This window comes from Streptomyces sp. NEAU-W12 (assembly GCF_026242095.1).
In the GTDB taxonomy this organism is placed as follows: Bacteria; Actinomycetota; Actinomycetes; order Streptomycetales; family Streptomycetaceae; genus Streptomyces.
On record NZ_JAPJDM010000027.1, the window covers coordinates 1 to 114,579 of the forward strand.

Consider the following 114,579-nt stretch of genomic DNA (forward strand, 5'->3'; position numbering starts at 1 on the left):
CGCGGCGGCGGGTGGGATGGGGATCAGTGCCTGAGCGCGCGGTCCACCAGGGCCGCGGCGGCGCCGGTGTAGCCGGCCGGGTCGCACAGTTCGTCGAGTTCGCCCCTGGCCTCGGACGGCAGGCCCGGCAGACCGGCGAGCACGTCGGCCAGCGGGCGGCCGGTGCTGCCCGTCACCCGTGCGGCCTCGGCCGTCAGCCGTCCGGCCGCGGCCTTGCCCAGCAGCGGGGTCAGGCGGGCGGCCAGCCGCTCCGAGACGATCTGGCTGCCGGTCATGGCGAGGTTGGCCCGCATCCGTTCGGGCCTGACCTCGAGCCCTTCGGCGAGCTCGACCGCCGTGTGGGCCGCGCCGCCGGCCAGCCGCAGGCATTCGCGCAGCAGCTGCCACTCCGCGTGCCAGGCGCCGGCGGACCGTTCGTCCTCCGAGACCAGGCACTGGGTGAGCGCGGCGGCCAGGGCCGGCACCTGCAGGGCCGCGCTGCGCAGCAGGGTGGCGAGCACCGGGTTGCGCTTGTGCGGCATGGCGGAGGAGCCGCCGCGGCCGTCCGGGCCGGGCTCGGCGACCTCGCCGACCTCGGTGCGGACCAGCGACTGCACATCGACGGCGATCTTGCCGAGCGCGCCGGCCGTGAAGGCCAGCGCGGACGCCAGATCGGCGACGGGGGTGCGCAGCGCGTGCCAGGGCAGCACGGGCCGGGCGAGGCCGGTCTCGGCCGCGTACGCGTCGGCCAGCCGGTCGGTGTAGTCGCCCGGTTCGGGCGGCCGGCCGTCGTCACCGACGGCCGCGTACTCCAGATAGCCGGCCAGCGTGCCGGCCGCCCCGCCGAGCGAGACGGGCAGCCCGCCCTCGTGGACGCGGGCCAGGCGCGCCTCCGCGTCCAGGACCAGCTGCCGCCAGCCCGCCGCCCTCAGCCCGAACGTCGTCGGGACGGCGTGCAGGGCGAGGGTGCGGCCGACCGCCGGCGTGTCCCGGTGCCGGGCGGCGAGCTCCGCCAGGGCCCGCGCGCTGCGCGCGAGGTCGGCCCGGACGATGCCGAGGACCCGGTGGGCGACCAGCATGGTGCCGGTGTCGAGGACGTCCTGGCTGGTGGAGCCCCGGTGCACGTACTCGGCGGCGTCGGCGTCCTGTTCGGCCACCGCCGCGGTGAACGCCTTCACCAGGCCGACCACCGGGTTGGCGGTCTCCCGGGCGGCGAGCGCCAGCTCCCGCAGGTCGAACCGGGCGGCGTCGGCGGCCCGCGTGATGGCCCCGGCGGCCTCCTTCGGCACGGTGCCGAGCGATGCCTGCGCCCGGGCCAGGGCGGCCTCGGCGTCCAGCATGGCCTGCAGCCAGGCCCGGTCGCCGGTGGCCGCCTCGACGGGGGTGCCGGCCCTGACGGGCGAGAGCAGCCCGGCGTCCGTGAGTCCGTCGGAGGCCGGGGTCACACGACCACCCCGACGAGATCGCTGCCGGCGCCCACCGGACGCACCCCGGCGGGCACGTGGGCCACCGGCGGCAGGGCCAGCACCGAGCGGGCGATCGCGTCGGAGTCGCCGAGCGTCACCGAGTCGACGCCGGGCCGGATACCGGCCGCGGTCACCCAGTGCACGGACTCCGTGGGCACGCCGTAGGCGAAGCACCGCGGGTGGACGCGGCCCCGGCCGTCGAGCAGCCGGTAGGGGCGCTCGGTGACCGCGAGTCCGCCGGTCTCGTAGCTGGTGCCGCCCGCGCCCGCGATCCGGAACGGTGTCGCCTGGTCGGTGTCGAGCAGGTGCTGCAGCAGGGGGTCCTCGGTGCGGCGCAGGTCCGGCTCGGGCAGCCGGGCCTCGATGAGCGCGGTGGCACACACCGGCTCGCCCGGCACCGCCGTCGACGTCGCGATGTACACCTGGGCGGTGGTGTCGATGCGGACCTGCGTGCCCGGGCCGGTCAGGGTCAGCACGCCCGCCTCGATCAGCGCCGTCATCTCCTCGATGCGGGAGGACGGCGGGCCGATCGACAGGAACGCGTTGAGCGGCGTGTACCAGCCCTCCAGGTCGTCGCGGTGCGAGTTGCCCTCCAGGCCGCCGTGGTCGACCGCGAGCCGGATCTCGTTGCGCAGGTCGCGCAGCACGTCCAGGGCGGCCTTGAGCGGACCGCTGACATTGCCCTTGCGGGACTCCTCGACGTCGCGCCGCAGGTATCCGAGCAGCCAGCCGGTGAAGTCCTCGCGGTCGGTGAACTCCCGCTCGCCGTAGGGCCGCGACAGGCGCTCCCAGTCCCAGCGCTCCCCGGCCGGGATGCCGTGGGCGTCGAGGAGCGCGGACGGGTCGGCGTCCGGCTCCAGGGCGAACAGCCGGTCGGTGAACTCCTCCCGGCGCTCCCCGTCACCGCGCTCGCTCAGCAGCGCGCCGTAGTAGACGCCCTCCACCTCGCGGGAGATCAGCGGCCACAGGTCCTCGCCGAAGTTGACCGGCCGGCCGGCGGCGGAGCGCTCCTGGAGCGTCGCGATGTACTCGGCGGTCAGCAGGCGGGGGAAGTAGCGGCCGGTGGCGCCCTTCTCGTTCTCGCCACGCGCGTGGTACGGGATGCCGCGCCGGGAGAAGGCGTACAGCTTCGGCTCGTTGCCCGAGGGGCGGTAGACGAGCCCGCCGCCCGGCGCGCGCTCGAAGCGGCCGCCGCGGCCCAGCGTGAACAGGGCCATGTGGTCGAAGAAGTTCAGGCCCAGCCCGCGCAGCAGGACGTTCTGCCCCGGCCGTATGCCCGTCAGGTCCAGGTCGGCCGGGTTGGCCGGGGTGATGTAGGTGAGGTGGTGGATGCGCGCGAGGCTCGCGGTGCGCGCCTCGCGCGCCGACAGCCGGGCCGGGACGTGTCCCTGGGCCATCACGATGGCGTCCAGCTCGTTGAGCCGGGTGCCGTCCTCCAGGCGGATGCCCTGCGGGCCGCCGGACACGCCGTACGTGTCGGCGGCGGCGACGGCGCGTGAACGGTGGACCCGGACCTCGACGTGGGCGGGCGCGGACCGCACGATGCGCTCGAAGCAGTCCTGGAGGTAGCGGCCGTAGAAGGCGCGCGTGGGGTAGGAGTCGGGGCCCAGGCGCCGGGCCTCGTCGAGGACGGTGGCGTCGGGCCCGGCCGGGTCGCCGCACAGGACCAGGGCCTGCGCCCACTCGTGGAGGCTGGGGCCGGACTCGATCGGACCGTCGATCCGGGCGCTGTCGTCGGTGAAGACGGTGATCTGGGACGCCACCGTGTTCATCAGCAGGTGCTGCGACTGCTCGGTGCGCCACACCGTGCCGGCGCCGGGCGCCGAGGGGTCGACGACGTGGACCGTGACCGCGCTGTGCGCCGGGGTGCGGCGCTCGTTGGCCAGCAGCCGTTCCAGCACCGACAGCCCGCGAGGGCCGGCACCAATGACGCAGACCTCGAGGGTGCTGCTCATGCGGATACTCCGTTTCTGGGCAGGGGACGACGGGCGGCCGGAGAGGGGGAGGGGACCGGCCGCCCGTCGCAGGACGGCGGGAGGGCACCACGGCCCGGTACCGGGGGCGGGGCACGGAGCCCGAAGCCCGGTGGGCCGGGGCAGCCGAGCCCGGGGAGCCGACGGTGTGCGGGGCCGCCGGAGTGGACGTCGCGGGCGTGCGGGGCGGGGATCCGGGGGCGGACCGGGCCGCCGGGCGGAAGCCGGTGGCGGTGGGCCGGGCGGGCGCGGAGCCCGCGCGCGGTGCGCCGGTCGGGCTCCGGCCCGGCCCGCCGGGGGTGTCACTCGCCGGCACCGGCTCCCAGCAGGCGGGCCAGCTCCAGGCGCTTGATCTTGGTGGTGGCGGTCTGCGGGAGGTCCTCCAGCCGCCACTGGACGGGATCGCCCAGCGCCGGCAGATCGACCACCGCGCTCTTCCACGCCATCTCGTCCAGCGGTGCGTCGCCGCGCGTGCACACCACCGGCACCGCGCGCCCGTCCGGGCCGGAGATGATGATCACCTCGACCAGTTCCGGCAGGCGGGTGAACAGCTTGTCCTCGATCTCGAGCGTGGACTGCACCCCGGGGATCTCGTCGACCTCGCGGTCCAGCAGGTGCAGGCAGCCGAACCGGGTGCGGTAGCCGAGGTCGCCCATGCGCCACCAGCCGTCGTTGACCTGCTTCTGCCAGCGCTGGTGCTCACCGAGGTAGGTGACGATCCGGCCGTCGGTCCTGACCTCGATGAAGCCGGGGTTCTCCTTGGAGACCGGCGCGCCGTTGCGGCTGATCACGCGGACCCCGGTCATGCCCACGAACGGCACTCCGACACAGCGGCCGTTGAAGTCGGCGCCGTCCTTGAGCGAGTAGGTGCGCGCGGCGATCGGACCGACCTCGCTCTGCCCGTAGGCCTGGGCGAAGCGCCGGCCCCTGCGGCGGGAGGCCTTCAGCATGGTGTTGACGGTGCGCGGGTGGATGGCGTCGAAGGTGGAGGAGAAGTACTTCACGTTCGCCAGCGGCCCGCGCGGGTCGTCCGCCAGTTCCTCCCAGCGCAGGAAGGTGTTGGGGTGGGCCTCGATGAAACCGGGGGGGATCTGCGCGAACAGTTCGCCCACGGTCCGCGGCTCGTCGTCCCTGAGGACGATCAGCGGGTGGCCCTGGAGGATCGAGATGGGCATCGCCGTGAACATCCGCGAGTGCACGAACGACACGTGGACCGCGACGGGCTCGCGGCGGCGCACGGTGGCGCCCACGACGGCGGCCTGCGGCCGGTAGCGGGACTGGAAGCTCATGCCGGTGTGCACGGCCAGCTTCGGGGTGCCGGTGGTGCCGGAGGTGTGGGTGATGAGCGTGGGGTGGTCGATGGGCATGCTCACCGCGGGCACCCGCTCGACGCCGGCCAGCGAGGCGAACGAGGTCGCTCCCTCGTGCTCGCCGGAGGTCAGCAGCACCGTGCGGGACAGGCCGAAGACCTCACCGGGCAGGTGGTGCTCGAGCTTGTCCTGGTCGGTGACGAGGAACGGCTGCCCGACCCGGCGCAGCAGTTCGGCGACCGTCGCGCCGTCCAGTTTCGACGACAGCAGCACCGGGACGGCTCCGGTGCGGGCGATGGCGCAGGCGAGGAGGGAGATGTCGAAGCCGTCGCTCTTGTGCACCACGACGTGGTCCCCCGGGCGCACCTTGACGGACCAGAGCCGCGAGGCGAAGTCGTCGACCAGGTCGGCCAGTTCGGTCAGCGTCACGCGTCGGCCGAGGCCGGGGGCGATGTCCAGGTCGTGGTCGAGGATCACGAAATTCGCCGGATGCCTGGCCGCCGCTCTGTCGAACAGCGTGCCAAGCCTGATTCCCTTGCTTCCTATTCGCTGGAGAAACATGTAACCGATCTCTCGTCCATGGCTGCGGATTCCTGAAGGGGGGTGCCGAATTGCGGATCTGACGGCCTGCCGGTGCGGGTGATGCGGCGCGTGTGGCCTCAGTTCTTCTCGACGACGTCCTTGATACGGGCCAGGGTGGCGTCGAGGTCCTGCCCGAGCTTGGCGGTCCATTCGGCGACGAACCGCTTGCGGGCGTCCTCGTCGAGGTCTTCGACGATCTTGTGGATTCCGGCGGTGGCCCTGCCCATCCGGAAGTGGTGGACGAGCCAGGAGGCGTCGTCGCCGGCGTCCTCGACGTCGAAGCCCCAGATCGACTCCTGGTCGTCGCGGGCGTGGGTGAGCATCATCCAGCGGAAGGTCCGGCCGGGCTCGGCGGCCACCACGCGGGCCTCGGTGTACCAGGTGCCGCGCACCAGCGGCGCCCAGCCGACCACGTCCTCGCTGCGCAGGTTCTCACCGCGGAAGACCGACCCGACCGCCGAGGGCTCTCCCTCGATCCACTCGCCGCCCATGCACTCCGGGCTCCACTCCTTGCTGCGGGCCAGGTCGCTGACCACGGAATAGATCTCCGCCGGCGTCGCGGAAACGCGAATGCGGGCGTTGAGTTCGAAGAGCGGGGAATTGTTGATGACGGATTCCGTGTTCGCTGTCATGGCGGCAATCCTGCGACCCGCGCGGAACCGGAGCAATCAAGCCGTTCGGGGTCCGTCAAGTTCCATTCCGGCCCGCAGTCGGGAATGCGGCCGGGCGATTGTCTCCCTTCGGGAGAAGCGTGAAGGGCGCCTCGGCGGCGGCCCCGGCGCCCTCACCGGCAGCGGATCGCGTACGGCCCTGGACCCCGACCGCGTGCACCGGCCCGACCGTACGCACCGGCCCGGGCGCCGTCCGCCTGCCTCAGCCGCGCACGCGCAGGACGAGCTTGCCCCGCACCTTCCCGCCGTCCAGGAGGCGATGGGCCTCGGCCGCCTCGCTCAGCGGCAGTACCTCGGTGGTGCGCGGGCGCAACAGCCCCGACGCGAGAAGCCCGTTGATGCCGCGGGCCGCGTCGGCGAGCTGGGCGGTGTCGGCGTGCGAGATGGCGAAGCCGTGCACGGAACGGTCCCGCAGGTACAGCGGCCCCACGGGCAGCACCGGGCGGGTGCGCAGCCCGGCCAGCAGCACGATCCGGCCCCGGCCGGCCAGCAGGTCCACCGCGGTGTCGAGGTCGTTGCCGCCGGAGGTGTCGACATGGACGTCCACGCCGTCCGGCGCGGCGGCCCGGATCAGCCCGGCGACGTCGGCCGAGCGGTAGTCCACGACGTGGTGCGCCCCCAGGGACCGTACGTACGGCTCGTCGCGGCCGGAGGCGACGGCGATCACCCGGGCGCCCGCCCGGACCGCCATCACGACGGCCGCGCTGCCCACGTTGCCGCCGGCGCCGAGCACGGCGACGGTCTCGCCGGCACGCAGCCGTCCGTGCGTGAACAGCGCCAGGTGCGCGGTCGCGGCGGGGTGGGCCAGTGCCACGGCGTTCACCGGGCCCACGCCGTCGGGCAGGTGGTAGAGCCGGTCCACGGGAACGACCGCCTGCTCGGCCGCGGCGCCCTGACGGCCGTCGTGGCCCAGGCTGTTGCACCACACCCGGTCGCCGGGCCGGAAGCCGGCCGCGGCCGGACCGGCCGCGGCCACCGTGCCGACCAGGTCACGGCCGATGACGAAGGGGAACTCGACCGGGGTGCGCCAGGCCCCCGAGCGGACGAAGGTGTCCACGTGGTTGACGGCGCTCACCTCGATGTCGACCAGCACGTCGTGCGGGCCGGGCACGGGCGGGGGCAGCTCACCGTGACGGATGACGTCGGGGGAGCCGAGCTGGGTTATGTAAGCGGCACGCATGGTCGCCGAGTCTGGCACCGTCCCCGGCCCGCGCGGCAGAGCCGGCGGTGATCGCGGGACACGGTCCGTCAGGTCGGCCCACGGGTGTGTCAACTCGGGCTCCGTGAAAGTCCGTTGCGCCTCTACGATTCCCGCCGTGTCCTACGTACTGACCGATGTGGTACCCGGCGACTGGCGGATGACCGCGCACGTACGGCCGCTGATACGTGTGCTGAGGCCCGCGCTGACCGAGGAGGAGTTCGACCGGTTCGTCCCCGAGGCGCACGCGCAGGGCCTGGTGTTCACCGTCGCGCACGACGTCCACGGCCACTGCGCCGCGGTCGCCACGCACCGCGTCCTGGCGACCAGCCGCGGCCGGATCCTCTTCGTCGACGACCTCGTCACCCGTCCCGACCGCCGTTCGGCGGGCATCGCGACGGCCCTGATCACCCACCTGACCGAACGGGCCCGCTCCTCCGGCTGCCACCGCGTCGAACTCGACTCCGGCACCACCAACGTCACCGCCCACCGCTTCTACCACGCCCGCCGGATGACCATCGCGGCCCTCCACTTCACCCTGCCGGTCGCGGGCGAGGCGTGAGGCGGCCCCTCCCCCGCCCTGCCAAGGCCTTGACCGGTCCTGGGCAGGTCCTTGGCCGGGCCTTGGCCGGTCCCGTCGAGCGTGTGGGGACCCGTCGTCGAAGGAGGACACGACCGTGCCCGCAGCAGAGCCCGTCCCCACTCCCGTCGACCTCTGGTTCGACCCGGTGTGCCCCTGGGCGTGGATGACCTCCCGGTGGCTGCTGGAGGTTGCCGGACACCGCCCCCTCGACATCCGGTGGCGCGTCATGAGTCTGGCCGTCCTGAACGAGGGCCGCGAGGACCTGCCCGAGCGCTACCGCCGGCTGCTGACCGAGGGGTGGGGGCCGGTACGGGTGGTGATCGCCGCGGCGCAGAAGCACGGCGACGACGTCACCGGTCGCCTCTACACCGCGCTGGGCACCCGCATCCACCAGCAGGGGCTCGGCCCGAGCCGGGAGGCGATCGCGGGGGCGCTCGAGGAGGCGGGCCTCGCACCGGGCCTGATCGACCACGCCGACCAGGACACCTACGACCGTGAGCTGCGGGCCTCCCACCAGGAGGGCATCGACCGGGTCGGACAGGAGGTCGGCACACCGGTGATCGCCCTGCCGGGCCCCGACGGCACTCGGACGGCCTTCTTCGGCCCGGTCGTCACCCCCGCCCCGCGCGGCCGGGCGGCGCTGGACCTGTGGGACGCCCTGCTGCTCCTGGCCTCCGGCCCCGGATTCTGCGAACTCAAGCGCTCCCGCCCCCACGGCCCGGTCTTCGACTGACGCCCGGCCGGCCCGCGTCGCCCGACCCCGTAGCGACGACGCGGGCCCTCACGCGCCCCGGCCTCCCACCGCCGGAACGCGAGTCCTCACCACCGCGGGTGGGCGGTCCACCCGCGGCCGGCGCCACCGTCCGGCGCGCAAAGGCGCGGGCAGGTGGCGGCAGCGATGCCGCAAGCCCTCCCACCGCCGCGGACGCGACGTCCTCCGCTCGCGCCCGACGGCCGTCGTGGCAGCGATGCCGCAAGCCGCTCGTCCGCGGCCCCGCACCCCCGGGCCGCCCCGGCCGTCGCCCGCTTCGCACGACCGGGCCGGCGGCCCGGGCACCCGCGGGGCGACCGTGCCGAGGGCAGCGAAGAACACGGACCGGTCCACACCGGCCCCGGCCGGCGCCGGTGTGGACCGGCGGCGAGCCGATCACCGCCGTCACGGCGAGGCCCGGGCCGAGGGCGCCGAGACGGCTCGGCTTCCGGCCTTCGGGGGAGGCACGGCGGCGCCCCGGCCGTCAGGCCCGCGTCGCGCGGGGTACGCGGTGGGGCCGGCGTGTCCACGGCCCGGGCACCGCCGCCCCGGCTGATCAGCCCGGCCACCGACGCCGCGCCCGTTCCGGGGAGGAGACCGTCACCAGTGCGAGAAAGGCCGCGCGGCGGACCGCGCACAGCGCGCCCGCTACGGTGCGGGTGCCGCGGCGTCCCGCCGCACGGACACCGGGCGTGCCACCCGACCAGGACATGGCTGCCGACGTGCCGGGCACGACACCGATCCGTGCGGCGGCCGGATCCGTCACGGTCGGCCCCCGGCCGTCGCGTCGAACCCCGGTACCAGCCGGATGCCCAGTGCCCGCTCCACCTGCCGGGTGACGGAGCGGGCCGCGGTCCGGTCGCCGGCGGCCACCATGAAGCTGGCCAGGTGCAGGGAGCGCTGCCGGCTGACCCGCTGGCCGGGTGTGAAGCGGGGGGAGACGTAGACGAGTTCGGGAAAGGCGCGCAGTACCGCCTCGACGGGGGTCTGTGTGGCCACCCGCCAGTTGCCCGCCGGGATCGGCAGGTACCGCAGCAGGGCGACCCGGGTGAACTCCGGCAGCCCGGTGGGCTGCAGGCCGAGCGCGGCACGGCCGATCTCGGCGGCGTAGTCGTAGCCGGCCGCCACCTTGAACATGGTGGGCAGCGGGCCGCCGGCGCGCGCGTTGACCTCGATGACGAGCGGCCCGTCGGCGGTCAGCGCGATCTCGGTGTGCACCGCGCCCGAGACCAGCCCGACCGCCCTGATCGCCCGGTCGGCGACGTCGACGACGGCTGCCCGGGTGGCCTGGTCCAGCCGGCTGGGCAGCAGGACGCCCTCCTCGGCGTAGCCGTGCTCCAGGGGCAGCCGGTCGGAGACCGCCAGGTGGTGGGCGGTGCCGTCGGCCAGCAGCGACTCCACGCTGCAGTAGGCCGCGTAACCGCTGTCACCGTCCTTCTCCAGCGCCATGCGCTGCTCCAGCAGATACGCCTCGTCGGACTGGAGGAAGGCGGTCCTCTCGGCGCGCGCGGCGGTGAAGGCGTGGATCAGTTCGGCGTACGTGGACACCAGCCGGACGTTCTGGCTGCCCGCGCCCAGCGAGGGCTTGAACACACCGGGCAGCCCCACACGGGCGGCGGCCGCCGCGAAGTCCCGCTCACTGGTGATGATCTCGAACTCGGGCGAGGGCACATCGCGTTCGGCGAAGGCCAGGCGCTGGAGCGCCTTGGACTGGGCGACGGCCACCGCGTCGGGCGGGTTGCCGGGCAGGCCCAGACGGGAGGCGATCTCCGCCTGCGGGCGCAGCAGCAGTTCGGAGTAGGTCACCACCCCGTCCAGCGGCAGCCGGCCGTGCAGGGCGGCGGCGGCCAGGACTGCCGCGTCCAGGTCGGCTGCTTCCACGAACTCGCCGCGCAGAGCGCGCCGTTCCCAGTCCGCGCGGACCGGCTCGGAGGAGCGCCAGGCGGTGACGTACACGACGCTGACGGCTTCGGTCAGCGTCGACAGGGAGTCGAGGGCCTCGCCGGTGGCGTGGCCGCCGATCCCGGCGAGGAGCAGAACGTGGGGGGAGCCCATGGTGGTGAGGCCTTTCGTCCGATGGCGGGGAGGGTCAGAAGGACGCGCTGCGCGCAAGGACAGGAGTGCGCCGGCCGGGAGGGTCCGGCATCCGGCCGCCGGTCGGGAGGCCGGAGGGCTCTCCGGGGACCGGACCGGACCGGCCGCGGTGGCGGCCCCACGGGCGGGTACGGCCCGGCCGTCCGGCGAGGCCGTCGCGCTTCCCACGACCGTGCCGAACCCGAACCCGAACCCGTGGACGGGCGTCGTCTCCACCGGGACCGTGTGCCCGCCGCTCGGCTCCCTGGCCCGGTCCTGCTGTCGGGTCAGCGTCCGCCGGGCCGGCCGGGTTCCTCAAGGAAGCCGGGACGAATGGGTCAAGTGGCCCACGCGCGGCCCGCGTCGACGCGGGCAGGGGTCCGCCGTCAACACGGTGGAGGCGAATGCCGGAAGTTGCCGGATTTCGTGTCGTCCGCTGGCCCTCCGGAAATCCGCCCGTCTACGTTCGAGGTTCGGCGGACCCCGTGCCTCAGACATTCGAGAAGCCGGGACGCCCCGTGACCGAGCCGGACGAGGAGAGGACGAGACGGCGTGCGACCCAGTGACCTTCCGGCCCGCGGGCCGGGCCACCTCGCCCTCCCCACCCGGGTGGGGTCCGCCCCGCGCCGTCGACGAGGACCCGCGCAGCCGCCGCGCCGTGGCCGCCGCCGCGGGCCGCGGACCAGTGGGCCCGTGCCCTTGACCACCGGCACACCGGCCGGTCACCCCGCCCACCGGCGGACCTCACCGGCTCCCGCGCCCACCGGTACGGCCGGGAACGCGACGCGTGGGGCACCGGCAGCAGCGCCCGGGCGCCCCGCTTCCCCTGTGCCCGGACGCCTGGCCGGCACCGGCCCGGGCCCCGCACGGCGCACGCACGCCCGCACGGCGCCCGGTGACCGACCGGCACCTCCCGCACCAGGGCCACCGGCTCACGTACCTGCTGCTCTCCTTCCGCAGGACCGACGGACGACCCGCCGCCCGTGAAGGGACGGAACATGCTCAAGGAAATCGACCTGGAACGGCCCGGCGGCCGGGAACACCTGCGCGGCGCACTGCGCGACGGGTTCTTCCTCGTCCGCAACACCGTCCCCGAGAGCCTGCTGGACGAGGCGTGCGCCTTTCTGCACGCCTTCTTCGCCCTGGCCCCCGACGCCAAGACCACCTGCCGGGTGGCGGGAAGCAACGGCCAGGCCGGCTACACCCCGCCCCTGCCGGAGCGCACCGGGGCGGGCACCGTGCCGGACTGGAAGGAGCTCTTCCACTGGGGAGCGCCGCTGCCCGCACGGCACCCGCTGCGCATGCGCTACCCGGCCCGCTATCCCGACCCGTACTTCCCCGACCACCTGGTGCCCGGCATCGGCTCCGCGCTGCGTGAACTGCACGCCCGCCTGGCGCGCTTCCAGCACGACGTCGTACGCACCCTCGCCGACGCCCTCGGCGCCCACCCCGACTACTTCACCGACATGCTGGAGGACGGCCCCGTCGTCAACCGGGCCACCTGGCACCCGCCGATGGACCAGGCACCCTCCGCACGCCAGGTGTGGGCGGCGGAGCACCAGGACTTCGACCTGATCACCGCCCTGCCCAGGGCGACCGCGTCCGGCCTGGAAGTCCTGGTCGACGGTGAGTGGCTGGCCGTCGACGCGCCGCCCGGCTACGCCGTGGTCAACGTCGGCACGGCCCTCGCCCGCCTCACCAACGGCTTCGCCCGCGCCGCTGTCCACCGGGTCATGGCCCAGCCGGGCCAGAGCGGAGGCCGCCTGTCCATCCTCCAGTTCTGCCACCCGGCCCCCTGGACCACCCTCACCCCCCTGCGCGTCGCGGACGCCGAACCGGCCCCCCAGCGCTTCGCCACCCTCACCGCGGACGAACTCTTCCAGCGCAGCGTGTACGGCATCAACCACCTGACCGCACCACCGCTCCGCACCCCGGCCCGCTGACCCCCGCGGCACCGGTGGAGCCGCGCCCGCGCCCGCGCCGGCGACGACGTGACGCCGGACCACGGCGTCACCCCCGGCCTGCGCGGCCGACAGCGGCACCGGCACCGGCACCGGGCGCAGATGACGCATTCCGCCCCGGTCCCGCCGTTTCTCCCCCGTCCTCCCGGATGCTGCACCTCACCCCCACCCCGCACTGCCCGCCCGCCCCGCGCGCATCCGCCTCCGGCCCCGTCCCGGACACAACGGAGAGTGATCCACATGCTCAGCAGACGCTCCCTCATACGGGTCTCGGCCGGCTCCACCGCGGCTGCCGCCCTCACCGCCACCACCGGCGGTCTCGTCCTCGCCGCCGGTACCGCGGTGTCCTGGAGCACCCTGCGGCAGCGTCTCACCGGCCGCCTCGTCCTGCCCGACGACGTCGGCTACGACACCGCCCGGCAGCTCCAGCTCGCCCAGTTCGACGCCGTCCACCCGCAGGCCGTCGCCTACTGCGCCACCGACGCCGACGTCGCCACCTGCATCCGCTTCGCCCAGGACAACGGCCTGGCCACCGCCGTCCGCAGCGGCGGCCACAGCGCCGCCGGCTACTCCACGAGCCCCGGCCTCGTCATCGACGTCTCCCGCCTCAACAGGGTCCGCGTCGGCGGCTCCACCGTCCACCTCGGCGCCGGCAGCCAGGGCGTCGACGTCCTCGACGCCCTCGCCCCGTACGGCATCCAGGTCGCCGGCGGCACGTGCCCCACCGTCGCCATGGGCGGCTGGATCCAGGGCGGCGGCCTGGGCTACGCCTCCCGCGCCTACGGCATGGGCTCCGACCTCCTCGTCTCCGCCCGCGTCGTCCTCGCCGACGGCCGCACCGTACGGGCCTCCGCCACCCGCGACGCCGACCTGTTCTGGGCGCTGCGCGGAGGCGGCGGCGGAAACTTCGGCATCGTCACCGCCTACGAGGTGCGGCCCGTACGGATCCCCGTCCTGACCCTCTTCAACCTCAACTTCCGCTTCACCGACGCCGTCCAGGTGATCCTCGCCTGGCAGGACTGGATGGCGTCCGCGCCCCGCGAACTCGCCTGCGAGCTGATGTTCCTGCACTCCACCGACGCCCCCGCCGGCACCGAACCCCACGTCGTCCTCACCGGCGGCTACCACGGTGCCCGGAGCGACTGCGACCGCCTCCTGGACCGGCTCACCACCGCGGTCGGCCACCCCGGCACCAGCCGCACCAGCAGCGAACTCCCCTACACGCAGGCGATGATGCGGGTGTACGGCTGCGGCGCCCAAACCGTCGGCGAGTGCCACCGCGTCGGCTTCACCCCCGAGGCCCAGCTCCCCCGCGACTCCCACACCACCCAGCGCAACCTGTTCTTCGCCAGGCCCTGGACCCCCGCCGCCGCCCGGGCCGCCCTGGACGCGTTCACCGCCGACCCCGCCCCCGGCCAGTTCCGCTTCCTCGGCCTGTTCCCCTACGGCGGCCGCATCAACGAGGTGTCCCCCACCGCCACCGCGTTCGTCCACCGCGACGCGGTGCTCAACGCCGGCTACGCCGTCACCCTGCCCACCCCCGACCCCGCCCCGGGCGACCGCGACCGGGCCCAGGCCTGGGCGAACAAGGCGTACACCACCATGGACACCCACTCGAGCCACCGCTCGTACCAGAACTACATGGACCCGGCCCTCACCACCTGGCGCGAGGCCTACTACGGCGACAACTACGCCCGCCTGCGGGCCGTCAAGCACACCTACGACCCCCACCGCTTCTTCCGCTTCGCCCAGGCCGTCGACTGACCCGCCACGCCCCCGCCGCGGCCCCTCCGCCCCGCTTCCGACCGAAGGACCCACCGTGACCCGCACCGGCGACCGCATACGCGACGTCATCATCATCGGTTCCGGCCCCGCCGGGTACACCGCAGCCCTCTACACCGCCCGCGCCCAGTTGTCCCCGCTCGTCTTCGCCGGCTCCCTCCTCGTCGGCGGCGCCCTCTCCACCACCACGGAGGTGGAGAACTTCCCCGGCTTCCCCGAGGGCGTCATGGGCCCCGACCTGATGGACCGCATGCGCGCACAGTCCGAACGGTTCGCCGCCGAGATCGTCGACGACGACATCACCGCGGTGGACCTCACCGGTGACATCAAGACCGTCACCGACTCCACCGGCACCGAGCACCACGCCCGCACCGTGATCGTCGCCACCGGCTCACAGCACCGCACACTGGGCCTCCCCCTCGAGGACGCCCTCTCCGGCCGCGGTGTCTCCTCCTGCGCCACCTGCGACGGCTTCTTCTTCAAGGGCCGGGACATCGCGGTCGTGGGCGGCGGCGACACGGCGATGGAGGAGGCCACCTTCCTCACCCGCTTCGCCCGGTCGGTGACGATCGTCCACCGACGCGACACCCTGCGCGCCTCCAAGGTCATGCAGGAACGTGCCTTCGCCCACCCGGACATCTCCTTCGCCTGGAACAGCGAGGTCACCGAGATCCACGGCGAGGACCGCCTCACCTCCCTGACCCTGCGCGACACCGTCACCGGCGAACACCGCCCCCTGGCGGTCACGGGCCTCTTCGTCGCCATCGGCCACGACCCCCGCACCGACCTGTTCAAGGGCCAACTGCACCTCGACGACGCCGGCTACATCACGGTCGAGTCCCCCTCCACCCGCACCGGTGTCCCCGGCGTCTTCGCCGCGGGCGACGCGGTCGACCACACCTACCGCCAGGCCGTCACGGCCGCCGCCACAGGCTGCGCGGCGGCCCTGGACGCGGAGCGCCACCTGGCGGACCACTCCAGGATCAGCCTCTGCTGAACCCCACCCGGACCGACGGCGATGCACCTGCCCGAAAGCTCCCACCGAACGGTTCCACCGAACGGTTCCGCCGGACGGTCAGAAGCCCAGAAGCTCCAGTCGCAGGGACCACCACCGGTATGACCCGGGTCTGTACGGCTGTGTCCAAGGCTTCTGCGCAGTGAGGCGTGCCTGCCACCCGAGCGGCAGCTGTCCGTGGCCTGGCCCGTGCAGATGGGCCAGGACGGTGTCGTGGTGCGGCGGACCACGGGTCACGCGCTCCGGTGCGAGCCCGCTGGCGGTCTTCGCGGGCGCCGCCCTCCACAAGGCGCCCTGCTGAGGCGGGGCGGACCTCCGGTCCGGCGGAACCAGCGTCCCCCGCCTGCGGGTTCCGGTGCCTCGATCAGCTGCACCACCCGAAGGGACGCCATGTGCAGATGCCGCGCGGCACTGACGGCACCACGCGTCAGGTGCGCCCTGCTCGCCGCGTCGGACGCGGCAGACGCCGCGGTCCGGAGAACGCCGACGACACCCGGCGGGGTGAACCGGACGGGGGAGCGGCACTTATCACGGCGTGATAATCCGGCCCGCGGCACGGCAGCCCGCCGGACCGGGCCCGATGACAGATCAACGGCCCATCGGCACCTCTCCCGCTCCTTCCCGGGTGATGACGTCAGGTGACACCCCGGTGACCCGTTGTCAGTGGCCGCTGCCATCATGAGCCGTCGTACGGGGAGTGGTGACGAGGGGGAGGCCTGCATGCCTTGGGTGCGGTCGTACGTACGCTCCGACGGGACACGGGTTCGCGGGCATTCGCGGTGGGCTCCGGGGGCACGACGGGAGGTGACCGTCTTCGGGGCGGTGGCGTTGGCCGTCGTCGCGTTCGGCAACGGAAGTTCCTCCGGACCGGGTGAGGGGGGCCCGCGCCCGCAGTCGACGGTGCAGTATCCGGTCCGGTTCGACGACGTTGCCCCGGCGCGGGTGCGGGAGCCGCAGCCCACGGTGTCGTACCCGATCCGGTGGGAGCGGTGACCCGGCGGCGGCCGCCGGTACGGCGGCGCACGCGACGGCCCGGCAGGAAACAGCAGCAGAGGGACGCCCAGCTGATCGCCTTCGCCGTGGCGGCGGCCGCCGCCGTCGGCCTGGCGGTGACGGTGGTCAACTGGCTGCTGGCGCACTGGTGGGTGCTCGTCGTGCTCCTGGTGCTCGCCGTGCCGGTGGGCGCCGGCTGGCTCCACCACCGGCGGCAGAGGGCCCGCCGGGAGGCCGTACGGGCGCAGGGTCTGCGCTACGGGCTGGCCCGGCTGGACGCGCTGCACCACACCCGGTTCGAGGACGCGGTGCGGGACCTGATGCGCCGGGACGGCTGTCAGGACGCCCTGCGGGTCGGCGGGCGAGGCGACCTGGGCGCGGACGTGAAGGCCACGGATCCGTTCGGACGGCGCTGGGTGATCCAGTGCAAGCACCGCCGTGACGGGGCGGGCGGGGCGGCGGTGGGCACGCCGGACCTCCAGGTGCTCAACGGAACGGCTCGGCAGGTCCACGGGGCGGACATCGCGGTGATCGTGACCAACGGCCGGGTCACCGCCCCGGCCGTGGCCTTCGCCAAGGAGCAGCGCCTCCACGTCGTGGACCGACAGACCCTGGCCGTCTGGGCGTCGGGCTCACGCCCCCTGTGGGAACTGCTGCGCGCGGTGCCGCCCCCGCGCCGCCCGACGTCGTTGAGCTGAGAGGCCCGGCCGCCCCCTGCCCGCCGCACCGGGCCGCGGCCCGGTGCGCCCGGACTGCCCCGGCACTACTCCGTGTCAGCGGCGGGCAGCACGGCCAGGGCCCCGGCGAGCTGGCGTACGGTCACCGAGCCGCTCTCGGGCAGGCCGGCCTCCAGCCAGGCCCGGCGGGCGGACTCTTTGTCACCCTCGGCTGCCGCCAGCACGTTCTCCTTCGCACCGTGCTCGTGGACGGGATCGGTGTCCGGGCCGAAGTCGGTGAGGTGGACGACGGTACGCACCTGCAGCTTGGCATTGGAGGCCATCTGCTCGTTGAGGCGGTACACCCGCAGCCGGTGACCCACCAGCGTCCGGGCCCGCTCGATCATCGCTCGCCCGGCGTCCGTGTCCCCACGGTCGGTGCGCAGGTGCTCCAGCTCGCCGGAGGTGTTCCTGACGACCAACAGGCCGCGCGTACTCGTGGCCTCGATCCGCACGGTGAGCAGGGTCGCCGTGAACTGCTTCGCCGCGTCCAGCCGTTGCAGCTCAAGACCGACGCTGTCCGCGAGGGTGTAGAGGTGGATGGCCCGGCCCCGGACCCGCTCGCTCCAGGCAGCTTCTTCTCCGGGCGGACAGGGACCGACCGCGCGAGCGGCCGCAAGGGTCAGTTCGAGGTCGCGGGGGTTCACACGCCCATTGTCCCCTCCTGACCGACAGCACAGCCCTGAACCTCCGCGACCACCCAGTACCGGCACCCTGCGTCCCCGCGCACGATGACGTGTGGCCGGAGCACCGCACCCGCCCCACTGATACCCGCACCCGTCCCACCGGCCGCGACCGACACAGCGGCGGGGCACGTTTCCCGTCCTGCACAAGCCACAACCCCGGTGCTCCTCGACGCGAACGGTGCACGCCACGACGATACGGATGCGCGTCGAGGAGTGCCGGGGGCAGCGGGGTCCAGGGGCCGGCGAAGGCCCCTGGTACCACCGGCCCTCAGCAGCGAAGTGGTGCGCCCCGGAGGTGGAGCAGATGACATCGAGGACAAGCTCGAGGATGGTGCGCAAAGACGGACCCGCGCCTTATAGAGAAGAGAGCGGCTCACGTTTCCGCAGGTCAGAGGGTGTGACAGGCCCTCAGAACATGACTCCCAGGTCATGTTCGGCGTCCGGAAATTGTGCCGGGAGTCAAGTTGCCCCGTATGCATTGCGACCTGGATGCGCAATCTCGCGACAGGTGTCGGAGCCCCCGTCAACTTGACTCCGGAGTCAAGTTCGAGGCCCCCAACGCGCAGATAGGTCGCGTCGTTGCTATCTATATGCGCGATCACTACTGTGCCGTGCGTCTAGGTTTCGATCTTGAGGAGCACGTAGCGCCATGTCCGCACAGCCTCAGGGGGACCCTCGCCGGGTCCCCGGCTCGTCCCCACCTCGTGCCCCGAGTCCCAGCAGTCCGTACGCGAGCACGCTCGGTCCGCGGCAGAACCTCGTCGAGCTGCCGGCCGGTCACACGGCAGAGGTCAAGCCCCCTGTCACCGCCGGTGACTTCGTCGGTAAGTACTTCTCTCAGGACAGCCTGGAGTTCCTGCGCTGGGCGGCCAGGTACTTCAGGGACGACAACGTGACCCTCTGCGTGCTGCTCTACATGATGGGAAGCCAGGAAGTGGGAGGGGCCGTCGAGCTCAGGCAGACCGAGATCGCTGCCGAGCTGGCCATGGACCCTGCCCAGGTGTCACGGGCCCAGTCCAAGCTGAAGAGGCTGGGGCTGGCCTACTCTCCCAAGAAGGGGTCGATCCAGCTCCAGCCGGCAGTGACCCTTCGCGGAGGCTACCGACTGGTCGACCGGCCCGTCCGCGGGTCGGTGGCCAAGAGTGTGAAGGTCCAGGTGGAACAGCTGAGCCTTCTCAACGAGCTCGTGCTCGATCCAGACGTCCCGGCAGAGTTCAGGGGTATGGCTCTCCCGGGTGCGAAACTGCCCGACCCGTCATCGAGGACGCGCAAGCGTAAGCGTACGGAGAAGAAGCCGGAGGCGTGAGGATGAGGACTGCAGCGTCTGCGAACCCGGAGCCGCCGGAGCTGACCTACGGCACCTTCAACGGTTTCGCCTACATGCCCGCCATGCCGGGGATCGCCTACCGCGTGCTCTTCCGGCTGCTGGGGACCCAGGAGCCAGGAGGGCGCTGCCTGGTCACTGAAGAGGAGCTGGCCGAGGCTCTGGACGTGCACCGCTCCATGGTCGGACGGGGTCTGCAGGCCCTGATCCTGGCCAAGCTGGTGTTCCGCCAGGCCAAGGGCATCTACTTCCTCAACCCGATGATCAGTGGCGCGCGCAGTGTCACCGAGCACTTGGAGGCCATCGGGTCCCTCGATCCCGCGGACCGTCTCGACGTCGACGACTACCAGGAGCGTTACGAGGACTCCGTCGCCCAGGCGGAGAGGGAGAAGAAGGAGAAGCGCCTGGGACGCGGCAGTGCGTCCGGCCGGCCGAAGCCCGCCAAGGCCGCCGTCCCCGAGGGGGCCGCAGACGTACTGAGCCTCTCGACAGCCCGTGACCGTTCGCGGCGGAGGCCGTCCCGTCCGTGACACGACCGGCACACCATTGAGGCCCCCGCCGAAGCGGGGGCCTCAATGTGTCCAGGTTTCGGAAGTCAGCCTACCGTCCGGCTCGTGTCCGCACCACGGGAGGTCGGGACGCCGGCGTCATACCGGCGCCTCCGACTGGAACAGGTGACAGGGGCGAGGCACGGGCAGGGCGTCGCGGAGGACGCCGTCGGGCATGCCGCCTGACGCGGGGGCGGAGAGGTCCGGCTCCAGACGGGCCGCCACTTCGCAGGGCGCTGGGGGCCGGTCCCCGGAACGCGGTCGTCCCGGACGGCAATTATCACGGCGTGATAATCCCGGCAGGGGAGCTCTCCGGGTGAAACGGCGTCAGAACCCACAAAGTGGTTGTCGTGACACCTTTGAAGGTCAGTATGCTGACGTCATGGCTTCTCCTTACCCCGATGGAGACCGGGAAAAGGTAGCGTCCAAGCTGCCCTCGGCGCTCCAGCAAGCACTCAAGGTCCGCGCCGCCGAGCTCAGCCTGGACATCCAGGACGCCGTCGAGGCGGCCATCAACGACTGGCGCGGCAGCACGAGCGCCGGCGCCGAAGTGGACACCGCCGGTGCGAAGTCGTTCTCCACATGGCTTCCGCCCGGACTGTACGAGCAGTTCAAGGAGACCTGTACCGACCGCGGCTTCTCCTACACCCAGGGCCTCGCCCAGTCGGTCCGTGGCTGGCTCGACGCGAACCCCTCCCCCGGGCACGGCGCCCGCGGCACCGATCCCGAGCGGAAGATCGTCGGCAACCAGAAGGGCGGTGTCGGCAAGACCGCCATCTCCGCCGGCATCGGCGAGGCCTACGCCGAGGCGGGCAAACGCGTCCTCGTCGTCGACTTCGACCCGCAGGGACACCTCAGCGAACAGCTCGGAGTCCCCCAGATCGAGCCCAACCACGACAGCCTGGTCTCCCACATGTGCGGTGAAGGCAGGGGAGATCTGCGGGACCTGGTCGTGGAGATAGACGATCCGCGGTTCGGGAAGCGGCTGCATGTCCTGCCGGCCTGCTTCGACGGGTTCCTCCTCGACGCGAAGATCGCCGTCGTGGCGACGCAGAAGCGCGGCTTCCAGAAGGAAGCGGCCCTCGAGTTGGCCCTGCGCCCCCTCGAAGCCGACTACGACGTCATCATCGTCGACTGCCCGCCCAGCCTCGGTATCGCCATGGACGCCGCCCTCTACTACGGGCGCCGGCGCCGCGGTGAACCCGCCGGCCTCTCCGGCGTCGTCATTCCCGTACTCGCCGAGGACTCCTCCGCCACCGCCTACGGCATGCTCGCCCAGCAGATCGAGGACCTCTGCGAGGACCTCTCCCTGGAGATGGACTACCTCGGCCTGGTCGTCAACCTGTACGACTCCCGCCGTGGTTACGTCGCCACCTCCTCCCTGGACAACTGGAAGTCGCTCGGCGACCCGAAGGTCCTCGCCGTCATCGGCGACCTGAAGGAGCAGCGCGAAGCGGTCCGCAAGCGCATGCCGCTGCTGTCCTACGCGCCCCACAGTGATCAGGCCGAAGCCATGCGGCAAGTAGCGAGGGGAGCAACCCGTTGAGCAAGGCGGACACCCTGGGATCGGCACCCGCGTTCGGCGCGGCCCGCGGCGCACGGTCCTCCCGACGCAACCTCATCGACCAGACCATCGCCGGCGAGGAGTCGACCGCGGCAGCCATCACCGAGCTGCCGGTCACCCTCATCAGCGACAACCCCGACAACCCGCGCAACCACCTGCGCAACCTCGACGAGACGGTACAGAGCGTCCGCGAGGTCGGCATCATCATCCCCATCGCCGTGGCCACGGTCGACGCCTACCTGCGCAACCGGCCGGACCGCGCCGACGACCTCGACGACGGGGCGCAGTACATCGTCGTCGACGGCCACCGCCGCCTCGAGGCCGCTCGCCGCGTCGGAATGGCCACCATCCCGGTCCGCGTCGACAACGGACGGGTCGCCACCGACGAGACGCTCCTCGAAGCCGCGTTCGTGGCGAACTACCACCGCGACGACATGACGGACCTCGAGGAGGCCCACGCCCTCAAGGCCCTGGTCGACCACTACGGCTCCCAGACCAAGGCGGCCAAGCGGCTGGGCATCCCGCAGAACACCATCTCCAGCAAGCTGTCCCTTCTGAAGCTCGCTCCCGAACTCCAGAAGGACCTGGTGACCGGGGCGCGGAAGGTCGAGCACGTCCGCAACCTGGGCAAGCTGCCCCCGGAAGAGCAGAGGGCCAAAGCCGACGAACGGGCGGAAGCGGCGCGCAGGAAGACAGACAGCCGGCCGCCGGAGGCCGTCGAGCGTTCAGCGGGCCCCGCCGATTATCACGGCGTGATAATCCCGGAGACGCCCACGACCCGGGCCGTTCCGCCGCCTCCCCCGTCCCCGCCCCTCCGGCCCGGTGCGGCTGCGCCGCCCGTCGAGCGCGAGCAGGCTTCCGAGTCCATCCCGGAACCGCGTACCAGCGGGGGAGACCTCGAACCGGAGAACGCGGAGGCAGCGCAGTCGGAGCAGTCGAAGCAGCCGAAGCGGCTCCCCTACGACGACGCCTTCTACTGCGTGCACCATCTCCACCAGAAGATGGAGCCCGAGACGTTCGTCCAAGGGGCCCGGATGTGGATGGACCTCCTGCGGGAGCAGCACCCGGACGAGTACAGGACCCTGCTGGCCGAGCTGGGAGCCCGATAGCAGACCCGACCAGCGGCCCCGCTCGCCTGCGCGTCGTGGGAGGGAGCGGGGCCGCGTCGGCTGCCACGAAGCGGGTGGCCGGAATGCGTGCGGGGCGGGGAACCACCGCACAGCTGAGCCGGGAAACCGCCCGCGCCATAGGCGATGGCATAGGCGAGGCCCGGTTGGGGCAGCCGGAGCCGGAGCCCCGTTCCCCTGTCCGCGGGCCAGGTGTGGTCACTCGATCAGGCAACGTGAGGGCGGGGGTGGCGAGGACGGGGTGGGTGCGGCCGGGCACTTGGGCCGTGCCGGGCCGCACCCGTGGTTACAGAGTGCGGGTCAGGCGGTCGGTGAGCAGCCGGGTGAAGCGGGTCGGGTCGGGCAGGTCGCCCCCTTCGGCGAGCAGCGCGCTGCCGTATACCAGTTCGGCGATCTCCGCCAGTGCGGGGTCGTCGGCGCCCGCGTCGTGTGCTGTGCGCAGGGCGGTGATCAGCGGGTGTGCGGGGTTGAGTTCCAGGATCCGCTTGACCGGGGGTATCTGCTGTCCCATCGCCCGGTACATCTTCTCCAGGGTCGGCGTCACGTCGTGGGCGTCGCCGACGATGCAGGCCGCCGAGGTCGTCAGGCGTGACGACAGGCGGACCTGCTTGACCTGCTCGGACAGGGCGGTGGTCAGCCACGCCAGCAGGGCTGCGAAGTCCTGCTCGCGCCGGGCCTTCTCGGCGTCGGTTTCCTGGTCGCCGTCGGCGGACTCGTCGAGATCGACCTGGCCCTTGGCGATGGACTGCAGACGGTGGCCGTCGAAGGCCGGGACCCGGTCCACCCACACCTCGTCGACGGGGTCGGTGAGGATCAGAACCTCGTACCCCTTGGCGGTGAAGGCTTCCATGTGCGGGGAGTTCTCCACCATCGCGCGGGTCTCGCCGGTCAGGTAGTAGATGGTGTCCTGGCCGTCCTTCATGCGCTCGACGTACTCGCGCAGCGTGGTGGTCTTCTCCGGGTCGTGCGTGGAGGCGGCCGACACCAGCTCCAGCAGGGCATCGGTGTTGTCCGTGTCCTCGACCAGGCCTTCCTTCAGCGCCCGGCCGAACTGCGCCCACACCTTCGCGTAGCGCTCGGCGTCCTTGGACTGCATGTCCTTGATGGCGCCGAGGACCTTCTTGACCAGGCGTCGGCGTACGCCGCCGATCTGCCGGTCGTGCTGGAGGATCTCGCGGGAGACGTTCAGCGACAGGTCGTGGGCGTCCACGACACCCTTGACGAAGCGCAGGTAGTGGGGCATGAGCGCTTCGCAGTCGTCCATGATGAACACTCGCTTGACGTACAGCTGCACACCGGGCTGGGTCTCGCGGGAGAACAGGTCGAAGGGCGCCTGCGAGGGGATGAACAGCAGCGCCTCGTACTCGAAGGTGCCTTCGGCGCGCATGTGGATCGTCTCGGCCGGGGGCAGCCAGTCGTGGCTGATCTGCTGGTAGAACTCGTTGTACTCGTCCTCGGTCACCTCGCTGCGTGGCCGGGCCCACAGCGCCTTCATCGAGTTGAGCGTGTCGGTGTCGCGGGTGGTGTCGCCCTCGGCGTCGGTGCGCTCGGTGGCCATCCGGATCGGCCAGCGGATGAAGTCCGAGTACTGCTTGACGATCTGACGGATCTTCGACTCGGACAGGTAGTCGGCGAGCCCGTCCTCGCTGTCGGCGGGCTTGAGGTGCAGGGTGACCGAGGTGCCCACGGGCAGGCCGTCGACGGCCTGGAGGTCGTAGGTGCCCTCGCCGTCGGACTCCCACTGGGTGCCGGAGTCGGTGCCGGCCCGCCGGGTGCGCAGGGTGACCTTGTCGGCGACCATGAACGCCGAGTAGAAGCCGACGCCGAACTGCCCGATCAGGCTCTCGGCGGTGGCGGCGTCCTGGGACTCCTTGATCTTCTCCAGCAGGCCGGCGGTGCCGGACTTGGCGATCGTGCCGATCAGCTCCACGAGATCGTCCCGGGTCATGCCGATCCCGTTGTCACGGACGGTCAGTGTGCGGGCGTCCTTGTCGACCTCCAACCAGATGTGCAGGTCGGTGGCGTCGGTCCCGGCGAGGCTGGAGTCGGTCAGCGACTCCAGCCGCAGCTTGTCCAAGGCGTCGGAGGCGTTCGAGATGAGCTCACGCAGGAAGATGTCCTTGTTCGAGTAGATCGAGTGAATCACCAGTCGGAGCAACTGGCGGGTCTCGGCCTGAAATTCCAGCGTCTCGACGCTGCTGCCCATGGGGGTCTCTTTCTGTGGGAACGTCATGAACGGACTTGGACTTGGACTCGGGCCGGGGCGGGCCGTCGCCCGCCGTCGGCGTGGTTCGGGGCGGCCCGGACCGCACCCGCATGATGTGACTCTGCGTGGTGGGAGTCAGTCATCGTCAGCGGCTGTCGTCGTGCGCCGGCCTTCGAGGGCGTCCAGGGATTCGACGAGGCCGGTGTGGCGGGCATCGAGGTAGGGGCGCATGCCGGCCAGGGGCGCGATGAGCTCGGCGGCGTCGGCGGCGCCAAGAGCGGCGTGCAGGGAGGCCTGGGCCGAGCGCGCTTCGGGCCCGAGGTGGGCGAGCGCGGTGATCTGTCCGGCGAGGCGGCGCAGGTCGGCGGCGTGGGCACGGGCCCAGGTGGCGGTGGCGCGTTCGGCGGCCCTGGCCTGGCGGGTGGCCGTCACGCGCTGCTCGCCGGTGGCGCCGCCGGTGTCGCGGCGGCCGCGCAGGTAGCGGCGTTCGGCGGCCTGGCGGCTGGCGACGCCGAGGGGGCCGGCGAGGTCGGCCCAGCTGGCGCCCGCGTCGCGGGCGGTTTCGATCAGGCCGGTCTCCCAGCCGGCGAGCTGCTCGCGCACCTGCCGCAGCAGCAGCAGGGAGGCCAGCGCCTGCTCGGGACCGGGCCCGGCCGCGTCGGGAGTCTCGTGCTGGGCATCGCGCAGCGCGTCGTCTATGGCGGCAAGGGCCGCCGCGGCGGCGAGGAAGGACGCCGGGCCGTGGGCGTCGGTACGGGGCGTGGACGGCTGGTCGGCTGCGGTCACGGGCACCTCCCTCGGACGGGTCATCGAGTCGATGACATCATGTTTGTCATCTGTTGGATGACATGTTACAACAGTGGCAGCGCAGTGCGGCGCATGAGCAGCGACTGCTCGAACCTGCTGGAGGTGTTTTCACGATGTTGATGCGCACTGACCCCTTCCGTGAGCTGGACCGGATGGCGCAGCAGCTGACGGGCCCGGGCACCTGGTCGAAGCCGTCGGCGATGCCGATGGACGCCTACCGCGAGGGTGACGAGTACGTGGTGGCCTTCGACATCCCCGGCGTGACCGCGGACGCGATCGACGTCGACGTCGAACGGAACATGCTGACCGTCAAGGCCGAGCGGCGGCCGGTGGCGAAGGCCGAGGACGTGAAGGTGGAGCTGTCCGAGCGGCCGCTGGGCGTCTTCTCCCGCCAGATCGTGCTCGCCGACACCCTGGACACCGAGCGCATCCAGGCCGACTACGACGCCGGTGTGCTCACCCTGCGCATTCCGATCGCCGAGCGCGCCAAGCCCCGCAAGATCTCCATCGGCGTCGGCTCCGGCCGCAAGGAGATCTCCGGCTGACACCGGCCGGACCGGTGCGGAGGACGGGCACCTGATCTCCCCCTCCCCGCCCTCCGCACCCCCTGTGGACATCCCGACGGCAAAAAAGGGGTGGCGGCCGATGACCTTGCGAGACGAAGTGTTCCTCGACCACGGGAAGCACCGCGGCGAATACGACACTGCGGAGTAAGCCGATCGTGCGGCCCGCGTGGTGCCCGCCCTGCTCGGCGCACACCTGGTCGGCGGGGTCCGCGCCCGGCTGGCGGCACGCCTGCCGGAGGCTTCGCCCTGATCCTGTTCGACCCGCTGCAGAGCGCCGAGCCGCTGCTCCCGGAGCGGCTCGGCGCTCGCGCAGATCACTCAGCGCGAGCCCCATCCGGGCTCGGCCGCGCATACACGACGCCTGCACATGCGAGCTCACCGGTCCCATGGCCGGTCATCCGGCCCCTCGCCGGTTCACCCGGTGCCAGGGGTTCTCCGCCCGGCTCCGCGCCCGGTCGAGGTACTCCTTCTTCACCGTGGCGCTGCCCGGCTTCCACCGGCCCTGCTTCGTCGGGTCGCCGCCGGCGTCCGCGATCTCCTGCGCGCCGCCGCGGCGCAGGCCGTGTGCGGTGATGTCCTGCCAGCCGGGCAGGCCGGCGGCGTAGGCCCGGCCCCGGATCCAGTCGTTGACGGCGTCGCCGGTGACGAAGTCGCCCCGGACCGTCGCGGTGGCCCGGGACTGGAGCGTGCCGGCGACCGTGAGCGCCCGCAGCACCGGGCCGGATTCCACGCCCAGCCGGTGCAGGCAGTTCAGCCAGTCCCGGGTGGCCCGCACCGGGTCGTACGGCCCCTCGTCGTCGCCGGCGGGCACCCAGGTCTCCTCGCCGTGGGCGTCCTGGTCGTTCTTCGAGAAGGCGACCCACTGGGCGACGCCGCCCTCCTCGACGGTCAGGTCCTGGACGGTCAGATCGGCCAACTCGATCCGCCGGTTGAGGGCCCTGCGGCCCACGAGCAGCACGAAGCGGTCGCGCAGCCCGACCGGATGGCGTACGTCGCAGGTGTCCACCATCGCCCGCGTCATCGCGTCCGTGATGGCCGGCGCCTTCCGCACGCGGTTCCGCTTCAGCCACTGCTTGCGGTACTCGCGCAGCAGGCCGCGGGCCTGGCCGGTGCCCGGCTTCCTGTCGTCGGGCATCCACGTCCGCACGGCCGACAGGTACGTGCCGACCGTGTTCGGGCTCATGCCCCGCGCGATCAGGTGCGCGCAGTACTCCACGTACGTCGCCGTGGTGCACGGCCGCGCCACCCGGCCCATTTCCTCGCACCACTCGGCGAACAGCCTGCGCTGGTTCCGGTAGTTGCGGCCCGTGTTGACCGGCGCCGACTCCTCCTCCAGACGCCGCGCCGTCTCCTCGGAGACCTCGAAGTCGCGCCGGGTGTACCGCGGGGCGTCGGCCGCACTCGGCAGGGCCTCGCCCGGGTGGAGGATCGTGTGCTGATCGACCGTCGTTTCTGTGGGCGAGGCCGGGGGAGCGACGGCCGGCAGGAGCGCGTCGTCGACGAGTTCGGCCTCGACGACTTCGGCGGACTCGAGTTCGTTCACCGCGGTCATGAAGTCACCGAGCCGCCGCGGTCGGCGCTGTGCGTCCCGGCCTCTTCGCTGTTCATGCCGCTCCCTCTCAGGATCGCTCTCAGACAACCTCCCTCGTATAAGGGAATTTATACGAGGGAGGTTGCGGCTTGGTGCCGAACACGACCTCCAGCACACGTATGAAGCTTCCCCTTGACCGTGGACACACCGACTTCCCGACGGCCGAGGCCCTGGAGTCAAGCGTGGGGACACACGAGGGTCGGCCCAGTTGATCTCCCCAGCGTCTGGCCGGCCCGCTTGACGTGGGACAAGCCCGCGACCGGCTGCGTTCCCACCTGCTTGTTCCTCGGCTCTCGCCCTGTTCGCTTGCAGATGCAGTCTCGTCCGGACGCGATCAGTCGATGTCCGAATCACCCGACTCTTCGAGCAGGCGGGTCGCCAGGTCGTCGGCCCACTCCACGGCCCAGGTGCGAAGCGCGGTGATGGTGGCCTGGTCCAGGCCGTAGGCGGTGAAGGCTTCGTCGTCGGTCCACTCTGCGCCCGTGAGGTTCGCCTGCAGGTCTTCGCGCTCGAAGCGGCCGCGGGCGTGGCGGCGACCGAACTCCTCGAGCTCGGCAGTGTTCCAGCGGCGGGAGGCGGCGAACACGTCGATCAGGTCGCGGGGCGCTCCGCGGTCGGCGAGGGCGCGGACCTTGGTACCGATCACGTCCTCCTCCGCGAGGACGGGCCCGTACGGACTCTGGGTGACCGGCCGCCAGAAGTTCTCCTTGAGGATGTCGACCTCGCATTCCTGCCCGGTGGCCGGGTCGGTCACGGTGAAGCGGGCGGACAGCGGGGCGGTCTCCAGCGCGTGCACCTTCCAGCCGCGGGCTTCCAGACCGGCACGGAGCGTGGCCGCGATGTCGGCCATGGGCGCAGGGTTCTCGGTGGCGACGTCGAGGTCCTGGCTGGGGCGGTTCACGAGGCGGTGCGCCCGCACGGCATAGCCGCCGGTGAGGACCAGGGGGTACGGGGAGCCGAGGGCGATCACGTCCGCCAGGAGCCGCGTGTGCAGCTCCGGCATGTCCGTCACGCGGCCGTCCGGGTGCGGGAGGCGAGCTGGGGGAAGGCGTCTTCCCATACCGTGCGCACACTGCGGCCGACGAGGGTGCGCAGCACCGGCCACAGATGGAGGAGCAGGTCCCGGTCGAGGTAGCGGGGCAGGTCCTCGCGCAGCCCTTCGTGCAGGACGGTGCGGTACAGGCCCATACGCTGGCGAGGCTTGCCCAGGTCGTACGAGGTCATCCCGGACCAGGCCATGTGCAGCGGCAGCTCCACGACCCCCTGGGTCGGGCCGTGCAGCTCGTCCAGCGACTCCGGCAGACGGCACCGGAACTTCTCCCGGTACAGCGCGAGGTCCTCGGCGTCCGCGCCCGAGAGGTTCTTCGGCGCGGGCGCGGGGTGGTGTGGGCTGGAGGGCATGCCCCCATTATGGCGGCCGGAGAGGTGGTGCGGGTCATGCTGCGGGTCGGCGTCCGGAGCGCACGGGGGCGGATCCCTCGAGGGCGAGTCGGGGGGCGGGGCGACCGAGTGGATCCACTGGCAGTCCGGCGCCGCCCAACTGCTGCCCCGGCTGATCGCCGGCCGTAACCGCGGCCCGCTGTTCCTCACCGGCCGCAAGGCCCCCGCCGGAACGCCGACGTTGGACGTGTGCCCGGAGACGGCCCTGTTCTCCCGAAGCTGCCGCGAAGTGACAAGTAGCTCTCTGTAGCGGATCTGGGGTGTGCTTGTCAGCGTTTTCGATCTTCTGGATTCATCGGGTGTCATGCTCGGCGACGTTGGTCCGGTCATGACGACCGGAAGGAGCCCCGGGTGCGGCAGGAGTGGGAGCCGGAGGACCTGATCGAGGTCTGGACGCTGCTGGAGGAGGACCAGGAGCGGCTGCGGAACAAGTCGGGGGCGAACCGGTTGGGGTTCGCGCTGTTGCTGAAGTTCTTCGAGGTGGAGGCCCGGTTCCCGGAGGACGCCGAGGAGATCCCGGCGCCGGCAGTGGCGTACGTCGCCCAGCAGGTGAAGGTTCCCGCTGAGGAGTGGGCCGCGTACGACTGGGCGGGGCGGGCGATCAAGCGGCACCGGGTGGAGATCCGGGGCGCGTTCGGCTTCCGTGAGTGCACGGTGGAGGACCAAACGCAGCTCGCCGAGTGGCTGGCGGTGGAGCTGTGCGGGGTGGAGCTGTCGAGGGACCGGCTGGCGGAGGCGGTGGTGGCCCGCTGCCGCAAGGACAGGCTGGAGCCGCCGACGCCGGGGCGTATCGCCCGCCTGGTGGGGTCGGCGGTCAGCACCTTCGAGGAACGGTTCTGCGCGACCACGGTGGGCCGGCTGTGCGCGGCGACCCGGTCCCGGCTGGATGACCTGATTGCCGAGGACGCCGACGCGAGCGAGGACAGCACGGGCGGCGGGGGCACGTTCTTCAGCGAGCTGAAGGCCGACCCGGGCGCGCTGGGGCTGGACAGCCTGCTGGCGGAGGTGAACAAGCTCCAGCGGGTGCGCGCGCTGGAACTGGGGCCGGAGCTGTTCGGGGACGTGTCGGAGAAGCTGGTGGCGGCCTGGCGGGCACGGGCGTCGAAGGAGTACCCCTCGGACCTGCGGGCGGCGGGCGGCCCGGTGCGCTACACGCTGCTGGCCACGCTGTGCCACGTGCGCCAGACGGAGATCACCGACTCGCTGGTGGAGCTGTTCATCCAGCTCGTGCAGAAGATCAACACACGGGCGGAGAAGAAGGTCGAGGGCGAGTTCAACAAGGAGATGAAGCGGGTCCGCGGCAAGGAGGGCATCCTGCTGCGGCTGGCGGAGGCGGCGGTCGCCGAGCCGGGCGGCACGGTCCGCAAGGTGATCTATCCGGTGGCCGGGGAGTCGACGCTGAAGGCCCTGGCGGCGGAGGCGGCGGCGAACGAGGCCCGCTATCGGGCCCGGGTGCGTACGGTGCTGCGCCCGTCGTACTCCAACCACTGGCGGCGGATGCTCTCGCCGCTGCTGAACGCGTTGGAGATGAAGTGCAACAACACCGCTTACCGGCCGGTGATGGACGCGATCGACCTGCTCAAGCGGTATCTGGACCAGCCGATCGCCAAGGAGGGCGCGTTCTTCGACGAGGCGGAGAAAATCCCGCTGGCGGGGGTGGTGCGCGATGAGTGGCGCAAGGCGGTGGTGGACGAGCGCGGCCGGGTCGAGCGCATCCCGTACGAGCTGTGCGTGCTCGTGGCGCTGCGGGACGCGCTGCGGCGGCGGGAGATCTGGGTGCCCGGCGCGAACCGGTGGCAGAACCCGGAGGACGATCTGCCACCGGACTTCGAGGACAACCGCGATGTCCACTACGACGCGATCCGCCAGCCGCTGGACCCGGAGAAGTTCATCGAGGCCCTTCAGAAGCGGCTGCGCGAGGCGCTAACCCGCTTCGACACCGCGCTGGAGCTGGGCACCACAGGCGGAGTGGACATCGTCCGCCGGCACGGCGAGCCGTGGATCAAGGTCTCGCCGTTGGGCAAGCAGGAGGAGCCGGAGAACCTCGTCGCGCTGAAGGCGGAGATCGAACGCCGCTGGGGCACCATCGACCTGATCGACATCCTCAAGGAGGCCGAGTTCGCCACCGGCTTCACGTCCGAGTTCACCTCGGTCGCCACCCGCGAGGCGGTACCGAAGGCGGTGCTGCGGCGCCGGCTGCTGCTGGTGCTGTTCGCCCTGGGGACGAACATGGGCATCAAGCGGGTCGCGGTCACAGGCAAGCACGGCGAGAGCGAGGCCGTCCTGCGCCGGGTACGGCATTTGTTCGTCAACCGGGCCAACCTGCGCTCCGCACTGGTGCGGCTGGTCAACGCCACCTTCGCCGCCCGCGATGCCGCGTGGTGGGGCGAGGGCACCGCCTGCGCGAGCGACTCCAAGAAGTTCGGCTCCTGGGCCAGCAACTTCATGACCGAGTGGCACCAGCGCTACCGCGGCCCCGGGGTGATGATCTACGGGCACGTCGAGAAGAAGTCGCTGTGCGTCTACAGCCAGCTCAAGTCCTGCTCGGCCTCCGAGGTCGCCGCAATGATCGAGGGCGTGCTGCGGCACTGCACGGACGTCGAGATCGACCGGCAGTACACCGACACACACGGCGCCTCCATCGTCGCCTTCGCCTTCGCCCACATGCTCGGCTTCAACCTGCTGCCCAGGCTGAAGAACGTCGGCTCGGCGCGGCTGTACCGGCCGGCGACCGGGGAGGACGAGAGGTGGCCGAACCTGGCGCCGGTGCTATCGACCAAGACGATCGACTGGGACCTGATCCGCCAGCAGTACGACCAGATCGTGAAGTACACCACCGCCCTGCGCCTGGGCACAGCCGAAGCCGAGCAGGTCCTGCGACGCTTCACCCGCGGCGGGCCCAAGCACCCCACCTACCGGGCGATCGAGGAACTCGGGCGCGCGGTGCGTACGGCGTTCATCTGCGACTACCTCGCCGACCCGGAGCTGCGACGCGAGATCAACGACGGCCTCCAGGTCGTTGAGAACTGGAACTCCGCCAACCACGACCTCTTCTACGGCAAGGACGGCGACCTGACCGGCTCCGACAAGGAGTCCCAGGAAATCTCGATGCTCGCCTTGCACCTGCTCCAGTCCGCGCTGGTGCACGTCAACACCCTGCTCCTCCAGGACATCCTGAGCGAGGAGAAGTGGCCGAAGCGGCTCACCGACGCCGACCGGCGGGCTCTATCCCCGTTGTTCTGGACCCACGTGAACCCCTACGGCCGGTTCGAGCTGGACATGAACTCCCACCTCGACCTCACTGTTGTGGCGTAAGCCTAGGTGGCCTGGCCTGAATCGTCGGTCAGAGCAGCCGCGGTCAAAGTGAGGTGCTGGACCAGGACCGCAGCTGCGGTGTCGGCGTCACGGTTCAGTGCCGCCTCCTCCAGCATGCGGTGCTCCTTGGCGCCGTCCCGGTCGGGGTTGCGGTGCGCCGACCAACGGCGGGCCAGCTCACTCGCGGTCCACAACCGGTCGAAGGTCTCCAGCAGCGCGCGGTTGCCACACCCCTCCAGCAACGTGCGGTGGAAGGCCCGGTGAGCCTCGGCCCAGGCGCCGGTGTAGTACTCGCCCTCCTCCGGCGCGTATGCCGGAGTGCGCACCAGACGATGGTGGGAGGCCCGCACGCGGGCCTCCCAGTCGACATCGCCGCGCTCGATGGACATGCGCAGTACGACCGGTTCGACGGTCCGACGGGCTTCCGCGATCTCCTGCCAGCGGCGGTCGGAGAAGGACGGGACGGCGAAACCGCGGTTGGGCAGCCGGTCGGCGAGCCCCTCGCCGACCACCCGCACGAGCGCCTCGCGCACCACAGCCAGGCTCACGCCCTGCTCCCTGGCAAGGTCCTGCGGCTTGAGAGGGGCGCCAGGGGGGTGGTCCCCACGCATGATCGCGTCCCGCAGGTGTGCGTAGACCTGCTCGGAAAGCATCTGCTTCCCCGGCGGGGTCGAGGAGTGCGCCGTCTGATCCATGAGCCCATCCTAGACGATCCACTAGATAATCGATTATCCGTGTTACGGTCCATTAAGTAGCCGACGAAGGCTTTCTCCTCCGGAAAGGACGGCCGCTGTGCCTGCCAACGACCCCTTCGCCCGCCTCCCCCAGGCGGCCTCGTTCACCGTCACCAGCACCACCGTCACCGACGGCGCCGCGTGGCCGCCCGAGCAGCACTCCTCCGGCCTGCCCGGCGGGAAGGACACATCCCCGCAGCTGTCCTGGAGCGGCGCCCCGGACGGCACCAAGAGCTATGCCGTCACCGTCTACGACCCCGACGCCCCCACCGGGTCCGGGTTCTGGCACTGGGCGGTCGCCGACATCCCCGCCACGGTCACCGAGCTGCCCGAGGGCGCCGGCGACGACACCGGCTCACAACTGCCCGAGGACGCCTATCAGCTGCCCAACGACGCCCGCGTGGCCCGCTACATCGGCGCCGCCCCGCCGGCCGGACACGGCCCGCACCGTTACTTCGTCGTCGTGCACGCCCTCGACATCCCCTCGACAGGCGTCCCGGCCGACGCCACACCGGCCGTCCTCGGCTTCACCATGGCCGGTCACACCCTCGGACGCGCGGTATTGACCGCCACTGCCGAAACACCCGCCTGACAGCGCCACCCGACTCCCGGAGATACCACCACCATGTACCTCAACGCTCTTCCCGACTCCGCCCGTACCGGCGACGGCCCGATGGACCTGAACGCCGTCCGCGACGTCAGCCGCGCCATCAGCGCCGCCCACCTGTTCATATATCTCGTCCCCGAGACCGCCGAGGAAGCGGCCGAGCTCGGCGTGACCGACCGCGGGCCGACGTATCTGGCCTTCCGGTCGGCCGCGATGGGCGCAGTTCCGTGGCAGGTCACGCTCGCGGCCTTCTACAACTTCAGCCCGCGGGCCGTGCGGGCCATGGCGGGCGTATGGGACGCCGCGCCGCCCGAGCGGTGGCAGGCCGCCCGCTTCCTGGCCGCCGGCCGCGCGATGCGGCGCGTCGACGTACATCTCACCGATGACCACCTTGCCGAGGCGCACTCGCTGATCGACCCGGTCGTCGCCGGTGCCGACTACGCCGGCAAGGTGCTGGCCGCCGCGAACGCCTCGGTCGCGCTTCCCCCCGATCCTCTCGTCGCACTCTGGCAGCAGATCACGGTGGCGCGCGAGTGGCGCGGCGACGCCCATCTCGTCGTACTCGCCGACAACGGCCTCGGGCCCTGCGACTGCCTCGTTCTGCACACCGCAACCGGCCGCCTCCCGACAGCTCTGGCGCGAGCGACCCGCCGGTGGGACGACGAGGAGTGGAGCGCGGCGACGGCACGCCTCGTCGCGCGCGGCTGGCTCGACTCCCACGGCATGGTCACCGACGCCGGCAGCGCGGCACGCGAGCGCATCGAAGTGGAGACAGACGAGCACTGCGCCGCGCTATGGGCACCGATCGGCAACGCAGGCGCCCGCCGCTTCGCCTCGCTCATCGCGCCGATCACCAACGCATTCACCGCAGCAGGAACGTTTCAGGCCGTTCGCGGACAGTCTGATCTCGCATAAACGGTCCTTTCCCAGAGCAAGATCAACTGAAGGTGCGGGAGGACGCGCGGACGCCGCATCGGTTCTCACAACCCGTTCTCACGCAAGAGCAGGCGACACCCCGTTCTGGGAACTGAATTGTGAGAACATCCGGGGTCATGACAGACCCTCACGACCCCGCCCCGGCCGACGCCGACGACGTCGAGCGCCACCCCTGCCCGCGGTGCGCGGCCGCACCGGGATCGCCGTGCCGCTCGCGCGGCGGCGCGGTCGCCGGGACGTACCGCACCGGCCGGTTCACCAAGGTGCCCCGGCTCGCGAAGCTCCTGCGGGTCCAGACCCCGGCCGACCGCGGGCCGGGGCAGCCGTGGCGGCCCGGCACCCCGCCGCCGGCCCCGGTCGACCCGGACACCCCGGGTGCGGACATCCGGATCGGCTACGCCCGATGCTCGACCCTCGGGCAGGAACTCGACTCCCAGCTCGACGCCCTCGCCAAGCACGGCGTCCCGCGAGAGAAGGTCTTCAGCGAGAAGATCAGCACCCGCATCCGGGTCCGCCCCCAGTTCGAGGCCGCGCTCGCCGCCGCCCGCGACATCAAGGCCCACGCCCCGCACTGCCGGGTCATCTTCACCGTCTATGAGATGAAGCGCCTCGGCCGCGACGCCGCCGAACTCACCGCGCTCGCCGACCACCTCACCGCCCACGGCCTGGTCCTGGAGATGCTCGCCGGACCCCTGCCCGGGATGTACGACCCCAGCGGGCCGGGCCGACTGCTGTTCGCGTTCTTCGCCGCGATGGCGGAGACCGAACGGGAGAACATCCGGGAGTCGACCCTGGAAGGGCTCGACACCGCGGCCCGCAAGGGCAACCACGGCGGCCGGCCGCCGGTCATCACCGAGGACATGCTGCACACCCTGCTCCGCCGGCGGGCGAACGGCGAGTCCGTCGAGCAGATCCAGCCGGACTTGATCATCCCTACCGGCAAGCGCAAGGGGCAGAGCCCGTCCGCCGCCAGCATCTACCGTGCACTCGCCGAGCACGAGAAACGGGTGGCGTACCCGGAAGCCGTCGAACAGGCCCGCGCCGACTTCGCCGCCCTCACTGGCAGCGAGGTTCCTGAAGCTCGCACAGAAGCCAAGGCCCTAACTACACGCTGAGTTACTTGTCACTTCGCGGCAGCTTCGGGAGAACAGGGCCGAGACCGGACGGGCCCGGCTCTCCTACCGGCGGGCCGAGGAGATCTTCGAGTACGCCACGCGGCTGCTGGCCAACCCGCTCGCCACACCCGAGGACATCGAGGACCTCGACGGCTGGACCCTGCACCGGCTCCGCCACAGTGCGCTCACCCACGACGCCGAGGGCGGCACCTCCACCCCGATGCTGGCCCGCTCCCGCCACGCCTCCGTCCGCTCCCTGGAGCGCTACGCCCGCTCCGGAGTCGACGCGGTCGCTCGGCACGTCGCCGAGCGCGACCCGGCCGCCCGCCGCCGTATGCGAGCCCTCAAAGGTTGACCTCGCGGCTATTTGCTCCCTGGTGTCCGAACCAGGGCTACTGAACCGTGAACCAGGTCTTGCCGCGCTCTTGATTGCGCTTGCGTTCGCTCCCTGTCTCCTCGATCACACGCTCTCTTCCCGACGGACGGAGAAGGCACCCGCGGCAGCCGCCAGGACTGCCGCCTCCGCGGCCCGTTTCGGGAGTTGCGGGTCCGGATCGGCACGCAGGAGCACTAGCTGGTGATAGAGCGGCGCCGTGGCGGCGATCAGCAGGCTCCGCGCGTCCGTGTGCTGTGCGGGGAGTTCACCGCGCTCGATGGCGCGCTCGACGAGGATCTCGCACTGGGCGTACCGGTCCGTCCACAACTGCGTCTGGGCCCGCGCGGCCTGTTCGGAGTGGAACGAGGCGGCCATCAGGGCGACGGCGAACGACGGCTGTACGACCAGGGATTCCTGGATTTCCTGGTTGAGGGCCGTCAGATCGCCGCGCAGCGAGCCGGTGTCCGGCGGCTGCCAGTCGATCTCGCCGGCGGCGTCGATGACGTCGACGAGCAGGCCGCCGACATCCCGCCAACGCCGGTAGACCGTGGCGCGGTGCACTCCGGCGCGCGTCGCGACACCCTCCATCGTGAGTCCTTCGTGACCGCCTTCAGCGAGTTCGGCGCGCACCGCATCGAGAACCTGGGCGCGGATGCGGGCGGTGCGACCGCCCGGACGGCGGTCCGACGTCGTGTCCAGTGGGTCTGTCATCGGCAATCAGTATCCGGTTGATCAAGGCGGCAGGGCTGTGCCAGCATCTTAACGCGACAGTTGTCGCCCTAGGTTCACTAGAGAGGAACCGCCTCCACGATGCCGCCCGTTCCCGCTGACCCCACCGTGCTCCACCCGATGCCCGAGCACCCGCGCGTGGTTCTGCTCAAGCCGCTGGTGAAGTCGCCGCTGATCGAGGTCGGTGACTTCACCTACTACGACGATCCGGACGACCCGACCGCATTCGAGACGCGCAACGTCCTGTACCACTACGGCCCCGAGCGGCTTGTCATCGGCAAGTACTGCGCGTTGGGGACGGGCACCCGGTTCATCATGAACGGCGCCAACCACCGCATGGACGGTCCTTCCACCTTCCCGTTCCCCACGATGGGGGGCTCCTGGGCGGAGCACTTCGACCTGATCACCGACCTGCCCGGCCGGGGCGACACAGTCGTCGGAAACGACGTGTGGTTCGGCCACGGCGCCACGGTCATGCCCGGTGTACGCATCGGCCACGGCGCGATCATCGCCGCCGGCGCCGTGGTCACCGGCGACGTCCCCGACTACGGCATCGTCGGCGGCAACCCCGCCCGGCTCATCCGCACCCGCTACGACGCTGCGGACATCGCCCGGCTCCTCGCCGTGGCGTGGTGGGACTGGCCCGTGCAGCACATCACCAGGCATGTACGGACGATCGTGTCGGGGACCGTTGCCGACCTGGAGGAGGCCGCCGCGCAGATCGACCAGCCCTGACATCGCGTCCTCTCCACACCGCCCGCTCCCGTCCCGCGCCAGAAACGGGTGATCGCCCACGTCCCGCCCCCGCGCCCATATCGCGATGGTCGGCGTCCCCATCGTCAGCCATGTCCTGCCCAGCCTCGCGCTCATCCGTGAGCTGGTGGACCGCGGGCACCGGGTCACCTACGCCAACGACCCGTTCGTGGCCGACCGGATCGAATCCGCCGGCGCGGAGCTGGTGCCGTGCACCTCCACGTTGCCCGTCGAGGACAACGACTGGCCTACCGATCCCATCGCAGCGGCGAGCCTCTTCCTCGACGATGCCGTCCAGGCGCTCCCGCAACTGCGCGCCGTCTACGACGACGATCCGGCCGACCTGTACCTCTACGACATCGGCGCCTATGCCGCGCGCGCCCTCACCGAAGCCCAGGGCCGTCCCCTCGTGCAGCTGTCCCCGACGTCCGTCGGCTGGGACGGTTACCAGGAGGAAGTCGCGGCTCATCTGCGGAAGCGTCCGCATCGGTGAGCGTGTCGGCCCACTTCGGATCGGCGAGGACCTGCTGCATCAGCAGCGTGTTGACGTGGACCAGGGCGGACTGGAGCAGGTGGAGGGCGAGCATGGACACCTCCTGGGACTCCTTGTCCTGCCCGGCCAGGCCACCGTCCTTGCCGTGGAAGAGGTCCTTGTTCGCGCTGTTCCAGTTCTCCACGACCTGCAAGTCCTCGTGGATCTCCTACCGTGGAGGCGTTGATCGTTCATGGCGGGTACAGGACAGGGGCGGCGGTGGCGCTCACGGACCCGACCGGGTGGGGAGACCTGTTCACGCGCGACGGCGCCCGGTGGATGCCGGATGGGCCGGGGCCCCACCTCGCGACGGGTTGATCAGTCCTGCGCCACGTTCGCCGCGGTCACATTCTCGATCACGCGGCCGAGTTTGGTCTTGGCCCGGGACAGGTCCTGGATGCGTGCGGCGATGCGGTCGCGTTCGATGATGAGCTGGTCGAGCATGGCGGGGGTCGCGACGCCGGTGCTCACGCACGGCAGGAGTTCGACGACGGTACGGCTGGAGAGGCCGGCCGCGAAGAGGTCCTGGATGAGCTGGACCCGCTCCAGGGCTTCGTCGGGATAGTCACGCTGCCCACCGGGCGTCCGCGCCGATTCCAGGAGCCGCTGTTCCTCGTAGTAGCGCAGGGCCCGCACGCTGACCCCTGACCGCCTGGCGAGCTGTCCGATGCGCATGACGCAGGCCGTTCCCTTCCCGTTCGTACCTCACGTTGACGTCAGGTTTAGGCTAGCAGTACCGGCTCCGGGGGCAGCCCCTGGGGGTCGATCGAACCGTTGCCGGCGCCGAGATCGATCATGACCCGGTGGCGGACCCGAGGGCGTTCACGCGGTTCACGTACGCACGGCAGTCCTCGCGTCGTGCCGGGGCCGCCGAGCCGGCCCGAGGGCACACGGGTGCCGACCGTGGCGGGCGGCGTGATCCCTCGTAGTGACGCGGACCCTCACGCTCACCCCGCCCGCTCGGCCACCTCACCCATCCGCGCCCGCCCTCCTCCGGCCGGGCGGCAGTTGCGGCTTGCACCTCACGTCAACGTCAGGTTCTAGAGTGACGAGCGTCGGACGAACACGTCATTCCGGCCCGTCAAAGTAAGGCAGACCATTATGCGCGCAGCCCGGTTCCACGAATACGGCGGAGCGGAGAGCCTGGTGATCGAGCAGGCCCCCGACCCCCACCCCGGACCCGGTGAGATTCGTGTCCGCGTCGCGGCGGCCAGCGTCAATCCCATCGACTGGAAGCTGCGCTCCGGCGCCCTGCACCAGATCTTCCCTCTGGATCTGCCCGACATTCCCGGGCGCGACGGCGCCGGGGTGGTCGACGAGATCGGCGACGGGGTGCAGGGGGTGGGCATCGGCGATCGGGTCTTCGGGCTGGGCGGTGTCACCGGCGCGACCGCGGAGCTGCTCATCCTTTCGGCCTGGGCGCACACCCCCGCCACGTGGAACGACGAACAGGCCGCGGGCGCCGGCCTCGCGTCCGTGACCGCGATGCGCGGGCTCGACGCGCTCGGCCCCCTCGCGGGGCGCACCCTCCTCGTCGAGGGCGCCGCCGGAGGCGTGGGCAGCGCGGCGGTCGAGATCGCCGTGGCGCAAGGTGCCACTGTGATCGGGACAGCCAGCGAACGCAACCACGAGTTCCTCACCTCCCTCGGCGCCGTTCCCACCCCCTACGGCCCCGGCCTCGCACACCGCCTGTCCGCTCTCGCCCCGCGCGGAGTCGACATCGCGCTCGACACCGCGGCCTCCGGCTCCCTGGACGACCTCGTCGCGATCACAGGTGACCCGAAGCGCGTCGCGACGGTCGCCGACCACGCGGGCGGGCAGCGCCTGGGCACGCATGTGGTCAACGCGGAGAACGATTCCACCCTCCTGTCCGCGGCCGCGGAACTGGGCCGGCAAGGCCGCTACACACCCCGTATCGAACAGGCCTACCCCCTGGAGCGGATCGCCGACGCCCACGCGCACGCCGAGCGCGGACGCACCCGAGGAAAGATCGTGATCTGCATCTGAACAGCCGATCCGTATCTGAACAGGCCCACGGGGCAGGTAACTCGCAACGTGCGGGCCTGCGTGGCGAGCGTGCCCTCGATCGGTACCGGCGAGCGGGCGGTCCGGAGCGGGCCGATCTCCATGGCGTCTCGTCAAGCGGGCCGCCCCCACTCGGACACCGCACGTGGCACATGAGCCGTCGTCCACGGGGCACTGGCCCCATCCAGCTTCAGCAGCCCCGTGAGAGGGGTTCAAATACGGGTTCTGACGCCGGGAGAGCCCTCCTCCCGGGCAGGAGGGCAGGTTGTCCGTTGACTGTGAGCTCACCGGTGGCCGCACCACAGGGGACGGAGCCGTTCGTGGAGTCCTCGTCGGCCGACGGCTCCCTTCGGGTAGTGGCGGCGCAGGTTGGCGGCGAGGACGCGGTCGAGCGTGCGGTCGGACAGCACCGGGCCCAGGCGCATGATCAGGGCGGCATCCCGGCCGGCGGTGTAGCGGGTGCGCGGTCTACGCGTCGTCACGGCCCTCGCGATGACCCGGGCGGCGGCGTCGGCGGTCAGGCCTGAAGCAGTGCCCGAGGTCATCAACTTGTTGTTCGCCTGGACCAGGCTGCCGTAACGCTCGTCCTGCTCCGGCGTCATCCGGGCAGCCAGGTGGTTCGCCGTCTCGACCCCGCGGGCAGCCATCTCCGTGCGGACGCCGCCGGGCTCGACCACGACCACCTGTACGCCCAGCGGAGCGACCTCCCGGCGGAGCGAGTCGCTGACCGCCTCCAGGGCGAACTTCGCGCCGGCGTACGCGCCGTAGGTGGCCATGGCGAACTTGCCGCCGACCGAGCTGATGTTGATCACACGGCCCTTGCTGCGCAGCAGCGCGGGGAGGAGCGCTTGGGTGACGGCGATGTGGCCGAAGAGGTTGACCTCGAACACCCGCCGCCACTCCGTCATCGGCAGGGCTTCGACCGGGGCGTTCACCTGGACGCCGGCGTTGTTGACGAGCGCGTGCAGCGCGCGCGGGTCGTCGGCGACCCGCGCGGCGAGTGCCTCCACCTGCTCGGACCTGGTGATGTCGAGGATGACCGGCTCGATGCCGGTCGATCGGATGGCGTCGGCGTCACGGTCGCGTCGCACGCCGGCCAGGACGTGAAATCCCTGGCGAGCCAGTTCGCGGGCGGCTGACGCGCCCATGCCCGTGGAGGCTCCGGTTACGACGATCAACTTCTGAGTTCCAGATGACGTTGTCACCTCGGCTACGGTACCGGTTTAGATGACACTGTCAACTGTATGATGGGCGTCATGACCACCCGTGCCGAGTCCGCCGCCGCCACCCGCCGCGCTCTGCTCGACGCGGCCGCCGAGCTCCTCGACCTCGGCGGCCCCGAAGCGGTCACCTTGCGCGAGGTGGGCGCGCGGGCAGGCGTGACCCGGGGAGCGCCGTACCGGCACTTCACGGGCAAGGACAGCCTGCTGACCGCCGTCGCGGCCGAAAGCTGGGAACGGATCGGCGACCAGGTGCACGCCCTTCGGACCGACCCGGCCCTGTCTGCCTCCGAGAAGCTGCGCGGCGCTCTCCGCGCCCTCATCGACGTCGGCCAAAACCAGCCGCACCTGTACCAGGTGTTGTTCAGGCGGCGCGCAAACCTTCCTGGGCAACTCGGTGACGGGATGGATCGCATCCGGCGTCAGCTATGCGGGCCGGAAGGCGACCCGGCCGTGGCCGACCGCGCGGCCGAACGCTTTCAGGACGAGTTCCTGGACATCGTCGCCGCCCTCGCGGGAGAGCGGAACGCACGGCATTACGGCGCCCTGCTGCTGACCAGCGCCCACGGCATCGCGGGCATGGAGCTCAGCGGCCACCTCGACACAGACAAGTGGCACACCACCGCCGACGAACTCGTCGACACCCTCGTCCGCATGGTCACGGACGCCGGCGAAATGCCATAGCAACGCCCACGCCCCCTCGACGGCGGACGCCCCGTGCGAGGACGGCGAGGACCCGCGGCGAGCTGATGCTCTCCTTCTCGTCTCGCTCAATCTGGGGTGCCGGTAAGGACCCTGTCACCGATCCTGCTGGCTTATTGTGCGGTGGCCTCGACGGTGTTCTCCGACTTGCGGGCCAGCAAGTGGGCGTCGAGGAAGCCCCGCTCAGAGGCCGGGTCGTGGAGCAGCCGGGCGAACGTGACGAGCCCGGCCCGGGCCAGCAGCTCGGCGAACCGGTCCGCCGGCCAGCTGTAGGCGGGCGTCACCTTGTGGTCGAAGCAAACCGGTTCGGGCCCGTCGGTCGCGAAGAACGAGACCAGGAGCAGGCCCCCTGGTGCCAGGACACGCGCCTGCTCGGCGAGCAGCGCGGGTAGTTCTCCAGGAGGGGTGTGAATCATCGAGTAGTGGGCCAGCACGCCGCCGAGCGCGCCCTCCTCGACTGGCAGGGCCTCCATTCGCGCCTCGTTGAACTGCAGCGCCGGATGGGCCCGCCGGGCATGGTCGACCATGGCTGGGGAGAGGTCGAGCCCGAAGGCATCCAGCCCCAGGTCATGCAGCATGGCCGTCAGATGTCCGGGCCCGCAGCCGACATCGGCCGCCCGCGGATTCCCCGTCCCGCGCACCAGCTCGGCAAAGATGCCGATCATGTTCCGCGAGAACGGCTGCGTCTCCAGCCGATCAGCGAACATCGACGCATACAGCTCGACGACCCCGTCGTAGGCCGCCCTGGTCTCGTCCTGGTGCTCCACCACGGGAAGGAAGTCAACACCCGCCGTTCGCAGCTGTTCTCCCACCTCGTGCCGAATCCCGCGCCCGTCGCCGCAGACGCTCTCGCTCCCACGACAGGACCGCCACCCGGCTCCGCAACGAGGCCGGTGGGGCCTGGAGCCGGTACGCCGTTGGCAACCACAGTCGGTCACCAACTGGCTGGGTTCCTCGGGGAACCGGCGACAGTTGATTGGGCGATCACACCAGTAAGACCCCTATTCGGTCACGCGGTGAGGGAGAGGTCGAGTCGGGCAAGGTGGCTGAATCAGGCCGTGAGCAACCACATCAACCTGAGTAACCTACTTCCACCCGTCGGCGGAGGAGATTGCCGAGGTCACTAGTCTGCTGGGACCCAGGGACGCCCGCCGCTGACGCGGCACCCGGGCGTCCTGGTGGTGCTCATCCCGCTCCTGGCGACGTCCTGCTGCTCTCATGTGTCCAGCAGCCATGATGCCCGTTGTTCGTCGACGCCTCCACGCCATCCTGCGAGTGGCACCGTGATGTCCGAGCGTGGCGTGCCGCGTAGCCTGCGGGATGCGGTGTGCCTCTCGGCGGTGGGGATGAACCGGTCCCACATCGGCGGCAGGGCTGGGCTGGGAAGCACCCCAATCTCGGCAAGTCCGGTGAGGATGCCGTACCGCTGATACTTGTCAGTACCGGGCACGATCTTCGCCCGCGCGACCTCCTTCTCCAACTCGCTCGGCCCCGTCCCCGCCGGCGCTGAGCGGATGAGACCGAGCAACGCGCGCATCCGCTCGCGGTCGTCCTCTTCCGGCCGAGGCAGCCCTTCCGCTGCGGCGGCTTCCAAGTCCGGCAGATAGTGCTCCGGCATCTCATTCCACGCCCAGCCGAGTACGAGACGCAGCAGCACTTCTGTGACATCGACCTCGGACACCGGCTTCAAACCGCAGTCAGGGACACCGCCTTCGTCTCGCGGTGCCGTGCTGAGGAAGCGCGCCCATCCGTAGGAGATCACCGTCTGCCGCCCGCGCGGGACGGACCCCAACCCTGCGACGAACGCCGGGAGCACCGTATCCTCGTCCAGCACCGCAGCCGCTGAAACGGACCGCTCGACGATCTCAGGCGCAGCCCACTGTTCGCGCTCATGCACCGGCCACCCCGAGCGGCGAGCTGCCGCAACGTCCGCGGGATCGCCAGATGGCTCAGCTCCCTTGACCGTTCCGGCCCGGGTGATGCGATACCCGTAGCAGCGCATCAACGGCCCCAGGGCCATTTCCCCAGGGACTCGTCGTGACGTGGCACTCATAAAGATCAAGACTACTGCTCGGATTTTCTCCGCAGGCGGCATGATGCAGCTGCCCGCCGGCCCCGAGGACGCTGCCGTGAGAGGAGCAAGGTCTCCGTGCGGTGGGCACGACAGCGATCTCCGCCAAGGAGGACGTGTCGCTCCAGTCGGTGGGACCGCACACCGCTGGGGAGGACAGTCAGCTCGTATGGAATCAGCAGGACTCTGACTTGCACGACTGTCATTACTCTCCGTGTTCAAGAGCGGATCGCCACTCCCACGACAGACCTACGAGGGCTTTGGAGGAGATACGCGCGGTAGCAGCCGAGACGACATCAGCACGTCCAGGGCGTCATCGACGGCCGCGGTCTCCAGGTGCTGCACGGTGGCCGGCAGCGTCGCCGTCTTCCGCGACTCCTCCAACCGCCCACGGCGATCCGTCCTGGAGGCAGCGACCGCCACGGGAAGCGGATCGCTTCAAACGCGTCCGCATCACGTCACAACTCCATCACCGCTGCAGGCCCAGTGCCCCACCTGCCGCACCATGTTCCTACTCGTGTCCTACCAGGGGGAATCATGCGCATCCGCACCACGACCGCGGCCATCGTCGCCATACTTGCCGTCACCGTCGTTGGCTGCAGCAGCGACAAGGGCAGCGACAGCAAGGCCGACACCGTCAAGAGCACCGTGCCCGAGGCGTCGAGTGCCGCAGACAACAGCGGCGCCGCCAAGAACGCCGGCATGCCGCCCGAGCCCACCGGCGCCGATCGCGACGCCGTCCTCGCGGCCATCCATGACGTCAACGGCAATCTCACCCATGACGAGGACAAGGCCATCGACGCGGCCCGCAACCAGTGCGCGTCCCTGGACGGCGGCGCGACGAACCCGGACCACAGTGCTGCGCAGCGGTTCTCCTACGGCGGCGTCACGCTGACCGATGACGACGGAAGTCACATCAACTTCGGGCTGCGCAAGACGCTCTGCCCCGAGTCCTGATCAGCCACCGACTCCGGCCCAGCCGCGACCGTATGTGGCCGGGCCTCACCATGCCAGGGGTGAGCGTGGCCACCGAGCGCAGCCAACTCACCAGCTACGAGTACCGGCAGATGTGCGTCGGCATCCTCGCCGCATCCAACGTGCACATCATCTGCAGCCCGTATCCGGTGCTTCGGGACTTCGTTGCCTCTCGAAGGACTGCTCGTCCGGCGCACACGAACTCCTAGCCTCGATCCTTCGTGACGGTTCGTCGGTTTCTTCGGCGGGCCGTTTCGGTTGTTCGTGGTGCTGGCGGCCAGGCCGTCGGCCTGGCTGTCGCGTCGGGTGGGCGCCGGGTTCCAAGGCTCCGGTCGGGGTGGTGCTGCTCGCAGGAACGGGAACGCGCTGGTCAGCCGGGGTTCGGGAGGGCTTCGAGCCGTGCCAGAGGTTTGGGGATCACGTCAGTGGTGCGTGAACCTCAGATGCCGACGGCGGACGGTCGTGACGATCTGGGCGGCGGCGGAGAAGAGACGGAGCCGGAGACGACGAGGCTCCCACCTGCGGGTTTCGCCGGTCAGAGCGAGCGTGGGCATCCAGGCCAGCAGGTCGAGGGCGATCTGGAGGATCTCCAGCCAGATCTGGTTCTGTGCGGTGTCGTGCAGGGGCAGGTTGCGCAGGCCGGTGGCCCGGGTGGCCCGGGTGGCCCGGACGCGGTCCTCGGCCCTCGCGCGCTGGCGGTGCCGCAGTTCGAGCGCGGCGATCGGAGCGCCGGTGGTGTTGGTGGCGAACGCGGTGAGCCGCAGGCCGTCGGCGTCGGTGAAGCGCAACTGGGCGCCGGGGTGAGGCCGTTCCTCGCGGACGATCAGCCGCACCCCTTTCGGCCGGCCGGTGGGGACATCGCCGGTGGGTTCGGCGACCCGGGCGCCGTCGCGGATCTCGCCGCCCGGCTCGACGGCCACTGTCCACGCGGCGGGCGGGATCTTGAGGACGGCGTGGTGGATGGCGTCGGTGATGGCCATGCCGACCGAGTACGACAGCCACCGGCCGCGCTGGGCGAGCCGGCGCCGTGCAGGCCCTGTACTCCCGAAGCTGCCACGAAGTGACAAGTAGCTCTATACAGCTCTGGCGGCAGATCCACACCTGGACCGTCACCACGATCAACGACTTGACCTAGGTGCTCCGTCACGCGGTCGCCTGGTCGATCAGCTCCCCAACTCCCTGGACGTGCGAGTACCCCGCGAACGCGGGTACGAGTTCCCGGACCAGGGTGACGCAACGCGGGGCGCCGATCCGCTGGGCGACCGTCAACGCTTCCAGAGCGGTCGCCGCCGCACGCTCAGGCTCTTTCAGGTCGAGGAAGCTCCGCGCCTCGTAGGTGAGGAAGACGCCCCGAGTCTTGTCCCGGCTGGTCGGCAGCATCTCCCGACCCTCCCGGATGAGCTGGTGCGCGTGCCGGGTATCGCCCAGGTCGAGAAGGGCCTGCCCCGAGTCGACGGCCAGGTCCGCGGGCGACATCCACGAACACCACGCCGGCACCGGGTCGGAGGAGGACGCGTCAAGGAGCTGTTCGGCGGCCGCGAGAGCGCGCAGTGTCGCCCCTCGTTCGCCCTGGGCCGCCATGGCACGGGCGAGACGCAGATTAAGCAGCGATCGGGCGGTGGGATGGTGCGTGCCCGTGAGGGCCCGCTCGAGGATGCTGGCGGCCGTACGAGGGGCACGGCGCCAGGACGCCTGATAGGCGAGGTCGCCGAGCAAGGCCGCGCCCATGTCGCGGTCATCTCCGGTATGGGCGCTGTGCAGCCCGGCAATCCAATACTGGCTGGCCTCCCCGTGTCGAAGCGGTGCCAGCCCACTGTCTGGGACAAGCGGGCAGCCAGTGCGTGCAGGCGCACCTTGACCGGCTCGGTGTATCGGCCGCCCTCGATCAGGTTCGTGACCGTGGTCAGCAGGGCGTCGATCAGCGGGGCGGTGTACTGACGCTGCTCGGTCGCCTGAGCGGTCAGGCTGGCGCCGGTCTGCTCCAACAGCGCGACCAACTCCTCCCCGACCGCTGTGGTGTTGCTCTCCGGCTCGCTGACCGCGGCCCACGCGCCGGCGTCTGCCCACGCGTCGGCGAGCGTGATCAGCGCGCTGCCCGAGACGGCAGTCAGGAAGGTGCGGCGGGAGCGGTTCATGGTTGTACGCAATGCCTCTCGCAGAGCGGTGACCGGGCTGGGTGGACTGAGGGGGACCACACGGCCGGTGACGCCAGGCAGCCACTCCGGCCACGCCTGCGGGTCAACCAGCTCGACAGGCGCGCCCAGCGCCTCAGCGATGTAGACCTGAGAGACCGCATCGGGTGTCACGCCCTTGGTCTCCCATTTCCAAATGCGCTGCTTGTCGATGCCGGAGCGCAGGCCGCGTCGGCGGGCGGCAGCCCGAATCCTCTCCGCGAGTTCTACGCGGGTCAGACCGAGAGCCTTCCGTGCGTTGCACAGCGGGTGGGGGTCACGCTCGTCCACGCATCAATCCAACCAGGACGGCAGGGTCTGAGAGCGGTAGTCGCAGAACGGGACTACCGCGGGACTACCGCCAACTCCTGTTCGGCCGGGACCGGTTGTTCGAGACTCGGTCACCCGTCGCCGCCCGCAGGGCGGCGTGACCGCGCAGACCCTCATCCCTCGCGGCCCGCCATGTCCTGGCGCTGCCGCACATCCGTGAAGGGAGCCCTGCTATGAGGTTGCTGGTTACTGGCGGAGCCGGGTTCATCGGCTCGCACTTCGTCAAACGTGTCCTCGGCGCCGCCGACGTCGAGCGGGTCACCGTCCTGGACGCCCTCACCTACGCGGGAGACCGGACGAACCTCGGGGATGCGTTCCTCAGCCCCAAGCTCGAGTTCGTCCTCGGCGACGTCTGCGACCGCGACCTGGTGGACGCGCTCGTCGCCCGGCACACCGCCGTCGTCCACTTCGCCGCCGAATCCCACGTCGACCGGTCACTGAGCACGGCCGGCCAGTTCGTGACCACGAACGTCATCGGTACCCAGACCCTCGCCGACGCGGCCATGCGCCACGGCATCGAGCGGTTCGTGCACGTCTCCACGGACGAGGTGTACGGGCCCCTCGTGGACGGCGCGGCCACCGAGGACTTCCCGCTGCGCCCGACCTTCCCCTACACCGCGTCGAAGGCGGCCAGCGACCTGGTCGCGCTCAGCTACTGGCAGACGTACCGGGCGCCGGTCTGTGTCACCCGGTCCTCCAACAACTACGGGCCCCGCCAGCACCCCGAAAAGATCATCCCCCTGTTCGTCACCCGGCTGCTGCGCGGAGAGAAGGTCACCCTCCACGACCGCGGCCAGCACGTGCGGAACTGGCTGCATGTCGCCGACAACTGCGCCGGCATCGAGCTCGTCCTCCGCCAGGGCGTGCCGGGCGAGGTCTACAACCTCGGCGGCGGCACGGACCTGACCAGCAGGGAACTGACCGGGGAGCTGCTGAAAATCTGCGGCGCCGACTGGGATCAGGTCACCTACATCCCGGACCGGCTCTCCAACGACATCCGGTACGCCATGGACTGGAGCAAGATCGCCACCCTCGGCTACAAGCCCGCCCGCGACTTCCACGCCAGCCTGGAGGAGACCGTCGCCTGGTACATGGCCAACCCCGACCGGTGGGCACCGATGTCCCGCAACCCGCTCCCCGCCATCCCCTCCGCCCGCACCGCCTCCCCCGCGCTGGAGGGCCAGCATGCCTGAGCAGTGGCCGAAGGGCGCGCTGATCGTCCTTGGCGCATCGGAGGAGATGATCCCGCTCTACCAGGAGGCGCGGCGTCGCGGCATCCCGACCATCGCGGTGGACATGCGGCTGGATGCTCCCGCGTTCCCGTTCGCTGATGCCGTCCTGGACGTTTCCACCCGGGACACCGACGCCATCGCCGACGCGCTGGGCGACGTGCGCCCCGCCGGGATCGTGGGCGGCGCGAGCGATGCCGCGCTGGCCAGTTGGCGCGCCTTGGGCCTGCGGTACGGCACAACGTACGTGTACCCCGAGCGTGCACTCACGGCCGGCGACAAGGCCGCGTTCCACTCGATCGCCGCGTCGTGCGGTATCACCGGATACGGGTGGACCGCGTCGGACAACCCGGAGGAGGTCATCGCCCAGGCGGCGCGGTTGCGGTTCCCGCTCGTGGTCAAGCCCGCGGACGGCTCCGGCAGCAAGGGCGTCACCCGCATCACCCGCCCTGAAGACCTGCACGCCGCCGTCGCCTACGCCCGCTCCTACTCCGCCTCGCACACTGTGATCGCCGAAGAGTTCGTCACCGGCCGCCCGCTGGCCATCGAGGTCTTCATGCGGGACGGCAGGGCCCTGCTGACCTGCATCAAGGACAAGGAATTCATCGGCGAGAGCTTCGTCGTCAGGCGGCTGAGCACTGCCCAGTTGGCCTCGGAGACACGCAACCAGCTCGGGGCCACCACGGAACGACTGTGCCGCGCACTCGGCATCGACAACGGGCCGGCGAACTTCGACGTCGTCCTCGGCGACGACGGCCAGGAACGCGTCATCGAGGCCAACGCCCGCCTTGGCGGTGACGGCGTTCCGCGACTGCTCGCCGCCGCCTACGGCGTCGACGTCGTGCGCGCCCTCATCGCCCTCGCCCTGGGCGAGCCGTTCGGCGACCACCTGCAGCCGACGCGCGCCGCGCATGCCGCGCTGGAGCTGCTCGGCTCACCCCTCGACGAGGAAGGCGAACTGGTCGCGTGGGAGGGCGTCGCCGCGGCGCGCGCCCTGCCCGGGATCACCGCCGTCGAGACATACGCAAAGCCGGGCGACCTCGTCCGGCCGCATGACCAGTCCGGCCACAAGATAGGCCTGCTCGTCGCTGCCGGGCCGTCGCCCGCGGACGCCGGCGCTGCCCTGGACAAGGTGAGCACGCTGCTCCGCCCACTCATCCGACCGGCCAGGGAGACGCAGTGATCACCTCAACGAAGCCGGATGCCCGGCGCAACGCCAGCCCGTACCTGTACGGACAGGAAGCCGCAGCCGTGGCCCAGGTGCTGGAGTCAGGGCAGTACGGCCACAGCGACGTCACCGAAGAGTTCGAGCACCGCATCGCCGAGTTCCTCGGCGTTCCCGACGCGGTGGCCGTGTCCTCCGGCACAGCGGCCCTCCACACCGCGCTGCTCGCCGCTGGCGTCGGACCCGGCAGCGAGGTCATCGTGCCGTCCATGACGTTCTGCGCGACCGTGCAGGCGATCCTCGCCGTGGGCGCCGCCGTGCGGTTCATCGACGTCGACCCGGCCACCCTGTGCGTGACCGAGCAACTCGTGAGGGACGCCGTCACCGACGCGACGGCCGCCGTCGTCCCCGTCCTGTTCGGCGGCCGGGCCGCCGACCTGATGGGCGCCCGGGGAGAGCTCAACGCACGGGGGATCGCGGTCGTCGAGGACGCGGCGCACGCGTTCGGCTCCCGCAGCGGCCCTCACCTCGTCGGCACGGCGGGGGCGCTCACCTGCTTCTCGTTCGGGCCGATCAAGAACCTCACGTGCGGCCAAGGCGGCATGGTCATCCCCCGTACGCCCGAGGAAGCCGACACGGTCCGTCGGCTCCGGCTCCTGGGCGTGCAAGAGCCGCAGGGTGAGCGCGCGAACACCACCACCTACCGGGTCGGCGGATTCGGCATGCGCTACCAGCTCTCAGCCATCAACGCCGCCATCGGCCTGGCCCAGCTCGACCACTTCGCGACCACTGCGGACACCCGCCGCCACCTGTGGCGCACCTACCGGGACGCCCTCGCCCCGCTGGACAGCGTGACGCTCGTCGACGTCGACGTGGACAACGCTGTGCCGCACCTGTGCCAGATCCTCACGCCTCACCGGGACCGGGTGTTCACGGCACTGCGGGCCCGAGGCATCGGGGTGGGCGTCCACTACCCGCCCAACCACCTGCAACCCGCGTTCGCGGCCTGGCGGCGCCTCCTGCCGGCCACCGAGCGGGTCGGCAGGGAGGTCCTCAGCCTGCCGTTCCACCAGCACCTCACCGAGACGGACATCGACGTCGTCGTGACCGCGCTCGGCCAGGCCCTCGCGTCGTAGCGGCCAGTCACACCGACGCGGCGGACAGGATCACGTCCACGAGCCTGTCCGCCGCGTCCGGCCGCCCGTGCGCCCGGGCCCGCTCAGCCATCGCCTCACGGCGGCCCGCGTCCGCCAGGAGAGGGCCCAGCGCGTTCTGCACCTGGTCCACCGTCACGTCGCCTTCCAGCGCGACGGCGGCCCCAGCCTGCTGCAGATGGCGGGCGTTGTGTGCCTGCTCATTGCCCGCAGCCGACGCTAGCGGCACGAACACCGCCGGCTTACCCAACGCCGTCAGCTCCGCCAGCGTGCCCGCGCCGCTGCGCGCGACCACCACGTCGGCCAGCGCGAGCACGTCCGGCAGCTCCGCTCCGACGAACCCGGCCAGGTAGTACCGGCCCGCCAGGTCAGCAGGAAGACCGGCCGCCCGTTCCCGCAGACCTTCCTCGTTGGCGGGACCGCACTGGTGCACCACGTTCGCCCGCGCCAGCAGCCACGGCAGCCCTTCGGCCACCAGGTCGTTGATCTGCTGCGAGCCTTGCGCGCCGCCCGTGACGTACACCGTCGGCAACTGCCGGTCGAAGCCCCACAGCCCCAACGCCTCGACCGCCTTGTCCGCGTCACCAGACAGGACCTCCGGCCGCACCGGGTTACCCGTCACCACGGCGACCTCCCGCGCTGAGTCCGGCAGCAGGGGCAGCGTCGACTCCGACGACACGCAGATCCGCGCGGCCGCCGGTGCCAGCTTCCGGTTCGCCAGCCCGAGCCGAACCGTCTGCTCGTGCAGCACCAGCGGGCGACGGCACATCCTGGCCGCCAGCCCCGCCGGCACCGCAACGTACCCGCCCGTGGCCAGCACCACATCCGGCCGGAACTGCTCGATGGCCTTACGTGCCTGCAGAACACCGAGCGGCACCCTCGCCATGTCCCTGACGTTCGCCGGCGAAACGAGCTTGAGCGGGTTCTTGGAGCGCCGGATCTTCCCCGTCACGACGCTGGTGAACGCGATGCCCTCGGCCGGTGCCACACGCGCTTCCAGGCCATACTCGGTCCCAATCCAAAGGGTCTCCAGGGCACGCCCCTCGTGCGCGAGTCTCGCATGCAGAGTGCGCACCGCCGTGAGTGCCGGGTACGTGTGTCCACCGGTCCCGCCACCCGTGACGACGAGACGGAAAGAGGCGCTGTTCATCGAGGACTGCTCCAAACGCGGCGCGGAGACCAGACGAGCCGTCACAGTAGCGGGAAGCTGCTCCGGCCGGGGGCCGTTGGCTCGCACGGCATCGTCGCAGGGATGCTCGGCTACCGCCACGGGGGGAGCGCCGCGGCAAGCATGGCGGCCGGCCTCAGGTCATCACCGACGACATGCTGCGCACCGTGCTGCGTCGCCGGGCGAACGGCGAGTCCGTCGAGCAGATCCGCCCAGACCTGCTCATCCCCACCGGCAAGCGCAAGGGCCAGAACCCTTTCCTGGCCAGCATCTACCGGGCGCTCGCCGAGCACGCCACGCGCGTGGCGTACCCCGGAGCCGTCGAAGCCGCCCACGCCGACTTCGCCGCCCTCCAGGCTGGCGAAGTGCCCGGACCCCGCCTCGCCCTACCTGACCGAGCGTCACTCTGATCACAGAGAGCTACTCGTCACTTCGTGGCAGCTTCGGGAGTACAGGGCCGTGCAGGGTGTCGTCGAGCCCGTGGCAGGCCTCGGCGACGCAGAGGTCCCGTTGCCGCCCGAGCACAATCGCCGCCGCCCGGGGCCCGCACCAGCACTGAGGGTAAGCCGGGTTGTATTAAATAACAGTAACTAGCTGACGTTGCGGTGACCGAGTCCGCCGGGGCGGGGGAGTGGGTGGCCGGGAGGCAGGGGGACCGTGATGTTCGTACCGGACCCATACGTACGACTCGGTTCGGGACGAGCCGAAACGATGCATCAGCTGGAGGACGCGCATTGTGGCGCTTCTCCGCTACTTGCTGTTATGTAATGGGTGGTGGCCTCGGCGCGCACCGCGTGGAACGGGCCTCTGTCAGCAGGCCCGGCGAACAACGGAGCTGAGCACCTCATGAGCGTCCCCGCCCACGGCACCGCCGCCGTGAACCGGTTCCTCGACACGCTGCGCGCCGAGGCCACCCGGCGCCAGCGCCGCGCGTACCTCGAGGAGTACCTCTCCTGGCTCGCCGCACACCACCAGTGCGACACCGGCCAGGTCGCCACCGAGGACCTGCTGGACGAGGAGAACGCCCTCGCCTGGCTGGCCGCCGCCCGACGCGGCACCACCCGGCGCCGCCCGGGCCCGCAGGGCCCCACCGCACCGGCCGCCGTCAACTCCATGGCCGCCCGCACCAGCTCGGTGAACACCTTCTCCCGGTACTGCGGGCACCCCCTGGAGCTGCGGCCGCCCGGACCGCAGTTCGCCGAGCGGCTCACACCCACCGAAGCACACCGCACACTGCGGCTGCTCGCCGGCCACCACCCGGCCGGAACACTCGAAGCGACCTGGCAGCGCTCCGTCGCGCTGATCGCACTCGCGGTGTGCACCGGGCAGGGGATCAGCACACTGCACCCGATGCGGCTCGCCGACCTCGAGCTGGAGCGCACCCTGCCGCGCGCCCGCGTCGCAGACGCCTGGTACCCCCTGGACACCGTCTCCCGCGGCGCCGTCGCCCGCTGGAAGGCCACCCACCAGGCGCTCACCGCCGGACACCTGAAGGCCCTCCGGGGCGGACGGGTGGAGGAGCTGTGGGTCACCACCGCGCCCGGCCGGCCGCGCGGCGGGCAGCCCGCCCTCCCCGCGGGCCTGCCCGCGGCCGTACGCACCCTGGAGGCAGCGCACCGGAAACTGACCGCCACGGCGCTGGGCGCACCCCTGCTGCTCGAGCAGTTCTGCGGGGTCGAAGCCGGCGACGAGCCCGAGGGCCCGGCCCCGCTGCCTGCCGGGTAGCCACGACCGGGACCGCCGGCACGTCGGGCCCGGGCCCCTCCAGGAAAGGGCAGAGCCGCCCGGTGACGCCTCGCGCCCTCCGGCCCCCGGACAACCGGGCGGTACAGGAAGCCCAGTCCGCTCCGCCCGCAGGAACCCCGCACACCGACGCTCTCCCTCCGGCTCACGCATGGCCCGACCGCTGACGCGGGCGGACCGGCGGCCGGGGCACCGGGGCCGGCGGACCGGCGGACCGGCGGACCGGCGGACCGTGCTCCGCTCCGCGTGGCCCCGTGCCGGGACCGCGGGCATACTGGGACAGACGCGCTTTCGCGTACAGGTGCAGAAGGCCCCGGCAGTCCGCCGGGGCCTTGCTGCTTCCCAGCAGTCAGGCAACGGCGTGGAGGCTGCCCTTGCCGGGCTTCGGGGGGCGCTTGGCGTAGCCGGGGACCTTGATGGAGGGCGGGCCTCCCACGGCCAGGAGCTGGGTCATCTCCTTCTCCAGCTCGGTCTGCGACTCGTAGCCGGCGACGGCCGGGTTGAGGGCGTAGCGGTGGCCCCGGCCGCCTCCGGAGCGCAGGACGATGCCCCGCTCGACGAGCAGGGCCATGGCGCGGCTCATGGAGGCCTGGCCCACGCAGAGGATCTCGTCGATCTCGGACTGGTTCATGCCGACCGAACCGCCCGGCTGCTGGCGGGCCACCATCACCGACAGGACGTCGATGGCCGTCGGCGTCAGCCGGAGCTGGTGGAGCATCCCCAGCAGGCCCGTGGTGTTGAAGAGCATGGCGATGAGTATCCCTTCCGTCAGCCGGTGCCGGACTTGGGGAACCGGGTCAGTTCGGGTGAGAGTTCGTCGGGGAAACGGGAGCCGAGGGCAAGAGCGCGCAGCTCGGCGAGGAAGTCGTACTGCTCCTGCCCGTTGCCGTTGTAGGCCACACGGGGATTGAGCTGATAGGTCGACCTCTTGGTCCGGTGGATCAGGTTCTTCTCGCACAGGGCGTCCAGCGCGTGCCCGATGCTCGTGCGCTTCACACCGAGCTCCTCCGCGATCTCCGCGTGCGTGACCGCGATCCTGCCCTTCTTCTGCCTGCCGATGATGTTCGACAGCACCGCCGACTGCAGCTTCGTGATGGCGTTGTGCATCAGGCAGTAGGGCAGCACGCGCCGCAGGAAGTAGTTGCTGACGAGCGAGTAGCCGTCGGCTCCGAGCATGTCGTGCGGCGGCCGCCGGTAGACGGTCGTCCTCACCTCGTGCACCGGCGTCCTGCCGAACTGCTCGGCGATGAGACGCGCGAGATCCGGGCCGTCATCGGCTCTGACAGCCCGGACGGGTCTCGCCTGCCGTGGTTCGGGCCCCTCGCGCAATCCACGCAGAGGCTGTGCAGATTCACCCATGTGGGGGTCCTTTCGCATACAGGTGCCCGGCACTGTACGGCAAAAGTTGTGTCCATCCGCATGTTCCGCCTCGGAGAGTTGCGGCTGGTGGCAAGTCTGCGCCGGCACCACGGAATTCCCCTTCCGGCCCGATACGGAACCAGGTGATCCGGCCGAATCGGGCCCCGTACGTAGCTACTGGGAAGAACCCCGAGGGGAAACTTGCGTCTGTCCGCATGCTTTGGGGGGAAGTTGCGGACAGACGCAAGTTTCCCCCCCGAATGTCGGCGCTCAACGACATTCAGGGAGGCGTAATGTCGGCGGCCACCGACATTTGCTGGCGTAAACGCGCAGGTCAGGGGCCGGTTTTCGGAAATCCCTCTTAAAAAAAGAGACCCCGGTGGCTGATCTCGCTTCGCGTGCGGCGCCGTTGACCGGTGAACGCCCTGGTCAGCAGCAGCGGTGCCGAGTCCCGGGTGGTGCCGGCCGTGACGGGAAAACAGCATCGAAGGCGTGGTGACGGCCCGGGGGTGGGCCGTCCTCCGAACCTCCGGCCCGGAGGACTCCGTACCTCCGCATCCAGTCGGTCGGCCGCGGGCCGTCGCACCGTCCGTTCGGGGGCCCGGGCCGGGGGAGCAGGTCGTGCCGACGGCGGAAGGTGTGCGCGAACCACTCAATGGGTGTGCGCGAACGGGGGAACGGAAACACGCCCGGCTTCCTAGCGTGGAGGCGGCACACGTCGAGCCGTGGGCACACGGCTGCCCGGCGTCCACCAGGCCCACAGCGCCGTCGAAGGAACTCGAGGTGTTTCGATGACCGTTCTTCCCGAAGCAGGCACCAGGCACGAGGCGTCCGCCTTTGACCGCCTCAGGGCCGTGCTGGCCGGGGCGGCACAGGTCGTCGGCGCGGACCGGGTCACCCGTCCCGACGAGGGGGCGCCCGGCGCGCCGGTGACCACGCTCGGGCCCAACGCCGGCCTCCACCGCTCGCGTGCCGTCTTCGGAGTGGTGCGGCCGCACACGGCCGAGGAGGTGCGGCGCGTCGTGGAACTGTTCGCAGCCGAGGAGACCACCGCCGTGCTCCACGCCTTCAGCACCGGCGGGAACTGGGGACTCGGCTCGCGTGAGCCCGCGCAGGACGGGGCGGTCGTGCTCGACCTGTCCGGCCTCGACCAGATCCGCGACATCGACGTCGCCCGGGGCTGGGCCGTCGTGGAACCCGGCGTCACCCAGGCACGCCTGGCCCGGCTCCTCGAGGGCAGTGAGCGCATGCTGAACGTGACCGCCTCCTCCGCGCACACCAGCGTGGTCGGCAACGCCCTGGACCGCGGTGTGGGCCTGCGCCACCAGCGGGTGGAGGATCTGACGGGCCTGGAGGTCGTCCTGCCCGACGGCGAACTGATCCGGGTCGGCTGGTGGCCCGAACAGGACCGGCCGACCCCGGTCTACACCCACGGCCTCGGCCCCTCGCTGGTGCAGCTGTTCGTGCAGTCCGCCCTCGGCGTGGTCACCGCGGCCACGGTGCGGCTGCTGCCGAGGCCCGAGGCGCTGCGGGTGGTCCGGCTCGACTTCACCCCCGACAAGGTGGAGGCGGCCACCGCCGAGGTGCGGCGCTGGGTGACACAGGGGCTGGCACGCGGTGTGGTGAAGATCTACAACGAGGTGGCTGCCCGTGCGTACGGCGGCGAGCCCGGCCGGTACCTGGTCCATGTGTGCGTCGACGGGACGCCGGAGGTCGTGGACGCGCTGAGCGGCATCCTCACCGTGGAGGCCTTCAGGTCCCGCCTGTTCAGCGCGGTGTCGGACTCCGACGCGACCGATCCGGCCGCGGCCCACCATGACGTCGCCGTGCGCGTGGAGCGCGCCTACGCCGGTGATCCCGATCCGACGGACGCGTTGTTCGAGGCGAAGACGGGCCGTCCGGCCGTGCGGCTGGACGAGGAGGGCGGCTTTCTGTTCTTCCTGCCGCTGGTGCCGTTCAGCGGGGCGTCGCTGGCGCGGGCGGACGAACTGGTCGAGCAGGTGCGCGCGGAGACCGGGATCCGGTGCGGGGTCACGCTCAACGTGCTCGGCGCCGACGTCGTCGACTGCGTCGTGACGATGAGGTTCGCCCGCGACGGCGAGGAGGCCGAGCGGGCCCACCGTGCGCTGGACCGGCTCTACGAACTGTTCGCGGGCGAGGGGTTCGTCCCCTACCGCCTCGACATCGATCACACCGACTGGGTCGGCCGGCTGCCCGCGGGTGCCGGTGCGCGGGCCTTCGCCCAGCGTCTGAAGGACGCCGTCGACCCCCACCACGTCATCGCCGCGGGGCGCTACGCGTAGGTGCCGCGCGCCGAGAAGGAGAGCGAACACCATGAGCCTCATCGACTTGCTGGATTCCGTCTCCGCCGAGGAGAGTGCCCTCACCGCGGAGGGGATCCTGGCGCGGGCCCGCGCCGTCGCGCCCCGGCTGCGCGAGCGGGCCGAGGACATCGAGAACAGCCGGCAGCTGCCGCCGGACGTCGTCGAGCTGCTGCGCGGGACCGGCGTCTTCCGCATGGCCCGTCCGAGAGCGTGGGGCGGTCCCGAACTCGACGCCATGCAGCAGACGGAGGTCGTCGAGGCCCTGGCCACCGGTGACGCCTCCGCCGCCTGGTGCGCGATGATCGGCATGGACACCCCGATCTACGCGGGGTTCCTCGGTGAGGACGTCGCGCGCCGGCTGCTGGAGGACCCGGACGCCGCCACCGCCGGGGCGATCATGCCGATGGGCCGTGCCGAGCGGGTGCCCGGCGGCTATCGGGTCACGGGGCAGTGGCACTTCGGCAGCGGGATCACCCACAGCACCTGGGTCGTCGGGGGTGTGCTGGTCACCCGCGGTGGCGAACTCGAGCCCGGGCCGCCCGGAGCTTTGGGCAACTGGCGCATCGTCGTGGCTCCCGTCGGGGACTTCGAGATCGAGGACACCTGGTACACGACCGGTCTGGCCGGCTCCGGCAGCAGGGACTACCGCACGGAGAACCTGTACGTGCCCGAGGAGTACACGTTCAGCTTCACCCGGCCACGGGTCACCGGCGCCGCCGCCACGTCCGACGCGGTGCTGCGCAACATGCCCGGTGTGCCGCTCGGGGTGGCCCGCGCCGCGATCGACCACGTGCGCCGGATGGCCGCGACCCGCATCGACAGCGCCACGCGGACGCCGTGGTCGGAGAGCTACCGCGTCCAGACGGCCATCGCCCGGGCGGAGATGGACCTGACCGCGGCCCGGTACGCCGTCTACGGCAGCCTGCGCGAGCAGTGGGAGATCCTCCAGGCCGGCGACGTGCCCACGCCCGACGAGCAGGTGGCGACCGTGCTGGCCCGGGCGGGTGCCTTCCGTACGGCACGTTCCGTCGTGGCCTCCCTCTTCGACCTGGTGGCGACCGCCGCGGTCTACCGGCCCTCCGTGCTGGACCGCTGGCTGCGCGACCTCAACACGATGTGCCAGCACGTCGTCGCCCAGGACCAGGTCCTCCAGTCCGCGGGCGCCCGTCTGCTGGGTGGTGTCCCGCACAACGCCTACAGCGTGGGCGTCGTGCCGTAGCGCACGGCCGCACGGCCGTCCCGCCGGTCCGGCCCTGCTGGAGCAGGGCCGGACCGGCCGTTCAGCGGGTCGTCGGTTCCCGCGTGCCGGGGCCCCGCGGCCGGGCGGTGGGCGAAACGACGGGTGGCACGAGGGACGGCACGAGGGACGGGAGGACGGGCGGGAGGACGGGCGGGGCGGCCCGCGACCGCGTCGGCGGGCCGGCCGTGGAGCACGGTGGCCGGAGCCCGTATTCGGCCACGCGTGTCAGGTCGGTGCTCGGGTGGGGAAGCCGTCCGGCCGGTGACGTCGGGGTGAAGTCCCGCGGGACGACGGAGGAATCAGGTCAATTGTTTGCACGGGCGATAGCGGAAGACATTCCTCCGATAGTTTGGGGATCATGAAGCAGGACGGCCCTCTGGCAGGTAAATGCGTCTTCATCAGCGGGGCGAGCAGCGGAATCGGAGCCGCGGCCGCACGCGTGTTCTGCCGCGATGGCGCTGCGGTGATGCTGGTGGCCCGTCGCGAAGAGAAACTGCGGGCCCTCACCCACGAGTTGCGCGACGCGGGACACGAGGCGGAGTTCACGACCGCCGATGTCACGCGCGGCGCCGAGGTGGCCGCCGCGGTGGAGCGCACCCTCGCCTGCTTCGGACGGCTGGACGTGGCCTTCAACAACGCCGGCGCCGCGGCCCCCCAGGTCCCCCTGCACGAGACGGCGGACGAGCTGTACGACCTGATCATGGACACCAACGTGCGCGGGGTGTGGAACTGCATGCGGCACCAGATCCGTGCGATGCTGCCGCGCGGTGGTGCCATCGTGAACACCAGCAGTACCGCGGGGCTGGTCGCCACCCCCGTCGCGGCCCCCTACGTCGCCTCCAAGCACGCCGTGGTCGGGCTGACGAAGGCGGCGGCCGCCGAGTACGCCGGGCGCGGCATCCGTATCAACGCCATCGCGCCGGGCTCGACGCGCGGCGAGATGCTCGACGACTGGCTCGAACAGCAGCCCGGAGCCGAGGAGTTGATCCGCAGCGCCACGCCCCTGCCGCGTCTGGCCGACCCGGAGGAGATCGCCGAGGCCGCCGCCTGGCTCGGCAGCGACCGGGCTTCGTTCGTCGTCGGCGCCACCGTGCCGGTGGATGGCGGCTGGACGGTTCGGTGACCGGGCACGGAGGCCCCGGCCGTTCTCGTGGCCGGCGGTCGCCGACGGACGGACGCCGTGCGGACGGCGCACGGACGGCGTCCGTGCCGGCCACGCGACGCCTTGCCGTGCCGGGTGCGGTGGGGTGCCGCTCCCGGCGCTGTGGCATGCGTGCGCTCCCGGGTTCCGGCGCGGCGAAGCGCGGCCGGAACCCGGGAGCGCACGGCGGCGGCCCCTTCGGCGTACAGGTACGACCGGGGACTCTTCCGCTGGGGAATGGACGGTGACGGGCCGGTGGAGGGGCCGGCGTGGTGCGCGTACGAAGGAAGTGCGTCCGATGACGTGCTCTGCCGGGGCAGGCCGTGGGGGGATGCCGCTACGAGGGGACGGCGGGGCGGCACCGGAGGAGGCGGCTCGTTCACGGACTCGTACGGCGACGGCGGTTCGGCTCCGTCGGAGAGCGGGACTGCGGCCCTGCCGGGCGGTCTCCCGCGGGAAGGCGGCGTGGCGCCGCGGTGCCCTACCGGGCGGCGGTGTCGGCGAACTCGATCACGAAGGCGAGTTGCTCGTTCTGGTGACCGGTCACGCGGACCGTGGTCGTGCCGTCCTCGGTGGTGTCCTGGTGGGCCTCGATCCAGCACGGCTGGTCGAGCTCGACGTACCGGCTGAAGTTCATCCTGGAGGACAACGGGATGAACCGGCCCCGGGGAACGAGCAGGCCGGCGGCCTGCTGGGCGGCCTCGACCAGGACCATCGCCGGGATGTGATCGTTGACCCGGTCGAAGAAGAGCGTGTTGGTCGGGTCGGCCCGCAACTGCCAGCGGCCGGGCCGGTCGGCTGCGGCGAGGACGACGTCGCACGCCCGGACGTGGTGGACGGCCGGCGGGTCCACCGGGTCGGGCAGCGCGGCGGCCAGGGCCGGGGCGCCGGAGGTGGGGAGGGACCCGCGTATGCGCGTGTACGCGGCGGGCGAGGTGATGTTGAAGCGGATGGAGCCCGCCCCGACGGTGTGTCCCGCCGCGCGGATCTTCATCTCCAGCGCCACACCGGACGGTACGGCGCCGCGCCGGCGCAGGTCCGTCACCTCGACGTCCAGCGTGAGTCCCTCGGAGGGGGTGCAGAAGGCCGGCAGCTGCGCGTCCAGGTGGTGGCCCATGTCCCACATCACGAAGTGGTGGCCCAGGGGAACGCCCAGTTCGGCGTGCGAGACCAGGAGCGTGGTCTGCCGGATCGTCTCCAGCACGAATGAGGCCGTGTACCGGCCGTCCGCCGTCATGAAGAGCCGGTGGTCATGAGGGCGGCGTGCGGAAACCGTGAAGTTCGTGTCGTCGTGGCGGGTCAGTTTGGTGGGAAGCACGTCGTGCAGTTGTGCCCGGTGTACGAGTTCCCGGTCCACCGGTGCCGGCGCGACGGGCGGTCTTACAGTCCTGACCTGCGGGAATAAGGCGCGATGCGCCCCTCTGTGAAGTCCCCGGGTCTGCGAAGCCATAGCACTCGAAGTCATTGCTGTCCCTTCGTCGGTGAAGGTGCACGCGGTGAGGTATGGCTGATCGCCCCCCGCGGTCGGTAAAGTACAGGCATGCGGGTTTGTTTTTCAATGGGATGGACGACGGACCCGTCGGATCACGCACAGGAGGCCGTCCCCACCGGGGCGCCTGAGTACAGATGGGAGGCCGCGTGGCACGACAAGAGCGTGCGGTGCGGACCAGGAAAGCGATCCTTGACGCAGCCGGGGAGGTCTTTGCCGAACACGGCTACGCGGGGGCCACGATCTACGACGTCTACAAACGATGCGGTGTCACGAAAGGAGCCTTCTACTTCCACTTCGCGTCCAAGGTGGAGCTCGCTCAGGCCGTCCTGGACGAGCAGGTCAGCGGCCAGATCGGCTACCTGGAGGTACCGCCGGGCGAACGCACGGTCAAGCTCCAGGAAGTGCTCGACATGGGGCTGCTCGTCGCACACCGCCTCACCTTCGACCGGATGCTGCAGGGCAGCATCCGGCTGGCTGTGGACCAGGTGCACGAGATCAACCGCCGGGTTCCGTACCAGGCGTGGATCGACGCGCACCTCAGGATCCTCACCGAGGCGGACAAGCGGGGCGAGCTGCTGCCGGACATCGACATCCCCGACGCCGCGCAGATGATCGTCGGCGCGTTCAGCGGGGTGCAGCTGATGTCGGAGGTGATGAGCGACCGCAGTGACCTGGAGGAACGGATAGCGGTGCTCTACCGGGGGCTCGCCCGTGTGATCGCGACCCCCGCGACATACGAGCAGCTGGACGTCACGACCGACCGCGGCAAATGGCTGATGGCCAGGGCCGAGCAGGAGCAGGAGCAGGAGCAGAGACAGAAGCAGGCCGCCGCCGAGTGAAGGGGTCCGCCGCAGGCAGGGGGAGCGCGGCGGCCCCTCGGTGCACGGGCCGGGCCGGCCGGGAAAGGGCCGCCGGCCGTCGAGGACGCGGTCTGGTCACGTCCGGGTGTGCGGTGCCGGCGGGCGGTGGCCGCCCCACGGCGTGGTGCGAAGCGGATGCTGCCGGTCGGCAGCGGACGGGCCGGAGGGACAGGGGCCGGAGGGCCGCCTGCGACGCCGGTGCCGCCCTTCAGCGGACCGGCCACAGCGACAGGGACCGGAGAGCCGCCTGCGCGACCTGCGCGGCGTCGCGGCCCCGGCTGGGAACGCTCACGCGCGCGACCTCGCGGTAGAACGGCGCGCGCTGCGCGGCCAGTTCCCGCAGCCGGGCGGCGGCGTCCCCGGCGAGCAGCGGACGGCCCGCGACGCCCCCGCGGCGGCCCAGCACTTCCTGGACCTCGGCGTCGACATGGACCACCGGACCGCCCGCGAGCAGCCGACGCGTGTCCGGGTCCACGACGGCGCCCCCGCCGAGCGCGAGGACCCCCGCGTGCCCGGCGAGCGCGGTACGCACCGCCGCCTTCTCCAGCTCCCGGAAGCGGCGCTCCCCGTCCAGGGAGAAGAGCTGCGCGACGGACCGTCCGGTGCCGAGCACGATGTCCTCGTCGGTGTCCCGGAAGCCGACACCGAGATGCCCGGCCATCAGCCGCCCCACCGTGGACTTGCCCGACCCGGGCAGGCCGACGAGCACGGCGAGGGGCCTCACGCGGCCCCCGGCAGGCCGGGCCGGCCGGGCGCGCGGCCGGCGGACGGTGCCGGCCGGCGGGTGCGAGGCCGTACGGCACCGAAGAAGCGGCGGGCATCCGGCGAGTGGGGCCTGGTGTCGGGCAAGACGTCCTCCGGGGGTCGGCGGGCCGGTACCCGGATGATCGGTGCCCATGAGCGCGTGCGGTGCGCCGACCTGACACACCGGCACCGTGGCATCGCACTTTCCGATACACATTGAAAACCCGCATGCGGGTTTGTTTTGCTGTGTCCAGCTCCCTCGGACGCCTGGTCCGCTTCCGCGCCCGCCGTGCGTGCCGTGCCCGGCGCCCGGCCGGCGTGCGACGAGGGCCAGACGTCGGAGCCCGGGCTCACCGACCACGGAGACGCCACATGATCAAGCTTGACGACATCCGCCGGCATGCGGCTGCCCGCCCCGACGCGATCGCCGTCGCGGACGGCGCGACGCGTCTGTCCTGGACGGACTTCGCCGACGCGGTGGACCGGTTCGCGGCCGGCCTCGTGGCCCGGCTGCCGGAAGCCGGCCCCGTCCGCGCGGTGTTCCTGGCCCGCCCGAGCTGGGAGCTCACGGTCGCCCTGGCCGCCTGCGCGACACTCGGCGTCCCCTGCACGGGACTCGACCCCACGCAGGGGAGCGACCGGCTCGAAGCCCTCCTCGGCACGCTCGACCCGTGCGCGGTGTTCGTCGACCCGCGGTACCGGCCGCTGCTGGAGGGAGGCACCCGGCCGAGCGGGCCCGCGCCCTCCTGGATCACTCTGGACGGCACGGCAGCCGACGGGACCGAACCGGTGAAGCGCGCACCGGCGGAGGACGCGCCGGCGGAGGGCGCGCGGGAGCCCGAGCCGAGCGAAACCGGGACCCCAAAGGCTTCCGGCGCGCCGCGTACGGAGGTGTCGTTCCGCCGTCTGTCACGGAGCGAGCCGCTGCGCCGGCTGCCCGAACCACTGCACCGGGAGTCCCTCGGTGTGGTGCCCGGCGGGCAGCGGATCGCGGTGCGCCGGGCCGCCACCGAGGGACGCGGGCTGCTCGGTCTGGTCGACGAGTTCGGATTCGACGCGCACGACACGCACCTGGTGGCCGCGCCCCTGTGGCTGCCGCTCTCCCTGCACCTGGCGCGCACCCTGCTCGCGGTGGGCGCCACCGTGGTGCTGGACGCCACGCAGGACGCGCAGACCCTGGCCGCGCTCGTCACCGCCGAACACGTCACCACCGCGGTGTTCGACCCCGGCACGCTCGGCCGGCTGCTGGCCGACCCGGCGTCCGCGCCGCTCGCGCACCTGGGGCGTCTGCGCTGCGTGATCACCCCGGGCCGGCACCTGGGCCGCTGGACGGTCAACGCCGCCTGGGAGCGGCTCGGCCCCGTGCTGCACCTGGCGTACACGACACCCGAGACCGGGCTGAGCGCGATCCTCACCCCCGAGGAGGGGCAGGTCTGCCGCATGCGCACGGGACGGGCGGTGCTCGGCACCACGATCACGGTCCTGGACGAGGAGGGAGCCGTACTGCCGGCCGGAAGACCCGGCCGGGTCGCCGTCTGCGGGCACCATGTGATGGACGGTTACCTCGACGGCGAGGACGCCTTCGTCACCCTCGACGCGGGGGCCGGAGAGCAGCGCTTCTTCGTCACCGACGACCTGGGCGTCCTCGACGAGCAGGGCCGGCTCACCCTGACCGGGCGCCGCTCGGGCGTGACGCCGCCCGCCCGCGACCACGCCCTCGACGCGGCACTGTTCCGCCTCGAGTCGGACCTGCTCAACCTGCCCTGCCTGCGCGACACCGCCGTGGTGCGGGTCAGTCTGCCCACGCTCGGCGACGCGCTCGTCGTGCCGTTCATCGCCGTCGCCGTCGGCCGCGAGGCCTCGGGACACACCGCGCTGCGCACCGCCTGCGCCCGCCGGGTGCCGTCGGTCCCGGCCCACGTGATCGCGGTCGACCACATCCCGTACAGCCCCATGGGCCGGATCCGGACCGCGGAGCTGCTGGAAGCGGTGGTTCCGATCATCACCCTGAACCTTCAGCTGGAGCAGACCGTGCATCAGGAGATCTCCGCCTGACTTCCTCCCCCGCCCGAAGGCGGGGGTGTCCACGAAGGAGAACACCGATGACCGTCCACCCCGCGTTCGACCTCTTCGAAGACGTCCCGGACGCCGACCTGGACAGCGGCTTCTTCGCCCTGGAGGGGGAGCTGCTCGAGCTGGCCTGCGTGCGGGAGTGCGCCCTGGTCCACACCGAGCTGCCCGAGCTGGGCGGCGCACTGGTGGTGGCGTTCGTACCGCTCTCGCCGGAGCAGGAGATCGCCGGGCGGCGGGCCGTGCTCGCGGCCTGCCAGCGCAGTCTGCCCGCCCTGTACGCGCACGCCGTGGCCGTGGACGAGCTGCCGCGCACCGCGGAAGGGGCCGTGCGGGAGGGGGAGTTGCTGGACGGCGTGATGCCGCAGCTCGCCCGGGACCTGATGTCGCCGGTGGCGATGTCCGACTGAACGGCCCGCCGGGGTCGAAAAGAAACAGGCACGCTGGTATCTTTACTGGTCTCGAGAACGTGGTCGGAGGAAAGGGCCATGTCATGCAGTTCCAACAGTTACGGGCCTTTCGCGAGGTGGCGGCCGAACTGAGCTTCACGCAGGCCGCCAAGAACCTGCACTACGCCCAGTCGAGCGTGACCGCCCAGATCAAGAACCTCGAAGAAGCCGTCGGGACCGAGCTGTTCGACCGCAGCCGGCGCCGGCTGGCCCTGACCGAGGCGGGCGCGCGGCTGCTGCCGCACGCCGAGCGCATCATCGAGATCGCGGAGACGGCCCGGCGCGAGGTCGTCCTCTCCACGCCGCCGGCACAGCGCCCGCGCGGCGGCCGTCGAACACGCGCGGCGACCGCGGAGCCCGTGAACACCGGCCGGCCCTAGGGAACACCCGCCGCGGGAACTCGACGTCGCCCGGGCGTAATCCCCCGGCGCCCCCCGGGCCGGGGCCTCGACGTGCAGCCGCCGACCGCCCGCCGCGGCACCCGGGGCCCGCGCTCTCGCACCGCCGTTCTCCGGGCCGATGACACCAGCACGGCACCTCGTTCCGTCAGCGGTTCTCAGGACCTGCCGTCCGGGTCGCGCCGCCGACGCGGGGTCCGGCACCCACGTCTGCGGCGTTGTCGCCGGCCGCCGACGCTCCGCCCGCCCCCTCCCTCGCCCCGGTCTGTCGGGTGTACGGGAAAGGGCGGCCGGGGCGGACAGCGGGGCGCGTGATTCGGCAAGGGTCCGTGCGCGGGGCGGCAAATAGTGGATCGGGTTCGTTCCTAGAGTCGCCGGCAGCGGATCGTTCTCGTCACCGTCGGGCATCCGCGTCCGTCCCAGTCTCCCGTGCGCTCCGTCCGGCCCGACCGGCCGGTGACGGAGCCGTCGACCGCGGCCCCGGCGCCGCACGTCCCCCACCCGGAGAGGATCGACCATGGGCAGGCCCCAGCAGCGGAGCGGACGGCGGGCGCCGTCGCCGCCCCGGGCGACCCGCGCGGCGACGCCCACCCCCCGCCGGTCCTCCCGCAGGGCGGGCCCCACCGCTTCGAGCCCTCGCGGGCACGACCTCCACGGGAACACCCCGCGGGCGCCGCGCCCGCAACACCCCTGGTCAGGCACGGCGGTGGCCGTTCGTGGCACCGGGGCGGCGGGCCGTGGTGCCCCGCGTCCGCCCGGCGCCGGGTCCCCGGCCCCCTCGCCCCGGGCCCTTCGCATACCGATAGGTGACTGACACATGTCCTCTGGAATCTCGATCGGCGTCGTCGGCGGCGGCGCGGCTACCGTCTGCCTGATCGACGCCCTGGCCCGCAGCGACGGCGGCCCGGGCGGTATCACCGTGTTCGAGCCGTCGCCCCACCTGTGGCGCGGCCGGGCCTACCAGGTGGACACCGAGACGCTGCGCGTGAACGCGCCCCCCGACGACATGTCCGTACGCGCCGGCGACCCCGGCCACTTCGAACGCTGGCTGGAGACCCGCGACCGCGTCACCGGTGTCCGCCAGGGCGTCGACCGGATGTCGGGGGCCCGGTTCGCGCCCCGCCCGGTCTACGGCGCCTACCTGGAGGAGTCCGCGTACGCGGCCCTGGGCGAACTGCGGCGCAGGGGCTGGCGCGTGGACATCATCGGCGAGGCCGTCACCTCTGCCGCACGGCTGCCCGACCAGGTGGTGCTGCGCACCGGTGCGGGCGCCTCCCGCGCCTTCGACTACGTCGTGCTGTCCGTCGGCGGGGACAGCCCCAAGGACGTCTACGGTCTCGGCGGCACCCCCGGCTTCGTCGGCGACCCCTACCCGGTCTCCGGCACGCTGGAAGACATCGGCGAGGACGAGCACGTCGCCGTCATCGGCAGCGGTCTGACGGCCGTCGACATCGTGCTGTCGCTGGTCTCCCGGGGCCACCAGGGCCCGGTCAGCCTGCTGTCGCGGCGCGGTGTGCTGCCGGGTGTGCGGCAGCGGCCCGTCCACGTGGAGCTGCGCCACCTGACGCCGGACCGGTTGCACGGCACGGCCAGGGGCCGGCGCGAGCTGGCCCTCGAGGACGTCGCCGCGGTGATGCGGGCGGAGTTCCGCGACGCGGGGGCCGACCTGGACGCCGTCATCCACGAGATCATCCGCGTCGACCTGGAGGACCCGGTCGACCGGTTGCGACGGCAGATCGACGAGGTCGACTCGCCCCGGATGGGCCTGCGCATCCTGCAGCGCGCCGTGCCGGAGACCGGGCCCGACGTATGGCCGATGCTGCGCGAGGCGGAGAAGATCCAGATCCTGCGCGCCCACTACCGCACCATCATGAGCCTGTGCTGTCCGATGCCGCCGGGCAGCGCCGCCGTCCTGCTCGAACTGGTCGAGGCGGGGCAGCTGGAGATGTTCTCCGGCCTGCTCGACGTCGCCCCCTCCGAGGAGGGCGGCTTCGACGTGCTCGCGGCCGACGGCACCGCCTTCCGCGCCGACCGGGTGATCAGCGCCGTCAACGCCGCCGAGGGACGCGTCCCCGCCGGCGCGCTGTCCCTGGTCACCTCGCTGATCCGGGCCCGCGCGGCCAGCCGCCACCCGCACGGCGGGCTCCAGCTGGCCCGCGCCACCAGCCGGCTCACCAGCAACGGCCGTCCCGACCCGCGTCTGTACGGCCTCGGCAACATCGCCGCCGGAGCCCTGTTCTTCACCTTCGGCATCCCCTCCCTCGTCGACCGCAGCCAGGACATCGTCGCCGCGATCCTCGAGCACTCCGCCACCGTGCAGGCCGCCCGCGGCGAGGCCGAACCGGTCGCCGCCTGACGGCTGCCGGGCCGGGCCACCGCCCTCCAGGAAGGACCCACCCGCACATGAGCACGACCGCCACCGAGTCCCGCCCCGCCCACCCGGCCGCCACCGGGCCCCGCCCCGCCCACCTGGCCGACACCGCCACCGGGCTGCCGCTTCCCGGTGAGCCGTACTTCGCCACGTACGAGGAGGCCCGCCGCCACCGCAAGCAGCGGCTCGCGGCCGCGCTGAGACTGTTCGGCAAGTACGGGTTCGGCGAAGGCGTCTCCGGCCACGTCTCCGTGCGCGACCCCGAGCACCAGGACCGCTTCTGGGTCAACCCCTTCGGCGTCTCGTTCAACCAGGTGCGGGTCGCCGACCTGATCTGTGTCGACTCCACCGGTCACGTCGTCAGCGGCCGTCACCCGGTCAACCCCAGCGCCTTCGTGATCCACTCGCAGATCCACGCACTGCACCCGGGTGCCACCGCCGCCGCCCACGGCCACACCCCGCACTCCCGGGCTCTGGGCGCGCTGGGCCTGCTCCTGGAACCCGTCGACCAGGAGTCGGCCGCGTTCTACGGCCGTCAGGCGCTCTACGGCGACTACCAGGGCCCCTCCGTCTCGGTGGCCCAGGGCCGCGCCATCGCCGAGAGCCTCGACGGCAACCGGGCCGTCCTGCTGCGCCACCACGGACTGATCACGGTGGGCGGCTCCCTGGACGAGGCCGTGCACTGGTTCCTCACCTACGACGGCTGCGCCCAGGTGCAGCTGCTCGCCCGGGCCGCCGGCACCCCCCAGGCCCTCACCCACGAACAGGCCCTGGCCGCCCGCGAGGGCTTCGGGGACGAGCAGCTGGGCCGGTTCAGCTTCCAGCTGCTGTGGGACGAGATCGTCGCCGAGCAGCCCGACCTGCTCGAGGAGTAGCCGGCGCGGCAAGCCGCGCCGGCGCCATGCCGCGGCCCGGCCCGTGCGGCCGGCGCCCGCGCAACGCGCCGCCCGCACCGCGCACACCGGCTCGGCGACCCCACCCGTCCGTTCGGTCCCCGCGGCGTCCGCGCGGCGGGGACCGCCCCCGTCCTCCCGCGCCGGCTCCGGCGCTCCGCACCCCACCGAAGGAAGTGCATTGTCTGCTTTGCGATGGCTCACCGCCGGCGAGTCGCACGGGCCGGCCCTGACCGCCGTGCTCGAGGGACTGCCGGCCGGTGTGCGGACCTCCACCCACGAGGTCGCCGACGCCCTCGCCCGTCGCCGCCTGGGACACGGGCGCGGCGCGCGCATGAAGTTCGAACGCGACGAGGTGGACTTCGTCGGCGGGGTGCGGCACGGCCGTACCCTCGGCAGCCCGCTCGCCGTCCGCGTCGGCAACAGCGAGTGGCCGAAGTGGGAGACCGTGATGGCCGCCGACCCGGTCCCCGCCGCGGAGCTGGCCGGCCAGGCGCGCAACGCCCCCCTCACCCGCCCCCGCCCCGGCCACGCCGACCTGGCCGGCATGCAGAAGTACGGGTTCGACGACGCCCGGCCGGTCCTCGAGCGGGCCAGCGCCCGCGAGACAGCCGCCCGGGTCGCGTTGGGCAGTGTCGCCGAGGCCTTCCTGCGGCAGGCGTACGGGATCGGGCTGGTCAGCCATGTCGTGGCGCTCGGCGGACAGCGCTCCGTGTCGGCCGCGCTGCCCGGCCCCGAGGACGCCGACGGGCTCGACGCCGACCCCGTGCGCTGCTTCGACGCCACGGCGTCGGCGGCCATGGTCGCCGAGGTCGACCGGGCGCACCGCGCCGGTGACACCCTCGGCGGTGTCGTCGAGGTGCTGGTCCGGGGGCTGCCGCCGGGTCTGGGCTCGCACGTGCACTGGGACCGCCGGCTGGACGCACGCCTGGCCGGCGCCCTCATGGGCATCCAGGCGATCAAGGGCGTCGAGTTCGGGGCGGGTTTCGCGCTCGCCGCCGTACCGGGCTCGCAGGCGCACGACGAGATCGTCCCCGGCGCCGACGGCGGCGTACGCCGCGCCAGTGGCCGCTCCGGCGGTGTCGAGGGCGGCATCTCGACGGGCGAACTGCTGCGGGTGCGCGCCGCGATGAAGCCGATCGCCACCGTGCCGCGGGCCCTGGCCACCGTCGACACCGCCACCGGCGAGGCCGTCGTGGCGCACCACCAGCGTTCCGACGTGTGCGCCGTGCCGGCGGCCGCCGTGGTCGCCCAGGCCGTGACCGCCCTGGTGATCGCCGATGCCGCCCTGGAGAAGTTCGGCGGCGACAGCGTGCCGGAGACCGCCCGCAACCACCGTGCCTATCTCACCCACCTGGCCGTCGAATGAGGCAGAACGTGACCCTTCCGATCCAGTCCTCCCCCACGTCCACCACCCTGCTCTCGGCCGGCCCCTCGCCGTATCCCGTCGTCGTCGGCAGCGGCCTGCACGAGCAGGTCGGGCGCATGCTCGGGCAGGACGTACGGCGCGTGGCGCTCGTCCACCCGCCGAAGCTGGCCGCGGCCTCCCACCGGATCGCCGGTGACCTCGAGCGCCACGGCCGCCAGGTGCTGCCGCTGGTGGTGCCGCCCGGCGAGGGAGCCAAGGACGCCGGTGTCCTCGTCTACCTGTGGACGCAGCTCGCCGAGTCCGGCTTCACCGGTTCCGACGCCGTGGTCGCCCTCGGCGGCGGCGCCACCGCCGACCTCGCCGGTGTCCTCGCCGCCACCTGGCAGAACGGCATCGGCCTGGTCCTGGCCCCCACCACACCGGCGGCCATGGTCGACGCCGCGGTCGGCGGGCGCGCCGCCCTCAACATCCCGCAGGGCAAGAACCTGGTCGGTGTCCGCCACCGGCCGGCCGGCGTGGTGTGCGACCTGGACCTGCTGGCCCGGCTGCCGCGCGCCGACTTCACCGACGGTCTCGCCGAGGTCGTCAAGGCGGGCCTGATCGGCGATCCCGCCCTTCTCGACCTGATCGAGGACGACCCGCGGGCGGCCGCCGACCCGGGGGACGAGCGGGCCCGGGAGCTGATCGAGGGCGCGATGCGCGCGAAGGCCGCCGTGGTCGCGGGCGCTGCGCCGGCCGAGGGCCCGTGGGCGTTCCTCGACTACGGCCACACGCTCGCCCACGCCGTCGAGCACGCGGAGAACTACCGCGTCGGGCACGGCCGCGCCGTGTCCATCGGCATGGTGTTCGCCGCCGAACTCGCCCGCGAGGCAGGGCGGCTGGACGCCGAGCACGTGGCGCGGCACCGGGCCCTGCTGGAGTCGCTGGGGCTGCCGACGTCCTACCCGCGCTACGCCTGGGAGCGGCTGCGCACCGCGTTCGCCGCCGACGGCACGGCCCACGGGACCCGGCTCAGGTGCGTCGTCCTGGACGCGCCGGGCCGCCCCGGTCTGCTGGAGGATCCCGCGGCCGGGCTGCTGGACGCCGCCTACGCCCGGGTCGGCACGTGAACGGGCCCGCGGCCGCCCTGCGGGACACCGGCGCCGGCGCCGGTCCGGGCGGCCTCCCCCACGCCCGTCCCGGGGCGGCCGCGGGCACCGGCCCCGAAACCGAGGTGCTCGCCGGCCTCTCCCACGGGGTCCTGCACTCCCTCGCCCGACGCGACCAGCGGCGCAGCGGCGAGCTGTACATCCGAGGGCTGCTCGCGGCGAGCGGGCGCAAGACCATCCGCAACATCGCCTCGCACACCGGGGTGCCGGCCGACGCCCAGCGGCTGCACCACTTCATCAGCGACTCGACCTGGTGCTGGGGCCCGGTGCGCGCCGCGCTCGCCCGCCACATGGGCGCTCTCGCACCGCCCCGCGCCTGGGTCGTGCGCACCGCGACCATGCCCCGTACCGGACGCGGCGGGGTGGGGGCCGAGCACGTCGCCGACCCGCACACAGGACGGTCCCGCACCGCGCAGCGGGCCGTCGGGCTGTGGGCCGCCTCCGAGTGGGGCGGCTACCCGGTCGACTGGCACCTGCGGCTCAGCCCCCGCTGGCTGGGCGACGCCCGCCTGCGCGAGCAGGCCGGCATCCCCGCCGGCACGGTCGCCCTGGACCCCCTCGAGGCCGGCCTCGAGATGGTCCTGGACTCCGCCCGTACCGCGGGGGCGCCCCACCGCCCGGTCCTCCTGGACGCCCGGCAGGCCTCGGCCGGCCGGGTCGCCGCCCTGCTCGGCGCCGAGGACTTCCCCTACGTCCTGCGCATCAGCCCCTCTCAGCTGCTGTCCCCCCTCACCGCCGACGGCCGCGGCACCGGCCGTGTGGCCACCGCCCGGCAGCTGGCGGGCGGCCTGGCTCCGCGGCGCTTCAGCCGGGTGCGTGCACCCGGCCCCTGGGCGGGCCACCACGAGGTCGCCCGGGTGCCGTGCCGGACGGCCGACACCCCGCCCGGACCGCAGCGCCGGCACCTGCTGCTGGCGCAGAGGGACCTGCTCAGCCCGCTGCACACCGCCTTTTGGCTCACGGACCTGACCGCCTGGCCCACCAGTGCCCTGGTGCAGCTGGCCGCCACGTCCGAGCAGGTCGCCCGGGACGCGGCCGGCCCCGGCCGCCGCACCGGCCTGTACGACTTCGAGGGCCGCACCTTCGCCGGCTGGCACCGCCACATCACGCTCGCCTCGACCGCCCACGCCGCCGCCCTGCTGCTCCTGTCCCGGGACCGCGGCGGCCCCCGGCGGCCGACGTCCCCCGCCGGCCGCCGGCCGCGCCCCAAGGAGGCACTGTGACCGCAGCGCTGCTCACCGCGTCCGCCGCCCGGGACGACGCGACGGCCGACCGTCCGCTCGACGGGCTGCTGCACACCCACGGCGCCCACGGCACGGACGGCGCGGCGGTGGCGTACCCCGGGTACGACGCCCACCTGCGCGCGCTGGCCCGGCGGGGACGCCCGGTCGCCGAGGCGCTGGCCGAACTGGTCGTCCACGGCGCGCGCCGGGCCGCCGACCGGCTGCGGCCCCGCCACGAGGCCTCCGGCCGCGCCGACGGCCACGTCTGCGCCGCCGTCCCCACCGCCCTGGCCCACTCCTCCGGCGCCACCGAGGCGGGTGCGCGCGTCCTGCACGAAGCCGTCGGCCGGCCCAACCTGATGATCCGCGTCCCGGCCACCGACCCGGGACTGGAGGCGATCACCGCGTGCCTGTCCGAGGGCATCGGGGTGCACGCCGTGTCCGTCGCCTCCCTGGAGCGGTACGCCCGCCTCGTCGACGCCGTCCTGACCGGGCTGGAGCGCGCCGCGGCCTCCGGCCTCGCCCCGGCCGCCGTCCCGTCGGCCGTCTCCCTCACGACCGCGGGCCTGGACGAGCCGGGAGCGGCCCCGGCCCGGCCGGCGGGCCTGGCGGCCGCCACCGTCCACCTGGCGCGCCGGATGCGCGAGGAGGTCCACGACTCGCGGCGCTGGCGCGCGCTCGCCGGGCAGGGCGCCCGCCCGCACCGGCTGATGTCCGACACACCGCCCGGGGCGCACGGCCACGACGACGCGAGCGCCTGGCGGACCCTCGACGCGCTGCCCGCGTACGGCCTCTGCTACCGCGGGCTGACCGCCGCCGCGGAGGCGGCCGACCTGGCCCGCTCCGCCCGCCGGCAACGCCGGACGGCACACCTCGTCGAGACCGCCCTGCTCGGAGCGGCGGACGAACTCCGCCACCGGCCCTCCACCCACCCGAACGGGTGAGGGGAGGGCTGCACCGCTCCCGGGCGTCGACGCCTGCGGGAGGGCGTCCAGCGGTCGGCGACGGTCAGACGTCCACCGTGGCGCCGGGTCCTGTGCGTGAGCCGGCGCCGCAGTTCCCCTGACGCCGCGTCGGAGACACGGTGGGACGGACGCCGGTGGCGGGCCATGCCTTTGCCGTTGGGGTCCTCGGCCACGACGGTGCCGTACTCGGCGGGGACACGCACGGTGGCCTGGTGGAGATGGTTCTCCCGCAGGGGCGCCACCCGGTGGTGCGCCCGGTGGCGGACCGCGTCGGCTTTCTCCCGGCGGCGGGACGGGGCCTGTCCGGTGCGCCGGTCCGGTCCGGGACGCGGCGGCGGGAAACGGTCCGGGACGCCTTCCCAAGCCGTGTGAGGGCCCGGTCGTAGTGCTCCGGGTCCGCGGCTTCGCGGACTGCGCCGGCCGAGGCCGCCGTGACGAGGAGGGTCTGCACGCCGAGGTCGATCCCGACCGCCGTGCCGTGCCGGGTGGCAGGGGCGATGGTGTGGCGTTCCCCGGTCTGCAGGACCGCGAACCAGCGGCCCCGTTCGGACCGCACCGTCACCGGCGGGATCCGCATCCCGCCTTCGGTGATCGCGTCCACGAGGGGCTGGGTGTCCTCGTCGAGTCGGGTCCGGCCGGGGCGGGGCGGACCTCGGGCGCGGGGCGTACGGGCCGGTGCGGGGCCGTGCCGTCCGGTTCTCGTCCCCCTGCCGTGGCCCGGATCGATCGAACGTGTGTCGGCTTGCGGGTCATCGAACCCTCCGATATTGCTACGATACCAGCATGCGGGTATGTTTCTCTGAGCGTGAGGTGACGGCGCACCCACGGGGGTGGCCGGTTCCGTCCCGTACGCACGGATGGAGGCTGATGCGGTGCCACGCATCGACGAGTTGAAGCCGACGCACGCCTTGGCCGGACCCCTTCCCGTCGGCCGCAACGGGGTGCAGATCGTCAGGGGGCACGACGAGCCGATCGACGGGACCGTGCGGACCCACCAGTTCGGCGGGGTGCGGGTGGCACTGGTCAAGGGCGACAGCCCGGGGGAACTGATCCGGCCGGCCCGGCAGATCGACACGCGCACGGCGGGCTGCCTGCGCGTCGTGCGGCCGCTGACCGGCACGGTCTGGGTGTTCCAGGACGGCCGGCACGGGATCGTACGTGCCCCGAACCTCGTCTGCTTCGACAGCACCCGCCCCTACAAGGTGGTCATGCCGGAGAACTTCCGCCTGGTCGACATCATGGTGACGCACCGTCTGGTGGGTCTGACCGCCCACGATGCCGAGCCCCTGACGGCCCGGCCGTGGTCCGGCGCCGAGGGACTCGCCGCCCTGTTGTCCTCCCTGCTCGACGGACTCGGACGGCACGGCAGGGAGGTGGAGACCGCGGTCGACCTGTTGGGCGGCAGCGTCGTGGGGCTGACCGCGGCGCTCTTCGCGGAGCGCATGCGCGAGGTCGCCGAGGATCCGCTGATCGCCCGGCAGACGCTGATGCTGAACATCCAGACCTACGTGCGCGAGCGGCTGGCCCATCCCGGTCTGAGTCCGGTGACGATCGCCCGCGAGCACAACATCTCACTGCGCTACCTGCAGAAGATCTTCCAGGAGCACGGGATCAGCCCCGCCCGCTGGATCCGCGACGAACGGCTGTCCCGCTGCCGCAGCGAACTCGCCGACGCCTCCCTGGACCACCTGCCCGTCGCGCTCATCGGGGAGCGGGCCGGACTGTACGGGGCGTCCCACTTCAGCCGGCTCTTCCGCGACCGCTACGGCATCACCCCCCGCGAGTACCGCAGAGAGCGGGGCGGTTCATGACCGCGGCCGGCCTCTCCCTGCTCGACGGCGGGCCCGCCCCGCGGCCGCAGTGCGCCACGCTCGGCAACGCGCTCGTGCGGGCCGCGCTCACCTCCGCCTCCCGGGGCGTGTGCTTCGTCGGCGCCGACGGCGGCGAGACCCACTGGAGCTACGCGCGTCTCCTCCGGGAGGCGGCCCGGACACTCGGCGGGATGCGGGAGGCCGGGGTCCGCCCCGGGGAACGGGTCGTCCTGCACATCGCCGACGAACCCGAGCTGCTGGCCGTGTTCTGGGCGTGCGTGCTGGGCGGATTCGTCCCGCTGCTCGTCGGCACCGGCGCCCACCGCGACGCCGCGCCCGGCCTGCTGCACGCGGTGTGGAACCGCCACGGCCGCCCCCGTGTCGTCACCGGCCGAGGCCAGCGGGTCCTCGCGGTCACCCGGGCGCACCCCGGCTGGGCCAGGGCCTGGCTCGGCCACCCGCACCACCTGCGCGCCGCCGCCCCCGACCACCACCGGCACCCGGCCCGCCCCGACGACCTCGCGGCCCTGCTGCTCACCTCGGGCTCCACCGGCGCGCCCAGGGCCGTGATGCTCACCCACCGCAACATCCTCAGCCGCAGCGCCGCCACGGCCCGCGCCAACGGACTCGGCGACGCCCTCCGCACCGTCAACTGGATGCCGCTGGACCACGCCGGCGGCCTGCTGCTGTTCCACGTGCGGGACGTCTGCCTCGGCGCCCACCAGGTGCACGCCCGGCGGGACTGGGTCCTCGCCGACCCGCTGCGCTGGCTCACCCTGGTCGACCGGCACCGGGCCTGCACCACCTGGGCGCCCAACTTCGCCTTCTCGCTCGTCAACGACCAGGCGCACCGGCTCGCCGGCCGGACCTGGGACCTGAGCTGCCTGCGCTACCTCATGAACGGCGGTGAGGCCGTGCACCCCTCCGTGGTCCGGCGCTTCATGGAACTGCTCGCCCCCTTCCGCCTGCCCGGGGACGCGATGTTCCCCGGCTGGGGGATGTCCGAGACGGCGGCGGGCGTCGTCGACTGCAGGCTGTCCGACGTGGACACCGGGGACGATCGCTACGTGCCCGCCGGACGGCCCCACCCGGGCACCGCCGTGCGCTGCGTCGACGACCGCGGCGCACCGGTTCCCGTCGAAACCGTGGGTCACCTCCAGGTGAGCGGCCCCTCGGTCACCGGCGGCTACCTCGACGACGCCGAGCACACCCGCCGCTCCTTCACCGCGGACGGCTGGTTCCGCACCGGGGACCTCGCGTTCGTCAGGGACGGCGTCCTCACCGTCACCGGCCGCGCCGGCGACCTGATCGAGTACGGCGGCGTGCGCTGTCACAGCCACGAGATCGAGGCCGCGGTGGAGGAGCTGGACTTCGTCACCCCGTCCCACACCGTGGCCTGCCCGGTCACCGGCGCCGCCGGCGACGAGCTCGCCGTCTTCTACCACCCGCGTCCGGGCACCGCGCCGGACGAGGCGGAAGCCGCCGTCCGTGCCCGGGTCACCGACCGTCTCGGACTGTCCGTGGCCCGTGTGGTGCCGGTGGACCCCCAGGACGTCCCCAGGACCGGCATCGGCAAGCTCCGCAGATCCCGGATACGGCAGTGGTACGAGGCACGGCACGGCCGGACCGGCCACACACCCACGGACCGGCACCCCACTGCCGTCGCGAGCGAGGAACCCGCAGCGCGGGCAGGAAAGGAAGAGGACGTCATGACAGACACGGCACGCACCGCCGCGGACGGCGGTGCGCTGCGGATCGGGGTGCTCGGCCCTCTGGACATCCGCTCACAAGGGGAAGACCGCACACCCACCGCGCCGATGGCACGGCGCGCCCTGGCGATGCTGCTGCTCAACGCCAACCGACTGGTGTCCACCTCGGCCCTGATCGAAGAGCTGTGGGAGTCCGAACCGCCGCGCCTGGCCCGCAAGACCGTACAGACGTACGTCTACCAGATGCGCAAGGCGCTGCGCTGCCCGGAGGACCCGGGCGAGCGCGTACGGACCGGCCCCAACGGATACCGGATCGACCTCCGGCCGGGGGAACTGGACCTGTGGGAGTTCGAGCACGGGGTCGCGCGTGCCCGCACCGCGCTGGGTGAGGGCGATCCCCGCACCGCCGCGACGCTGCTGCGCCAGGCGCTCGCGCTGTGGCGCGGCGAGCCGTTCGCCGGGCTGGAAACGGGACTGCTGCTCGGCGCGCAGATCGCGCAGATCGCCGACTCCCGGCTCGGCGCGCTGGAGCTGCGCATCACCGCCGATCTGCAGCTCGGCCGCCACCGCGGTCTGGTGGGGGAACTACGGCAACTCACCGCGGACCACCCGCTCAACGAGGAGTTCGTCGCGCAGCTGATGCTCGCCGCGCACCGGTCGGGACAGCGTGCCACCGCCCTCGAGGCCTTCGCGCGGCTGCGCCGCCGGCTCGTCGACGAACTGGGCATCGAACCGGGCGAGCGACTCCAGCGGCTCCAGCAGGACGTACTGAACGAGGCGCTCCCCCGGCCGGAGACCGTGCCCGTCACGGCGCCGCCCCTCGCCCGGACGGCGGATGCCGCCCCCGCCCCCGCCGCCACCGAGCCCGCACGGCCCGCCCACGGCCGGCTGCCCCTGGACACACCGGACTTCACCGGCCGCGCCCGGGAGCTGGCCGAACTGACCGCGCTGGTGGGCGAGGGCGGGGACGGCACACCACCGGGGGCGCACGGCGCGGGCCCGCGGGTCGTGGTGGTGCTGGGCCCGGTCGGAGTGGGCAAGACCGCGCTCGCCGTGCACGGGGCGCACCGGCTGGCCGGGGACTTCCCCGACGGGGTGCTGCACGCCCGGCTGCACGGCGGCGACGACCGCCCGCGTACGGCGGCCTCCGTGCTGCGCGGGCTGCTGCGGGACTGCGGTGCGGGCCCGGCGGAGCTGCCCGAGGACACCGACGAACTCGCCGGGATGTTCCGGGCGTTCAGCGCCGGACGGTCCCTGCTGGTGCTGCTGGACGACGCCGCCGGCACCGACCAGGTGCTGCCGCTGCTGCCGGCCGACGGCGCGAGCCTGGCTCTGGTGACCTCCCGGGTCCGGCTGCCCGGCCTGCCCGGTGCCCGGCCGCTGCTGCTGGGGCCGCTGTCGGCCCCGGACGCGGCCGGCTTCTTCGCGGGCGTCGCCGGGCCCGAGCGCCTCACCGGCGGGCCGGACGCCCTGGTCGAGGTGACGGAACTGATGGGCAACTACCCCCTCACCCTGCGCGCCGTGGGCGAGAAGTTCGCGGCCCGCCCGATGTGGACGCTTCCCGACCTGGCCCTCGGGCTGGTGCACGACGGCCACCTGGCGGCGGAACTGCACGACGAGGCCTGTGACGTGCTGGCCCGGGCGTCGGCTGCCGTCGCCCGGCTGCCCGCGTCGCTGCGCCGGGCGCTGGCCCTGCTGGCATCGGCCGGAGCGGCCTCCTTCGACATGGACGAGGCGGGGCGACTGCTGGCCGGCGACACCTGGGCCGTGCAGTCCCTGTTGGGCCGGCTGCTCGACCACCACGTGGTGGTGCGGGTGGACCAGCCCGACCCGTCCGTCCTCACCCTCCGGGTGCCGGACCTGATCCGGCTGTCCCTGCCCTCCCCCGACGACGCGGAGCTCCACGTCCTGCCGGGCGCCGACCGCGGACTCGGCGGCCGCTCCGTGGCCGGGGTGCTGACCTCCACCGGCTGACCAACCCACGAGCGGCACACACCGGTCCCGCCCGTCGCCCCGGTCCGGCGGCACGGTCCCCCGCCCGTGGCCCGGTCCGGGGCCCACCGGGGCCTCCGGTCGCCCGTCCGTGTCCAAGGACGGGCGACCGTCATGTACGTCAGGTCGATGAGGGCGATCCGGGGATCGTTGCTCATTGACCTCACGTACATGAGTCGGGTTTCCCGGAACCGTTCAGGTGGCGCGGCGCAGCGGGACGACGACGTCCTCGCCTGTGCACTTCGCGCTGAGCCGGTAGTAGCTGATGTGCGCGAGCCGCTCGGACTCCTCGAGCCATCCGGTCTGCACGACCTGGCGCCGGGTGCGGGAGAAGACGGTCGGGGACATGCCGACGAGCCTGGCGAGGTTGGCACCGGTCTCGACGACGGCGCCGGCGCGGTCGGTGGGGTGCATCGCGTAGAGCATGACGACCAGGCGCTGGTTGGCGGTCATGCCGGCCGTGCGGTGGAGGACGTCCAGGAGCTTGCGCTTGTCGTCGTTGTTCATTGTGCTTCCCACCACGAAGGGGACGTGTTGTCAAAGCCGGGGATGTCTGGCGGGTTGCACGTCTTGATCGCTTCCCGTTGCTCGATACCGGTCCCGTGAAAGGCAATGTACGGGCTGATCCGGTAGAGCCTGTAGTTACCGATCCGCCCGCGCTCGATCAGAATGCGCCGCTTGAGCAGTTTCCGGTTGATCCTGCCGACGGCGTCGGCGGTCATCCCGACCTTCTTGGCGATGTCCGCGCCGGTCGCCCTCAGCGGTGCCATGCCCTGGGGAGAGACTCCGATCCACCACAGCACCAGGTACTTCTGGCTCGGGGTGAATTCCCTGCTCTCGGTGATCGCCGCGACTCTCGTCTTGTCGACCTGGATGTGCTCGCCGGAGAAGGCATAGGGCGCATAGGGGATGGACTCGCCCGTGTCCGCGTCGACGAGTCTGCGTACTGCTCCCAACGGGCCCTCCGTGGCTGGGCATTGCCTCAACGTGTATGAGCAGCGGCCCTCAGGCCGACCAGATGAACCTAACGTACATGAGCAAGAAGTTCATGAACTCTGCTTCCAGGGCATGTCGCCCGACCTGACGCCGGGCCACCACCCCGGCCACTCCGCCCGGACACAGCCCCTGCTCATGAACCTCACGTCAATCTGGTCGGTTCCTGCAACCGTGGTCACGGTTCTCAGGACATCGGCACCAGGGTTCCAGGAACCGAGTGCCCCGACCCCAGGAACCGGGTGCACGGTGCTGGGAACTGGGTGCCAGATCGTCAGATCCGGATGGAAAAGGGCCTTCTTGCAGGTCAGGGTGGTTCCCGCGGCTGCGCCCTCTCTAGCAGTGGGACAGGCTGTCGCTTCGGCGGTTCCCCGCGCACACCGTGCCCCGCAAGGCGGTCGCGCCCCGCGTCGCCCAGCGCCTCCCCGCCGGGCGTTCACATCCGTACCCCCTCCCACTGTTCGGCAAAATGCCCCGCCCCCTCCTCCGTCCCCAGGCTGCGAAAGCACGCCACGACGCAACGGCAGCCGACGAAGCACCCGCCACGTGTGCCTCCGTCAGCCCCCACCGGCCCCGGCCACGCCGTCTCGAAACCACACCCGTCGAGCCGCAGCCGCCCGGTTGCCCGCGGGCCCCGTCGGTGCGCCGGAGGCCCCCCAGGGGCCGAGGGTGTACCGACCCCTGGGCGCGGAGAGCCGCATCCGGCCTGCTGCACAGCCCCGCTGCCTTCCGGGCCGCCGCGTGCCGGCCCAGGCACATATCGGCCCACGCACATGCCGCGCTGCGCTCACGGCACCGCCCTGCCGCCACCCGACGGCCCCCACCGGGAGCACGAGCAGCAGCGTCCCGCAGCCGCAGGCCCCGCTCCTGCCCCCTGCGTCTCTCACGAGGAGGCCCCGGCGTGCACGCCGGGAAGGGCCCGCCCCGCCGGTGCACGTTCCGCCGGGCCAGGTCATTGGCCGGGGCTTCACCCCGCCTGGACCGGACGGGTCCACTTTGGCCGTGGCGGTTCCCTCCGGAGGCGCCGGTACGGCACGGTCCAGGTGAGGAGGCGGCATGCGGCACGAAGAGCACGGGAGGGCACCGGCCCGCTGGTTGATGGTGCCCGCGGGGGTGGAGATCGACCTCGACCCGCCGTGCGGGTCCGCCCGGCCCGCGGGCCGGTGCCCGGACGAGGAGTACGCGGCACGCCACGCGGCCGTCTGCCGCCGCTGCGGCGCACCGCAGCCGTCGCACGGCGGAGCCTGAGGCGGTGCCCCTCGCCCGGTACCCGCCCGCCCGCCCCGTGCGCGGGGAAGGGGAGCAGGACGTACTCGCCGAGTTCCCGCAGCACCCCGGCGGCCGGCCGGCGGCCGTCCCCGGGAGCGGGCCTGACACGGTGCACGCCGGCGTCCCGCGGCCCCTTTGGACGGCTGCGCGGACAACGCCGCCCGGTCCGGTGGCCGTCGCGGCGGGACACACGGCTTCCGGGGAGGAGCCCGCCCACTGCGGCGGGCCGCGATCGTCCCCACCGCGGCGAGCGGACGCACCGACGCCGTCTCCGTACGCCGATGGAGCCGCCGCCCGCCTCCCCGCCTGCCGCAACCGCGCACCGGGTCTGTCCCGTCCGCGCACCGCGCTGCCGCGCCGGCCCGCTTCCACGTACCCTCGAGACATCCCCTGACCTGCACGTTTGCCGCGCCTTGGTCCCCCCTTGGGCGCCCCGTCCGAGGCTGCCTGAGCACGCAGTCGGGAACGAGTGGCGAGGTGGGACGGAATGCAGACCAGGCTGCACAGGCGCACCATGCAGGGCGAGCTGTTCCCCCCGGCACGGGGAACCTCTCCCGAGGGTGTGCTGGAGGAACTGAGCACGGTGCTCTTCGAGTCCCTGCCGCGCAGCGACCAGCGGCGCCGGGGCACGGAGTACGTACAGGGCCTGCTCGGTGTCGAGGGCCGCAAGTCGATACGGAACATCTCCTCCCTGTTCGGCGGGGAGGCGGCGGAACAGAGCCTGCACCACTTCATCAGCGGCTCCACCTGGGACTGGAGCCCCGTCCGCCGCGCCCTCGCCCGCCACCTGGAGGAGGTCCTGCCCACCCGCGCCTACGTGCTGCGGCCGATGGTGATACCCAAGGCCGGCGACAACTCGGTCGGTGTGGACCGCCGCTTCGACCCCGGCCGCGGCCAGATGATGAACGCGCAGCAGGCCGTCGGTGTATGGGCGGTGTCGGAGGAGCACAGCACCCCCGTCAACTGGCGGCTGCACCTGCCCGACGCCTGGCTGGACGACGCCACCCGGCGCCGGCAGGCGTCGATCCCGGAGAGCGCCTCGCCCGAGACCATGGACCAGTGCTGCGTGGAGGCCTACTTCGGCATCGTCCGGGACTGGGGGCTGCCGGCCCGCCCGGCCGTCATGGACGCCCGCGAGGCCGACGTCCCGGGCGTCGTGGGCCGGCTCCAGGCCGGGGGCGCCCCGATGCTGCTGCGGGTCGGCGCCAACCTGCGGCTGACCGCGATCGACCCGGGCCTGCCCCGTACGGCGACCGAGACGGAGATGACGGCGCACCAGTTGATGCTGGTGGCCCGCCCGCTGCGCCAGCCGGTCATCCAGCGCGGGCCGGACGGGGGCGGTGTGCACGCGGGCCTGACCGCGGCCGTCAGGGTGCGGCTGCCCCAGCGGCCCTCCCGCCGCCCCTCCCGGAGCAGGGACCTGGTGCTCCTCGGAGTCGGCGAGAACGGCGGGCGCTGGCCGGGCGAGCTGTGGCTGACCGACATCACCGACCTGCACCCCGCCCAGCTGCTGCGGCTGACCCGGGCGACCCGGTGCGTGGAGCGGGACTTCGCCGGGATCGCCGAGCGGGTGGGCATCAAGGACTTCTCCGGCCGTTCCTTCAGCGGCTGGCACCGCCACGCCACCCTCGCCTCCGCCGCCCACGCCGTCGCGGTGCTGTCCGGCACGGCCGAGCAGCCGGCGGAGGTGACCCGCGTGCCCGCGTGAGCACGACGAGCGGCGCAGTGTACGGACAGGAAGAGGGTCTGTCCGAAACCCATCGCCCGTTGCGTCAGCTCACCGGCCGGTCCGGCCGGTGAGCTGACGGACTCTGCGGGGCAGCTGACGGATTGCCAGGTCGGTCTTTGGCGACCCCCGAAGCGGCGGCACACGATCGGCGGACCGATCCGACCAAGTGTCCGAGGAGTTCACCATGGCCAGCCAGCCGCAGGTCGCAGGCAGGCGTGCGGGCGTGTCCGCCGTCGTCACGGACCCGTCCCGCGCCGCGACCGGGAACAGGGTCGTGGTGCGCACGGCGAGCGGGCCGGTGGCCGGTGAACGCTCCGGCCGCGTCGCCGTCTTCCGCGGCGTCCCGTACGCCGCCCCGCCGGTGGGCGCCCTGCGCTTCGCCTCCCCCCGGCCCCCGGTGCCCTGGTCCGGGGTGCGCGAGGCCGTGCGCTTCGCCGACGCCTCCTTCCAGAGCGCCGTCCCCAACCGGCCGGTTCCGCCCGGCAGCGAGGACTCGCTGTACGCCAACGTCTGGACGCCCGGCCCCGGCGGCAGCCGGCCGGTCCTGGTCTACATCCACGGCGGCGGCTGGCAGGCCGGGGCCGCCGGCCTGCCCGTGTACGACGGAAGCCGCCTCGCCCACCGTGGCGATCTGGTCGTCGTCACCTTCAACTACCGCCTCGGCGTCCTCGGGTTCGGTCTGCACGAGGACCTCGCCGACCCGGAGACCGGGCACTGCGCCAACTGGGGGCTGCAGGACCAGCAGGCGCTGCTGCGCTGGGTGCACGCCAACGCCGCCGCCTTCGGCGGGGACCCCGGCAACATCACCGTGTGCGGCACCTCGGCGGGCGGCGCCGCGGCCTGGCAGCTCGCGCTGCTTCCCGGCCTGCGCGGCCTGATCCGGCGCATCGTGTCGATCAGTCCCAGCCATGTCACACCGCCCGCCACCGCCCTGACGCCGCGGGACTCCCGTACCGCCTACGAGGCCGTCGCCCGCCGGCTGGGCAGCACCGTCGCCGGGTTGCGCACCGTGCCGGCCGCCGCGCTCGCCGGGGCCTGGGAGGAGATCTTCGCCCCGCGGCCCGAGGACCGGATCGTCGGCAGCGGACGCTGGTACCGCGGCCCGGTCGTGGACGGCCGCACCATGCCCGCGTACGACCACCGGCTGCCGACGCCCGACGTGCCCGTGCTGTCGGTCCACACCAGCACCGAGGGCTCCTTCTACACCGGCCCCGGCTCCCCTCAGCCCGTGCCCGCCCCGCGCGACGACGCCGAGTTGACGCGGGTGGTACGCGACGTGCTGGACCTGGGCCGGCCGGGCGCCGGTGACGACCTCGCGGCCGCCTGCGCCGCCGCCTACCGGGCCGCGGCCCGGGACGCCGGCCTGCCGGCCGACCCGCTGTCCCTGTGGACCGAGATCCTGGGGGACGCGTTCTTCCGGCACCAGGTCGTCCGGTTCGCCGAGCGCCACGCCCGGTCCGGCGCCACCCCCCTGTACGCGATGGAGTTCGCCCACCCCGCGCTGCCGCCCCACTTCGGCACCCCGCACGAGGCGACCTCGCCGTTCCTGTTCGGCACCCACCGGCTGCCGCAGTACGCCCCGGTCTTCGGCGACGGGCCCGTCGAGCGGCTGCTGTCCGACATCTTCGTCGACGCCGTGGCCGCCTTCGCCCGTACGTCCGCCCCGCACACCCCGAACACGGCCGGCTGGCCGGCGTTCGCCCCCGGCGCACCCAGCACGCTCGTCCTCGGCGGACCCAACATCGCCGAGGTCGCCCGCACCCCGAAGCTCGCCCAGCTCGGCTTCTGGGACACCGTCGGCTGGGAGCCCCGCCTCTGACCCGCCGTCACGCACGGCGCATGGACCGGCCCGCTTCCGGGCCGGTTTCCCCACCATCCACGCGCGCCCGTATCCGTGGCCGCACTGACCACTCTTTGCGTCTGGAGACATTCGTGGACCACTCGCTCGTTGATATCGAACTCAAGTTCGCCCCTCAGCAACCGGCCTACGCCGATCCGGCCCAGGTGCGCCGGGTCCGGTCCGACCTCTCGAGCAGACCCCCGCTGGTGCGCGGCGACGACGTGCGCACCCTGCGCCGCCAGCTCGCCCGGGTCGCGGCCGGCGAGGCCCTGGTCGTGCAGGCCGGGGACTGCGCGGAGGACCCCAACGAAAGCTCCGCCCGGCACGTCGCCCGCAAGGCGGCCCTGCTCGACCTGCTGGCCGGTGCGCTCCGTCTGGTCGCCGGCAAGCCGGTGATCCGCGTGGGCCGCATCGCGGGACAGTTCACCAAGCCGCGCTCGCAGTCCACCGAACAGGTCGGCGGTCTCGAACTGCCGGTCTACCGCGGCCACATGGTCAACGACCCCGATCCCACGCCCGAGGGCCGCCGCCCCGATCCGCTGCGCCTGCTGACCGGTTACATGGCTGCCGACGACATCATGCGCCACCTCGGCTGGAACCGGCCGTCCGGGCCGGACCGCATCGACCCCGCGATGTGGACCAGCCACGAGGCCCTGCTGCTCGACTACGAGGTCCCGCTGCTGCGGCACGAGGACGACGGGACGCTGCTGGCCTCCACGCACTGGCCGTGGATCGGGGAACGCACCCGGCAGCCGGACGGCGCGCACGTCGCCCTGCTGGCCGGTGTGACCAACCCCGTGGCCTGCAAGGTGGGTCCGCGCACCACCACGGACGAGGTGCTGGAGCTGTGCCGGCTGCTGGACCCGCGGCGCGAGGCGGGACGGCTCACCCTCATCGCACGCATGGGCGCCGACACCGTCGCCGACGCACTGCCCCCGCTGGTCGAGGCGGTGCGCGAGGCCGGCCACCCGGTGATCTGGCTGTCCGACCCGCTGCACGCCAACACCGTGACCACCCCCGGCGGATTCAAGACCCGGTACGTGGAGGCGGCCGAGCGCGAGGTCGTCGCGTTCCACCAGGCGGTCGTGCGCCACGGCGGCACCGCCGGCGGCCTGCACCTGGAGGCGACCCCCGACGCCGTCCTGGAGTGCGTGGCCGACGCGCGGGAGGCCGACAGGGTCGGCGACGCCTACGAGACCTTCTGCGACCCGCGGCTCAACGCCGGCCAGGCCATCTCCGTGGTGTCCGCCTGGCACATATGAGCCGCCCGGACGTGGCAGTCCCCGCCCGCACGGCACGTGAAGGAGGAAGGCACGACATGCACAGCACCAGCGAAAGCAGACTGGCCCTGGTCACCGGCGCCGCCGGCGGCATCGGCACGGCCGTGGCCCGTGTCCTGGGTGAACGGGGCGTCGCGGTGGCCGCGGTGGACCGCGACGCCGAGCAGCTCGACGAGGTGGCCGAGAAGATGGGCGCGGACGGGCTGCCGGTGTCGTCCTTCGCCGCGGACGTCACCGACAGCGCCGCGGTGGAGACCGTCGTCGGCGAGATCGAACAGCGCCTCGGCCCCGTCGACTACCTCGTCAACGCCGCCGGCGTGCTGCGCCTCGGCGAGGTGAGCACCTTCAGCGACGACGACTGGAACAGCACCTTCGCCGTCAACACCACCGGCGTCTTCCATCTGTCGCGCTCCGTGGTGGGCCGCATGGTGTCACGCGGCCGCGGAGCCGTCGTCACCGTCGCGTCCAACGCGGCCGTGACGCCCCGCTCGGGGATGGCGGCGTACGCGGCCTCCAAGGCGGCCGCGGAAATGTTCACCAAGAGCCTCGGTCTGGAAGTGGCCCGGCACGGCATCCGCTGCAACATCGTCGCGCCCGGCTCCACCGACACCCCGATGCTCAGCTCGATGTGGCAGGACGCGTCCGGTCCGCACGCCACCATCGCCGGGAACCCGGAGGCGTACCGGGTCGGCATCCCGCTGGGCAAGCTCGCCCGGCCCGCCGATGTCGCGCACGCCGTGGCCTTCCTCCTCTCCGACCAGGCCTCCCACATCACCCTGCACACCCTGACCGTCGACGGCGGGGCCGCCCTGGGCTGCTGAGGGTGCCGTTCGGATCCCGCCGGGGCCGCGGGCCCCGGCGCCCCGGGCCGGCCCGATCCGAACGGCCTCCCCGGCGCCCGGCCGAGCGCGGCCGGAGAAGGAACGCGGTCCGGTGGACCGCGGGCCCGCACCGGCCGCGCAGCCCCCCGCGCCCCCTTTCGGGACGCGGTCCGCACCGACGAGAAAGGACACCGATCCCCTCATGACCGGCCTTCCGCCCATCGAGTCCTACCCCCTGCCCACCTCGTCCGAGCTGCCGGCGAACACCGCTCCGTGGATCCCCGATCCCGCCCGGGCGGTGCTGCTCGTCCACGACATGCAGCGCTACTTCCTCCAGCCGTTCCCCGAGCCGCTGCGCGGCCAGCTCGTGCGCAACGCGGCCCACCTGCGCGAGCGCTGCGCCGACCTCGGCGTTCCCGTCGCCTACACCGCCCAGCCCGGCGGCATGACCACCCACCAGCGGGGCCTGCTCAAGGACTTCTGGGGGCCGGGCATGCGTCCGGCGCCCGCGGACCGCGCCGTGGTCGACGCCCTGGCCCCCCGGGAGGGGGACTGGCTGGTCACCAAGTGGCGCTACAGCGCCTTCCACCACACCGACCTGCTCACCCGGATGCGTTTCCACCAGCGCGACCAGCTCATCGTCTGCGGGGTCTACGCCCACGTCGGTGTGCTGATCACCGCAGTGGAGGCATTCAGCCACGACATCGAGACGTTCCTGGTCGCCGACGCCGTCGCCGACTTCGACGAGAGCCGTCACCGCATGGCCGTCGAGTACGCGGCCGCGCGCTGCGCGGTCGTCACCACCGCCAAGGAGGTCCTGGCATGACCGGTACCCGCGCGGGCCGCCCGTACGAGGGCGGTCTGCTCGACGAGATCCTCGGCCCCACGCCGCCGCCGTTCGCCCTGCTGCACCGCCCCGAGGCCACCGGCCCGGGGGTGCTCGACATCCTCGCCGGCGAGGTCTCGCACCCCGGCACCCTGGCCGGCATCCCGCTGCCCGAGCCGTCCGGGGCCACCGGCGCCCCCCGGCACGAGGTGCTCGCCCTCGTCCCCTACCGGCAGATCGCCGAGCGGGGTTTCACCGGCCACGACGACGGCACCCCGCTGGTGGCGCTGAGCGTCACCCGGCAGGAGACCGCGCCGCTGGCCGCCGTACTGCAACGGCTGCCCGACGACTCCCTCCGCACCGCCGGAGCCCGCTTCGACGTCGACGACGACGCCTACGCCGAGACCGTCCGGCGGATCATCACCGACGAGATCGGCACCGGTGAGGGCGCGAACTTCGTCATCAAGCGCACCTTCACCGTCGACATCTCCGACTACACCCCGCACAGCGCCCTGACCTTCTTCCGACGGCTCCTGGAGCACGAGAAGGGCGCGTACTGGACGTTCGTCGTGCACACCGGCGAACGCACCCTGGTCGGCGCCACGCCCGAGCGGCACATCAGCGTGCACGAGGGCACCGCGGTGATGAACCCGATCTCCGGCACCTACCGCTACCCGGCCGCCGGCCCCACCCTCCCGGAGGTGATGGACTTCCTCGCCGACCGCAAGGAGGCCGACGAGCTGTACATGGTCGTCGACGAGGAACTGAAGATGATGGCCCGGATCTGCCCCGGGGGCGGCCGGGTCACGGGACCCTTCCTCAAGGAGATGGCCCGGCTCGCGCACACCGAGTACTTCATCGAGGGCGAGACCGCCGGCGACCCCCGCGAGGTGCTGCGCGAGACCCTGTTCGCGCCGACGGTCACCGGCTCCCCGCTGGAGAGCGCCTGCCGGGTCATCGGCCGCTACGAGCAGGAGGGCCGCGGCTACTACAGCGGCGTCCTCGCCCTGATGGGCCGTGACGCCGCCGGCGGCCCGGCCCTGGACTCCGCGATCTGCATCCGCACCGCCGACATCGACGCGCGGGGCACGGTGCGCATCGGCGTCGGGGCGACTCTGGTGCGCCACTCCGACCCGCTGTCCGAGGTGGCCGAGACCCACGCCAAGGCCGCCGGGCTGCTCGCCGCCCTGGAGGGGGCGGGCACGGCCCGGTTCGCGGCCCACCCCGAGGTGTGCCGGGCCCTGGAGGCCCGCAACGCGACCATCGCCGGGTTCTGGCTCGCGGACGGGGCGCAGCCGGCCGGGCCTGCGGCCCTGCCGCCGGGCCGCAGGGTCCTGGTGGTGGACGCCGAGGACACCTTCACCTCGATGATCGGGCACCAGCTGCGCTCACTGGGACTGGAGGTGACGGTCAGGCGCTTCGACGAGCCCTACCGCGTCGAGGGTTACGACCTGGTGGTGATGGGCCCCGGCCCCGGCGACCCGCGCGACCTGGCCCATCCCAAGATCGCCCATCTGGACGGCACGATCGCGAGGCTGATCGAGGAGGGCCGGCCGTTCCTGGCCATCTGCCTCAGCCACCAGGTGCTCAGCCGGCGTCTCGGCCTGGACCTGGTGCGCCGGGCCGTGCCCAACCAGGGCGTCCAGCGGGACATCGACCTGTTCGGGCGGCGCGAACGCGTCGGTTTCTACAACGCGTTCACCGCCGTGAGCGCCGAGGACAAGATCGAGACGGAGGCGGCCGGCGTCCTCGAGATCGCCCGCGACCCCGACAGCGGGGAGGTCCACGCGCTGCGCGGCGCCCACTGCGCGTCGATGCAGTTCCACCCCGAGTCCGTGCTCACCCAGAACGGGGTCGCCCTCACCGGCGACCTGGTGCGCTCCCTGCTGGGCGCCGTCCCGCTGGCCCCCGCCCCCTGACACCCCGGCGGTCGGCCCGGCCCTCTCCGGCCGGGCCGGCCGCCATCTGACGTACTCCCCCGGGACCTGACGGGTTCGGCATCCGGCCTTTGCCGGGGGCCGAGCGGGCTCGGGAGCATCGGCCTGCGCGGGAAGGCCCGAACTCTCATGGAAGGGTCACACATGATCACCACGGGCATGGCCCGGTCCGGCCGGACGAGTGCAGGCATCGCGATCCTGGGAACGGGATCCTGTCTGCCCTCGCACGTCGTCGGCAACGACGAGGTGGCAGCCGCCGCCGGCGTCACCGACGAATGGATCCGGCTCAAGACCGGGATACGCAACAGACGCCGGGCCAAACCGGACGAGGCCACCTCGGACCTGGCGATCGCCGCGGGACGGGCCGCGATGGAGGCCGCCGGCGTCGCCGCCGCCGACCTCTCGCTGATCGTGGTCGCGACCTCCACCCCCGACCAGCCGCAGCCGCCGACCGCCAGCGTGGTCGCCGACGGCCTCGGCGCGGGCCACGGCACCGCCGCGTTCGACGTCAACGCCGTCTGCAGCGGCTTCGTGTTCGCACTGAACGCCGCCCAGCACGTCCTCGCGGGCTCCGACTCGCCGTACGCGCTGGTCATCGGCGCGGACGTGTACTCCCGCATCCTCGACCACGCCGACCGGCGCACCGCCATCCTCTTCGGCGACGGCGCCGGAGCGGTGGTGCTCGGCCCGGCCCGGCCCGGGCGCGGCCTGCTGGCCGGACGGCTGGCCGGATTCGGCGCCGACCGCGACCTGATCGAGGTGCCGGCCGGGGGCAGCCGCCTGCCGGCGAGCGCGGAGACCCTCGCCGAGGGCCTGCACTACTTCACCATGAACGGGCGGGGAGTGCGCGACTTCGTGAACGCCACGGTCGCCCCGGCCATCACCGCCTTCGTCGAGGAAGCGGGTTTCACCGCCCGCACCGTCGACCACTTCGTGCCGCACCAGGCCAACGGGCGGATGCTCGAGGACCTCTCGGCCACGGTCGGCATCACGGCCGGTCACACCCGCTTCAGCTACGAGGACTTCGGCAACACCGGAGCCGCCTCGGTCCCCGTCACCCTCGACCTGGCGGCCCGCTCGGGACAGCTCGACGACGGGGACCTCGTCCTGCTGGCCGCCTTCGGCGGCGGCATGGCGATGGGCCTGTCGCTGCTGCGCTGGCAGCACAACCACCCCTCACTCGGCACCACGCACGTCTAAGGAGACAGTGATGTTGGACGGCATCATGGACGACTACCTGCGCCGGATCGGCGCGACGCGGCCCGAGCGCGCGGACCTCGAAGGGCTCCGCCACCTGATGGAACGCCACCTTCTGACGGTCCCCTTCGAGAACCTCGGCTACCACCTCGGCGAGGAGGTCTTCATGGACGAACGCGTCCTGCAGAAGATCGTCCGCGACCACCGCGGCGGCGGCTGCTTCGAGGTGAACCCCGCCCTGTCCTTCCTGCTGACCTCGCTCGGCTACGAGGTCGACATCCTGCCGGGCTGGGTGCACCGGCCGGGCGGGGTCCTCGGTCCCTTCCTCGGCCACCTGGCGCTGCGCGTCAAGGCCGACGGCGAGGACTGGCTGGTCGACGTCGGTTTCGGCCGCAACAGCCGCGCTCCGCTGAACCTGGCCTCGCGCGAGGTCCAGCACGACCCGCACGGCGACTACCAGCTGCACGACGTGAGCGACGGCGTCATAGACGTGCACCTCGGCGGCAAGCCCCTGTACCGGGTCGCCGACCGGCCGGTGACGATCGACGACTTCGCGCCCGCGCTGTGGTGGTACCGCACCTCGCCCGACTCGTCGTTCCTGCAGGGCCTGTTCTGCTCCATGCGCACCCCCGACGGCCTGGTCACCGTCAAGGGCAACAAGCAGGTCAGCACCGTCGCCGGCGAGGAGCGCACCAAGTTCACCCTCGACAGCGAGGCGGAGGCCCTGGAGGCGTACAAGAAGTTCTTCGGCATCAGCCTGGACCGGCTGCCCGACGAGCCCGCCGGGGGCGTCACCGCCGGCGTGCGGACGGATTGAGCGCGATGGCAGAGAACGCCCACACCACCGAGCCGGCCACCGGCACGTCCGACCTGGACGTACTGGTCGTCGGCGCCGGGCCCACCGGACTGCTGACCGCCGTGGAACTGATGCGCCGCGGCATACGGGTGCGGGTCATCGACCGCGCCGGGCAGCCGTCGACCACGCCCAAGGCACTGTCCGTGTGGCCCCGAGCCCTCGACATCCTCGAGGACGCGGGGCTCGCCGACGGCATCATGCGCGAGTCCGGCCTGGTCAACCGGCTCAGCTACTTCTCCGAACGCAAGCCGCTCGCCTCCTTCGCGCTGACCGAGGACACCGCCTGCCGGGTGCTGCCGCAGCACGTGACCGAGCGTCTGCTGGCCGAGCGTCTGGCCGGGCTCGGCGGCAAGGTGGAGCGCGGGGTGCGGCTGCTGGCCCTGGAGGGCGTGGACTTCTCCGGCGACATCGGCGCGAGCGACGGCGTCACCGCCGTCGTGGAGCTGCCCGACGGGAGCCTCGACCGCATCCGGGCGCCCTTCGTGGTCGGCGCCGACGGCGCCGGCAGCGCGGTGCGCGGCCAGCTCGGCATCGGCTTCCAGGGCAGCACCTACGAGATGGCCTTCGCGCTCGTGGACGCGCGGATCGAGGGTGAACTCCCGCCGGACGAGTGCCTGTTCTACCAGGCACCCAGCGGTGCCCTGGTCGTCGTGCCGATGCCCGGCGGCGTCTACCGCTTCCTGTCCGTCATGCCGCAGGGCCGCCACGAGGTCTCCCTGGAGATGATGCAGGGGCTCCTCGACGAGCGCGGACCGCGCGGGGTGCGGCTGACCGAAGCCGTGTGGCAGGCGGTCTTCCGCGTGCACGCCCGCCACGCCTCCGACTTCAGCGTCGGGCGCGTCTTCCTCGCCGGGGACGCCGCGCACGTGCACAGCCCGGCCGGCGGCCAGGGCATGAACAACGGCCTGCAGGACGCCCAGAACCTGGGCTGGAAACTGGCCGCCGTCATCCGCGGCGAGTCACCGGCGTCGCTGCTCGCCGGCTACGGCACCGAGCGCTCGGAGGCCACCCGCCAGATCGTGCGCGACACCGACCTGCAGACCCGTGCCTGGGTGGCGAACAGCCGGGCCAAGGTCCTCGCCCGGGACGCCGTCTTCAAACTGCTCGACCGCACCGGCGCCGTCTCGCGGTTCTACACCCCGGTGATGGCCGGGCGGCGCCTGGCCTACCCGCCGGTGCGCGACACCCAGCTGCCCTCGGGAGCGGCCGGCTGCCGGGTGCGGGGCCGTGTCCCGGGCGGTTTGAAGGACGGCGCCGTCTTTCCGCGGCGGCACGCCCTCGCGTACGGCATCAGCGGGCCCGACGTCGACCCGCACGCCTGGACCCTGGTGCTCGCGCCGCCCTCGAAGGCCTGGCTCACGGAGGCCGGGCACGTCGTGGCCCGCCACGGCGAGGCGGTGCGCACCGTGGTGCTGCGGCGCCGCGAGAGCGCCTTCGCCACCGGCTGCCGCGGCGCCGGCTACTGGCTGGTGCGGCCGGACGGGCACATCGCCGCCCACGGCCACCAGGCCGATCTCGGCCGCCTGGAAGCCGAGCTGAAACAGGCGCTGACCAGCTAGAAAGGGCCCGCCCGAGGAACCTGACATTAAAAGAGGCGGGCCCTTCTGGCGGACATCGCCGATGCGTAATGTCCAGGACATGAAGCTGCGAGAGGGCGTGGAATGGGCGGTGCACTGCTGCATCAACCTGTCCTGGGTCTCCCCTGACAGGGCGGTGCCGGCCGCGAGGCTGGCCGAGTTCCACGACCTGCCCGCGGCCTATCTGAACAAGCAGTTGAACGCGCTGGGACGAGCGGGTGTCGTCTCGTCCCGCTCCGGCCCTCGCGGCGGATTCCGTCTCGGACGCGAACCGGGGAGGATCACCCTGATGGACGTGGCGGTGGCCATAGACGGTTCGGCACAGGCCTTCCTGTGCACGGGCATCCGCCACCAGGGTCCGGCCGGCGGCATCGCCGGCCCGGCCGGACGCCGCACCCCCTGCACCGTGGCCCAGGCCTTCTCCCACGCAGAACTGGCCTGGCGGCACAGGCTGGCGAGTCAGACGATCGCCGATCTGGCGGACCTGGTCCGGCGGGCCAACCCCGCGGCACCGGACCACGTACGCCGCTGGTTCGACCGGACCTGAGCAGGCACCAAGAACGCACTCTCCCTGTACGCGTCGGGGCCGTCCCCGGCGATGGCGCCCCGTGCGCCTGTCGTTTTCCTGACCCCGTAGTGAAAGGCACAGTCATGCCGTCTTCGGCCACAGGCGCCGCGACCGAGGCACCTCGCCGGCGCCTCGGACTCCTCCTGGCGCTGCTGGCGTTCGCCCAGCTGATCATCTCCATCGACTACAACATCGTCTACGTCGCACTCCCCGAGATCGGTGAAGGGCTCGGGTTCTCCGCGCAGACCCTCCAGTGGGTGATCAGCGCCTACGCCGTCGCGTTCGGCGGGTTCCTGCTGCTCGGCGGCCGGGCCTGCGACCTGTGGGGGCCGCGCCGCATCTTCATCCTCGGCCTGTCCCTGTACGGGGTGTCCTCGCTGCTCGGCGGTCTGGCCACCGACCCCTGGGTGCTGGTCGCGGCCCGCGCGGTGCAGGGCATCGGCGGCGCATTCCTCTTCCCGGCCACGCTGACCCTGGTCTCCACCAAGTTCGCCGAGGGCAAGGAGCGCAACCGCGCCTTCGCCGTCTGGGGCACCGCCGGTGGTTCCGGAATGATCCTCGGCTCCCTCCTCGGCGGGGTCCTCACCGAGGCGTTCGGCTGGGAGTCCGTCTTCTTCGTCAACGTCCCGCTGGCCGTCCTCGCGATCCTGGTCGCCCTTCCGCTGATCGCCCCCGACGCCACGGGCGGCAGCCGCCGCTCCTTCGACCTGGCCGGTGCGCTGACCTCCACCGTCGGTACCACCTCCGTCGTCTTCGCCCTGGTCCAGGGCCCGGAGTCGGGCTGGGGCTCGGGTCTGATCGTCGGCGCGCTCGTCCTCGGCGTGGCCCTGCTGGCGGCCTTCGTCGTCATCGAGAAGCGCAGCAGCGACCCGCTGATGCCGCTGCGCCTGTTCCGCAACCGCAACCTGAGCACCGGCGCCGGGATCACCTTCTTCTACATGGCGACCTTCGGCACCCTGCTCTACTTCCTGACCGTCTACTTCCAGGGCGTGCACGGCTACAGCGCGCTGGAGACGGGCCTGGCGTTCCTGGTCCCGATGGTCGCCATCGCCATCGGCGCCCAGACCGCCGGCCGCCTGGCCACCAAGTACGGCCTGCGCGCCATCATGATCGCCAGTCTGCTGGTGGGCCTCGTCGGCACCGCGATCCTGGGCCTGACCCTGGCCACCGACAGCTCCTACATGGCGCTGATCCCCGGCATGATCGTCATGGGCCTCGGCCAGGGCGCCGGCTACACGCTGATGTTCGGTGCCGCCACGGTCGGCATCGACCCGATGGAGCAGGGCATCGCCTCCGGCTGGGCCTCCACCACGCAGCAGATCGGTGGTGCGGTCGGTCTCGCCGTCCTGGTCGCCGTCGCCAACTCCGGCCTCGAGGGCCTCACCGGCGAGGCGCTGCGCTCCGCCACCACCGACGGTCTGCGCACCGCGGTGTTCATCGCCGCGGCCGGCATCGCGCTGACCGCGCTGATCGCCCTCGGCCTGGACAAGCCGAAGAAGCGCACCGTCTCCCAGGGAGGAGGGGCCGCGGTCACCGCCTCCGAGGAGCCGCAGACCGCCCGGGTCTGACCCGCGCTCCGGCGCGCCCGCCCGGGCACGCCGGCCGCCGGACCTCCGTACCAATCGTTCCCCCGCGGGTGCGGGGGTTCGGCATGTCCGCCCTCCCGGGCGCCGGGTCCCGTTCCGAGCAGCTCCCCGGAACGGGACCCGCCGCCGTCGACGTGACCCGGTCCCGAAGGAGCGGTCACGTCGACGAGGTGTCAGGACGGTGCCGCGGCCGCGCCGGAGGCCAGGGTCCGGCCGTGAGGGGCAGCTTGTCGAACGGCTGGGCCGGACAGCCCGTCACGGCTGTCCGGCCCGGAGTCGATGACGCTGGCCGAGACCGGGACCAGGGGCCTTGCGGACACACGGCTGGACCGCGTCCGCGGCGCTGTCCGCCGACACCGTGCCGGCCGGGGGCGAGCCCGACCCGCACTTCGTCGCCCGCGGCGGCGGCCGGCTGCGCGACCGCTTCCCCACGGGGGTCCTCCCGGCCTGGCTGAGCGAGGACGACCTCGACGTCTGCGCCGGAAAGTTCGAGCGCACCGGCCTGACCGGCGCACTCAACCGCTACCGCACCATGGGCCGGGACCGGGAAGACCTCGCTCCGCACCGCGGAGCCCCGATCGAGCAGCCGTCCCTGTTCATCGGCGCCCCGGACGCCTCCACCACCTGGATGTCCGACGCCGTCGACGCCTGCCCCACCACCCTCCCCGGCCTGTCGGCCTCCCACCTCCTGGACGGCTGCGGCCACTGGATCCAGCAGGAGCGCCCCGACGAGGTCAACCGCCTGCTGACCGACTGGCTCGCCACCCTCCAGAGCTGAACCGGGCGGCCCGTTCCCCTTCCGGCCTCCCGAAGCAGGACTTGACGTATAACCAGGTGACCGGTTGCCGGGGCCGGAGGGTCCTCCGAAGGTAGATGTATGTCGAAAACATCGGTCGCCGAGGCGCCGCCCTCGGTGACACCGGGGACCGCGCCGCTCGTCGCGACCGTCGCCACCGTGTCCGTCATGGGTGTGCTCGTGGTCGGGCAGATGTACGTCACCATCCCGCTCATGCCGGAACTCGCCGGCGCCTGGGGCGTGTCGACCGGGGCGGCGGCGGCCTCGACCACCGCGTTCGCCTTCGCCCACGCGGTGGGCTCGCTCCTCAGCGGGCCGCTGTCCACCCGCTGGGGGCGGCGCACCGTGATGGTGGCCAGCGTCCTCGCCATGGCCGTCGTCACCGCCCTGCTGCCCCTGGCGGCCTCCCTGACCGACGGGGTCGTCCTGCGCGCCCTGCAGGGCCTGTTCGCGGGTTCGTTCATCCCCATGGCGTACGCCTACATCCACGCCCGCGTCGCTCCGCACCGTGTCTCGCTGGCGCTGACCGTGGTCTCGGCCTGCATGGGGGCCACGGTCGTGATCGGCCAGGTCGAGGCGCAGCTCGTGGCGGCGTGGTTCGGCTGGGTGTGGACGTTCTGGGGCACCGTGCCGCTGCTGCTGGCGGGGGCCGTCGTCTCCTGGCGGGTCCTGCTGCCCGAGGAGCGGCAGAGCGGGGGCGGCCTCTCGGGCCTGAAGGCCGCGCTGGGATCCCGGATGGTCCCGCTGTACCTGGTCATCCTGGTCGGCGCGGGCAGCCTCACCGCCGTCTACACCGGGGTCCAGCTGTACGGGCCCGACGCCGTGGCGGACGGCGGCGCGCCGCTGCTCGCGCTGCGCGCCAGCGCCCTGCCGGCGCTGCTGGGCGCTGTCCTGGCCGCCCCCTTCCTGGCCCGCTTCCCCGCCCCCCGCCGGGCGGCCGGAGCGCTCCTGGTGACCGTCGCCGCGATGCTGACCGCCGTGCTCGGCGGCAGTGACGCCGTCGTGCTCGGGGCCGCGCTGTTCGCGTTCATGGCGGGCTTCTCCACGCTCGGCCCCGCGCTCATCGAGTCGGTCGGCGCCCGGGCCGGGGCGACGGCCCAGACCACGGCGATCGCCCTGTACGGCTTCACGCTCAACGTGGGAGCCGGGGCGGGCGCCCAACTCGCCGCTTTCTTCGACCGGTTCGCCTCGTTGGCGCTGTTCCTCACGCTCGCCCTGGCGGTCGCCGCCTGCGGCGTCCTGCGCGGCAGGCGTACGACCTGACGCACTCGCGACCGCTTCGTTGCCGCACCCTCACCCGGCGCAGAACGATGTGGTCAGCGCCGTACACCGCACCGCCCACGTACTCACGACCCCGTACGCCCAGGGAGCGCCCGACCATGACCAACGTCGCCGTCATCTACTACTCGTCCACCGGTTCCACCCACCGGCTCGCCCGGGCGGCCGCGGACGCCGCCGCCGCGGAGGGCGCCGAGGTGCGGCTGCGCCGGGTGCCCGAGCTCGCCGCCACGGGACGGCCCGGCTCCCAGGAGCACGCCGACAGCGTGGCGGACATACCCGAGGCGACCCTGGACGACCTGGAGTGGGCCGACGCCGTCCTGCTCGGCTCCCCCGTCCACTTCGGGCTGGCCGCCCCGCAGCTGATGCAGTTCATCAACACGTCCTCGCCGCTGTCGATCCAGGGCAGGCTGCTCGACAAGGCCGTCTCCGCCTTCGCCTCCGGTTCCGCCGAGCACGGCGGCCAGGTGACGACGATCCTCGCGCTGCACAACGCGATCTGCCACTGGGGTTCGGTCATCGTCGCCACCGGCTCCGCCGACCCGGTGCTGTACGAGAAGAACAACGGCAACCCGTACGGCGCGAGCACGGTGGCCGGCAACCGCCCCGGCTTCATCCACGACGAGAACGTCGGTGCCATCGCCTACCAGACCCGCCGCACCATCCACGTCGCCGCCGCGCTGAAGGCGGCGGCCGCCGCTCCGGCCGCCGCCTGATCCGAGGGGAGACGTCATGGCTGTGAACGACCCGGCACGGCTGCCCTCGGTCTTCGTCGAGGCATTCAACGCCAAGGACCTCGGCGCCATCGACCGGCTCTTCGAACCGGAGGCGGTGCGGGTGCTGCGGCCGGGCGTGGTGGTGACCGGCGACGGCCGCCGCCAGGCGACCAGCAGCTTCCTCGCCCTGGGTGTCCCGATCGAGATCAGCGTCAGGCACACGTACGTCTACGGCGACACGGCCCTGCTGATCGGCGACTTCGTCATCGACGGCACCAAGCCCGACGGGGAGAAGGTCCACATCGAGGGCACCGCCACCGACGTGGCCCGGCGCGGTCCCGACGGCCTCTGGCGCTACATCATCGACAATCCGCCGGGCGTGGAGGTGGGCGGGGAGTGACCTGCCCACCCGCCGGACCCGCCGCCGGCCGGCGGTCCGCGGCCGGACGTCCGCTTCCGGGAAACCGGTCGACCGGCCGGGAAGAAGGGGAACCTGACGGACTAGTGAATTTCGGTGGCCGGCCTGGCGTGCCCGCGACACCATGGAGCGCGAACCGCAGCCGGAAACGGCGCGAGCACTCGACCCAATGAGGGAGCAGTACGTCCATGACCAATGTCGCCATCGTCTACTATTCGGCCACCGGAAACATCCACAAGCTGGCTGTCGCCGCCGCCGAGGCGGCGGAGAAGGCAGGGGCCGAGGTACGGCTGCGCCGGGTCGCCGAAATCACCGACGAGCCGCTCGCGCCCAACTACGCGGAATGGACCCGGGCGAACAACGAGCACGCGGCCGCCGCCGGCGACATCCCGGTGGCCGCCGTCGACGACCTGGACTGGGCCGACGCCGTCGTCTGGGGCACGCCGGGCCGCTACGGCCTGCTGGCCGGCCCGCTCAAGCACTTCATCGACCAGACCTTCGAGCTGCACGCGCGGCGCGGCCTGATGAACAAGGCGATGTCCGCGTTCACCTCGACGGGGACCCCGCACGGCGGGCAGGAGTCCACGCTCCTGTCCCTGAGCAACGTCTTCTACCACTGGGGGGCCGTCATCGTGCCGCCCGGCGTCACCGATGACATCCTGCTCGCGCCGAGCAACGGCAACCCCTACGGGGTCAGCGCCACCTCGGGCCTGCAGGCCATCCCGGGCCACCTCGCGCAGAACGTCACGGACGACAACCTCGCCGCCGTCGGCTACCAGACCGTGCGCACGATGCGGGTGGCCGAAGCGCTCAAGCAGGGACTGAAGAAGGACTGACGTCCTTTCTCCGATTTCGTGTGCCGCACACGAGAGGCCGGACCGCGCGTTTCGCGCGGCCCGGCCCTTTCCTTTGCCCGCGATATGACGCATTGACCGCCCTTTCCTTTCCGGCGGCGCATTCCCGTGAGAGGTTTTTCGGGGGAGTTCCCATTTCCGTGTGTCGGTTCTCGGAGGAAGAGTCCTGATGTTCAAGGTGCCGAAAAGCAAGAAGTTCCTCTATCTCGGGGTCGTCTCCGAACGAGCCGCCCAGAAGTACGGCGACACCCCGATCACGCTCGACCACGGCATGGATGCCTTCCCGGAGGTGGGCGGCAAGCTGACCGTCCGGGAGTTCGCCGGCCTCGTCGCCGACACCGCCAACCGGCTGTGGGCAGCGGGCGTGCGCCCCAGCGAGCACGTGGCCGTGTACAAGACGTCGAGTTTCGACATCACGGTGCTGGCCTGCGCTGTGGCCCGGATCGGCGCGGTGCCGGTGATGCTCTCCCCGCACCTGGACGGGGAGACGATCGGCAAGCTGCTGGAGCGGCTCGAGCGGCCCACCCTGCTCACCGACGAGGCGAAGCTGACCGGTTCGCTGGCCGGCCTGCCACTGCGCGAGCTGACCGAGCGGGTCCTCAGCGCGACGGGCCCCCACCCGGACGCCGTCCCGCTCGCGGACCTGGAAGGCGCCCCGGAGCGCAGGCCGGTGCTGCTCGACCCCGACCAGCCGGCCCTGATGACGCACACCTCCGGGACGACCGGCGTCCCCAAGCTGGTGGTGCACTCGCCCCGTTCGCTGGGCGCCCGCGGCAACTGGCAGGACAAGGTCGTCTCGTTCATCCGCAAGCGGGAGACCGTCGCCATGCACGTGTCGTACGTGCACTCGCGGATGTACCTGGGCCTGGCCGTGCTCCAGATGCGGGGCATGCCGATGGTCTTCATGAACGACGGCAGCCCGGCGCACGTCGCCGACATGCTGGTCCGCCACCGCCCGGGCGTCCTGGAGACCCACCCCAACTCCTTCCTGGAGTGGGAGGAGATGCTCGAGGACCCGCGCCGGCCGATCTCCAACGTCAAGTACTTCAACAGCACCTTCGACGCGATCCACCCGAGCACGATGCACAAGTTCCTGCACGCCACGGACCGCCGCAGCCCGGTGTTCCTCCAGGTGTACGGGCAGAGCGAGTGCGGTCCGCTGGCCGGCCGCACCTACCGGCGCCGCAACGCCCTGAAGGCCGACGGCCGCTGCCAGGGCTACTCCACGCCCGGCATGACCAAGTACCGGCTGGTGTCCCGGGGCGGCGCCAAGCCGTCGAAGGAGAACCCCGGCTACATCGACGTCGCCACGGCCGGCCGCGCGCTGACGTACTACGGCGAGCAGGAGCGCTTCGACAAGCAGGTCATCGGCGAGTGGTGGCGGGGCGGGGACGTCGGTTACCGCACCAAGTGGGGCTGTCTGCACCTGCTGGACCGGGAGGTCGACGTCATCCCGGGCATCGACTCCACCCTGGAGATCGAGGACGCGGTGCTGCACAAGCTGGACGAGCTGACCGAGCTGGTCATCGTGCCCGGCCCGGACAAGCGGCCCGTACCGGTGGTGTGCACGCGCGGCGACAAGCCGCTCGACCCGGAGCGCTGGAAGGCCGCCGTCGCCGGCGAGCCCGCTCTGGGCACGCCCGTCCAGCGCCGGCTGTCCGACCTGCCGCGTACGGCCACCGCGAAGATCCGGCGGCTCGAGCTGGCCCGGCAGCTGGCCGAGACCCCCACCTCCGGGGAGACGGCCGACGAGCCGCGGAGCACGCCCCCGGTACGGGCCGGGGCCGCCGCACGCTGAACGGCTTCGGCGGACGGACCGACCGGGACAGGGAGAAGGGAGAGAACGGGTGGCAGCTCATCAGACCCCCGAGCAGTCGGCACAGCGCAGAGGGCGGGGCCCGCTGCCCCCGGACCCCGGGTTCCTGGAGGTCTGGGCGCGGTCCGCTCCGATCCGCCTGGCCGGCTACGAGGAGGACCTCGCCGAACCGCACATCCTGCAGAGCGTCGACTGACCGGCCCTCCGACGGCCGTTCGGCTGCCGGGTCCGCCCCTTGCACGGCGGGCCCGGCAGTGGCGTGTCCCATCGAATTATTCGATGGGACTTGTAAACCGGCATGCAGGTTTGTTCTTCTGTGGGTGGAGGAACGAACCGCCGTGAAAGGGCTGACATGTCGAGTGACCGCATCCGCGTGGCCGTGATCCTGTCGAGTGTGCGCAAGGGCCGATTCGGGCCCACGATCGCGAACTGGTTCGTCGGCACCGCCGACGGACGCGACGACATCGAGGTCGACCTGGTCGACCTGGCGGACTTCCCGCTGCCCACCGCCCTGACCGACGAGCCGTCGCCCGAGGTCGCCGAACTGCTCGCGGCGTTCTCCGCCCGGCTGTCCGCGGCGGACGGCTTCGTCGTGGTGACGCCGGAGTACAACCACAGCTTCCCGGCCGCGCTGAAGGCCGCCGCGGACTGGACCCAGTACGAGTGGCACGCCAAGCCCGTCGGCTTCGTCGGCTACGGCGGCCTCGCCGGCGGTCTGCGCGCCGTCCAGCAGCTGCGGCACATCTTCAACGAGCTGCACGCCGTCCCGGTCCGCGACGCCATCAGCTTCCACGGCCCCTGGGCGCAGTTCGACGCCGAGGGCAACCTGACCGACCCCGCGGACGCGGAGGCGGCCGCCAAGGTCCTCTGGGACAAGCTGAGCTGGTGGGCGCTGGCCACCAAGGAGGCCAAGGCCCGCCGCCCGTACGACAACTGACCTGCGCGGGACAACCCCGCACCCCACCGGCCGCGCCCACCACCCCCGGGCGGCGGCCGGGCCACGACCTGCACCGGCCGACCCCGCGCCGCGCCCACCCGGCGCCGGCGGGGCGCCACCGCACCACCACCCAGGACCGCGGGCCCGCGACCACCCCCGACGCGGACCCGCGAGGAAGACCCCGCCGAGGCACACCGGTTTCCTCCATGTCCGGCTCGGCAGGGTCCGGGCCGTGTGGGCCGGCGCACCGAACGAGGGTGCGGGCGCCGGCCCACCAAAGCAGCGGGGCCCGGCACGACGGGGCGGTTCGTGCCGGGCCCCCGCCCGTCCCCCTCCCACCGGAGGCCGGGGGGCCGGGGAACCTCCCGCCGCCCCGGCCGGCAGCCCGCCGGCGGTCGCGGCCGGTCCACGACCGACCCTCCGCGCAGCACCTGAAGACGCGTACCCCTGGCGTCGGGCGAGAACGCCGGAGTCGTTGGGGGTTCGCCGTGTACTGTCCGCGTGCTGTGCAGTGGTTCTGCTACGACAGCGTCCGGGTGACCACGGATGCCGCTTCGGCGATCAGCTTGTTGTCGTAGTCGGCGTCTTCGGCGCCTCGGTTGGACATGATCGCCATGACGATGGGTGCGGCGTCGGGGGGCCACACGACGGCGATGTCGTTTCGGACAGCGTAGACACCGCCTCCGCCGGTCTTGTCCCCGACCTCCCATCCCTTGGGCACTCCGGCCCTGATCAGTTCGTCTCCGGTGGTGTTGGTCCGCAGCCACTGCGTGAGCTGTTCGCGTTCGTCCTTGCCCAGGGCGTCCCCGAGAACGAACGCCCGAAGGTCTGCCGCCCACGCGCGGGGCGTGGTGGTGTCCTGTGTGGCACCGGGAGACCACTGGTTCAGTTCCGGCTCGCGGCGTTCCACCTCGGTAGTGGTGTCACCTGTCTCCACGAGAGCGGCGGCCAGGCCCTGCGGCCCGCCCAGTGCGTCGAACAGGAGGTTGGCTGCGGTGTTGTCGCTGTGGCGGACGGCTGCGTCACACAGATCACGCAGGGTCATTCCGGTATCGACATGCTTCTCGGTGACCGGAGAGTGATCGATCAGATCGCTCCGGGAGTACTCGATCACCTTGTCCATGCCGCTCATCGAGTACTTGCGCAGGACGGCAGCGGCGGCGAACGCCTTGAAGGTGGAGGCGTAAGAGAACCGCTCATCGGCGTTGAAGGCCACCTCCCGCCCATCGCCCGTGTCGACCGCATGGACCCCGAGCCGCGCATCGTACTTGCGCTCCAGCTCCTTGAAATCGCCGACGGCCTGCTTCGCGGCGGGATCCGCCTGCGTTGTGGCGGCAGCCGGGACTGGTGACGCCCGGGTGCTGTCATTGCCGCATGCGGCAAGCGGAAGGGCGACGAGTACGGCAAGCCCTCCGAGAAGGGCACGCCGGGCACGAGCGGACTGCATGGTCAGACCTCCGGATGGGCCGTCAAAGGGTGCCGAGAAGAGACACCGCTCGGGTACCGGCTCATGTTCTTCCTCCGCGTTCCATACGGTCCAATACGCATCCAGCCGGTCCCATGCTGTTTCCGCATAGAGTGATCGGTATGGACCTGGTGGGAGCATGTCGGGCGTTCGTCAGCGTGATGGAGCGTGGCAGCTTCACCACAGGAGCGGCCGCGGCACGCATGTCACAGCCCGTGGCGAGCCGGCGCATCGCCGCCCTGGAGGAGCTCTTCGGCGAGCGCCTGTTCGAGCGGACATCGCGCCGGGCCACCCTCAGCTCCTTCGGCCGGGACATGCTCCCGGCGGCGAGGCGGCTCGTGCAGGCAGCCGACGCACTGCTGCACGAGGCGGAGACAGCCAAGCGCAGGCCATGGCGGCTCGCCGTCCCGGGCAACTGCTCCACAGGCTCTCTCGCCCGCCTGATCGCCGACGCTCAGGACCAGGCGGTGACCCTTGATCTCCATACCGGTACGCCGGAGCAGCGCATGGAGCTTCTTCGCTCGCAGCAGGTACGCGCGGCCCTGGTCACGGTGCCCGCGGACGAAGCCACGTGGTCCGTTCCTCTCGGCCTCGCGGGCACAGCGGCAGCCGGGGCCGGGCGCGTCTATCTGGCGACCCTCCGGGCCGGGCGGGCCTGCCCGGATCCGGTCCGCAAGGTGTGGGTCCAGCCCGAGGACGACGTGCCGCACATCCGCGATCCGCTCACCCGGCTGCGCGACGCACTGGGGCTCCGGCCGGTGCAGCTCGCCATCGCCGCCGACCTGACCAATGCCGTGGCCGAAGTGCTCCGCACGTCCGATCTGCTGCTGTGCTCCGCCGCGCAGGCCGACGAGCTCGGCCTCGACTGGAGGCCCATCGGTGAGATCGCACTCAGCCGTGGATACAGCCTCGCAGCCGCCGGGGACGTCAATTCGCACCATGTCCGAGAACGCCTGGGCAGCGCGATCAGCCGCTGCCTCGGCCCGGCCACCCGGACCACCACCCCCCACGCGGTGGCGCCAGTATGAGTACCGAAGCGCTGCTGCACGACATCCGCCAACAGCTCCTCGAAGGCGGCCTGCGCGGCTGCCTGCTGGTCCGCGACCTCTGCAGCGGAGCCGAACTGGGCATCGAGCCCGACGCCCAGCTGCCCTCCGCCTCCTTGGTCAAGATTCCGCTCGCCCTGGCAACGGCGGAGCGCATTCGACGCGGAGAGCTCGACGGAGCAACGGCGATCGACGTCCAGCCCGGACGCGTCACCACGCCGGGCCCCACCGGTCTGACCCGGTTCCGCCACCCTGCCCGGATCGCCATCGACGACCTGCTCTACCTCAGCACCAGCGTGAGCGACGGGACCGCCGCCGACGCACTCTTCGACCTCACCCCACCTGCCCAGGTGGGCCAGATCCTGCATGAACTGGGCCTGGACGGCATCACCGTCCGGCACGGCATGCGCGAACTCACCCGGACCCCGGTGGAACGCTTCACTCCCGACCAGGCGCACCTTGCCCACACCCTCGCCATCGAAGCGGGCACCAGCGGCCGCGGCCACCAGGTGCACCAGCTCGACACCACCCGCGCCAACACCGGCAGCGCACGCGCCTGGACCGCCCTGCTCCAAGCGCTGTGGACGCCATCGGCAATCCATCCCGAGGCCGCTGCACGGGTGCGGGACCTCATGGCCCACAACCTGCTCCGCCACAGGCTTGCTCCGGACTTCAGCTCAGACGCCAGCGGCTGGTCCTCCAAGACCGGCACCCTCCTCAACCTCCGCCATGAGGTGGGAGTCGTCGAGCACTCCGACGGACACGCCTTCGCCATCGCCGTGCTCACGGAATCGCTTGTTCCGGCCGGCACCCAGCCGGGCGCCGACATTCTCATGGCACGGGCCGCCCGCAGACTGCACGACCACCTCCGTCAACTCTGAACCCGAGCACCACCTCGGAGCCGACTCCCCCGCACGCTCCTTTGCGCGAGCACGATCGGCAGCGGGCCGCCGGACCCCCGCCGGTCCCGGACTCGTTCGCGGAACCCGCTCTCGCGCAAGGACGGGGCAGACCCCCTTCCGAGACGTGCACGGTGCGGAAATCCGGGCCCATGACGGCCCCTCAGCCCCCTTCCCCGACCGACCGGTCGGACGCCGGCGACATCGGACGGCACGCCTGTCCGAAGTGTGACGCGCAGCCCGGCTCACCCTGCCGCTCGCGCGGCGGCGCGGTCACCTCCGCCTGCCACACCCGCCGCTTCACCATGGTGCCCCTGCTCAAGAAGGCGTTGCGGGTGCCGCCCCCGGCCGACCGCGGTCCGGGCCGGCCGGGGTGGCGACGAGCGGGACCGTTGTCGGTACCGGGACGCTGGAGGAGCCGGTCAACGGGCCGGTGCCGGATGAGCAGTCGGTCGCGATGCTCGTGGACCGGGCCGCTCGGATACGTCTTCCTCGCCGGGCCCGACGCGGTGGACCCAAACGACCCGATGATCCTCACGAACCAGCCGGCAGTGGCGCCGCCCCGACGCCACCTGACCCACTCCCGGTCCCTACCGGACCCGGGTGTGCTCAGGTTCCTCCCGTCGCCCCGGTCAGCAGCTCGTCCGGGGACGCGGTCAGTTCGCGGCCGGTCAGGCCGCGCAGCACCGGGTAGGCGCGGGTGTCGCCGGCCAGGACGCCGCCGAGCACCGTGCGGCCGTCCGCGGCCAGGACCACCTTGGCGTAGGTGCCGGCCCGCCGGTCCTCCCGTACGTACGCGATCGCCCCCGGTGAGCGCGCGTGCGCGTCGCCGAAGCCGGCCACCTCGACGCCGAGGAGCTTGAGCTTGGCGGAGGCGTCCGCCCCGGCGAACGCCTCGGGCGGCCCGCCGGTCAGCTGCCGGGCCACGGTCTCGGCCATCCGGAAACCGGGTGCCACCAGCCCGTGGCAGCGGCCTTCCACGGCCGCGCACTCACCGATCGCCCAGATGTGCTCGTCCGCGGTCCGGCACCACTCGTCCACCAGGAAGCCGCCGCGTTCGCCGCGCTCGAGGCCCAGCGGGGCGGCGAGTTCGTCGCGCGGCCGCACCCCGGCGGCGAAGACGACGAGCGCGGCGTCCAGCACCGTGCCGTCGGCCAGTTCCACCCGGTCTGTCCGTCCGCCCGCGCCCGCGCCGACCGCGTGCAGCGCGCTGGAGCAGTGCACGCCCACCCCGAGCCGTTCGACCGCCCCGGCCAGCACCCGGCCGCCGCCCTCGTCGATCTGCTGGGCCATCAGCCACGGTGCCCTCTCCACCACATGGGGGCGCATGCCCAGCAGCCTGAGCCCGTTCGCGGCCTCCAGGCCGAGCAGCCCGCCCCCGACCACCACCGCCTCCCGGCCCGGTACGGCGGCCGCGCGGATCGCCGCGACGTCCTCCACCGTCCGGTACACGAAGCATCCCGGCAGATCATGTCCGGGCACGGGCGGCACGAACGGCCGCGAGCCGGTGGCCAGCACCAGCGCGTCATAGCCGATCTCGGTGCCGTCGTCGCAGGTCACCGACCTGGCCCGGCGGTCGGCGCCGGTCACCGTCGTGCCCGGGCGCAGCCGCAGGCGGCCGTCGTCGAGGACGCCGGGCCCGGCGAGGGCGAGGTCGTGGGGCGTGGCGCCGTCGAGCAGGGAGGACAGGGCCACGCGGTCGTAGGCGGCGCGCGGCTCCTCGCCGAGCACGACGACGCGCCACCGGCCCTCCCGGTCGTGCGTGAGCATCTCCTCGACCAGCCGGTGGCCCACCATGCCGTGGCCGGCCACGACCAGGGTGCGCGTCGTCACGGCATCGCTCCTTCCGCGGGGGTGTCGTCGCCGTCGCCGGCGAGGGTGGTGCACAGCCGCCGCACGGCCGTGGTGCAGCCGCCGCACCCCGTCGTCGCCCGGGTCTCCCGGGCCAGCGCCGCCTCGTCGTGCGCGCCGCGGTGCCAGGCGTCCTTCAGGGCCTTCCCGGTGACGTTGTTGCAGTGGCACACCACGGCCTCGTCCGGCAGCGTCCCGTCGCCCGCGTACTCGCCGTCGGCGCCGGTCAGCAGCGCGAGCAGGTCGGCGGGGACCGGCTCGTCGCGCAGGTACAGCCGGCTCACGGCGGCGACGGCGGACGGGGAGCCGATGACGGTCCCTTCGTGGACGCGTCCGCCGCGCAGCGCGAGGCGTGCGTGGCGGCCTCCGGCCCGGTCCAGCAGGGAGACCGTCCCGTCGGTGTCGTCCGGCCGGGCGGGGCCGGCCGGCGGGAGGACGACCATGTCCCTGCCCGGGGTGCGCGGCCGCAGCACGCGCCGGCCGGGCACGTACGGCCGCTCCCGCCCGGTGAGGGTCAGGGCGAGCGCCTCCGCCTGCTCCCACGCCTGGAGCACCGTCGTGCCGACCGCACCCGCGTGCTCGGCGCAGTCGCCGATCGCGTGGATGTGCGGGTCGCCGGTGCGCAGCAGGGTGTCGACGACCACTCCCGCGCGCACCTCGAGGCCGCTCGCGCGGGCCAGCGCGGTCTCCGCCACGGTGCCCGTGCACAGCAGCACGGTGCCCGCGGCCAGCACCTGGCCGTCGTCGAGGACCACCTTGCCCGGTGTGTACTCGGCGGCCCTGCGGCCCAGGTGCAGCGTGACGCCCCGGCCGGCGAGCCACTCGGCCGGCACCGCGGCGCCCGCCGCGTCCAAGTGACGCTCCATCAGCCGTTCGGCGGGATGGACGAGCGCCACCTCCTGCCCGGCCCTGCTGAGCGCCCAGGCCGTCTCGACACCGCGGATCCCGCCGCCGAGGACCACGGCGGGCCCCTCGGACAGCGGTCGGCAGTCGGCCGCGGTGCGCACCGCGCGCACCCCTTCGGCGAGCCGGCCGGGTCCGGTCTCCAGACCCGGCACCGGCGGCACCTTCGGCCGGGCCCCGGTGGCCAGCACCAGGACGTCGTAGGGCAGTTCGCGGCCGTCGTCCGTGCGCACCGTGCGGCGGGCCCGGTCGACGGCGGTGACCCGCACGCCGGTCAGCTGCCGTACGGCGGCGGGCAGCGCGGGCAGCGCCAGCCGGCCCGCGTCGAGTGTGCCGTCCAGGACCGAGCCGAGCAGGGTCCGGTGGTAGGCGGGCCGGGGCTCGGCGCCGACCACGGTCACCTCACGCGGGTGTCCGTACTGTGTCAGCCGGGCGGCCAGCCGGTGCGCGGCCGGGCCGCCGCCCACGATGACGACGCCGGTCACGGCCGCTCACCCGCCGGGGTGACGCGCACCGCGCTCACCTTGAACTCGGGCATGCGGCTGCGCGGGTCGAGCGCGTCGCCGGTGAACAGGTTGGCGCGGCCGGCGCCCGGGAAGTGGAACGGCACGAACACGGTGTCGGGGCGCACCGCGCGGGTCAGCCGCACGCGCGCCCGGGTGGAGCCGTGCACCGAGCCGACCTCGGCCGTCTGCCCGTCGGCCAGGCCGAAGCGGCGGGCGGTGTCCGGGTGCATCTCGACGACCGCCTCCGGCGCGGCCGCGACCAGCTCGGGCACCCGGCGGGTCTGCGCGCCCGACTGGTACTGGGCCAGCACCCGGCCGGTCGTCCCGTACAGCGGGAACGTCGTGTCCGGCTCCCGGGCGGACGGCCGGTGGTCCACCGGCGTGAACCGGGCGCGCCCGTCCGGGTGCGCGAACCGGTCCAGGAACAGCCGCGGCGTTCCCGGATGGCCGGCGCCGTCGCCGTCGCCGTCGCCGTCGCCGGCGTCGTCGGCGGCGGCGGCGGCCGGGCAGGGCCAGTACAGGGCCTCGCCCGCGTCCAGACGCGCGTAGCTGATGCCCGAGTAGTCCGCGCGGCCGCCGGCCGAGGCCCGGCGCAGCTCGTCGAAGACCTCCCGGGGCCGGACGGGGAAGCGGCCGGCGCCCTGGCCGAGCCGGACGGCGAGCGCGTGCAGCACCTCCAGGTCGGTGCGCACGCCCGGCGGCGGGGTCAGATGGGCGCGGCGGCGCAGCACCCTGCCCTCCAGGCTGGTCAGTGTGCCCTCCTCCTCGGCCCACTGCGCCACGGGCAGGACCACGTCGGCGAGCGCGGCCGTCTCGGAGGGCACGAAGTCGGCCACCACCAGCAGGTCGAGGGCTTCCAGCCGCTCGGTGACATGCGCGGCCCGGGGCGCCGAGACGACCGGGTTCGCCCCGAACACCATCAGCGCCCGCGGCCCCCCGGCTGTGCCGAGGGCGTCCAGCAACTCGTACGCGCTGCGGCCCGGACCGGGCAGCGTCCGCGCGTCCACACCCCACACGGCGGCCACGTGCGCGCGGTCGGCGGGGTCGGTGAGCGAGCGGTAGCCGGGCAGCTGGTCCGCCTTCTGGCCCATCTCGCGGCCGCCCTGCCCGTTGCCCTGACCGGTCAGGGTGCCGAAGCCGCTGCCGGCCCGGCCGGGCAGTCCGAGGGCGAGGGCCAGGTTGACGAACGCGGCGACCGTGTCGGAGCCCTTGCTGTGCTGTTCGGCGCCCCGGCCCGTCAGCACGTAGGCCCGGCGGGCGCCGCCGAGCATCCGCACCGCCGCGCGCAGGTCGTCCGCCGGTACGCCGGTGACCTCCTCCACGCGCTCCGGCCACCAGGCGGCGCAGTACTCCCAGGCGGCGTCGAAACCGGTGGTGCGCGTGTCCACGTACTCCTTGTCGACCAGCCCCTCGGTGACCGCCAGGTGCAGCAGGCCGAGGGCCAGGGCGAGGTCGGTGCCGGGGGCGGGCTGCAGGTGCAGCGCGGCCCGTTCGGCGGTGCGGGTGCGGCGCGGGTCGACGACGACGAGGTCCGCACCCTCCAGGTGGCGCACGAGCGGCGGCATCGTCTCCGCCGGGTTGGCCCCGGCCAGCAGGATCACGTCGGCCTCGCGCAGGTCGGTGACCGGGAACGGCAGCCCGCGGTCGAGCCCGAAGGCCGCCGTGGTCGCCGCGGCCGCCGACGACATGCAGAACCGGCCGTTGTAGTCGATCTGGCTGGTGCCCAGGGCGACGCGGGCGAACTTGCCGAGCGTGTACGCCTTCTCGTTGGTCAGCCCGCCGCCGCCGAACACCGCGACCGCGTCGGCGCCGTGCCGTGCGCGGATCTCCCGCAGCCGCCCGGCCACCAGGTCGAGCGCCTCGTCCCACCCGGCCGGCGCGAGCTCGCCGCCGGCCCCGCGCACCAGGGGGGTGAGCAGCCGGTCGGGGGTGGCGAGCACGGAGGGCGCCGTCCACCCCTTCTGGCACAGCCCGCCCCGGTTGACCGGGAAGTCGGCCGAGGGCCGCACCGCCACGCCGCCCCGCTCGCCCGACAGCACGGTGGAGCACTGCAGCGCGCAGTACGGGCAGTGGGTGGTGCTCTCCCGTTCCCTGACGCCCCTCTTCCGGACGTCCCTCCCCTCACCGGACATGGGAGGTCCGGCTCTGCTCCGCGGCGGGCAGGGGGTCGCTCGGGCGTTCGCCGCGCAGGTACACGGCCCGCAGCACCACGGCGCACAGCCCGTAGAAGGCGAGGAAGGCGCAGAACGCGGGCGCACCGCTGCCCGTGTCGCCGTACGCCGAGCGGAAGGCGAGGTTGATGGCGACCCCGCCGAGCGCGCCCGCCGCACCGGCGATGCCGATGACGGCCCCGGACAGGCGGCGGGAGGCCGCGAAGGCCGCCGTCGCGTCGTGACCGGAGGTGATGGCGACCTCCGCCTGCCGGGCGAAGACCGCCGGGATCATCTTGTACGTCGAGCCGTTGCCGACGCCGCTGACGACGAACAGCCAGGTGAACCCGGCCACGAACAGCGGGAACGAACCGTTCTCGCCGGCCCACAGCAGGACGCCGGTGCCGGCCGCCATCCCGGCGAACGCCCACATCGTCACGCGTGCCCCGCCGCACCGGTCGGCGATCCGGCCGCCGAGGGGGCGGGCCACCGAGCCGAGCAGCGGCCCGAGGAAGGTGAACGAGGCGGCCTGGAGCGGCGTGGACCCGAACTCGCTCTGCAGCACCAGCCCGAAGGCGAACCCGAAGCCGATGAAGGAGCCGAACGTGCCGATGTACAGCAGCGAGATCCACCAGGTGTGGGCGTTCGCCGCGGCCTCGCGCTGTGCGCCCGGCTCGGCGCGCACCACGGCCACGTTGTCCATGCGCAGCGCGGCCAGCACCGCGGTCAGCGCGATCAGCGGCAGGTAGAACGCGGCCACGTACGCCGGGTGGGTGTCCCCGGCGACGGAGATCACCAGCAGGCCGAGCAGCTGCACCGCGGCGACGCCCAGGTTGCCGCCGCCCGCGTTCAGGCCGAGCGCCCAGCCCTGCTTGCGCTGCGGGTAGAAGGCGGTGATGTTGGTCATCGAGGAGGCGAAGTTGCCGCCGCCCGCCCCGGCCGCCGCGCCGATCAGCAGGAACACCCACAGCGGGGTGCCCGGCCGCTGCACGAAGTACACCGTCGCCGCCGTCGGCACCAGCAGCACCAGCGAGGAGAACAGGGTCCAGTTGCGCCCGCCGAACCGGGTCACGGCACTGCTGTAGGGCAGCCTCAGCAGTGCGCCGACCAGGGTGGGCACCACCACCATCAGGAACTTCTCGTCGGGTGCGAAGTCCAGTCCGATCCTCGGCGACATGAACAGCACCAGGACCGACCACATGCTCCACACCGAGAAACCGACGTGCTCCGCGAGCACCGACAGCACCAGGTTGCGCCGGGCGACGCGCTTGCCGCCCCGCTCCCACGCCTCCTCGTCCTCGGGGTCCCAGTTCTCCATCCACCGCCCTCGGGGGGCTCGTGCGCTGGCCATCTTCTCCTCGGCTTTCTCCGGGTGGTGCCGCCGCGTCCCGGTGACACCGGGACGCGGCGGCGGGTGGGATGGGGATCAGTGCCTGAGCGCGCGGTCCACCAGGGCCGCGGCGGCGCCGGTGTAGCCGGCCGGGTCGCACAGTTCGTCGAGTTCGCCCCTGGCCTCGGACGGCAGGCCCGGCAGACCGGCGAGCACGTCGGCCAGCGGGCGGCCGGTGCTGCCCGTCACCCGTGCGGCCTCGGCCGTCAGCCGTCCGGCCGCGGCCTTGCCCAGCAGCGGGGTCAGGCGGGCGGCCAGCCGCTCCGAGACGATCTGGCTGCCGGTCATGGCGAGGTTGGCCCGCATCCGTTCGGGCCTGACCTCGAGCCCTTCGGCGAGCTCGACCGCCGTGTGGGCCGCGCCGCCGGCCAGCCGCAGGCATTCGCGCAGCAGCTGCCACTCCGCGTGCCAGGCGCCGGCGGACCGTTCGTCCTCCGAGACCAGGCACTGGGTGAGCGCGGCGGCCAGGGCCGGCACCTGCAGGGCCGCGCTGCGCAGCAGGGTGGCGAGCACCGGGTTGCGCTTGTGCGGCATGGCGGAGGAGCCGCCGCGGCCGTCCGGGCCGGGCTCGGCGACCTCGCCGACCTCGGTGCGGACCAGCGACTGCACATCGACGGCGATCTTGCCGAGCGCGCCGGCCGTGAAGGCCAGCGCGGACGCCAGATCGGCGACGGGGGTGCGCAGCGCGTGCCAGGGCAGCACGGGCCGGGCGAGGCCGGTCTCGGCCGCGTACGCGTCGGCCAGCCGGTCGGTGTAGTCGCCCGGTTCGGGCGGCCGGCCGTCGTCACCGACGGCCGCGTACTCCAGATAGCCGGCCAGCGTGCCGGCCGCCCCGCCGAGCGAGACGGGCAGCCCGCCCTCGTGGACGCGGGCCAGGCGCGCCTCCGCGTCCAGGACCAGCTGCCGCCAGCCCGCCGCCCTCAGCCCGAACGTCGTCGGGACGGCGTGCAGGGCGAGGGTGCGGCCGACCGCCGGCGTGTCCCGGTGCCGGGCGGCGAGCTCCGCCAGGGCCCGCGCGCTGCGCGCGAGGTCGGCCCGGACGATGCCGAGGACCCGGTGGGCGACCAGCATGGTGCCGGTGTCGAGGACGTCCTGGCTGGTGGAGCCCCGGTGCACGTACTCGGCGGCGTCGGCGTCCTGTTCGGCCACCGCCGCGGTGAACGCCTTCACCAGGCCGACCACCGGGTTGGCGGTCTCCCGGGCGGCGAGCGCCAGCTCCCGCAGGTCGAACCGGGCGGCGTCGGCGGCCCGCGTGATGGCCCCGGCGGCCTCCTTCGGCACGGTGCCGAGCGATGCCTGCGCCCGGGCCAGGGCGGCCTCGGCGTCCAGCATGGCCTGCAGCCAGGCCCGGTCGCCGGTGGCCGCCTCGACGGGGGTGCCGGCCCTGACGGGCGAGAGCAGCCCGGCGTCCGTGAGTCCGTCGGAGGCCGGGGTCACACGACCACCCCGACGAGATCGCTGCCGGCGCCCACCGGACGCACCCCGGCGGGCACGTGGGCCACCGGCGGCAGGGCCAGCACCGAGCGGGCGATCGCGTCGGAGTCGCCGAGCGTCA

At 72.6% G+C, this 114,579-nt stretch carries 94 protein-coding genes and 4 pseudogenes; 64 read left to right on the forward strand and 34 right to left on the reverse strand.

The window, feature by feature from the left end; genetic code table 11:
- Window positions 1-23: 23 nt before the first annotated feature.
- From pcaB (ORI94_RS28500) to ORI94_RS28520, 5 genes are all read right to left on the reverse strand, one after another.
- Window positions 24-1,424 carry a 3-carboxy-cis,cis-muconate cycloisomerase gene (pcaB, locus tag ORI94_RS28500; RefSeq protein WP_266080984.1) on the reverse strand — a complete coding sequence of 467 codons (1,401 nt, stop codon included), beginning with the start codon at window positions 1,422-1,424 and terminating at the stop codon, window positions 24-26.
- Window positions 1,421-3,400, reverse strand: coding sequence for an FAD/NAD(P)-binding protein (locus ORI94_RS28505; protein ID WP_266080986.1), 1,980 nt, complete (start codon window positions 3,398-3,400; stop codon window positions 1,421-1,423). The genes pcaB (ORI94_RS28500) and ORI94_RS28505 overlap by 4 nt, the downstream gene beginning before the upstream one ends.
- A gap of 320 nt (window positions 3,401-3,720) precedes the next feature.
- A complete protein-coding gene (locus ORI94_RS28510) occupies window positions 3,721-5,289 on the reverse strand; it encodes a class I adenylate-forming enzyme family protein (RefSeq protein ID WP_266080988.1) in 1,569 nt (522 codons plus the stop codon).
- 98 nt (window positions 5,290-5,387) lie between these two features.
- Window positions 5,388-5,942 carry an SRPBCC family protein gene (locus tag ORI94_RS28515; protein ID WP_266080990.1) on the reverse strand — a complete coding sequence of 185 codons (555 nt, stop codon included), beginning with the start codon at window positions 5,940-5,942 and terminating at the stop codon, window positions 5,388-5,390.
- Window positions 5,943-6,183: 241 nt separating this feature from the next.
- Window positions 6,184-7,161 (reverse strand): NADPH:quinone reductase, encoded by a 978-nt coding sequence (locus tag ORI94_RS28520; RefSeq protein WP_266080993.1) that lies wholly within the window; start codon window positions 7,159-7,161, stop codon window positions 6,184-6,186.
- Window positions 7,162-7,297: 136 nt separating this feature from the next.
- Between ORI94_RS28520 and ORI94_RS28525 the strand changes: the two genes are divergently transcribed.
- Together ORI94_RS28525 and ORI94_RS28530 are read left to right on the forward strand one after the other, a co-directional pair.
- Complete coding sequence (locus ORI94_RS28525) at window positions 7,298-7,741, forward strand: GNAT family N-acetyltransferase (RefSeq protein ID WP_266080995.1); 444 nt, start codon at window positions 7,298-7,300, stop codon at window positions 7,739-7,741.
- A 115-nt stretch (window positions 7,742-7,856) separates the two neighbouring features.
- Entirely contained in the window at window positions 7,857-8,495 is a 639-nt protein-coding gene (locus ORI94_RS28530; protein WP_416237918.1) for a DsbA family protein, read from the forward strand.
- 780 nt (window positions 8,496-9,275) lie between these two features.
- On the opposite strand, the gene ORI94_RS28535 is transcribed toward ORI94_RS28530, so the two are convergent.
- On the reverse strand, window positions 9,276-10,568 hold the full coding sequence (locus ORI94_RS28535; protein WP_266080997.1) for an ATP-grasp domain-containing protein: 1,293 nt from the start codon (window positions 10,566-10,568) through the stop codon (window positions 9,276-9,278).
- 1,016 nt (window positions 10,569-11,584) lie between these two features.
- Here ORI94_RS28535 and ORI94_RS28540 point away from each other — a divergent pair.
- The 4 genes from ORI94_RS28540 to ORI94_RS28555 all read left to right on the forward strand — a co-directional run bounded on the left by ORI94_RS28540 (window position 11,585) and on the right by ORI94_RS28555 (window position 17,035).
- On the forward strand, window positions 11,585-12,529 hold the full coding sequence (locus ORI94_RS28540; protein WP_266080999.1) for an isopenicillin N synthase family dioxygenase: 945 nt from the start codon (window positions 11,585-11,587) through the stop codon (window positions 12,527-12,529).
- 258 nt (window positions 12,530-12,787) lie between these two features.
- On the forward strand, window positions 12,788-14,311 hold the full coding sequence (locus ORI94_RS28545) for an FAD-binding oxidoreductase (RefSeq protein ID WP_266081001.1): 1,524 nt from the start codon (window positions 12,788-12,790) through the stop codon (window positions 14,309-14,311).
- Window positions 14,312-14,387: 76 nt separating this feature from the next.
- Complete coding sequence (trxB, locus tag ORI94_RS28550; protein ID WP_266081163.1) at window positions 14,388-15,326, forward strand: thioredoxin-disulfide reductase; 939 nt, start codon at window positions 14,388-14,390, stop codon at window positions 15,324-15,326.
- Window positions 15,327-16,333: 1,007 nt separating this feature from the next.
- Window positions 16,334-17,035 carry a restriction endonuclease gene (locus tag ORI94_RS28555; RefSeq protein ID WP_266081003.1) on the forward strand — a complete coding sequence of 234 codons (702 nt, stop codon included), beginning with the start codon at window positions 16,334-16,336 and terminating at the stop codon, window positions 17,033-17,035.
- Between the two features lie 65 nt (window positions 17,036-17,100).
- On the opposite strand, the gene ORI94_RS28560 is transcribed toward ORI94_RS28555, so the two are convergent.
- Entirely contained in the window at window positions 17,101-17,700 is a 600-nt protein-coding gene (locus tag ORI94_RS28560) for a hypothetical protein (RefSeq protein WP_266081006.1), read from the reverse strand.
- Window positions 17,701-18,388: 688 nt separating this feature from the next.
- On the opposite strand from ORI94_RS28560, the gene ORI94_RS28565 reads away from it, so the two are divergent.
- The 4 genes from ORI94_RS28565 to ORI94_RS28580 all read left to right on the forward strand — a co-directional run bounded on the left by ORI94_RS28565 (window position 18,389) and on the right by ORI94_RS28580 (window position 22,284).
- A complete protein-coding gene (locus ORI94_RS28565; RefSeq protein ID WP_266081008.1) occupies window positions 18,389-19,045 on the forward strand; it encodes a hypothetical protein in 657 nt (218 codons plus the stop codon).
- A gap of 2 nt (window positions 19,046-19,047) precedes the next feature.
- On the forward strand, window positions 19,048-19,593 hold the full coding sequence (locus ORI94_RS28570; protein WP_266081010.1) for a hypothetical protein: 546 nt from the start codon (window positions 19,048-19,050) through the stop codon (window positions 19,591-19,593).
- 400 nt (window positions 19,594-19,993) lie between these two features.
- Complete coding sequence (locus tag ORI94_RS28575; RefSeq protein ID WP_266081012.1) at window positions 19,994-21,157, forward strand: ParA family protein; 1,164 nt, start codon at window positions 19,994-19,996, stop codon at window positions 21,155-21,157.
- Window positions 21,154-22,284 carry a ParB/RepB/Spo0J family partition protein gene (locus ORI94_RS28580; protein ID WP_266081014.1) on the forward strand — a complete coding sequence of 377 codons (1,131 nt, stop codon included), beginning with the start codon at window positions 21,154-21,156 and terminating at the stop codon, window positions 22,282-22,284. The genes ORI94_RS28575 and ORI94_RS28580 overlap by 4 nt, the downstream gene beginning before the upstream one ends.
- A gap of 304 nt (window positions 22,285-22,588) precedes the next feature.
- Here ORI94_RS28580 and htpG read toward each other — a convergent pair whose 3' ends face one another.
- Window positions 22,589-24,508 (reverse strand): molecular chaperone HtpG, encoded by a 1,920-nt coding sequence (gene htpG / locus ORI94_RS28585; RefSeq protein WP_266081016.1) that lies wholly within the window; start codon window positions 24,506-24,508, stop codon window positions 22,589-22,591.
- A gap of 135 nt (window positions 24,509-24,643) precedes the next feature.
- Complete coding sequence (locus tag ORI94_RS28590; RefSeq protein ID WP_266081018.1) at window positions 24,644-25,294, reverse strand: type III effector protein; 651 nt, start codon at window positions 25,292-25,294, stop codon at window positions 24,644-24,646.
- Between the two features lie 134 nt (window positions 25,295-25,428).
- Here ORI94_RS28590 and ORI94_RS28595 point away from each other — a divergent pair, with 134 nt between their 5' ends.
- Both ORI94_RS28595 and ORI94_RS28600 read left to right on the forward strand, forming a co-directional pair.
- Window positions 25,429-25,860 (forward strand): Hsp20/alpha crystallin family protein, encoded by a 432-nt coding sequence (locus ORI94_RS28595; protein ID WP_266081020.1) that lies wholly within the window; start codon window positions 25,429-25,431, stop codon window positions 25,858-25,860.
- 100 nt (window positions 25,861-25,960) lie between these two features.
- Window positions 25,961-26,178, forward strand: a pseudogene (locus ORI94_RS28600) (DUF2267 domain-containing protein); the annotation flags it as partial.
- A 97-nt stretch (window positions 26,179-26,275) separates the two neighbouring features.
- On the opposite strand, the gene ORI94_RS28605 reads toward ORI94_RS28600, so the two are convergent.
- The 3 genes from ORI94_RS28605 to ORI94_RS28615 all read right to left on the reverse strand — a co-directional run bounded on the left by ORI94_RS28605 (window position 26,276) and on the right by ORI94_RS28615 (window position 28,873).
- Entirely contained in the window at window positions 26,276-27,433 is a 1,158-nt protein-coding gene (locus ORI94_RS28605; protein ID WP_266081022.1) for an integrase, read from the reverse strand.
- Window positions 27,434-27,806: 373 nt separating this feature from the next.
- Window positions 27,807-28,475, reverse strand: coding sequence for a nucleotidyl transferase AbiEii/AbiGii toxin family protein (locus tag ORI94_RS28610; RefSeq protein WP_266081165.1), 669 nt, complete (start codon window positions 28,473-28,475; stop codon window positions 27,807-27,809).
- A gap of 5 nt (window positions 28,476-28,480) precedes the next feature.
- A complete protein-coding gene (locus ORI94_RS28615; protein WP_266081024.1) occupies window positions 28,481-28,873 on the reverse strand; it encodes a hypothetical protein in 393 nt (130 codons plus the stop codon).
- A gap of 390 nt (window positions 28,874-29,263) precedes the next feature.
- Between ORI94_RS28615 and ORI94_RS28620 the strand changes: the two genes are divergently transcribed.
- Entirely contained in the window at window positions 29,264-32,227 is a 2,964-nt protein-coding gene (locus ORI94_RS28620; protein WP_266081026.1) for a Tn3 family transposase, read from the forward strand.
- A gap of 2 nt (window positions 32,228-32,229) precedes the next feature.
- On the opposite strand, the gene ORI94_RS28625 is transcribed toward ORI94_RS28620, so the two are convergent.
- Window positions 32,230-32,922, reverse strand: a complete 693-nt coding sequence (locus tag ORI94_RS28625; protein ID WP_266081028.1) for a GntR family transcriptional regulator — start codon at window positions 32,920-32,922, stop codon at window positions 32,230-32,232.
- Between the two features lie 97 nt (window positions 32,923-33,019).
- On the opposite strand from ORI94_RS28625, the gene ORI94_RS28630 reads away from it, so the two are divergent.
- The 4 genes from ORI94_RS28630 (at window position 33,020) to ORI94_RS28645 (ending at window position 35,974) form a co-directional block, all read left to right on the forward strand.
- Window positions 33,020-33,553, forward strand: a complete 534-nt coding sequence (locus ORI94_RS28630) for a YbhB/YbcL family Raf kinase inhibitor-like protein (RefSeq protein WP_266081030.1) — start codon at window positions 33,020-33,022, stop codon at window positions 33,551-33,553.
- Window positions 33,554-33,586: 33 nt separating this feature from the next.
- Window positions 33,587-34,483 carry an SCO6745 family protein gene (locus tag ORI94_RS28635; RefSeq protein ID WP_266081032.1) on the forward strand — a complete coding sequence of 299 codons (897 nt, stop codon included), beginning with the start codon at window positions 33,587-33,589 and terminating at the stop codon, window positions 34,481-34,483.
- A 137-nt stretch (window positions 34,484-34,620) separates the two neighbouring features.
- On the forward strand, window positions 34,621-35,619 hold the full coding sequence (locus ORI94_RS28640; RefSeq protein ID WP_266081034.1) for a recombinase family protein: 999 nt from the start codon (window positions 34,621-34,623) through the stop codon (window positions 35,617-35,619).
- 220 nt (window positions 35,620-35,839) lie between these two features.
- Window positions 35,840-35,974: a PmrA gene (locus tag ORI94_RS28645; protein ID WP_266081036.1), complete on the forward strand. Its 135-nt coding sequence runs from the start codon at window positions 35,840-35,842 to the stop codon at window positions 35,972-35,974.
- A 105-nt stretch (window positions 35,975-36,079) separates the two neighbouring features.
- On the opposite strand, the gene ORI94_RS28650 is transcribed toward ORI94_RS28645, so the two are convergent.
- Window positions 36,080-36,706 carry a TetR/AcrR family transcriptional regulator gene (locus ORI94_RS28650; RefSeq protein WP_266081038.1) on the reverse strand — a complete coding sequence of 209 codons (627 nt, stop codon included), beginning with the start codon at window positions 36,704-36,706 and terminating at the stop codon, window positions 36,080-36,082.
- Between the two features lie 99 nt (window positions 36,707-36,805).
- Here ORI94_RS28650 and ORI94_RS28655 point away from each other — a divergent pair, with 99 nt between their 5' ends.
- Together ORI94_RS28655 and ORI94_RS28660 are read left to right on the forward strand one after the other, a co-directional pair.
- On the forward strand, window positions 36,806-37,459 hold the full coding sequence (locus ORI94_RS28655; RefSeq protein ID WP_266081040.1) for a CatB-related O-acetyltransferase: 654 nt from the start codon (window positions 36,806-36,808) through the stop codon (window positions 37,457-37,459).
- Between the two features lie 85 nt (window positions 37,460-37,544).
- Window positions 37,545-37,961 (forward strand): annotated as a pseudogene (locus ORI94_RS28660) (glycosyl transferase); the annotation flags it as partial.
- Here the strand turns inward: ORI94_RS28660 and ORI94_RS28665 are convergent.
- Both ORI94_RS28665 and ORI94_RS28670 read right to left on the reverse strand, forming a co-directional pair.
- The gene (locus tag ORI94_RS28665) at window positions 37,861-38,154 is read right to left on the reverse strand and encodes a Tn3 family transposase (RefSeq protein ID WP_266081166.1); all 294 of its coding nucleotides are present in this window, start codon (window positions 38,152-38,154) and stop codon (window positions 37,861-37,863) included. The pseudogene ORI94_RS28660 and the gene ORI94_RS28665 sit on opposite strands and share 101 nt — an antisense overlap.
- A gap of 173 nt (window positions 38,155-38,327) precedes the next feature.
- Entirely contained in the window at window positions 38,328-38,684 is a 357-nt protein-coding gene (locus ORI94_RS28670) for a MerR family transcriptional regulator (RefSeq protein WP_266081042.1), read from the reverse strand.
- Window positions 38,685-39,110: 426 nt separating this feature from the next.
- On the opposite strand from ORI94_RS28670, the gene ORI94_RS28675 reads away from it, so the two are divergent.
- Window positions 39,111-40,016, forward strand: coding sequence for an NADP-dependent oxidoreductase (locus tag ORI94_RS28675; RefSeq protein ID WP_266081044.1), 906 nt, complete (start codon window positions 39,111-39,113; stop codon window positions 40,014-40,016).
- A gap of 302 nt (window positions 40,017-40,318) precedes the next feature.
- On the opposite strand, the gene ORI94_RS28680 is transcribed toward ORI94_RS28675, so the two are convergent.
- On the reverse strand, window positions 40,319-41,239 hold the full coding sequence (locus tag ORI94_RS28680; protein WP_266081046.1) for an SDR family NAD(P)-dependent oxidoreductase: 921 nt from the start codon (window positions 41,237-41,239) through the stop codon (window positions 40,319-40,321).
- A 51-nt stretch (window positions 41,240-41,290) separates the two neighbouring features.
- Here ORI94_RS28680 and ORI94_RS28685 point away from each other — a divergent pair, with 51 nt between their 5' ends.
- A complete protein-coding gene (locus ORI94_RS28685; RefSeq protein WP_266081048.1) occupies window positions 41,291-41,938 on the forward strand; it encodes a TetR/AcrR family transcriptional regulator in 648 nt (215 codons plus the stop codon).
- Between the two features lie 131 nt (window positions 41,939-42,069).
- Here ORI94_RS28685 and ORI94_RS28690 read toward each other — a convergent pair whose 3' ends face one another.
- A complete protein-coding gene (locus ORI94_RS28690; RefSeq protein ID WP_266081050.1) occupies window positions 42,070-42,726 on the reverse strand; it encodes a class I SAM-dependent methyltransferase in 657 nt (218 codons plus the stop codon).
- Between the two features lie 446 nt (window positions 42,727-43,172).
- On the reverse strand, window positions 43,173-43,853 hold the full coding sequence (locus ORI94_RS28695; RefSeq protein WP_266081052.1) for a hypothetical protein: 681 nt from the start codon (window positions 43,851-43,853) through the stop codon (window positions 43,173-43,175).
- A 711-nt stretch (window positions 43,854-44,564) separates the two neighbouring features.
- Here ORI94_RS28695 and ORI94_RS28700 point away from each other — a divergent pair.
- A complete protein-coding gene (locus ORI94_RS28700; RefSeq protein WP_266081053.1) occupies window positions 44,565-44,984 on the forward strand; it encodes a hypothetical protein in 420 nt (139 codons plus the stop codon).
- Window positions 44,985-45,372: 388 nt separating this feature from the next.
- Here the strand turns inward: ORI94_RS28700 and ORI94_RS28705 are convergent.
- A pseudogene (locus ORI94_RS28705) lies at window positions 45,373-46,021 on the reverse strand (transposase); the annotation flags it as partial.
- A gap of 124 nt (window positions 46,022-46,145) precedes the next feature.
- Window positions 46,146-46,730 carry a hypothetical protein gene (locus tag ORI94_RS28710; protein ID WP_266081055.1) on the reverse strand — a complete coding sequence of 195 codons (585 nt, stop codon included), beginning with the start codon at window positions 46,728-46,730 and terminating at the stop codon, window positions 46,146-46,148.
- A 946-nt stretch (window positions 46,731-47,676) separates the two neighbouring features.
- On the opposite strand from ORI94_RS28710, the gene ORI94_RS28715 reads away from it, so the two are divergent.
- Genes ORI94_RS28715 through ORI94_RS28725 form a run of 3 tightly spaced genes read left to right on the forward strand, consistent with a single transcriptional unit; the run spans window position 47,677 to window position 51,033 of the window.
- The gene (locus tag ORI94_RS28715) at window positions 47,677-48,696 is read left to right on the forward strand and encodes a dTDP-glucose 4,6-dehydratase (RefSeq protein ID WP_266081057.1); all 1,020 of its coding nucleotides are present in this window, start codon (window positions 47,677-47,679) and stop codon (window positions 48,694-48,696) included.
- Complete coding sequence (locus ORI94_RS28720; RefSeq protein ID WP_266081059.1) at window positions 48,689-49,915, forward strand: ATP-grasp domain-containing protein; 1,227 nt, start codon at window positions 48,689-48,691, stop codon at window positions 49,913-49,915. Before ORI94_RS28715 ends, ORI94_RS28720 begins: the two co-directional genes overlap by 8 nt.
- Complete coding sequence (locus tag ORI94_RS28725; RefSeq protein ID WP_266081061.1) at window positions 49,912-51,033, forward strand: DegT/DnrJ/EryC1/StrS family aminotransferase; 1,122 nt, start codon at window positions 49,912-49,914, stop codon at window positions 51,031-51,033. Before ORI94_RS28720 ends, ORI94_RS28725 begins: the two co-directional genes overlap by 4 nt.
- Window positions 51,034-51,040: 7 nt before the next feature.
- Here the strand turns inward: ORI94_RS28725 and ORI94_RS28730 are convergent, their stop codons facing one another.
- Window positions 51,041-52,201: a UDP-N-acetylglucosamine--N-acetylmuramyl-(pentapeptide) pyrophosphoryl-undecaprenol N-acetylglucosamine transferase gene (locus tag ORI94_RS28730; protein WP_266081063.1), complete on the reverse strand. Its 1,161-nt coding sequence runs from the start codon at window positions 52,199-52,201 to the stop codon at window positions 51,041-51,043.
- 173 nt (window positions 52,202-52,374) lie between these two features.
- Here ORI94_RS28730 and ORI94_RS28735 point away from each other — a divergent pair, with 173 nt between their 5' ends.
- Together ORI94_RS28735 and ORI94_RS28740 are read left to right on the forward strand one after the other, a co-directional pair.
- Window positions 52,375-52,629 carry a hypothetical protein gene (locus ORI94_RS28735; RefSeq protein ID WP_266081065.1) on the forward strand — a complete coding sequence of 85 codons (255 nt, stop codon included), beginning with the start codon at window positions 52,375-52,377 and terminating at the stop codon, window positions 52,627-52,629.
- A gap of 436 nt (window positions 52,630-53,065) precedes the next feature.
- Complete coding sequence (locus ORI94_RS28740; RefSeq protein ID WP_266081067.1) at window positions 53,066-53,944, forward strand: hypothetical protein; 879 nt, start codon at window positions 53,066-53,068, stop codon at window positions 53,942-53,944.
- Between the two features lie 367 nt (window positions 53,945-54,311).
- Here ORI94_RS28740 and ORI94_RS28745 read toward each other — a convergent pair whose 3' ends face one another.
- A complete protein-coding gene (locus ORI94_RS28745) occupies window positions 54,312-54,710 on the reverse strand; it encodes a hypothetical protein (RefSeq protein ID WP_266081069.1) in 399 nt (132 codons plus the stop codon).
- A 20-nt stretch (window positions 54,711-54,730) separates the two neighbouring features.
- Window positions 54,731-55,321: a replication/maintenance protein RepL gene (locus ORI94_RS28750; RefSeq protein ID WP_266081071.1), complete on the reverse strand. Its 591-nt coding sequence runs from the start codon at window positions 55,319-55,321 to the stop codon at window positions 54,731-54,733.
- Window positions 55,322-56,112: 791 nt separating this feature from the next.
- Between ORI94_RS28750 and ORI94_RS28755 the strand changes: the two genes are divergently transcribed.
- The 3 genes from ORI94_RS28755 (at window position 56,113) to ORI94_RS28765 (ending at window position 60,008) form a co-directional block, all read left to right on the forward strand.
- Window positions 56,113-57,624: an FAD-binding oxidoreductase gene (locus ORI94_RS28755; protein ID WP_266081073.1), complete on the forward strand. Its 1,512-nt coding sequence runs from the start codon at window positions 56,113-56,115 to the stop codon at window positions 57,622-57,624.
- 31 nt (window positions 57,625-57,655) lie between these two features.
- Entirely contained in the window at window positions 57,656-58,864 is a 1,209-nt protein-coding gene (locus ORI94_RS28760; RefSeq protein WP_266081075.1) for an acyl-CoA dehydrogenase family protein, read from the forward strand.
- Between the two features lie 379 nt (window positions 58,865-59,243).
- Entirely contained in the window at window positions 59,244-60,008 is a 765-nt protein-coding gene (locus tag ORI94_RS28765; RefSeq protein WP_266081077.1) for a glucose 1-dehydrogenase, read from the forward strand.
- 499 nt (window positions 60,009-60,507) lie between these two features.
- On the opposite strand, the gene ORI94_RS28770 is transcribed toward ORI94_RS28765, so the two are convergent.
- Window positions 60,508-61,491: a ScbA/BarX family gamma-butyrolactone biosynthesis protein gene (locus tag ORI94_RS28770; RefSeq protein ID WP_323056097.1), complete on the reverse strand. Its 984-nt coding sequence runs from the start codon at window positions 61,489-61,491 to the stop codon at window positions 60,508-60,510.
- 173 nt (window positions 61,492-61,664) lie between these two features.
- Between ORI94_RS28770 and ORI94_RS28775 the strand changes: the two genes are divergently transcribed.
- The gene (locus tag ORI94_RS28775) at window positions 61,665-62,357 is read left to right on the forward strand and encodes a ScbR family autoregulator-binding transcription factor (RefSeq protein ID WP_266081081.1); all 693 of its coding nucleotides are present in this window, start codon (window positions 61,665-61,667) and stop codon (window positions 62,355-62,357) included.
- A 229-nt stretch (window positions 62,358-62,586) separates the two neighbouring features.
- On the opposite strand, the gene ORI94_RS28780 is transcribed toward ORI94_RS28775, so the two are convergent.
- The gene (locus tag ORI94_RS28780; protein WP_266081083.1) at window positions 62,587-63,102 is read right to left on the reverse strand and encodes a shikimate kinase; all 516 of its coding nucleotides are present in this window, start codon (window positions 63,100-63,102) and stop codon (window positions 62,587-62,589) included.
- 392 nt (window positions 63,103-63,494) lie between these two features.
- On the opposite strand from ORI94_RS28780, the gene ORI94_RS28785 reads away from it, so the two are divergent.
- The 11 genes from ORI94_RS28785 to ORI94_RS28835 all read left to right on the forward strand — a co-directional run bounded on the left by ORI94_RS28785 (window position 63,495) and on the right by ORI94_RS28835 (window position 79,502).
- Window positions 63,495-65,177, forward strand: coding sequence for a class I adenylate-forming enzyme family protein (locus tag ORI94_RS28785; RefSeq protein ID WP_266081085.1), 1,683 nt, complete (start codon window positions 63,495-63,497; stop codon window positions 65,175-65,177).
- Between the two features lie 47 nt (window positions 65,178-65,224).
- Window positions 65,225-65,602 carry a hypothetical protein gene (locus tag ORI94_RS28790; RefSeq protein WP_266081087.1) on the forward strand — a complete coding sequence of 126 codons (378 nt, stop codon included), beginning with the start codon at window positions 65,225-65,227 and terminating at the stop codon, window positions 65,600-65,602.
- A gap of 83 nt (window positions 65,603-65,685) precedes the next feature.
- A complete protein-coding gene (locus tag ORI94_RS28795; RefSeq protein ID WP_266081089.1) occupies window positions 65,686-66,021 on the forward strand; it encodes a LysR family transcriptional regulator in 336 nt (111 codons plus the stop codon).
- An 835-nt stretch (window positions 66,022-66,856) separates the two neighbouring features.
- Complete coding sequence (locus ORI94_RS28800) at window positions 66,857-68,395, forward strand: FAD/NAD(P)-binding protein (RefSeq protein WP_266081090.1); 1,539 nt, start codon at window positions 66,857-66,859, stop codon at window positions 68,393-68,395.
- 47 nt (window positions 68,396-68,442) lie between these two features.
- Window positions 68,443-69,285, forward strand: a complete 843-nt coding sequence (locus ORI94_RS28805; RefSeq protein WP_266081092.1) for a class II aldolase/adducin family protein — start codon at window positions 68,443-68,445, stop codon at window positions 69,283-69,285.
- A 199-nt stretch (window positions 69,286-69,484) separates the two neighbouring features.
- A complete protein-coding gene (aroC, locus tag ORI94_RS28810) occupies window positions 69,485-70,672 on the forward strand; it encodes a chorismate synthase (RefSeq protein ID WP_266081094.1) in 1,188 nt (395 codons plus the stop codon).
- Window positions 70,673-70,680: 8 nt separating this feature from the next.
- A complete protein-coding gene (locus ORI94_RS28815; protein ID WP_266081095.1) occupies window positions 70,681-71,781 on the forward strand; it encodes a 3-dehydroquinate synthase family protein in 1,101 nt (366 codons plus the stop codon).
- Entirely contained in the window at window positions 71,778-73,043 is a 1,266-nt protein-coding gene (locus ORI94_RS28820) for a transposase (RefSeq protein ID WP_266081097.1), read from the forward strand. Before ORI94_RS28815 ends, ORI94_RS28820 begins: the two co-directional genes overlap by 4 nt.
- Window positions 73,040-73,987: a transaldolase family protein gene (locus ORI94_RS28825; RefSeq protein WP_266081099.1), complete on the forward strand. Its 948-nt coding sequence runs from the start codon at window positions 73,040-73,042 to the stop codon at window positions 73,985-73,987. Before ORI94_RS28820 ends, ORI94_RS28825 begins: the two co-directional genes overlap by 4 nt.
- An 893-nt stretch (window positions 73,988-74,880) precedes the next feature.
- The gene (locus tag ORI94_RS28830) at window positions 74,881-75,819 is read left to right on the forward strand and encodes a helix-turn-helix domain-containing protein (protein ID WP_266081101.1); all 939 of its coding nucleotides are present in this window, start codon (window positions 74,881-74,883) and stop codon (window positions 75,817-75,819) included.
- Window positions 75,816-79,502, forward strand: a complete 3,687-nt coding sequence (locus tag ORI94_RS28835) for an AMP-binding protein (RefSeq protein WP_266081103.1) — start codon at window positions 75,816-75,818, stop codon at window positions 79,500-79,502. Before ORI94_RS28830 ends, ORI94_RS28835 begins: the two co-directional genes overlap by 4 nt.
- A 213-nt stretch (window positions 79,503-79,715) precedes the next feature.
- Here the strand turns inward: ORI94_RS28835 and ORI94_RS28840 are convergent, their stop codons facing one another.
- Together ORI94_RS28840 and ORI94_RS28845 are read right to left on the reverse strand one after the other, a co-directional pair.
- Complete coding sequence (locus ORI94_RS28840; RefSeq protein ID WP_266081105.1) at window positions 79,716-80,027, reverse strand: replication initiation protein, RepL2; 312 nt, start codon at window positions 80,025-80,027, stop codon at window positions 79,716-79,718.
- Window positions 80,024-80,476 (reverse strand): MarR family transcriptional regulator, encoded by a 453-nt coding sequence (locus ORI94_RS28845; RefSeq protein ID WP_266081107.1) that lies wholly within the window; start codon window positions 80,474-80,476, stop codon window positions 80,024-80,026. Before ORI94_RS28845 ends, ORI94_RS28840 begins: the two co-directional genes overlap by 4 nt.
- A gap of 1,093 nt (window positions 80,477-81,569) precedes the next feature.
- Here ORI94_RS28845 and ORI94_RS28850 point away from each other — a divergent pair.
- The 20 genes and pseudogenes from ORI94_RS28850 (at window position 81,570) to ORI94_RS28945 (ending at window position 102,814) form a co-directional block, all read left to right on the forward strand.
- A complete protein-coding gene (locus ORI94_RS28850; protein WP_266081109.1) occupies window positions 81,570-81,761 on the forward strand; it encodes a hypothetical protein in 192 nt (63 codons plus the stop codon).
- 508 nt (window positions 81,762-82,269) lie between these two features.
- Window positions 82,270-83,490, forward strand: a complete 1,221-nt coding sequence (locus ORI94_RS28855) for a transposase (RefSeq protein ID WP_266081111.1) — start codon at window positions 82,270-82,272, stop codon at window positions 83,488-83,490.
- Window positions 83,491-83,695: 205 nt separating this feature from the next.
- A complete protein-coding gene (locus tag ORI94_RS28860; protein WP_266081113.1) occupies window positions 83,696-85,330 on the forward strand; it encodes a carboxylesterase/lipase family protein in 1,635 nt (544 codons plus the stop codon).
- Window positions 85,331-85,443: 113 nt separating this feature from the next.
- Window positions 85,444-86,613 carry a 3-deoxy-7-phosphoheptulonate synthase gene (locus ORI94_RS28865; RefSeq protein WP_266081115.1) on the forward strand — a complete coding sequence of 390 codons (1,170 nt, stop codon included), beginning with the start codon at window positions 85,444-85,446 and terminating at the stop codon, window positions 86,611-86,613.
- A gap of 56 nt (window positions 86,614-86,669) precedes the next feature.
- Window positions 86,670-87,452 carry a 2,3-dihydro-2,3-dihydroxybenzoate dehydrogenase gene (locus ORI94_RS28870; protein ID WP_266081117.1) on the forward strand — a complete coding sequence of 261 codons (783 nt, stop codon included), beginning with the start codon at window positions 86,670-86,672 and terminating at the stop codon, window positions 87,450-87,452.
- 202 nt (window positions 87,453-87,654) lie between these two features.
- Window positions 87,655-88,278, forward strand: coding sequence for an isochorismatase family protein (locus ORI94_RS28875; protein ID WP_266081119.1), 624 nt, complete (start codon window positions 87,655-87,657; stop codon window positions 88,276-88,278).
- Window positions 88,275-90,197, forward strand: a complete 1,923-nt coding sequence (locus ORI94_RS28880; protein WP_266081121.1) for an anthranilate synthase family protein — start codon at window positions 88,275-88,277, stop codon at window positions 90,195-90,197. Before ORI94_RS28875 ends, ORI94_RS28880 begins: the two co-directional genes overlap by 4 nt.
- Window positions 90,198-90,359: 162 nt before the next feature.
- A complete protein-coding gene (locus ORI94_RS28885; RefSeq protein WP_266081123.1) occupies window positions 90,360-91,415 on the forward strand; it encodes a 3-oxoacyl-ACP synthase III family protein in 1,056 nt (351 codons plus the stop codon).
- A gap of 10 nt (window positions 91,416-91,425) precedes the next feature.
- Window positions 91,426-92,229, forward strand: coding sequence for an arylamine N-acetyltransferase family protein (locus ORI94_RS28890; RefSeq protein ID WP_266081125.1), 804 nt, complete (start codon window positions 91,426-91,428; stop codon window positions 92,227-92,229).
- A 5-nt stretch (window positions 92,230-92,234) separates the two neighbouring features.
- On the forward strand, window positions 92,235-93,827 hold the full coding sequence (locus ORI94_RS28895) for an FAD-dependent oxidoreductase (protein WP_266081127.1): 1,593 nt from the start codon (window positions 92,235-92,237) through the stop codon (window positions 93,825-93,827).
- Window positions 93,828-93,906: 79 nt separating this feature from the next.
- Entirely contained in the window at window positions 93,907-94,392 is a 486-nt protein-coding gene (locus ORI94_RS28900) for an RrF2 family transcriptional regulator (protein ID WP_266081129.1), read from the forward strand.
- 104 nt (window positions 94,393-94,496) lie between these two features.
- Window positions 94,497-95,981, forward strand: coding sequence for an MFS transporter (locus ORI94_RS28905; protein ID WP_266081131.1), 1,485 nt, complete (start codon window positions 94,497-94,499; stop codon window positions 95,979-95,981).
- 340 nt (window positions 95,982-96,321) lie between these two features.
- Window positions 96,322-96,777: pseudogene (locus tag ORI94_RS28910) on the forward strand (alpha/beta fold hydrolase); the annotation flags it as partial.
- A 99-nt stretch (window positions 96,778-96,876) separates the two neighbouring features.
- Window positions 96,877-98,058: an MFS transporter gene (locus tag ORI94_RS28915; protein ID WP_266081133.1), complete on the forward strand. Its 1,182-nt coding sequence runs from the start codon at window positions 96,877-96,879 to the stop codon at window positions 98,056-98,058.
- Window positions 98,059-98,174: 116 nt separating this feature from the next.
- A complete protein-coding gene (locus ORI94_RS28920) occupies window positions 98,175-98,789 on the forward strand; it encodes a flavodoxin family protein (protein WP_266081135.1) in 615 nt (204 codons plus the stop codon).
- Window positions 98,790-98,805: 16 nt separating this feature from the next.
- The gene (locus ORI94_RS28925; RefSeq protein WP_266081137.1) at window positions 98,806-99,189 is read left to right on the forward strand and encodes a YybH family protein; all 384 of its coding nucleotides are present in this window, start codon (window positions 98,806-98,808) and stop codon (window positions 99,187-99,189) included.
- A gap of 206 nt (window positions 99,190-99,395) precedes the next feature.
- Window positions 99,396-100,043 carry an NAD(P)H-dependent oxidoreductase gene (locus ORI94_RS28930; RefSeq protein WP_266081139.1) on the forward strand — a complete coding sequence of 216 codons (648 nt, stop codon included), beginning with the start codon at window positions 99,396-99,398 and terminating at the stop codon, window positions 100,041-100,043.
- Window positions 100,044-100,230: 187 nt separating this feature from the next.
- The gene (locus ORI94_RS28935) at window positions 100,231-101,859 is read left to right on the forward strand and encodes a class I adenylate-forming enzyme family protein (RefSeq protein ID WP_266081141.1); all 1,629 of its coding nucleotides are present in this window, start codon (window positions 100,231-100,233) and stop codon (window positions 101,857-101,859) included.
- A 49-nt stretch (window positions 101,860-101,908) separates the two neighbouring features.
- Window positions 101,909-102,073 (forward strand): hypothetical protein, encoded by a 165-nt coding sequence (locus ORI94_RS28940; protein WP_266081143.1) that lies wholly within the window; start codon window positions 101,909-101,911, stop codon window positions 102,071-102,073.
- 156 nt (window positions 102,074-102,229) lie between these two features.
- The gene (locus tag ORI94_RS28945; RefSeq protein ID WP_266081145.1) at window positions 102,230-102,814 is read left to right on the forward strand and encodes an NADPH-dependent FMN reductase; all 585 of its coding nucleotides are present in this window, start codon (window positions 102,230-102,232) and stop codon (window positions 102,812-102,814) included.
- Between the two features lie 520 nt (window positions 102,815-103,334).
- Here ORI94_RS28945 and bla read toward each other — a convergent pair.
- On the reverse strand, window positions 103,335-104,261 hold the full coding sequence (gene bla, locus ORI94_RS28950) for a class A beta-lactamase (RefSeq protein ID WP_266081147.1): 927 nt from the start codon (window positions 104,259-104,261) through the stop codon (window positions 103,335-103,337).
- A gap of 140 nt (window positions 104,262-104,401) precedes the next feature.
- On the opposite strand from bla, the gene ORI94_RS28955 reads away from it, so the two are divergent.
- Window positions 104,402-105,307 (forward strand): LysR family transcriptional regulator, encoded by a 906-nt coding sequence (locus ORI94_RS28955; protein ID WP_266081149.1) that lies wholly within the window; start codon window positions 104,402-104,404, stop codon window positions 105,305-105,307.
- The gene (locus ORI94_RS28960; protein ID WP_266081151.1) at window positions 105,304-106,206 is read left to right on the forward strand and encodes a serine hydrolase; all 903 of its coding nucleotides are present in this window, start codon (window positions 105,304-105,306) and stop codon (window positions 106,204-106,206) included. The genes ORI94_RS28955 and ORI94_RS28960 overlap by 4 nt, the downstream gene beginning before the upstream one ends.
- A gap of 627 nt (window positions 106,207-106,833) precedes the next feature.
- Here ORI94_RS28960 and ORI94_RS28965 read toward each other — a convergent pair.
- The 5 genes from ORI94_RS28965 to pcaB (ORI94_RS28985) all read right to left on the reverse strand — a co-directional run bounded on the left by ORI94_RS28965 (window position 106,834) and on the right by pcaB (ORI94_RS28985) (window position 114,461).
- Window positions 106,834-108,057 carry an FAD-dependent oxidoreductase gene (locus ORI94_RS28965; protein WP_266081153.1) on the reverse strand — a complete coding sequence of 408 codons (1,224 nt, stop codon included), beginning with the start codon at window positions 108,055-108,057 and terminating at the stop codon, window positions 106,834-106,836.
- Window positions 108,054-109,463 carry an FAD-dependent oxidoreductase gene (locus ORI94_RS28970; protein WP_266081155.1) on the reverse strand — a complete coding sequence of 470 codons (1,410 nt, stop codon included), beginning with the start codon at window positions 109,461-109,463 and terminating at the stop codon, window positions 108,054-108,056. The genes ORI94_RS28965 and ORI94_RS28970 overlap by 4 nt, the downstream gene beginning before the upstream one ends.
- Window positions 109,460-111,616, reverse strand: a complete 2,157-nt coding sequence (locus ORI94_RS28975) for a molybdopterin oxidoreductase family protein (protein ID WP_266081157.1) — start codon at window positions 111,614-111,616, stop codon at window positions 109,460-109,462. Before ORI94_RS28975 ends, ORI94_RS28970 begins: the two co-directional genes overlap by 4 nt.
- Window positions 111,606-112,985 carry an MFS transporter gene (locus ORI94_RS28980; RefSeq protein WP_266081159.1) on the reverse strand — a complete coding sequence of 460 codons (1,380 nt, stop codon included), beginning with the start codon at window positions 112,983-112,985 and terminating at the stop codon, window positions 111,606-111,608. Before ORI94_RS28980 ends, ORI94_RS28975 begins: the two co-directional genes overlap by 11 nt.
- A 75-nt stretch (window positions 112,986-113,060) precedes the next feature.
- Window positions 113,061-114,461 (reverse strand): 3-carboxy-cis,cis-muconate cycloisomerase, encoded by a 1,401-nt coding sequence (gene pcaB, locus ORI94_RS28985; RefSeq protein ID WP_266080984.1) that lies wholly within the window; start codon window positions 114,459-114,461, stop codon window positions 113,061-113,063.
- Window positions 114,462-114,579: the final 118 nt, after the last annotated feature.

What these genes read in the sequence shown, in the direction of transcription:
- ORI94_RS28685 (WP_266081048.1), top strand. Translation starts at nt 41,291, where the DNA reads ATGACCACCCGTGCCGAGTCCGCCGCCGCCACCCGCCGCGCTCTGCTC.
- ORI94_RS28710 (WP_266081055.1), bottom strand. Translation starts at nt 46,730, where the DNA reads ATGGGCGCGGCCTTGCTCGGCGACCTCGCCTATCAGGCGTCCTGGCGC.
- ORI94_RS28760 (WP_266081075.1), top strand. Translation starts at nt 57,656, where the DNA reads ATGAGCCTCATCGACTTGCTGGATTCCGTCTCCGCCGAGGAGAGTGCC.
- ORI94_RS28885 (WP_266081123.1), top strand. Translation starts at nt 90,360, where the DNA reads ATGATCACCACGGGCATGGCCCGGTCCGGCCGGACGAGTGCAGGCATC.
- ORI94_RS28750 (WP_266081071.1), bottom strand. Translation starts at nt 55,321, where the DNA reads ATGGGTGAATCTGCACAGCCTCTGCGTGGATTGCGCGAGGGGCCCGAA.
- ORI94_RS28945 (WP_266081145.1), top strand. Translation starts at nt 102,230, where the DNA reads ATGTCGAGTGACCGCATCCGCGTGGCCGTGATCCTGTCGAGTGTGCGC.
- ORI94_RS28715 (WP_266081057.1), top strand. Translation starts at nt 47,677, where the DNA reads ATGAGGTTGCTGGTTACTGGCGGAGCCGGGTTCATCGGCTCGCACTTC.
- ORI94_RS28905 (WP_266081131.1), top strand. Translation starts at nt 94,497, where the DNA reads ATGCCGTCTTCGGCCACAGGCGCCGCGACCGAGGCACCTCGCCGGCGC.
- ORI94_RS28615 (WP_266081024.1), bottom strand. Translation starts at nt 28,873, where the DNA reads ATGCCCTCCAGCCCACACCACCCCGCGCCCGCGCCGAAGAACCTCTCG.
- ORI94_RS28800 (WP_266081090.1), top strand. Translation starts at nt 66,857, where the DNA reads ATGTCCTCTGGAATCTCGATCGGCGTCGTCGGCGGCGGCGCGGCTACC.
- ORI94_RS28770 (WP_323056097.1), bottom strand. Translation starts at nt 61,491, where the DNA reads ATGACTTCGAGTGCTATGGCTTCGCAGACCCGGGGACTTCACAGAGGG.
- ORI94_RS28975 (WP_266081157.1), bottom strand. Translation starts at nt 111,616, where the DNA reads ATGTCCGGTGAGGGGAGGGACGTCCGGAAGAGGGGCGTCAGGGAACGG.
- ORI94_RS28625 (WP_266081028.1), bottom strand. Translation starts at nt 32,922, where the DNA reads ATGGATCAGACGGCGCACTCCTCGACCCCGCCGGGGAAGCAGATGCTT.
- ORI94_RS28540 (WP_266080999.1), top strand. Translation starts at nt 11,585, where the DNA reads ATGCTCAAGGAAATCGACCTGGAACGGCCCGGCGGCCGGGAACACCTG.
- ORI94_RS28875 (WP_266081119.1), top strand. Translation starts at nt 87,655, where the DNA reads ATGACCGGCCTTCCGCCCATCGAGTCCTACCCCCTGCCCACCTCGTCC.
- ORI94_RS28655 (WP_266081040.1), top strand. Translation starts at nt 36,806, where the DNA reads ATGCCGCCCGTTCCCGCTGACCCCACCGTGCTCCACCCGATGCCCGAG.
- ORI94_RS28570 (WP_266081010.1), top strand. Translation starts at nt 19,048, where the DNA reads ATGAGGACTGCAGCGTCTGCGAACCCGGAGCCGCCGGAGCTGACCTAC.
- bla (WP_266081147.1), bottom strand. Translation starts at nt 104,261, where the DNA reads ATGCAGTCCGCTCGTGCCCGGCGTGCCCTTCTCGGAGGGCTTGCCGTA.
- ORI94_RS28755 (WP_266081073.1), top strand. Translation starts at nt 56,113, where the DNA reads ATGACCGTTCTTCCCGAAGCAGGCACCAGGCACGAGGCGTCCGCCTTT.
- ORI94_RS28720 (WP_266081059.1), top strand. Translation starts at nt 48,689, where the DNA reads ATGCCTGAGCAGTGGCCGAAGGGCGCGCTGATCGTCCTTGGCGCATCG.
- ORI94_RS28515 (WP_266080990.1), bottom strand. Translation starts at nt 5,942, where the DNA reads ATGACAGCGAACACGGAATCCGTCATCAACAATTCCCCGCTCTTCGAA.
- ORI94_RS28745 (WP_266081069.1), bottom strand. Translation starts at nt 54,710, where the DNA reads ATGCTCTTCAACACCACGGGCCTGCTGGGGATGCTCCACCAGCTCCGG.
- ORI94_RS28610 (WP_266081165.1), bottom strand. Translation starts at nt 28,475, where the DNA reads ATGCCGGAGCTGCACACGCGGCTCCTGGCGGACGTGATCGCCCTCGGC.
- ORI94_RS28650 (WP_266081038.1), bottom strand. Translation starts at nt 36,706, where the DNA reads ATGACAGACCCACTGGACACGACGTCGGACCGCCGTCCGGGCGGTCGC.
- ORI94_RS28575 (WP_266081012.1), top strand. Translation starts at nt 19,994, where the DNA reads ATGGCTTCTCCTTACCCCGATGGAGACCGGGAAAAGGTAGCGTCCAAG.
- ORI94_RS28890 (WP_266081125.1), top strand. Translation starts at nt 91,426, where the DNA reads ATGTTGGACGGCATCATGGACGACTACCTGCGCCGGATCGGCGCGACG.
- ORI94_RS28605 (WP_266081022.1), bottom strand. Translation starts at nt 27,433, where the DNA reads ATGACCGCGGTGAACGAACTCGAGTCCGCCGAAGTCGTCGAGGCCGAA.
- ORI94_RS28505 (WP_266080986.1), bottom strand. Translation starts at nt 3,400, where the DNA reads ATGAGCAGCACCCTCGAGGTCTGCGTCATTGGTGCCGGCCCTCGCGGG.
- ORI94_RS28870 (WP_266081117.1), top strand. Translation starts at nt 86,670, where the DNA reads ATGCACAGCACCAGCGAAAGCAGACTGGCCCTGGTCACCGGCGCCGCC.
- ORI94_RS28960 (WP_266081151.1), top strand. Translation starts at nt 105,304, where the DNA reads ATGAGTACCGAAGCGCTGCTGCACGACATCCGCCAACAGCTCCTCGAA.
- ORI94_RS28700 (WP_266081053.1), top strand. Translation starts at nt 44,565, where the DNA reads ATGCGCATCCGCACCACGACCGCGGCCATCGTCGCCATACTTGCCGTC.
- ORI94_RS28955 (WP_266081149.1), top strand. Translation starts at nt 104,402, where the DNA reads ATGGACCTGGTGGGAGCATGTCGGGCGTTCGTCAGCGTGATGGAGCGT.
- ORI94_RS28740 (WP_266081067.1), top strand. Translation starts at nt 53,066, where the DNA reads ATGAGCGTCCCCGCCCACGGCACCGCCGCCGTGAACCGGTTCCTCGAC.
- ORI94_RS28640 (WP_266081034.1), top strand. Translation starts at nt 34,621, where the DNA reads ATGACAGACCCTCACGACCCCGCCCCGGCCGACGCCGACGACGTCGAG.
- ORI94_RS28880 (WP_266081121.1), top strand. Translation starts at nt 88,275, where the DNA reads ATGACCGGTACCCGCGCGGGCCGCCCGTACGAGGGCGGTCTGCTCGAC.
- ORI94_RS28565 (WP_266081008.1), top strand. Translation starts at nt 18,389, where the DNA reads ATGTCCGCACAGCCTCAGGGGGACCCTCGCCGGGTCCCCGGCTCGTCC.
- ORI94_RS28595 (WP_266081020.1), top strand. Translation starts at nt 25,429, where the DNA reads ATGTTGATGCGCACTGACCCCTTCCGTGAGCTGGACCGGATGGCGCAG.
- ORI94_RS28785 (WP_266081085.1), top strand. Translation starts at nt 63,495, where the DNA reads ATGATCAAGCTTGACGACATCCGCCGGCATGCGGCTGCCCGCCCCGAC.
- ORI94_RS28790 (WP_266081087.1), top strand. Translation starts at nt 65,225, where the DNA reads ATGACCGTCCACCCCGCGTTCGACCTCTTCGAAGACGTCCCGGACGCC.
- ORI94_RS28670 (WP_266081042.1), bottom strand. Translation starts at nt 38,684, where the DNA reads ATGCGCATCGGACAGCTCGCCAGGCGGTCAGGGGTCAGCGTGCGGGCC.
- ORI94_RS28675 (WP_266081044.1), top strand. Translation starts at nt 39,111, where the DNA reads ATGCGCGCAGCCCGGTTCCACGAATACGGCGGAGCGGAGAGCCTGGTG.
- ORI94_RS28920 (WP_266081135.1), top strand. Translation starts at nt 98,175, where the DNA reads ATGACCAACGTCGCCGTCATCTACTACTCGTCCACCGGTTCCACCCAC.
- ORI94_RS28510 (WP_266080988.1), bottom strand. Translation starts at nt 5,289, where the DNA reads ATGTTTCTCCAGCGAATAGGAAGCAAGGGAATCAGGCTTGGCACGCTG.
- ORI94_RS28545 (WP_266081001.1), top strand. Translation starts at nt 12,788, where the DNA reads ATGCTCAGCAGACGCTCCCTCATACGGGTCTCGGCCGGCTCCACCGCG.
- ORI94_RS28925 (WP_266081137.1), top strand. Translation starts at nt 98,806, where the DNA reads ATGGCTGTGAACGACCCGGCACGGCTGCCCTCGGTCTTCGTCGAGGCA.
- ORI94_RS28900 (WP_266081129.1), top strand. Translation starts at nt 93,907, where the DNA reads ATGAAGCTGCGAGAGGGCGTGGAATGGGCGGTGCACTGCTGCATCAAC.
- ORI94_RS28520 (WP_266080993.1), bottom strand. Translation starts at nt 7,161, where the DNA reads ATGCGTGCCGCTTACATAACCCAGCTCGGCTCCCCCGACGTCATCCGT.
- ORI94_RS28850 (WP_266081109.1), top strand. Translation starts at nt 81,570, where the DNA reads ATGCGGCACGAAGAGCACGGGAGGGCACCGGCCCGCTGGTTGATGGTG.
- ORI94_RS28535 (WP_266080997.1), bottom strand. Translation starts at nt 10,568, where the DNA reads ATGGGCTCCCCCCACGTTCTGCTCCTCGCCGGGATCGGCGGCCACGCC.
- ORI94_RS28735 (WP_266081065.1), top strand. Translation starts at nt 52,375, where the DNA reads ATGCTGCGCACCGTGCTGCGTCGCCGGGCGAACGGCGAGTCCGTCGAG.
- ORI94_RS28795 (WP_266081089.1), top strand. Translation starts at nt 65,686, where the DNA reads ATGCAGTTCCAACAGTTACGGGCCTTTCGCGAGGTGGCGGCCGAACTG.
- ORI94_RS28980 (WP_266081159.1), bottom strand. Translation starts at nt 112,985, where the DNA reads ATGGCCAGCGCACGAGCCCCCCGAGGGCGGTGGATGGAGAACTGGGAC.
- ORI94_RS28935 (WP_266081141.1), top strand. Translation starts at nt 100,231, where the DNA reads ATGTTCAAGGTGCCGAAAAGCAAGAAGTTCCTCTATCTCGGGGTCGTC.
- htpG (WP_266081016.1), bottom strand. Translation starts at nt 24,508, where the DNA reads ATGGGCAGCAGCGTCGAGACGCTGGAATTTCAGGCCGAGACCCGCCAG.
- ORI94_RS28645 (WP_266081036.1), top strand. Translation starts at nt 35,840, where the DNA reads ATGCTGGCCCGCTCCCGCCACGCCTCCGTCCGCTCCCTGGAGCGCTAC.
- ORI94_RS28635 (WP_266081032.1), top strand. Translation starts at nt 33,587, where the DNA reads ATGTACCTCAACGCTCTTCCCGACTCCGCCCGTACCGGCGACGGCCCG.
- ORI94_RS28930 (WP_266081139.1), top strand. Translation starts at nt 99,396, where the DNA reads ATGACCAATGTCGCCATCGTCTACTATTCGGCCACCGGAAACATCCAC.
- ORI94_RS28855 (WP_266081111.1), top strand. Translation starts at nt 82,270, where the DNA reads ATGCAGACCAGGCTGCACAGGCGCACCATGCAGGGCGAGCTGTTCCCC.
- ORI94_RS28805 (WP_266081092.1), top strand. Translation starts at nt 68,443, where the DNA reads ATGAGCACGACCGCCACCGAGTCCCGCCCCGCCCACCCGGCCGCCACC.
- ORI94_RS28860 (WP_266081113.1), top strand. Translation starts at nt 83,696, where the DNA reads ATGGCCAGCCAGCCGCAGGTCGCAGGCAGGCGTGCGGGCGTGTCCGCC.
- ORI94_RS28895 (WP_266081127.1), top strand. Translation starts at nt 92,235, where the DNA reads ATGGCAGAGAACGCCCACACCACCGAGCCGGCCACCGGCACGTCCGAC.
- ORI94_RS28840 (WP_266081105.1), bottom strand. Translation starts at nt 80,027, where the DNA reads ATGAACAACGACGACAAGCGCAAGCTCCTGGACGTCCTCCACCGCACG.
- ORI94_RS28835 (WP_266081103.1), top strand. Translation starts at nt 75,816, where the DNA reads ATGACCGCGGCCGGCCTCTCCCTGCTCGACGGCGGGCCCGCCCCGCGG.
- ORI94_RS28730 (WP_266081063.1), bottom strand. Translation starts at nt 52,201, where the DNA reads ATGAACAGCGCCTCTTTCCGTCTCGTCGTCACGGGTGGCGGGACCGGT.
- ORI94_RS28765 (WP_266081077.1), top strand. Translation starts at nt 59,244, where the DNA reads ATGAAGCAGGACGGCCCTCTGGCAGGTAAATGCGTCTTCATCAGCGGG.
- ORI94_RS28915 (WP_266081133.1), top strand. Translation starts at nt 96,877, where the DNA reads ATGTCGAAAACATCGGTCGCCGAGGCGCCGCCCTCGGTGACACCGGGG.